92 protein-coding genes, 1 tRNA gene, 3 pseudogenes and 2 riboswitches (2 of these 98 only partly in view) are annotated in these 115,343 nt (G+C 61.3%); of the genes and pseudogenes, 39 read left to right on the plus strand and 57 right to left on the minus strand.

Annotated elements, in window-relative coordinates; translation table 11 throughout:
• Nucleotides 1–223 carry the end of a 3-hydroxybutyrate dehydrogenase gene (locus tag ACA062_RS18245; RefSeq protein ID WP_497452349.1) on the plus strand. It extends 563 nt beyond the left edge of the window, so only the last 223 of its 786 coding nucleotides appear in the window; its start codon lies beyond the left edge, outside the window; its stop codon occupies nt 221–223.
• A 185-nt stretch (nt 224–408) separates the two neighbouring features.
• Nucleotides 409–2,364: an acetoacetate--CoA ligase gene (locus ACA062_RS18250; protein ID WP_497452350.1), complete on the plus strand. Its 1,956-nt coding sequence runs from the start codon at nt 409–411 to the stop codon at nt 2,362–2,364.
• A gap of 307 nt (nt 2,365–2,671) precedes the next feature.
• Here the strand turns inward: ACA062_RS18250 and ACA062_RS18255 are convergent, their stop codons facing one another.
• The gene (locus ACA062_RS18255) at nt 2,672–3,781 is read right to left on the minus strand and encodes a PilT/PilU family type 4a pilus ATPase (protein WP_497452351.1); all 1,110 of its coding nucleotides are present in this window, start codon (nt 3,779–3,781) and stop codon (nt 2,672–2,674) included.
• Nucleotides 3,782–3,900: 119 nt separating this feature from the next.
• Between ACA062_RS18255 and ACA062_RS18260 the strand changes: the two genes are divergently transcribed.
• Entirely contained in the window at nt 3,901–6,438 is a 2,538-nt protein-coding gene (locus ACA062_RS18260) for a PAS domain-containing hybrid sensor histidine kinase/response regulator (RefSeq protein ID WP_497452352.1), read from the plus strand.
• 82 nt (nt 6,439–6,520) lie between these two features.
• Complete coding sequence (locus tag ACA062_RS18265; RefSeq protein ID WP_007898282.1) at nt 6,521–6,796, plus strand: peptidylprolyl isomerase; 276 nt, start codon at nt 6,521–6,523, stop codon at nt 6,794–6,796.
• 134 nt (nt 6,797–6,930) lie between these two features.
• On the opposite strand, the gene ACA062_RS18270 is transcribed toward ACA062_RS18265, so the two are convergent.
• The 12 genes from ACA062_RS18270 to ACA062_RS18325 all read right to left on the minus strand — a co-directional run bounded on the left by ACA062_RS18270 (nt 6,931) and on the right by ACA062_RS18325 (nt 17,626).
• On the minus strand, nt 6,931–7,863 hold the full coding sequence (locus ACA062_RS18270; protein ID WP_497452353.1) for a sugar kinase: 933 nt from the start codon (nt 7,861–7,863) through the stop codon (nt 6,931–6,933).
• Nucleotides 7,864–8,020: 157 nt separating this feature from the next.
• Nucleotides 8,021–9,238, minus strand: coding sequence for an amino acid deaminase (locus ACA062_RS18275; RefSeq protein ID WP_497452354.1), 1,218 nt, complete (start codon nt 9,236–9,238; stop codon nt 8,021–8,023).
• Between the two features lie 39 nt (nt 9,239–9,277).
• Nucleotides 9,278–10,042, minus strand: coding sequence for an IclR family transcriptional regulator (locus ACA062_RS18280; protein ID WP_497452355.1), 765 nt, complete (start codon nt 10,040–10,042; stop codon nt 9,278–9,280).
• A 173-nt stretch (nt 10,043–10,215) separates the two neighbouring features.
• Nucleotides 10,216–10,605 (minus strand): RidA family protein, encoded by a 390-nt coding sequence (locus ACA062_RS18285; protein ID WP_497452356.1) that lies wholly within the window; start codon nt 10,603–10,605, stop codon nt 10,216–10,218.
• Between the two features lie 43 nt (nt 10,606–10,648).
• Entirely contained in the window at nt 10,649–11,473 is an 825-nt protein-coding gene (locus ACA062_RS18290; protein ID WP_497452357.1) for an amino acid ABC transporter ATP-binding protein, read from the minus strand.
• Nucleotides 11,470–12,132, minus strand: a complete 663-nt coding sequence (locus ACA062_RS18295; protein ID WP_497452358.1) for an amino acid ABC transporter permease — start codon at nt 12,130–12,132, stop codon at nt 11,470–11,472. The genes ACA062_RS18290 and ACA062_RS18295 overlap by 4 nt, the downstream gene beginning before the upstream one ends.
• 8 nt (nt 12,133–12,140) lie before the next feature.
• Nucleotides 12,141–12,803, minus strand: coding sequence for an amino acid ABC transporter permease (locus ACA062_RS18300; protein ID WP_497452359.1), 663 nt, complete (start codon nt 12,801–12,803; stop codon nt 12,141–12,143).
• 52 nt (nt 12,804–12,855) lie between these two features.
• Nucleotides 12,856–13,704 (minus strand): transporter substrate-binding protein, encoded by an 849-nt coding sequence (locus ACA062_RS18305; RefSeq protein ID WP_497452360.1) that lies wholly within the window; start codon nt 13,702–13,704, stop codon nt 12,856–12,858.
• Nucleotides 13,705–14,101: 397 nt separating this feature from the next.
• The gene (locus ACA062_RS18310; RefSeq protein ID WP_497452361.1) at nt 14,102–14,383 is read right to left on the minus strand and encodes a type II toxin-antitoxin system RelE family toxin; all 282 of its coding nucleotides are present in this window, start codon (nt 14,381–14,383) and stop codon (nt 14,102–14,104) included.
• Nucleotides 14,373–14,621 (minus strand): type II toxin-antitoxin system Phd/YefM family antitoxin, encoded by a 249-nt coding sequence (locus ACA062_RS18315; protein WP_497452362.1) that lies wholly within the window; start codon nt 14,619–14,621, stop codon nt 14,373–14,375. Before ACA062_RS18315 ends, ACA062_RS18310 begins: the two co-directional genes overlap by 11 nt.
• Nucleotides 14,622–14,885: 264 nt before the next feature.
• The gene (locus ACA062_RS18320; RefSeq protein WP_497452363.1) at nt 14,886–16,445 is read right to left on the minus strand and encodes a TerC family protein; all 1,560 of its coding nucleotides are present in this window, start codon (nt 16,443–16,445) and stop codon (nt 14,886–14,888) included.
• Between the two features lie 314 nt (nt 16,446–16,759).
• Nucleotides 16,760–17,626, minus strand: coding sequence for a LysR family transcriptional regulator (locus ACA062_RS18325; protein ID WP_497452364.1), 867 nt, complete (start codon nt 17,624–17,626; stop codon nt 16,760–16,762).
• A 165-nt stretch (nt 17,627–17,791) separates the two neighbouring features.
• On the opposite strand from ACA062_RS18325, the gene ACA062_RS18330 reads away from it, so the two are divergent.
• The gene (locus ACA062_RS18330; RefSeq protein ID WP_497452365.1) at nt 17,792–19,345 is read left to right on the plus strand and encodes an MFS transporter; all 1,554 of its coding nucleotides are present in this window, start codon (nt 17,792–17,794) and stop codon (nt 19,343–19,345) included.
• Between the two features lie 53 nt (nt 19,346–19,398).
• Here the strand turns inward: ACA062_RS18330 and ACA062_RS18335 are convergent, their stop codons facing one another.
• From ACA062_RS18335 to cobW, 5 genes are all read right to left on the minus strand, one after another.
• Entirely contained in the window at nt 19,399–19,533 is a 135-nt protein-coding gene (locus ACA062_RS18335) for a hypothetical protein (protein WP_497457530.1), read from the minus strand.
• 128 nt (nt 19,534–19,661) lie between these two features.
• Nucleotides 19,662–20,399 carry a vWA domain-containing protein gene (locus ACA062_RS18340; protein WP_497457451.1) on the minus strand — a complete coding sequence of 246 codons (738 nt, stop codon included), beginning with the start codon at nt 20,397–20,399 and terminating at the stop codon, nt 19,662–19,664.
• Nucleotides 20,381–21,379, minus strand: a complete 999-nt coding sequence (locus tag ACA062_RS18345; RefSeq protein ID WP_497452366.1) for a magnesium chelatase ATPase subunit I — start codon at nt 21,377–21,379, stop codon at nt 20,381–20,383. Before ACA062_RS18345 ends, ACA062_RS18340 begins: the two co-directional genes overlap by 19 nt.
• Nucleotides 21,376–25,263 (minus strand): cobaltochelatase subunit CobN, encoded by a 3,888-nt coding sequence (gene cobN / locus ACA062_RS18350; protein ID WP_497452367.1) that lies wholly within the window; start codon nt 25,261–25,263, stop codon nt 21,376–21,378. The genes ACA062_RS18345 and cobN overlap by 4 nt, the downstream gene beginning before the upstream one ends.
• Nucleotides 25,264–25,266: 3 nt before the next feature.
• Nucleotides 25,267–26,328 carry a cobalamin biosynthesis protein CobW gene (gene cobW / locus ACA062_RS18355; RefSeq protein WP_497452368.1) on the minus strand — a complete coding sequence of 354 codons (1,062 nt, stop codon included), beginning with the start codon at nt 26,326–26,328 and terminating at the stop codon, nt 25,267–25,269.
• Nucleotides 26,329–26,429: 101 nt separating this feature from the next.
• A riboswitch (cobalamin riboswitch) is annotated at nt 26,430–26,644 on the minus strand.
• Nucleotides 26,645–26,844: 200 nt separating this feature from the next.
• A riboswitch (cobalamin riboswitch) is annotated at nt 26,845–27,072 on the plus strand.
• A gap of 120 nt (nt 27,073–27,192) precedes the next feature.
• Here cobW and ACA062_RS18360 point away from each other — a divergent pair.
• The 4 genes from ACA062_RS18360 (at nt 27,193) to cobM (ending at nt 29,353) form a co-directional block, all read left to right on the plus strand.
• Nucleotides 27,193–27,396 (plus strand): CbtB domain-containing protein, encoded by a 204-nt coding sequence (locus tag ACA062_RS18360; RefSeq protein ID WP_497434762.1) that lies wholly within the window; start codon nt 27,193–27,195, stop codon nt 27,394–27,396.
• Between the two features lie 11 nt (nt 27,397–27,407).
• Nucleotides 27,408–28,115 (plus strand): CbtA family protein, encoded by a 708-nt coding sequence (locus tag ACA062_RS18365; protein ID WP_497452369.1) that lies wholly within the window; start codon nt 27,408–27,410, stop codon nt 28,113–28,115.
• Entirely contained in the window at nt 28,112–28,525 is a 414-nt protein-coding gene (locus ACA062_RS18370) for a cobalamin biosynthesis protein (protein ID WP_497452370.1), read from the plus strand. The genes ACA062_RS18365 and ACA062_RS18370 overlap by 4 nt, the downstream gene beginning before the upstream one ends.
• An 81-nt stretch (nt 28,526–28,606) precedes the next feature.
• On the plus strand, nt 28,607–29,353 hold the full coding sequence (cobM, locus tag ACA062_RS18375; RefSeq protein ID WP_497452371.1) for a precorrin-4 C(11)-methyltransferase: 747 nt from the start codon (nt 28,607–28,609) through the stop codon (nt 29,351–29,353).
• Nucleotides 29,354–29,511: 158 nt separating this feature from the next.
• On the opposite strand, the gene nfuA is transcribed toward cobM, so the two are convergent.
• Nucleotides 29,512–30,096 carry a Fe-S biogenesis protein NfuA gene (gene nfuA / locus ACA062_RS18380; RefSeq protein WP_497452372.1) on the minus strand — a complete coding sequence of 195 codons (585 nt, stop codon included), beginning with the start codon at nt 30,094–30,096 and terminating at the stop codon, nt 29,512–29,514.
• 196 nt (nt 30,097–30,292) lie between these two features.
• Between nfuA and metH the strand changes: the two genes are divergently transcribed.
• On the plus strand, nt 30,293–34,003 hold the full coding sequence (gene metH / locus ACA062_RS18385; protein ID WP_497452373.1) for a methionine synthase: 3,711 nt from the start codon (nt 30,293–30,295) through the stop codon (nt 34,001–34,003).
• 51 nt (nt 34,004–34,054) lie between these two features.
• Here metH and ACA062_RS18390 read toward each other — a convergent pair whose 3' ends face one another.
• Nucleotides 34,055–41,431: an NEL-type E3 ubiquitin ligase domain-containing protein gene (locus tag ACA062_RS18390; protein ID WP_497452374.1), complete on the minus strand. Its 7,377-nt coding sequence runs from the start codon at nt 41,429–41,431 to the stop codon at nt 34,055–34,057.
• Between the two features lie 173 nt (nt 41,432–41,604).
• On the opposite strand from ACA062_RS18390, the gene ACA062_RS18395 reads away from it, so the two are divergent.
• Nucleotides 41,605–41,826 carry a DUF2970 domain-containing protein gene (locus tag ACA062_RS18395; RefSeq protein ID WP_138967253.1) on the plus strand — a complete coding sequence of 74 codons (222 nt, stop codon included), beginning with the start codon at nt 41,605–41,607 and terminating at the stop codon, nt 41,824–41,826.
• Between the two features lie 22 nt (nt 41,827–41,848).
• Here the strand turns inward: ACA062_RS18395 and ACA062_RS18400 are convergent, their stop codons facing one another.
• On the minus strand, nt 41,849–42,931 hold the full coding sequence (locus tag ACA062_RS18400) for an ABC transporter substrate-binding protein (RefSeq protein WP_497452375.1): 1,083 nt from the start codon (nt 42,929–42,931) through the stop codon (nt 41,849–41,851).
• A 522-nt stretch (nt 42,932–43,453) separates the two neighbouring features.
• On the opposite strand from ACA062_RS18400, the gene ACA062_RS18405 reads away from it, so the two are divergent.
• Together ACA062_RS18405 and ACA062_RS18410 are read left to right on the plus strand one after the other, a co-directional pair.
• Nucleotides 43,454–45,112 carry a nitrite/sulfite reductase gene (locus ACA062_RS18405; RefSeq protein ID WP_497452376.1) on the plus strand — a complete coding sequence of 553 codons (1,659 nt, stop codon included), beginning with the start codon at nt 43,454–43,456 and terminating at the stop codon, nt 45,110–45,112.
• Nucleotides 45,096–45,590: a DUF934 domain-containing protein gene (locus ACA062_RS18410; RefSeq protein ID WP_497452377.1), complete on the plus strand. Its 495-nt coding sequence runs from the start codon at nt 45,096–45,098 to the stop codon at nt 45,588–45,590. The genes ACA062_RS18405 and ACA062_RS18410 overlap by 17 nt, the downstream gene beginning before the upstream one ends.
• A gap of 43 nt (nt 45,591–45,633) precedes the next feature.
• Here ACA062_RS18410 and ACA062_RS18415 read toward each other — a convergent pair whose 3' ends face one another.
• The 3 genes from ACA062_RS18415 to sohB all read right to left on the minus strand — a co-directional run bounded on the left by ACA062_RS18415 (nt 45,634) and on the right by sohB (nt 55,797).
• Nucleotides 45,634–49,494 carry a dermonecrotic toxin domain-containing protein gene (locus tag ACA062_RS18415; protein ID WP_497452378.1) on the minus strand — a complete coding sequence of 1,287 codons (3,861 nt, stop codon included), beginning with the start codon at nt 49,492–49,494 and terminating at the stop codon, nt 45,634–45,636.
• 183 nt (nt 49,495–49,677) lie between these two features.
• Complete coding sequence (locus ACA062_RS18420; RefSeq protein ID WP_497452379.1) at nt 49,678–54,519, minus strand: NEL-type E3 ubiquitin ligase domain-containing protein; 4,842 nt, start codon at nt 54,517–54,519, stop codon at nt 49,678–49,680.
• Nucleotides 54,520–54,771: 252 nt separating this feature from the next.
• Entirely contained in the window at nt 54,772–55,797 is a 1,026-nt protein-coding gene (sohB, locus tag ACA062_RS18425) for a protease SohB (RefSeq protein WP_497452380.1), read from the minus strand.
• 202 nt (nt 55,798–55,999) lie between these two features.
• On the opposite strand from sohB, the gene ACA062_RS18430 reads away from it, so the two are divergent.
• The 5 genes from ACA062_RS18430 (at nt 56,000) to ACA062_RS18450 (ending at nt 61,604) form a co-directional block, all read left to right on the plus strand.
• On the plus strand, nt 56,000–56,710 hold the full coding sequence (locus ACA062_RS18430) for a histidine phosphatase family protein (protein WP_497452381.1): 711 nt from the start codon (nt 56,000–56,002) through the stop codon (nt 56,708–56,710).
• A 64-nt stretch (nt 56,711–56,774) separates the two neighbouring features.
• Nucleotides 56,775–57,089, plus strand: a complete 315-nt coding sequence (locus ACA062_RS18435; RefSeq protein ID WP_497452382.1) for an SCP2 sterol-binding domain-containing protein — start codon at nt 56,775–56,777, stop codon at nt 57,087–57,089.
• A gap of 304 nt (nt 57,090–57,393) precedes the next feature.
• Complete coding sequence (locus ACA062_RS18440; RefSeq protein WP_497457452.1) at nt 57,394–59,241, plus strand: amidohydrolase; 1,848 nt, start codon at nt 57,394–57,396, stop codon at nt 59,239–59,241.
• Nucleotides 59,242–59,484: 243 nt separating this feature from the next.
• Entirely contained in the window at nt 59,485–60,348 is an 864-nt protein-coding gene (locus ACA062_RS18445) for a LysR family transcriptional regulator (RefSeq protein ID WP_497452383.1), read from the plus strand.
• Nucleotides 60,349–60,458: 110 nt separating this feature from the next.
• Complete coding sequence (locus ACA062_RS18450; RefSeq protein ID WP_497452384.1) at nt 60,459–61,604, plus strand: sterol desaturase/SRPBCC family protein; 1,146 nt, start codon at nt 60,459–60,461, stop codon at nt 61,602–61,604.
• 159 nt (nt 61,605–61,763) lie between these two features.
• Here ACA062_RS18450 and ACA062_RS18455 read toward each other — a convergent pair whose 3' ends face one another.
• Both ACA062_RS18455 and ACA062_RS18460 read right to left on the minus strand, forming a co-directional pair.
• On the minus strand, nt 61,764–62,024 hold the full coding sequence (locus tag ACA062_RS18455; protein ID WP_497452385.1) for a hypothetical protein: 261 nt from the start codon (nt 62,022–62,024) through the stop codon (nt 61,764–61,766).
• A 109-nt stretch (nt 62,025–62,133) separates the two neighbouring features.
• Entirely contained in the window at nt 62,134–62,376 is a 243-nt protein-coding gene (locus ACA062_RS18460; protein WP_497452386.1) for a hypothetical protein, read from the minus strand.
• Between the two features lie 217 nt (nt 62,377–62,593).
• Between ACA062_RS18460 and ACA062_RS18465 the strand changes: the two genes are divergently transcribed.
• Nucleotides 62,594–63,115, plus strand: coding sequence for a DUF4142 domain-containing protein (locus tag ACA062_RS18465; RefSeq protein WP_497452387.1), 522 nt, complete (start codon nt 62,594–62,596; stop codon nt 63,113–63,115).
• 190 nt (nt 63,116–63,305) lie between these two features.
• Here ACA062_RS18465 and ACA062_RS18470 read toward each other — a convergent pair whose 3' ends face one another.
• A complete protein-coding gene (locus ACA062_RS18470) occupies nt 63,306–63,575 on the minus strand; it encodes a hypothetical protein (RefSeq protein WP_497452388.1) in 270 nt (89 codons plus the stop codon).
• A gap of 313 nt (nt 63,576–63,888) precedes the next feature.
• On the opposite strand from ACA062_RS18470, the gene ACA062_RS18475 reads away from it, so the two are divergent.
• Genes ACA062_RS18475 through ACA062_RS18500 form a run of 6 tightly spaced genes read left to right on the plus strand, consistent with a single transcriptional unit; the run spans nt 63,889 to nt 69,316 of the window.
• Nucleotides 63,889–64,740, plus strand: coding sequence for an STAS domain-containing protein (locus ACA062_RS18475; RefSeq protein WP_497452389.1), 852 nt, complete (start codon nt 63,889–63,891; stop codon nt 64,738–64,740).
• A gap of 4 nt (nt 64,741–64,744) precedes the next feature.
• On the plus strand, nt 64,745–65,107 hold the full coding sequence (locus tag ACA062_RS18480; protein WP_497452390.1) for an STAS domain-containing protein: 363 nt from the start codon (nt 64,745–64,747) through the stop codon (nt 65,105–65,107).
• Complete coding sequence (locus ACA062_RS18485; RefSeq protein WP_497452391.1) at nt 65,104–65,508, plus strand: anti-sigma regulatory factor; 405 nt, start codon at nt 65,104–65,106, stop codon at nt 65,506–65,508. The genes ACA062_RS18480 and ACA062_RS18485 overlap by 4 nt, the downstream gene beginning before the upstream one ends.
• Nucleotides 65,499–66,515, plus strand: coding sequence for an ATP-binding protein (locus tag ACA062_RS18490; RefSeq protein ID WP_497452392.1), 1,017 nt, complete (start codon nt 65,499–65,501; stop codon nt 66,513–66,515). Before ACA062_RS18485 ends, ACA062_RS18490 begins: the two co-directional genes overlap by 10 nt.
• Complete coding sequence (locus tag ACA062_RS18495) at nt 66,508–67,383, plus strand: sensor histidine kinase (RefSeq protein ID WP_497452393.1); 876 nt, start codon at nt 66,508–66,510, stop codon at nt 67,381–67,383. The genes ACA062_RS18490 and ACA062_RS18495 overlap by 8 nt, the downstream gene beginning before the upstream one ends.
• Nucleotides 67,373–69,316, plus strand: a complete 1,944-nt coding sequence (locus ACA062_RS18500; protein ID WP_497452394.1) for a PAS domain-containing hybrid sensor histidine kinase/response regulator — start codon at nt 67,373–67,375, stop codon at nt 69,314–69,316. The genes ACA062_RS18495 and ACA062_RS18500 overlap by 11 nt, the downstream gene beginning before the upstream one ends.
• Nucleotides 69,317–69,441: 125 nt before the next feature.
• On the opposite strand, the gene ACA062_RS18505 is transcribed toward ACA062_RS18500, so the two are convergent.
• The 3 genes from ACA062_RS18505 to ACA062_RS18515 form a co-directional block, all read right to left on the minus strand.
• Nucleotides 69,442–72,075 (minus strand): excinuclease ABC subunit UvrA, encoded by a 2,634-nt coding sequence (locus ACA062_RS18505; protein ID WP_497452395.1) that lies wholly within the window; start codon nt 72,073–72,075, stop codon nt 69,442–69,444.
• 183 nt (nt 72,076–72,258) lie between these two features.
• Nucleotides 72,259–74,370, minus strand: a complete 2,112-nt coding sequence (locus tag ACA062_RS18510) for a hybrid sensor histidine kinase/response regulator (protein WP_497452396.1) — start codon at nt 74,368–74,370, stop codon at nt 72,259–72,261.
• A gap of 237 nt (nt 74,371–74,607) precedes the next feature.
• The gene (locus tag ACA062_RS18515; protein WP_497452397.1) at nt 74,608–75,297 is read right to left on the minus strand and encodes a GntR family transcriptional regulator; all 690 of its coding nucleotides are present in this window, start codon (nt 75,295–75,297) and stop codon (nt 74,608–74,610) included.
• 140 nt (nt 75,298–75,437) lie between these two features.
• On the opposite strand from ACA062_RS18515, the gene ACA062_RS18520 reads away from it, so the two are divergent.
• The 7 genes from ACA062_RS18520 (at nt 75,438) to ACA062_RS18550 (ending at nt 83,266) form a co-directional block, all read left to right on the plus strand.
• On the plus strand, nt 75,438–76,523 hold the full coding sequence (locus ACA062_RS18520; RefSeq protein WP_497452398.1) for an ABC transporter ATP-binding protein: 1,086 nt from the start codon (nt 75,438–75,440) through the stop codon (nt 76,521–76,523).
• A 1-nt stretch (nt 76,524) separates the two neighbouring features.
• Nucleotides 76,525–77,442 carry an ABC transporter permease gene (locus ACA062_RS18525; RefSeq protein WP_497452399.1) on the plus strand — a complete coding sequence of 306 codons (918 nt, stop codon included), beginning with the start codon at nt 76,525–76,527 and terminating at the stop codon, nt 77,440–77,442.
• Nucleotides 77,439–78,227 carry an ABC transporter permease gene (locus ACA062_RS18530; RefSeq protein WP_497452400.1) on the plus strand — a complete coding sequence of 263 codons (789 nt, stop codon included), beginning with the start codon at nt 77,439–77,441 and terminating at the stop codon, nt 78,225–78,227. The genes ACA062_RS18525 and ACA062_RS18530 overlap by 4 nt, the downstream gene beginning before the upstream one ends.
• Before the next feature lie 41 nt (nt 78,228–78,268).
• A complete protein-coding gene (locus ACA062_RS18535; protein ID WP_497457453.1) occupies nt 78,269–79,321 on the plus strand; it encodes an extracellular solute-binding protein in 1,053 nt (350 codons plus the stop codon).
• Nucleotides 79,322–79,910: 589 nt separating this feature from the next.
• Complete coding sequence (locus ACA062_RS18540) at nt 79,911–81,107, plus strand: amidohydrolase family protein (RefSeq protein ID WP_497452401.1); 1,197 nt, start codon at nt 79,911–79,913, stop codon at nt 81,105–81,107.
• Entirely contained in the window at nt 81,104–82,591 is a 1,488-nt protein-coding gene (locus ACA062_RS18545) for an amidohydrolase family protein (protein ID WP_497452402.1), read from the plus strand. The genes ACA062_RS18540 and ACA062_RS18545 overlap by 4 nt, the downstream gene beginning before the upstream one ends.
• 12 nt (nt 82,592–82,603) lie before the next feature.
• The gene (locus ACA062_RS18550; protein WP_497452403.1) at nt 82,604–83,266 is read left to right on the plus strand and encodes a flavin reductase family protein; all 663 of its coding nucleotides are present in this window, start codon (nt 82,604–82,606) and stop codon (nt 83,264–83,266) included.
• A 183-nt stretch (nt 83,267–83,449) separates the two neighbouring features.
• Here the strand turns inward: ACA062_RS18550 and ACA062_RS18555 are convergent, their stop codons facing one another.
• The 13 genes from ACA062_RS18555 to ACA062_RS18615 all read right to left on the minus strand — a co-directional run bounded on the left by ACA062_RS18555 (nt 83,450) and on the right by ACA062_RS18615 (nt 98,051).
• Nucleotides 83,450–86,548: an error-prone DNA polymerase gene (locus tag ACA062_RS18555; protein WP_497452404.1), complete on the minus strand. Its 3,099-nt coding sequence runs from the start codon at nt 86,546–86,548 to the stop codon at nt 83,450–83,452.
• A complete protein-coding gene (locus ACA062_RS18560) occupies nt 86,524–87,939 on the minus strand; it encodes a Y-family DNA polymerase (protein ID WP_497452405.1) in 1,416 nt (471 codons plus the stop codon). Before ACA062_RS18560 ends, ACA062_RS18555 begins: the two co-directional genes overlap by 25 nt.
• A gap of 7 nt (nt 87,940–87,946) precedes the next feature.
• Nucleotides 87,947–88,564, minus strand: a complete 618-nt coding sequence (imuA, locus tag ACA062_RS18565) for a translesion DNA synthesis-associated protein ImuA (RefSeq protein WP_497452406.1) — start codon at nt 88,562–88,564, stop codon at nt 87,947–87,949.
• Nucleotides 88,564–89,181 (minus strand): transcriptional repressor LexA, encoded by a 618-nt coding sequence (lexA, locus tag ACA062_RS18570; RefSeq protein WP_497452407.1) that lies wholly within the window; start codon nt 89,179–89,181, stop codon nt 88,564–88,566. Before lexA ends, imuA begins: the two co-directional genes overlap by 1 nt.
• A gap of 185 nt (nt 89,182–89,366) precedes the next feature.
• Nucleotides 89,367–89,654 (minus strand): DUF971 domain-containing protein, encoded by a 288-nt coding sequence (locus tag ACA062_RS18575; RefSeq protein ID WP_497452408.1) that lies wholly within the window; start codon nt 89,652–89,654, stop codon nt 89,367–89,369.
• On the minus strand, nt 89,651–90,613 hold the full coding sequence (locus ACA062_RS18580; protein ID WP_497452409.1) for a HEAT repeat domain-containing protein: 963 nt from the start codon (nt 90,611–90,613) through the stop codon (nt 89,651–89,653). Before ACA062_RS18580 ends, ACA062_RS18575 begins: the two co-directional genes overlap by 4 nt.
• Nucleotides 90,610–91,458 (minus strand): ABC transporter ATP-binding protein, encoded by an 849-nt coding sequence (locus ACA062_RS18585; protein ID WP_497452410.1) that lies wholly within the window; start codon nt 91,456–91,458, stop codon nt 90,610–90,612. Before ACA062_RS18585 ends, ACA062_RS18580 begins: the two co-directional genes overlap by 4 nt.
• Nucleotides 91,458–92,240 carry an ABC transporter permease gene (locus tag ACA062_RS18590; protein WP_497452411.1) on the minus strand — a complete coding sequence of 261 codons (783 nt, stop codon included), beginning with the start codon at nt 92,238–92,240 and terminating at the stop codon, nt 91,458–91,460. Before ACA062_RS18590 ends, ACA062_RS18585 begins: the two co-directional genes overlap by 1 nt.
• A gap of 265 nt (nt 92,241–92,505) precedes the next feature.
• A complete protein-coding gene (locus ACA062_RS18595; protein WP_497452412.1) occupies nt 92,506–93,912 on the minus strand; it encodes an ABC transporter substrate-binding protein in 1,407 nt (468 codons plus the stop codon).
• A 314-nt stretch (nt 93,913–94,226) separates the two neighbouring features.
• Nucleotides 94,227–94,472, minus strand: a complete 246-nt coding sequence (locus tag ACA062_RS18600) for a 4Fe-4S dicluster domain-containing protein (protein WP_007946457.1) — start codon at nt 94,470–94,472, stop codon at nt 94,227–94,229.
• A gap of 25 nt (nt 94,473–94,497) precedes the next feature.
• On the minus strand, nt 94,498–96,243 hold the full coding sequence (locus ACA062_RS18605) for a fumarate reductase/succinate dehydrogenase flavoprotein subunit (protein ID WP_497452413.1): 1,746 nt from the start codon (nt 96,241–96,243) through the stop codon (nt 94,498–94,500).
• Nucleotides 96,240–96,992, minus strand: a complete 753-nt coding sequence (locus tag ACA062_RS18610; RefSeq protein WP_497452414.1) for a GntR family transcriptional regulator — start codon at nt 96,990–96,992, stop codon at nt 96,240–96,242. Before ACA062_RS18610 ends, ACA062_RS18605 begins: the two co-directional genes overlap by 4 nt.
• A 171-nt stretch (nt 96,993–97,163) precedes the next feature.
• Entirely contained in the window at nt 97,164–98,051 is an 888-nt protein-coding gene (locus ACA062_RS18615; protein WP_497452415.1) for a Dyp-type peroxidase, read from the minus strand.
• 344 nt (nt 98,052–98,395) lie between these two features.
• Between ACA062_RS18615 and ACA062_RS18620 the strand changes: the two genes are divergently transcribed.
• Both ACA062_RS18620 and ACA062_RS18625 read left to right on the plus strand, forming a co-directional pair.
• Nucleotides 98,396–100,021 (plus strand): NADP-dependent glyceraldehyde-3-phosphate dehydrogenase, encoded by a 1,626-nt coding sequence (locus ACA062_RS18620; protein ID WP_497452416.1) that lies wholly within the window; start codon nt 98,396–98,398, stop codon nt 100,019–100,021.
• Between the two features lie 48 nt (nt 100,022–100,069).
• Nucleotides 100,070–101,110, plus strand: a complete 1,041-nt coding sequence (locus ACA062_RS18625; RefSeq protein ID WP_497457454.1) for an FUSC family protein — start codon at nt 100,070–100,072, stop codon at nt 101,108–101,110.
• Nucleotides 101,111–101,117: 7 nt separating this feature from the next.
• Here ACA062_RS18625 and ACA062_RS18630 read toward each other — a convergent pair whose 3' ends face one another.
• Nucleotides 101,118–102,011 (minus strand): DMT family transporter, encoded by an 894-nt coding sequence (locus ACA062_RS18630; RefSeq protein WP_497452417.1) that lies wholly within the window; start codon nt 102,009–102,011, stop codon nt 101,118–101,120.
• A gap of 136 nt (nt 102,012–102,147) precedes the next feature.
• Here ACA062_RS18630 and ACA062_RS18635 point away from each other — a divergent pair, with 136 nt between their 5' ends.
• A complete protein-coding gene (locus ACA062_RS18635; RefSeq protein ID WP_497452418.1) occupies nt 102,148–102,588 on the plus strand; it encodes an Lrp/AsnC family transcriptional regulator in 441 nt (146 codons plus the stop codon).
• Between the two features lie 203 nt (nt 102,589–102,791).
• Here ACA062_RS18635 and ACA062_RS18640 read toward each other — a convergent pair whose 3' ends face one another.
• Nucleotides 102,792–103,463: a Bax inhibitor-1/YccA family protein gene (locus ACA062_RS18640; protein ID WP_064677351.1), complete on the minus strand. Its 672-nt coding sequence runs from the start codon at nt 103,461–103,463 to the stop codon at nt 102,792–102,794.
• Nucleotides 103,464–103,586: 123 nt separating this feature from the next.
• Here ACA062_RS18640 and ACA062_RS18645 point away from each other — a divergent pair.
• From ACA062_RS18645 to ACA062_RS18655, 3 genes and pseudogenes are all read left to right on the plus strand, one after another.
• Nucleotides 103,587–103,674: transfer RNA gene (locus tag ACA062_RS18645), tRNA-Ser, on the plus strand.
• A gap of 376 nt (nt 103,675–104,050) precedes the next feature.
• The gene (locus ACA062_RS18650; RefSeq protein ID WP_497452419.1) at nt 104,051–104,680 is read left to right on the plus strand and encodes a LysE family translocator; all 630 of its coding nucleotides are present in this window, start codon (nt 104,051–104,053) and stop codon (nt 104,678–104,680) included.
• Nucleotides 104,681–104,765: 85 nt separating this feature from the next.
• Nucleotides 104,766–104,951 (plus strand): annotated as a pseudogene (locus ACA062_RS18655) (helix-turn-helix domain-containing protein); the annotation flags it as partial.
• On the opposite strand, the gene ACA062_RS18660 reads toward ACA062_RS18655, so the two are convergent.
• Nucleotides 104,948–105,343, minus strand: coding sequence for an SDR family NAD(P)-dependent oxidoreductase (locus tag ACA062_RS18660; RefSeq protein WP_497452420.1), 396 nt, complete (start codon nt 105,341–105,343; stop codon nt 104,948–104,950). The pseudogene ACA062_RS18655 and the gene ACA062_RS18660 overlap by 4 nt on opposite strands.
• Before the next feature lie 45 nt (nt 105,344–105,388).
• On the opposite strand from ACA062_RS18660, the pseudogene ACA062_RS18665 reads away from it, so the two are divergent.
• Nucleotides 105,389–105,568 (plus strand): annotated as a pseudogene (locus tag ACA062_RS18665) (GNAT family N-acetyltransferase); the annotation flags it as partial.
• 14 nt (nt 105,569–105,582) lie between these two features.
• Here the strand turns inward: ACA062_RS18665 and ACA062_RS18670 are convergent.
• The 11 genes and pseudogenes from ACA062_RS18670 to ACA062_RS18720 form a co-directional block, all read right to left on the minus strand.
• Nucleotides 105,583–105,756, minus strand: a pseudogene (locus ACA062_RS18670) (sugar phosphate isomerase/epimerase); the annotation flags it as partial.
• Nucleotides 105,757–105,907: 151 nt separating this feature from the next.
• Entirely contained in the window at nt 105,908–106,783 is an 876-nt protein-coding gene (locus ACA062_RS18675; RefSeq protein ID WP_497452421.1) for an SDR family oxidoreductase, read from the minus strand.
• A gap of 163 nt (nt 106,784–106,946) precedes the next feature.
• The gene (locus tag ACA062_RS18680; RefSeq protein WP_497452422.1) at nt 106,947–108,095 is read right to left on the minus strand and encodes an acetyl-CoA C-acetyltransferase; all 1,149 of its coding nucleotides are present in this window, start codon (nt 108,093–108,095) and stop codon (nt 106,947–106,949) included.
• A 212-nt stretch (nt 108,096–108,307) separates the two neighbouring features.
• Nucleotides 108,308–109,363, minus strand: a complete 1,056-nt coding sequence (locus ACA062_RS18685) for an acyl-CoA dehydrogenase family protein (RefSeq protein WP_497452423.1) — start codon at nt 109,361–109,363, stop codon at nt 108,308–108,310.
• Nucleotides 109,364–109,373: 10 nt separating this feature from the next.
• Nucleotides 109,374–110,540, minus strand: coding sequence for an acyl-CoA dehydrogenase family protein (locus tag ACA062_RS18690; protein WP_497452424.1), 1,167 nt, complete (start codon nt 110,538–110,540; stop codon nt 109,374–109,376).
• Nucleotides 110,541–110,550: 10 nt separating this feature from the next.
• Complete coding sequence (locus ACA062_RS18695) at nt 110,551–111,306, minus strand: enoyl-CoA hydratase family protein (protein ID WP_497452425.1); 756 nt, start codon at nt 111,304–111,306, stop codon at nt 110,551–110,553.
• Between the two features lie 11 nt (nt 111,307–111,317).
• Complete coding sequence (locus ACA062_RS18700) at nt 111,318–112,385, minus strand: NAD(P)H-dependent flavin oxidoreductase (protein WP_497452426.1); 1,068 nt, start codon at nt 112,383–112,385, stop codon at nt 111,318–111,320.
• A gap of 2 nt (nt 112,386–112,387) precedes the next feature.
• Nucleotides 112,388–113,272, minus strand: coding sequence for an enoyl-CoA hydratase (locus ACA062_RS18705; protein WP_497452427.1), 885 nt, complete (start codon nt 113,270–113,272; stop codon nt 112,388–112,390).
• A gap of 25 nt (nt 113,273–113,297) precedes the next feature.
• The gene (locus ACA062_RS18710; protein WP_497452428.1) at nt 113,298–114,086 is read right to left on the minus strand and encodes a CoA-transferase subunit beta; all 789 of its coding nucleotides are present in this window, start codon (nt 114,084–114,086) and stop codon (nt 113,298–113,300) included.
• A gap of 12 nt (nt 114,087–114,098) precedes the next feature.
• Complete coding sequence (locus ACA062_RS18715) at nt 114,099–114,980, minus strand: CoA transferase subunit A (RefSeq protein WP_497452429.1); 882 nt, start codon at nt 114,978–114,980, stop codon at nt 114,099–114,101.
• Nucleotides 114,981–114,991: 11 nt separating this feature from the next.
• A protein-coding gene (locus ACA062_RS18720; protein WP_497452430.1) for a VOC family protein crosses the window boundary here: on the minus strand, nt 114,992–115,343 show its end. It continues 545 nt past the right edge of the window; 352 of the gene's 897 nt are visible here — the last part of the coding sequence; its start codon lies off the right edge, out of view; its stop codon occupies nt 114,992–114,994.

The following is a 115,343-nucleotide window of genomic DNA, read 5'->3' on the forward strand; positions in this document are numbered from 1 at the left end:
CTGGGTGTTGACGCCGCTGGTGCAAAAACAGATCGACGACCGCATCGCGACCGGGATCGAGCCGCAACAGGCACAGCATGATTTGCTGGCCGAGAAGCAGCCGTCCGGAGAGTTCGTGACACCGCCGCAGCTGGGTGAACTGGTGCTGTTTCTGTGCAGCGAAGCCGGTAGCCAGGTGCGGGGCGCGGCGTGGAATATCGATGGTGGGTGGTTGGCGCAGTAACCAGCCATTAGACCGCGTTATCGTTCTTCGCGGCGGTGCGGCGGTCCGACAAGCCACGCTCCCACAGGTTTTGTGTCGAATCCACATTCGACACCCACCACACAACCTGTGGGAGCGTGGCTTGTCGGAATCGCCGCACCGCCGCGATCGAGTGCGTAGCACTCGCCAACAAGAAGAGGCAAACCATGTCCGACATCCTCTGGCAACCCGGCGCCGAGCGCATCGGCAAGACCCGCATGGACGCCTTCCGGCGTTTCATCAATCAACGACATAACCTGGACGTCGCCGACTACCCCGCCTTGCATCAATGGTCCATCGAGCGGCGGGTCGACTTCTGGCAGGCCATCGTCGATTTCTTCGACATCCGCTTTCACGACCAACCCGACGCCGTGCTGGTCGAAGGCGCGCAAATGCCCAGTGCCCAGTGGTTTCCCGGTGCCACCCTGAACTTCGCCGAACACCTGCTACGGCGTCGCGACGATGCCGTGGCGGTGGTCGCTATTGGTGAACACGGTCAGCGTGAACAGTTGACCTGGGCCGAACTGGCGGAACACGTCGCCGGTTTCCAGAACGGTTTGATCGCCTGTGGTGTCGGCCTCGGCGACCGCGTGGCCGCGTGCATGCCGAACACCTGGCAAACCCTGGTGGCCATGCTCGCCACCGCCAGCCTCGGGGCGATCTGGTCCTGTTCGTCGCCGGACTTCGGCACCCAGGGGGTGGTCGATCGTTTCGGCCAGATCGAGCCGACAGTGCTGATCACTTGCGCCGGCTACCGCTACGCCGGCAAAGAGATCGACCAGACGGCCAAGATCAACGAAATACTCGCTCAATTGCCGTCCCTGCAGCAGCTGGTCGTCGTCCCTTACGCACGGCCGCAGGCGCGCATCGAAGCATTCCATACCCAGGCTAACGTCACGCTCTGGGATGAGTTCTACGCGCCTGGCGGCGAGCCGGATTTCGTGCCGGTGCCCTTCGCTCATCCGCTGTACATCCTTTATTCCAGCGGCACCACCGGCATTCCCAAATGCATCATCCACAGCACCGGCGGCGTACTGCTGCAACACGTCAAGGAGCATGGGCTGCATTGCGATCTCGGTCCCGGCGACCGGTTGTTCTACTACACCACCTGCGGCTGGATGATGTGGAACTGGCTGGTCTCGGCCCTGGCCGTGGACAGCGCCGTGGTGCTGTATGACGGTTCACCCTTTCATCCCGGGCCCGAGCGTCTGGTCGATCTGATCGACGACGAACGCATCAGCGTGTTCGGCACCAGCCCCAAGTACCTGGCGACCCTGGAAAGCAATGGCGTGAAGCCGCGGCAAAGCCATGATCTGGGCAGCCTGAAAACCCTGCTGTGCACCGGTTCCGCGCTGTCGCCCCAGAGCTACGACTACGTTTACCGTGACGTCAAGCGCGACCTGTGCCTGGCGTCGATGTCCGGTGGCACCGACGTGGTGTCGTGCTTCGTCAACGGCAATCCGCTGCTGCCGGTTCGTCGCGGGGAAATCCAGGGCAAGAGCCTGGGCATGGCCGTCGAGGTCTGGAACGATGCCGGTACGCCCGTCGTTGGCGAAAAAGGCGAACTGGTCTGCACCCGGCACTTCCCGGCAATGCCCATCGGCTTGTGGAATGACCCCACCGGGGACAAGCTGCGCGCGTCATACTTCAGTCTGTTCCCCGGGGTCTGGGCCCAGGGCGATTACGCCGAACAGCTGGCGCACGGCGGGATGCTGATCCATGGGCGCTCGGACGCGGTGCTCAACCCGGGCGGCGTGCGCATTGGCACGGCGGAAATCTACCGTCAGGTGGAGAAAGTCCCGCAAGTGCTCGACAGCGTGGCCATCGGTCAACAGTGGCAGGATGATGTGCGGGTGGTACTGTTCGTGCGTTTGCGCGACGACGTCGAACTGGACGATGCACTGCAACTGCAGATTCGCCAGGTCATCCGCGCCAACACCACGCCACGGCATGTGCCGGCGAAGATTGTGGCGGTGACGGACATTCCACGGACGATCAGTGGCAAGGTGGTCGAGCTGGCCGTGCGCAATGTGGTGCATGGGCAACCGGTGAAAAACACCGATGCCCTGGCCAATCCCGAGGCGCTGGAACAATTCCGCAATCGCCCCGAACTCAACGACTGAAACCCGTCCCTGTAGGAGCTGGCTTGCCAGCGAAAGCGGCCTCACGATTGGTGCAAAACTCAAGGGCCCCTTCGCCGGCAAGCCGGCTCCTACAGGTTATGCGTCAGTCCCTGTAGGAGCTGGCTTGCCAGCGAAAGCGGTCTGACGATTGGTGCAAGACTCGAGGGCCCCTTCGCCGGCAAGCCGGCTCCTACAGGTTATGCGTCAGTCCCTGTAGGAGCTGGCTTGCCAGCGAAAGCGGTCTGACGATTGGTGCAAGACTCGAGGGCCCCTTCGCCGGCAAGCCGGCTCCTACAGGGGTTATGCGTCAGTCCATCAGTCCCCATTCACCGGGCGGTGCATGGGGCCCTGGTGACGCTTCGGCGTGCAACTTCAAGCGTAATCGCAAGTTGTTCACCGAATCCGCATGCTTGAGCGCCTCTTCCTCATCGATCGCCCCCTCGACAACCAATGCGTAAAGCGCACCGTCGAACGTCTGCATCCCCGCCTCCTGCGACTTTTCCATAATCCCCTTGAGCTCGGAAAACTCGTTGCGCCGGATCAGATCGCCGATCGTCGGCGAGCCCAGCATCACCTCCACCGCGGCCCGGCGGTGACCGTCGCGCGAAGGTACCAATCGCTGGGAAACGAAGGCCTTGAGGTTATTCCCCAGGTCATTGAGCAGTTGCGCGCGACGTTCTTCGGGGAAGAAATTGATGATCCGGTCCAGTGCCTGATTGGCGTTGTGCGCATGCAGCGTCGAGATCACCAGATGGCCGGTATCGGCAAACGCCAGCGCATGCTCCATGGTTTCGCGGTCGCGGATTTCGCCGATCAGCACCACGTCCGGTGCCTGGCGCAGGGTATTTTTCAGCGCGGCATGAAAACTGCGGGTATCGACGCCGACCTCGCGCTGGTTGATGATCGACTTCTTGTGCCGATGGATGTACTCGACCGGATCTTCAATGGTGATGATATGGCCGCTGCTGTGGCGGTTGCGATAGTCGATCAGTGCCGCCAGCGAGGTCGACTTGCCCGAGCCGGTCGCCCCGACGAACAACATCAGACCCTGTTTGAGCATCACCGACTCGAGCAACACCGAGGGCAACTTGAGGTCTTCGAAGCGCGGAATGTCGAGTTTGACGTTGCGCACCACGATCGACACATCATTACGCTGCTTGAAAATATTGACCCGAAAGCGCCCGACACCCGCCAACGAGATCGCCAGGTTCATCTCCAGTTCCCGATCGAACTCCAGGCGCTGTTCGGCGTCCATGATGGACGCGGCAATGGCGGCGATTTCCCCGGGTTTGAACGGCTGATCGGCCAGGGGTTTGAGCACGCCATCGAACCGCGCGCTCGGTGGCGCGCCCGTGGACAGGTATAAATCGGAGCCATCCTGGTTGGCCAGGACCTTCAACAACGCATCGATTTCCATGGCAAAAAGCATCCGCGAAGCATTCAATGAATAAAAATGACCCAAGACAGGTCATCCAGCGTCTACCGCCGTGCAAGGATAATAGACGCCGCCACACCGACTTAGTGCAGGACAATTTGATGAACGCATCACCGACCGGCAGCGATGCCCAGGCCTTGATCGCCAGGCTGGACTGGACATGCACTCCGCTGGGCCCTGCCATGACCTGGCCGCAGAGCTTGCGCACCGCCGTGGACATCGTGATTCACTCGCCAATGCCCATGCTGTTGCTGTGGGGGCCACAACTCACACAGATCTACAACGATGGCTTCGCCCTGCTGGCCGGCAGCAAGCATCCACACGCTTTCGGACAACCCACGCACCAGATCTGGCCAGAACTCAAAGACTTTACCGACCCGATTTACAGAGCCGTCCTACAAGGACAAGTGCGGACCTACAGCGAACAGCGCTTCACCTTGCAGCGCGATGGCGATGATTCCGATTTCTGGCTGGACCTGACCTACAGCCCCATTCGCGATGAGAGTACCCAAGTCGCCGGGATTCTGGTCACCGCCATCGAAACCAACGAGCGCCGCCGCATCGCCCTCGAGCTGGAACAGCGCTCGGCAGCCAGCCTCAAGGCCCAGCATGAAACCGAGGAGCGCCTGCAATTGGCCCTGGCCGCCACCGATGCCGTCGGCACCTGGGACTGGGACATCAGCGAAGACCGTTTCATTGCCGACACCCATTTTGCCCAGTTGCATGGCGTCGACCCATTACTCGCCAGCCAGTTGCCCATCAGTGACTATCTGCATGCCGTGCACCCGGAAGACCGCGCCATGGTCACCCGCGGCATCAAGCACTCCATTACCCACGGCACCGAATACGCCGAGGAATATCGCCTGCTGCAGCCCGGCGGTCAGTTGCGCTGGGTGTTTGCCCGGGGTCGTTGCTACAAGGACCACCATGGCCGGCCCATCCGTTTCCTCGGTGCCGCCCTGGACCTGACCGAACGCAAACTCACCGAGCAGGCTTTGCGCCAGAGCCAGACCGAGCTGCAACTGATCATCAACGCCATGCCGATCCTGATCAGTTACGTCGACAGCGAGGAGCGCTTTCGCCTGAACAACGCCGCCTATCTGGACTGGTACGGCCTGACGCCCCAGGAACTCTACGGTCGCACGATTCGCGAGGTACTGGGCGAAGACGCCTACAACCTGCGCGCCGGGTACATCGCCGAAGCCCTGTCGGGTAAAGCCTGCTGCTTCAGCATCAGCGCCGCGCATCGTGATGGCAGCATCCGCCAGGCGTTGATGAATTACCTGCCGCGCCACGGACCGGATGGCGCGGTGAATGGCTTCTACATCTTCGTGATCGACGAAACCGAACGCAAACAGACCGAAGAAGCCCTGCGCAATCTCAACGAAACCCTCGAAGAACGTGTCAGCGCCCGCACCCGGCAACTGGCCGAAGCCAATGAAAATCTGCTCAACGAGATGTTCGAACGCGAACGCGCCGAAGAAGCGTTGCGCCATGCGCAGAAGATGGAGGCGGTCGGCCAGCTCACCGGCGGCATCGCCCATGACTTCAATAACATGCTCACCGGGATCATCGGCAGCCTCGACCTGATGCAGCGTTACATCGCCGACGGGCGCACCACGGAAATCGGCCGTTTCACCGAGGCGGCGGTGTCCTCGGCCCACCGCGCCGCCGCCCTCACCCATCGGCTCCTGGCGTTTTCCCGGCGCCAGTCACTGGATCGCAAACCGCTCAACGCCAATGAGCTGATCCATTCCCTGGAAGACCTGCTCAGCCGCACCAAAGGCGACCATATCGAGCTCAAACTGCAACTGGCCGAGGACATCTGGCCGGTCAGCACCGACGTCAGTCAATTGGAAAACGCCCTGCTCAACCTGGTGATCAACGCCCGGGACGCGATGCCCGATGGCGGCCAATTGCTGATCGAAACCGCCAACGTCTATTTCGACGGCAGTGACATCACCACCCTGGAGCCGGTCAAGGTCGGGGATTACCTGATGATCGCCGTCAGCGACAACGGTACCGGCATGTCGCCGTCGGTACTGGCCAAGGCTTTCGACCCGTTCTTCACCACCAAGCCCATCGGCCAGGGCACCGGTCTCGGGTTGTCGATGATCTACGGTTTCGCCCAGCAATCAGGCGGCCACGTCAGCCTGTTCAGCCTGCCGGGCCAGGGCACCAGTGTTCGCCTGTACTTGCCGCGGCTGTACGTCGCAGTGCCGGACCCTGCATTGTCGCCGATCACCAGCGAGGCGCCAGCGGCGATTGCCGGTGAAACCGTGGTGCTGGTGGAAGACGATCCGGCGGTACGCATGCTGGTGCTCGACCTGCTCAACGAGCTGGGATATCACGCCCATGAAGCCGAAGACGCGAAGACAGCCCTGCCTTTGCTCGAATCCGACCTGCGGGTCGATCTGCTGGTGACCGATGTCGGGCTGCCGGGCATGAATGGACGGCAACTGGCGGAAATCGCCCGTCAGCACCGGCCCGACCTCAAAGTGCTGTTCATGACCGGTTATGCGGAGAAAGCCGCCGAACGCCAGGGTTTCCTCGAAGAAGGCATGGACATGGTGGCCAAGCCCTTTTCCATCGACCTGCTGGCCAACAAGATTCGCACGATGATCGGTCAACCCGAGTGAGTTGAGGCATAATCGCGCGCCCCCCCGTTGGCATCAACATAGCCACCAACATAGCCACCACCGTTGCAAGGTACCTGCCCCAATGAAAGCTCAAGCCCGCCATATTCTGGTGAAAACCTCGGAAGAAGCCGAGCAGCTCAAACAACGCATCGCCAAGGGTGAAGCCTTCGATGTGCTGGCCAAGAAGTACTCCACCTGCCCGTCCGGCAAGCGCGGCGGCGACCTGGGCGAGGTGCGGCCCGGGCAGATGGTTGGCGTGATCGACGCGGTGATCTTCAAAAAGCCACTGCGGGTGGTGCATGGGCCGATCAAGAGCAAGTTTGGCTATCACCTGGTGCAGGTGTTTTATCGGGATTGAGTTTGCGGCCCCTTCGCGGGCAAGCCCGCTCCCACAAGGTTTGTGGCGTACATGATATTAGTGATCAACACACAAATCCTGTGGGAGCGGGCTTGCCCGCGATTCCGATTGCGCAGCAATCGGCCATTCTCCATTTACCGGGGAATGAGTGCCCCCGACACCTGAATCACCCGACTCGCCAACCGATGCCCGGCCTCGGCCGCCTCGACCGGACTGCCACCCTTCAACCGACTGGCCAGATACGCCGCACTGAACGAATCCCCCGCCGCCGTGGTATCCACCACCCGCTCGACCACCTGCGCCGGGACTTCGAACGACTCGCCATCACAGCGAATCAAACACGCCTCGGCACCGCGCTTGAGCACCACTTCCGGCGTGCCAACCTGCTCGTAGGCGGCAAACACCGCCGCGCAGTCGGCAACATCAAACAACGCCTGCTCATCATCGACAGTCAGCAATGCCAGGTCGACATAAGGCAACACGCTGCGATAGGCCCTGCGCACCTCCTCGATCGAGGCCCACAAGCGTGGCCGGTAGTTGTTGTCGAACACGATCCGCGCATCGCGCTGCCGGGCCTCGATCAGGGTTTCCAGTAACTTCTCCCGCCCCTGCGCACCGAGTACCGCCAGGGTGATGCCGCTGAAATACAGCACGTCGTAATCCGGTAGCGCCGCCAGGATCGGTGCGGCGGCCGGGGTGGTGAAGCAGTCGCGAACGGCCGCCTCATTGCGCCAGTAGAGAAATCGTCGCTCGCCGGCCGCATCGGTCTGGATGCAATACAGACCGGGCAAGCGCCCGGGCAAGCGCTGGACCATGCCCAGGCCGATGTGTTCGGCGGCCCAGCTCTGGCACATGGCATCGCTGAAGCTGTCGTCGCCCAGGGCCGTGACGTAATCCACCGTGCCGCCCTCGCCCAGTTCCCGGGACAGGTAAACCGCCGTGTTCAAGGTGTCGCCGCCGAAGCTCTGTTGCAGGCTGCCGTCGGCGCGTTGCTGCAACTCGATCATGCATTCGCCAATCAGGGCGATGCGCGGGGTGTGGGGGCCGAGGGTGTTGATGGTGTTCATTGTTGTGGGGTCTCTGGTGTTTCGTTGGTGTCTGGTCGGCCGCCATCGCGGGCAAGCCCGCTCCCACAGGGGACGGTGGTGAACATTAAATTTATGTTCACCACCGCCCCCTGTGGGAGCGAGCTTGCTCGCGATGGCCGCGCCGCGGTCTCAAGCCTTAGAAACAGGTTTCCAGGGTCTCGATGACATTCAGTTGCTCATCCACCAGGCACCCGATACGCCACTTGTCGAACGTCAGGCACGGATGGGAAGTACCAAAGGAAATGATGTCCCCCACGCGCAACTCGATCCCCGGCGCCACGGTCATGAAGGCATGCTGATCCATCACCGCCGTCACCTTGCAGGCACTGACATCTTCACCCGTCGCCGGCACCGCACCCGCCTTGTAACGCAGCAACGGCACCGGCAGGCCGGCGTCGTAGGCCACGTCGCGCTTGCCCAGGGCGATCACCGCAAACCCCGGCTCCGGCAACGACTGCACATGCGCCCAGACCTCCAGCGCCGGGCGCAAGCCTTCGTGCAGGTCGCTGCGACGGTCGAGCACACAGCACTGCGCTTCTTTATAGATGCCGTGGTCGTGAGCCACATAGCTGCCGGGACGCAGCACGCTGAGGAAACGTCCGCCGGCATTCTGGGCTTCGAAGGATTCGGCGATCAAATCGTACCAGGCCGAACCCGAGGCGGTGATGATCGGCTTGGCGATGGCGAACGCCCCGCTGTCCTGCAGCTGCACCGCCAGGCGTACCAGGGAGGCGGCGAACTCGCGGATGCCAGTCACCGCATGATCACCGTGAATCACCCCTTCGTAACCTTCGATCCCGGTCAGCGCCAGGGCCGGTTGCGCTGCAATGGCCTTGGCCAGCGCGAGCACTTCCCCTTCGCTGCGGCAACCACAACGACCACCGACCACGCCGTACTCGATCATCACATTCAGGCGCACGCCGCGGGAGGCGAAATACGCGCCCAGATCAGCGACGTTGTCCGGGTGATCGACCATGCAATAAAAGTCGAACGTCGGGTCCGCCAGCAGATCGGCGATCAGCGCCATGTTCGGCGTGCCGACCAACTGGTTGGCCATCAACACCCGATGCACGCCATGGGCGTAAGCCGCACGGGTCTGGGTGGCGCTGGCCAGCGTAATGCCCCAGGCACCGGCGTCGAGTTGGCGGCGGAACAGCGCAGGCGTCATGCTGGTTTTACCGTGGGGTGCCAGTTCCGCGCCGCTGTTGCTGACAAATGCCTGCATCCAGCGAATGTTGTGTTCCAGCGCCTCGCGATGCAGCACCAGCGCCGGCAGGCTGACGTCGCGCACCAGGTTGGCACCCGTGTGGGCAAAGCCCTTTTCCACGGCGGCAGTATGTTTGGCAGAATACATGGTCGAACTCCTCACATTCGCGGCCGCGAGCAGCCACGGTTATTCGTTGATGCGACGGGCCAGGCTGTTGGCGCTGTCGATCAGCACCCGGCGATAGTCGTTGTAGTTGTTCCTGGCATCGGCCCGGGGGGCGACGATGCACAGGGTCGCGATGGCCACGCCGCCGGGGTCTTTGACCGGGGCGGCGAAGCAATGGGTAAAGGTGTCGGCGACGCTGTCGAAGGAGAAGAATCCATCGATGCCGGCCTGACGGATTTCCTGGAGAAACTGTTCCAGCGGCAAGCGCTCGCCATTGGGCAGGACGAAGTCGTCAGGGTCGATCAGGTCGACGATGTCCTGATCGCTCAGGTGCGCCAGCAGCAGGCGCCCGGAAGCGGTCCAGGGGATCGGTGCGTTTTCGCCGATGTCCGAGGAAATGCGGAAATGCCGCTCGCCCTCCTTCATCAGCGCCACGGTGTATTTGCGCCCGTTGAGCAGGCACATCTGTGCGGTTTCATGGGTTTGGCTGACGATTTCCTGAAGGGCGTGATCGGCTTCGCGAGTCAGGTCGAAATGACGCAAATGCGCCTGCCCGAGGAAGTACAGCTGACGCCCGAGGTAGACGTGCCCGTCCTTGCCCACGGGCTCGAGAATGCGCCGTTCGAGCAGTGAGGCAACCAGCTCGTAGACCGTGGATTTCGGGCTACCGATGCCACTGGCGATTTCATTCGGGCGCAGGGGCTGGCCGATCTCCTTGAGGAAATCGAGGATATCGAACGCCCGGTCCAGACCGCGCGCCCGGCGCTTGATGGTGTCTTCGGTCATGTCTTCAGGTTCCCATACAATGTGGCCTGGAGTTTATCCAGAATCCGGTGGCGACCAGCAGGCCGCCATCGCGGGCAAGCCCGCTCCCACAAGGATCGATGGTATCCCTGCAATCTGCGGCAACACACAAAATCCTGTGGGAGCGGGCTTGCCCGCGATGGGCGCACCTCGGTTCAGGCCTTTTTCTTGTAGGCGATGCAGTCGATCTCGACCTTGCAATCCACCATCATGCTCGCCTGCACACAGGCCCGGGCCGGTGCGTGCTCGCTTTTGAAGTACTCGGAAAACACCTTGTTGAAACTCCAGAAATCCCGCGGGTCTTCCAGCCACACACCGGTGCGCACCACGTCTTCCAGGCCATAACCGGCCTCTTCAAGAATCGCGATCAGGTTTTTCATGGTCTGGTGGGTCTGCTCGACGATGCCGCCCGCAATGATCTCGCCATCCACCGCCGGCACCTGGCCGGACACGTGCAGCCAGCCATCGGCTTCGACTGCGCGGGCAAAAGGACGGGGCTGGCCGCCACCGGCGGTGCTGCCGGTGCCGTAACGAGTAATGCTCATGGGTGTTTCTCCTGATTGAAAGATGAAAATTCTTGGATAAAAGTCAGAAACGCGTGTTCTTGAGAAATTCCGCCAGTCGCGGCGATTGCGGGCGCTCAAACAGTTCCTTGGGCGGCCCCTGCTCTTCGATCCGCCCCTGATTCATGAACACGATCTTGTCCGAGACCTCGAAAGCGAAGCGCATTTCGTGGGTCACCAGCAACATGGTCATGCCGTCTTCGGCCAGGCCCTTGATCACGTTCAGCACTTCGCCCACCAGTTCCGGGTCAAGGGCCGAGGTGACTTCGTCAAACAGCATCAGGCTCGGGTTCATCGCAATCGCCCGGGCAATCGCCACACGCTGTTGCTGACCGCCGGACAACTGACCGGGGTAGTGGTCACGGCGCTCCAGCAGCCCGACCCGCTCCAGCCATTTTTCCGCCAGGGCCACCGCCTCGTCCTTGTGCAGCTTCTTGACCTTGAGCAACCCGAGGGTGACGTTCTGCAACGCCGTGAGGTGCGGAAACAGGTTGAACTGCTGGAATGCCATGCCGGTCATGGCCCGATGACGGGCGATGACTTTTTCCGGGTGGCGCACGCGCTTGCCGTTGACCTCGTCATAACCGATGGATTCGCCGTCGAGCAGGATCTGCCCGCCCTGGAACTCTTCGAGCATGTTCACGCAGCGCAGCAACGTGGTCTTGCCCGAGCCGCTGGAGCCGATCAGCGTCACGACGTTGCCGCGCTGCATCGTCAGGTCGACGCCCTTGAGCACTTCGAGTTGGCCGTACTGTTTGTGCAAGCCGCGAATGTCCAGCAGGGGCTGGCCGTTTTGCGCCTTGGGGTCTGTTGCATTGGAGCGTTGAATTTGAGTTTGAGTGTGAGTCATGGCAGGGCCACCCGCTTTTCAATGTGCCGGCCGAGTAATTCGATGCCGTAGTTGATGACGAAAAACAGAAAACCGGCGAACAGGTAAAACTCCAGGGTCATGAAGGTCCGGGCAATGATCTGCTGTGTACTGAGCAGCAACTCGGCCACGCCAATCACCGACAACAGCGTCGAAGCCTTGACGATCTCGGTGGACGAGTTGACCCAGGTCGGCAGGATCTGCCGCAGTGCCTGAGGCAGCAGCACATAACCGAGGGATTGAAAGAACGTCAGGCCGATGGCCTTGCTCGCTTCCATCTGACCGCTGGGCAGCGCTTGCAAGGCACCGCGCACGATCTCGGCCACGTGCGAGCCGCAAAACAGCGTCAGCCCCAAGGCACCCGCCTGGAATGCACTGATCTGCCAACCCAGCGCCGGCGCCATGTAGAAGCAGGCCAGCACCAGCACAAACACCGGCGTGCCGCGAATGACGTCGACGTAAAACCGAAACGGGGCGCGCATCCAGAACTTGCCGTAGGTCAGCACCAGGCCGGTAACGATGCCGACCATCGTGCCCAGCAGAATCGCCAGGGCCGACACCTGCACACTGGTCAGAAAGCCCTGCCACAGCACTTCCCGCGCCACCCACAACTCATGCAACCAACTGGGGGATTCGTACATGGGGCCTCCTATCGGCGAATCGCCAGGCGCTGCTCGAGGTAACGCAGCATCATGGCAATGAGGTAACAGGCCGCAACATAGAGCGCTGTAGTGACCATCCAGGTTTCAATCACCCGGTAGCTCTCGACATTGATCTTGCGCGCGTAATAGGTCAGCTCCGGCACGGCAATCGCCGCCGCCAGCGAGGTGTCCTTGAACAGCGAAATGAAATTGTTCGACAGCGCCGGCAACACATTGCGCAACATCACCGGCACGGTGACGTAGGCCTTGACCTGCCACTCACCGAGCCCGATGGCGAGGCCGGCTTCGCGCTGGCCCTTGGGAATGCTCAACAGCCCGCCGCGGAACACTTCGGTCAAGTACGCCCCGGCATACAGCGACAGGGTGATAATGAACGACGGGATCTTGTCCAGGCGAATGCCCAGGCTCGGCAAAGCGAAGTAGATCAACAGAATCAACACCAGGATCGGCGTATTGCGGATCACCGTCACATACACCGACGCCAGCACCCGCAACGCGCGATGCTTCGACAGCAAGGCAAATGCCATCAGCAGGCCGATCACGCAGCCGATGGCGATCGACACCAGCGCCAGCTGAAGACCCAGGCCGAGCCCCGCCAGCAAGGTGTCGAAATCGCGCCACACGGCAGCAAAGTTCAACTGATAGTTCATGGTCAGCAGTACCTTGAACGGGGCGCGTTATGGGCGCCCCACTCTCACGGGGTCATTTATATTCGACGGGAAAACCAATGGCCGGGGTGGGCAGATCGACACCGAACCACTGCTTGAACGAGGCCGCGTAAGTCGGGAACTCAACGCCGGTCATGGCCTCATGCAGGGCGGTGTTGACGAAGTTCAGCCAGTCCTGATCGCCACGCTTGACCGCGCAGGCGTAGGTTTGCGGGCTCCAGGCGTAGGCCGGGCTGCGATAGCGACCCTGGTTCTGCACCATCAGGTACTTGACCGACGACTGATCGGTCGCCGCGGCATCGGCACGGCCGGAGTTCACCGCCTGATACATCAAGTCCACGCTGTCGTACTGATCGACCTTGGCCTTGGGCAAGGCCTGATGCACCAGTTCTTCGGCATACACGTTCTGCAGTACCGCAACAGTCACGCCGTCGCCGGCGGCCTTGAGGTCTTCGATCTCCTTGTACTTGCTGTTGGCGGGTAACAGCAGGCCGACACCTTCACGGTAGTACGGCAGGGTAAACGCCACTTGCTGCGCCCGGCTGGCGGTCACGGTGATGAACTGGCAACTCATGTCGACCTTGTCGGTCAGCAGGTTGGGAATCCGCGCATCGGAGGACTGCACCACGAACTCGACCTTGCTCGGGTCATTGAACAAGCCCTTGGCGACCATCCGCGCAATATCGATATCGAAACCCTGCAACTTGCCGTCCGCGCCCTGGAAGTGCCACGGGGCATTGGTACTGCCCGTACCGACGATCAACTTCCCGCGGGCCAGCACACTGTCGAGCTTGCTGTCTGCAGCCTGGGCAACCCCCACGGCAGCAGCCGAAGCCGCGAAGAGAAAAACACACGCTTTGAACAAGGAAGGTCCGCGATGCATGGCAAGCACTCCAGGGTGATGTGTATTCCGCTATACCGGAACATGGTATGTAACAACGGAATAGACAGCAGAAAGTGTGCCACAGGTTGTGGAGGGGATGTTGGGGAGATTGAAAAGTGTTTTGAATCAGGGGGATGCGTGGAAGCGCAAATAAAGGCCTGGCGTAATACACAAAATGGCGATGCGCTACCGTTGGCTACACAGCGCGGGTATTTGCACCACATATGAGGGATGGAGCTTCAAAATGAAGCAAAGCCTCCGTTGGGGCTTCGTATTGGCGTCTGGACAACGTATCCCGCAAATTTCTGGTTGGCTGCCAGACTGTCTTGGGTTAGTAGTACGGGGACTACCTGACTTTGCGAGTACTTGCGATTGCAAAAATTCATCTCTAATAAATCTAGCGTTTTCCTGCGTACTTATAAACTTCTCCGCGCTCCCTCTTTCCTACCGCTATCACCGTCACTACCAGTACCTCATCGACGACGCGGTATACCAGCCGATACCCGGCATTACGGAGCTTGATCTTGTATGCATTCCCCAGCCCGTTTAGCCGGTCAGCCGGAACGTGCGGATTTGAGAGTCGCTCCTGCAACTTCTTCTTGAACTGCTCCCTCAATGTTGCGCCAAGCTTTTCCCACTCTTTCCAGGCTTTATCGGAAAATTCCAACTCATAGGTCATCGATAGAAACCTTGATCGTCGGATCGTTTTCTCGTTCGCGGCAGAGGGCAATCAACTCCATGTCTTCCAGTCGATCCATCATCGCTTCATATTCTTTGGCAGGGACGCAGTAGAAAGCCGGCTCGTTGCGGTTAAGAATCGCGACGGACAAGCCACCACCGGCCGCGACTGTTCCCATAGGGTTTTTCTTGAGTTCAGAAATGCTGGCGACGACTTTCGAAAGCACGATATGCGTCATGACTCTGTTCCTGGAGTGCCTTTAATGGCATTCAAAATAGCACTTTAAGCCGGACGTTACACATGCCTTTTTCTTATAAATTCCACGGCTAAAGCCACATATCCTTGCATCCTGGTGTGCGGATTCGGGGCTGAAATACTCTTCGTTTGAACGATTGCATTCGCGAGCAGGCTCGCTCCCACCATTGACCGAGTCGTATTGGCGAACACGGTCTAATGTGGGAGCGAGCTTGCTCGCGAAGGGGCCTTCAGCAGCAGCGCAAAGTTACCCGCCGACAGGTGCCAGCAACACCCGCGTCACCCGCCGTTCCTCAACCGCCATCACCGTCAACCGCCAGCCTTCCCACTCATGGCTGTCACCAATCATCGGCAGTCGGTCCAGCACGCTCACCACCAACCCCGCGAGGGTCTGGTAGTCGTCGGTCGGTTCTGCCGAAAAGCCGGTGCGCTGACGCACCCGCGCCAGGTTCAACGCGCCGCTGACCATGAACCCGCCCTGCGCTTCAACCACATCCGGGCCTTCGATTTCGCTGGCATCGGGCAGTTCGCCGGCAATCGATTCGAGAATGTCGGTCATGGTCAGCACGCCGACGAAGTCGCCGAATTCATTGACCACGAACGCAATGTGGGTCGAAGCCTTGCGCATCTGTTCCAGGGCATTGAGGATCGAGTAGCTGTCCAGCAAGTTGATGGTCTTGCGCGCCAGATCCTCAAGGCCGGGTTCGTTGCCGGCCAGGTATTCCTTGAGCAGTTCTTTTTTGTGCACGAAGCCCAAGGGCTCATCCACCGCTCCGTCGCGAATCAGCGGCAAGCGCGAGTAGGACGAATGCATCAGCCGTGTGCGGATGGTTTCGGCATCGTCGGCCAGGTCGATGTGATCGACGTCGGCGCGTACGGTCATCACGGTACGGATCGGCCGCTCGGCCAGTTGCAACACGCCGCTGATCATCACCCGTTCACGGCGGTCGAACAGTTCGCCGTTTGGCGCTTCTCCGTTGTCCAGCATGTCGGCGATGTCCTCGCCGACTTCCTCCACCGCCAACCGTCGACCACCGAGCAAACGCATTACCGCGTGGGCGGTGCGTTCACGTATTGGCCGCAGGCCCTGCATGGACCGCTTGCGGCGAGCCCGGGCGATCTGGTTGAAGACTTCGATCAGGATCGAGAAGCCAATGGCCGCGTACAGATAGCCCTTGGGAATATGGAAGCCCAGGCCTTCGGCGGTCAGGGCGAAGCCGATCATCATCAGGAAGCCCAGACAGAGCATGATCACCGTCGGATGCGCGTTGACGAATCGGGTCAGCGGCTTGCTGGCAACGATCATCAGGCCGATGGAAATGATCACCGCGATCATCATCACCGCCAACTCATCGACCATGCCCACGGCGGTAATCACCGCGTCCAGGGAGAACACCGCATCGAGCACCACAATCTGCGCCACGATCGGCCAGAACATGGCATAAGCCGCGTTGGACGAGCGCTCGCCGACATGGCCTTCGAGTCGTTCATGCAATTCCATGGTGGCCTTGAACAACAGGAACACACCACCGAACAGCATGATCAGGTCACGGCCGGAGAAGCTCTTGTCGAACACCTCGAACAGCGGCTGAGTCAGGGTCACCAGCCAGGAAATACTCGCCAGCAGGCCCAGGCGCATCAACAAGGCCAGGGACAGGCCGATGATTCGCGCACGGTCGCGCTGCTCGGGCGGCAGTTTGTCGGCGAGGATCGCGATAAACACCAGGTTGTCGATGCCCAGCACCAGCTCCAGCACGATTAGGGTCAACAAGCCCAGCCAGGCGGTGGGGTCAGCTATCCATTCCATAAATAAGTCTCGGTCTCTTCGGTGATTGTCAGAATGCCGGGCACGGCAAGGCGCGGCGCAGAGGCCGTGGAGCTGCAATGTCGAAGCTGTTCGAAAGTCGAAAGACCGGGTGTTTCGCGTGCGTCAAGAGCGCGGGGTAGCGCGAAGAGGAAGGATAACCGGGAGGCTCCAAGAGGGTGTTCATGCAAGTCCTGAAAGGAAAAAGGCCTTGGAGCGTACAGGTGAATGGGACTTTTCCTACAGTCAGAAATCATTACAAAATCTGTAGAAGATCAAAAGATCGCAGCCTTCGGCAGCTCCTACAGGGCGATCTTTCAGCGGTTTTTAACCTGTTCGATATACCTCGCCACTGCCGCCGATTTCTCGAACCGCCGATGAATCAACGACAACCACGAACTCGCCGCACAGCCCTTGATCGGACGGTACAACACGCCGGGCAAACCGACGTGCCCAACCACCGATTCGGGCACCACAGCCACGCCCTGCCCCAGGGACACCAGGGCAATCACCGCCACCAGCCCGCCTGGCTGCGCACCCAGTTTTGGTGCGAATCCACCCTGGGCGGCGACTTGCAAGGTGCCGCTGATTTGTTCCGGCAGGATGAATGTCTCGTTTTGCAAATGTTCCGGACTGATCTCCTGCAAACGACACAACCAGGACTCGGTCGGCAACGCCAGCACAAAGCCTTCGGCGTCCAGGCAAATGGCCTCGATGCCTTCGGGCAAGGTCATGGGTGAGCGGACATAGCCAATATCGAAACGCCCCTCGACCACCATTGCCGGCAATGACGCCATGGGACTTTCCCGTACGTTGAGGCTGACATCAGGACACTCGCGGCTGAAGGCCTGCACCTGTTTCTGCAGCAAGCCCGAATACACCGCCGACGCCACGTAACCCAGTTCGATATGGCCAATATCCCCGCGTCCGGCACGCTGGGCGTTGTGCTGGGCGTATTCGAATTGCCGCACCGTCGCCTCGGCCTCGATCACCAGCGCGGCGCCGGCCTCGGTCAGGCTGACTTCACGCGTCTGGCGCACGAACAATCGCGTGCCGAGTTCGTTTTCCATGTCCTGGATCTGGCGGGTCAAGGTCGGCGGTGCGATACCGAGTTGCTCGGCGGCACGGGTGAAGTTGCCTTGCCGGGCAACGGCCAGAAAATAACGGAAATGCCGTATGTCCATCGCTGTATTAGCTCAAAGGTAATGAAATCCCGTTATCCGGCTAACGAAGCCTGCATTCGGTCGCGATAAGCTTTCCAGGCAATCACAGTAAAGAGCCCCTGCCATGTACGTCAAACTGCTTATCGCGCTCAGATGCAATCACCTTGCCCAAAAGGCAATCACATCATGAGCCGGGTCAGCCCTCGCCTGACGTTGCTGACGGCCTCCGGCGTTTGTTCGCTGATCGTCCTCGACACCAACATCGTCGCCGTCACCCTGCCCACGATCGCAAGGGACCTGGGCGCGAACTTTGCCGACATCGAATGGGTGGTCAGCGCCTACATGCTGGCCTTCGCCGCCCTGCTGTTGCCGGCAGGAAGCATCGCCGACCGTTTCGGCCGCCAGAAAACCCTGCTCTGCGGCCTGGGCATCTTCATCCTCGCGTCCATCGGTTGCGGCGCGGCGCCTAACGCGTTGTTTCTCGACATCGTCCGGGCGATCAAGGGTGTCGGCGCGGCGTTACTGCTGACCTCGGCCCTGGCCTCCATCGGCCATACCTTTCACGACGAAGTGGAGCGGGCCAAGGCCTGGGCGTTCTGGGGCGCGTGCATGGGGGTGGCGATGACCGCCGCGCCGACCGTCGGCGGAGTGATCACCGAATACATCGGCTGGCGCTGGATTTTCTACCTGAATCTGCCGGTTGGCTTGTTCTTGATGGCGATGGTCTGGCATGCGGTGCCGGAATCTCGCGACACCCAATCCGCACGTCTGGACCCTTGGGGCAGCCTGGCCTTCAGCGCCAGTTTGCTGTGTCTGATCTGGGGCCTGATCGAAGCCAACCGCATCGGCTGGAGCAACCCGCTGACCTACGCCCGACTGATCGGCGGCGCCCTGTTGCTGGGGCTGTTCGTGGTGATTGAACGACTGCAGCAGCGGCCGATGGTCGATCTGCAATTGTTCAAGCATCCGCGCTTTATCGGCGCACTGCTGGGCATGTTTGCCTACGCCGGCTGTGCTCAGGTGATGATGACCCTGCTGCCGTTCTACCTGCAAAACGGCCTGGGGTTCTCAGCCATTGCGTCGGGCCTGGGGATGTTGCCGTTCGCCCTGACCATGCTGATTTGCCCGCGTATCGGTGTGCGCCTGTCCAGTCGATTTGCGCCTGCGACCATGATGGCCGCCGGTTTGACCCTGGTCGGCAGCGGTAATCTGCTCAGTGCCTGGGCCGTCAGCAGCGGCGGCTACCTGCCCTTCGCCCTGGCGATTGCCGTGACCGGTGCCGGGGCCGGGCTGCTTAACGGCGACACGCAAAAGAACATCATGGCCTGCGTGCCACGGGCGCGCACCGGCATGGCTTCGGGCATGAGCACGACCATGCGTTTCAGCGCGATTGTGCTGGCCATCGGTGTATTCGGCGCGTTGCTGTCCAGCCATACCGAGCAGTTACTGCGCACCAGCCTGTCGACCCAGGGTGCGCCATGGCTCGACCAGACCCAGGGCATCGCCTCGCGGGTGGTGGCCGGCGACATGAGCGCCGCGATGAGCCTGTTGCCCGACACCGCACGTTCACTGGTGGAACCGCTGGCCCGTCAGGCGTTCGTCGGCGGTTTCAGTCTGTTGCTGTGGGTCGCGGGTTTGCTGGCCTTGCTCGGGGCGTTGGTGGTGGGCACGCTGATGCGCAATCCGATCCCGGCGCCGAACGCTTCAGTCACGGCCGCTTCCCTCAGGACCACTCCGTGAGCGACGCCAGCACCCGCTCGGCATTCGCATCGCAGGCCATGGAGACGAGGTGATCAATGTGAGAGCTCCCAACCCGGCAGGCCTTTGCGCCGAGGCTTGGCCAGGTCCATGGCTAACAACACGCCGTTGGTGCCGGCGTAGGCTTTGACGCGGAAATCGTCCTGATGGTTGGCGGCTAGAACACGCATGCGTCACTCCTGTGAAGATCAAAAGATCGCAGCCTGCGGCAGCTCCTACCCCGATTGTTGTACACCTATGGTATTTCGGATGTACCCGCTTTCTGTAGGAGCTGCCGCAGGCTGCGATCTTTTGATCTTCACAGACTTGTATCCGGCGGGGAAGTCGCAGAAAAACTCAAAAGAGTGCAGGTATCGGCAGCCCCTATATCATCGATATGCCGATAATCTGCACCCAACCCGCTCGCCAACACCCTCGCCCGCCCAAGCCGAATCGGCCCTCGCTCAATGTCAATCAACAGCCCCGGACAATCAAGGGTCGGCAACATCGTGAAGTCTTTCAATCGGCCATCGGTCACCAGCAACAGTCGCTGTCGCTCCGCCGGAAAACGCTTCTGACGGGCGGCCAGCCAGCGTCCCGCTTCACCCAGCGCTGCCAGTAACGGCGTGCCGCCACCCGCTCCGAGGCCATCCAGCCAGGTACGCAAACCGGCGGACGCCTTCAACCCTTGCACTTGCCATGTCGGTACCTGGCCGCTGGCGGTCAGCAAAGCCAGGCGCGCGCGCTGGCGGTAGGCGTCGTCGAACAGTTGTGCCAGCAGGCCCTTGGCGTCGCTCAACGCCTGATGGCGGCGGGTCGAGGCCGAGGCGTCGACGATCACCAGCCACAGTTCATGAGGTGAACGGGTACGCAGGTGGAACAGCACGTCATCGCGCTTGCGCGGGCGGCCACCCTGCAAGGTTCCGGGCCAGTCGATCGAGCCGTTGCGCGCCGCATGGCGCTTGCCTTGCTTGCCGTGGTCCAACCGTCCGGCGCGGGGCCTGGCATTCGCCCCCGCGTCAGATCGAGGGCGAATGCCTAAGGCTTTTTTGGCCAGCTCGGCAGTTCACGGCGGGCACCGACCGGCAATGCCTGGGCGGGCATTTCGCCCCATTGGCCCTGGCCTTCCCCAGGGTTTGAATGCTGGCCAGCCTGCGGTTGATGGTGTTGTGGCGCAGGCGGCGCCTGTTCGCGACGACGATGGCGCAGGGCGAACTCGGCAACCGCATCGATATCTTCCTCGGCAATGGCGCTCGCACCGCGCCAGGCTGCGTGGGCACGGGCCGCGCGCAACCACACCAGATCGGCGCGCAGGCCATCGACACCCGCGGCAAAACAGCGCTCGGTGATCTGCGCCAGCGCCTGATCGTCGAGGGGGATGCTCGCCAGTGTGCTGCGCGCTGCCTGGCAACGCTCACGCAGTGATTGCTGCCGGCTTTCCCACTCGACGCAGAAACGCTGGGGATCGCTGTCGAAATCCAATCGCCGGCGAATGATCTGACCACGTTCGGTCGGCACGGTGTGACCGCTGAGGGCAACGTTCAAACCAAAGCGGTCGAGCAATTGCGGACGCAGTTCCCCCTCCTCCGGGTTCATGGTGCCGATCAGCACGAACTTCGCCGAATGCCGATGGGAAATGCCATCGCGCTCGATCAGGTTGGTGCCGCTGGCGGCCACGTCGAGCAACAGGTCCACCAGGTGATCGGGCAGCAGGTTGACCTCATCGACGTACAGCACGCCGCCGTCCGCCTTGGCCAGCACGCCAGGGGAGAATTGCGCGCGACCCTCGCTCAGCGCGGCGTCGAGGTCGAGGGTGCCGACCAGGCGTTCTTCGGTAGCACCCAGCGGCAAGGTGACGAATTGACCGCTGGCCAGCAGGTCCGCGAGGCCTCGGGCCAGGGTCGATTTGGCCATGCCGCGCGGGCCTTCGATCAGCACACCGCCGATTTTCGGGTCGATGGCGGTGAGGTAGAGGGCGAGTTTCAAGGCGTCGGCGCCGACCACGGCGGAGAGGGGGAAATGGGGGGTGTCGGTCATATGTCTTCTTCTATGTCGAGCAACAAATTCTCCAGCGCCTCGCGGTACTCGCCCGGCTCCTGCCACATGCCCCGCTGCTGCGCTTCCAGCAGGCGCTCGGTCATGTCGCGCAGTGCATGAGGATTGTGCTCGCGAACAAAGTCCCGGGTCGCCGGGTCCAGCAGATAAGCGTCCGCCAACAGAGCGTACTGGTGATCGTCAATCAATTGCGTCGTGGCGTCGAAAGCAAACAGGTTGTCGACGGTGGCCGCCAGTTCGAACGCGCCTTTATAGCCATGACGCTTCACGCCGTCGATCCACTTCGGGTTGGCCGCCCGGGAACGGATCACCCGGTTCAGCTCTTCCTTCAGGGTGCGGATCTTCGGCAGGTCCGGCTGGCTGTGATCGCCATGGTAACTGGCCGCCGCTTCGCCGCTGAGGCTTTCCACGGCCGCGAGCATACCGCCCTGGAATTGGTAATAGTCGTTGGAGTCGAGCAAGTCGTGCTCGCGGTTGTCCTGGTTTTGCAGCACCGCCTGCACCTGGCTCAAGCGCTGGGCGAACTGTTCACGGGCAGCGGTACCCTCGTCGGAACCGCCGTAGGCGTAACCGCCCCAATTCAGGTAAACCTCGGCCAGGTCCTGCCGGCTTTGCCACAGTCGTCCGTCAATCGCGCCTTGCACGCCCGCGCCGTAGGCACCGGGTTTGGCACCAAAGATGCGCCAACCGGCCTGGCGCCGAGCCATCTCTTCATCCAGACCCGATTGCAGCAGCGTTTCACGCTCGGCGCGGACCTTGGCCGCCAACGGGTTGAGGTCGTCCGGCTCGTCGAGGGCGGCGACCGCTTGCACGGCCGCGTCGAACAGGCGGATCAGGTTGGCAAAGGCATCGCGGAAGAAGCCGGACACGCGCAAGGTCACGTCGACCCGCGGACGGTCGAGCACGCTCAGCGGCAGGATCTCAAAATCATCGACCCGCTGACTGCCGGTGGCCCAGACCGGCCGCACGCCCATCAGCGCCATGGCCTGGGCGATGTCGTCACCGCCGGTGCGCATGGTCGCGGTGCCCCAGACCGACAGGCCGAGCTGGCGCAGGTGATCACCATGGTCTTGCAGGTGCCGTTCAAGCATCAGGTTCGCCGACTGGAAACCGATGCGCCACGCGGTGGTGGTCGGCAGGTTGCGCACGTCCACCGAATAAAAGTTGCGCCCGGTCGGCAGCACGTCCAGGCGCCCGCGACTGGGTGCACCGCTGGGGCCGGCCATGACGAAACGACCGCTCAAGGCATCGAGCAGACCGCACATTTCCGCCGGGCCACAGGCATCCAGGCGCGGCGCGACGACTTCGCGCAGGCTGTGGAGGATGGCGCTTACGTCAGACCAACCTGGACCCTGTGGGAGCGAGCTTGCTCGCGATAGCGGTGTGTCAGTCGACATTGATTTATCTGACACACCGCTATCGCGAGCAAGCTCGCTCCCACAGGGTATGGGGTTGGCTGGAGAATGGGTGGGTAGCCCGATCTCGGTACCCACAGTCTGCGAAATCAGTTGAGCGGCGAACAGTTCCAGGCGTTCGCGGGTATCGCCCAGGGTGCGCCAGGCGTCATCGCTCAGCGCTTGCAATTCATCCGGACGCGGCCCGACCCAAGGTTCTGCCAGCGCACAATCCAGCGGATCGAACCCCAGCTCGAAGGCCTTGGCCAATGCCCGCATCACACTCGATTGCGCCCCTCGCCCGTCGCCACGGGGAATCCGCAGCAAAGCCAACAAGGTATCAATGCGCAAACGCCCCGTCGGCGACTCGCCGAACACGTGCAGGCCATCGCGGATCTGCGACTCTTTCAAGTCGCACAAATAGGTGTCCAGGCGCGGCAGCCAGATCGCCGCATCGGCATCGCTGTCGAGTTTTTCATCCAGCTGCAGTTCGCGGTCGATATGGCTGTCGCGCACCAGTTGCAGAATGTCCCGCTGCAATTCCCGGGCACGCCGGGGATCGAGCAATTGCGCTTCGTAATATTCGTCGGCCAGCAATTCGAGGTTGCGCAGCGGCCCGTAGGTTTCGGCGCGGGTCAGCGGCGGCATCAGGTGATCGATGATCACCGCCTGGGTACGGCGCTTGGCCTGGGCGCCCTCGCCCGGGTCGTTGACGATAAACGGATAGATGTTCGGCAGCGGCCCGAGCAGCGCATCCGGCCAGCAATTTTCCGACAGACCGACGCCCTTGCCCGGCAGCCATTCAAGGTTGCCGTGCTTGCCGACATGAATCACGCCGTGGGCGCCATAGGTGTTGCGCAGCCAGAAATAGAACGCGAGATAGCCATGCGGTGGCACCAGGTCCGGGTCATGGTAGACCGCGCTTGGGTCGACCTGATAACCCCGGGCCGGTTGAATGCCGACGAAGGTCAGGCCCAAACGCAACCCGGCAATCATCATCCGCCCGCCGCGGAACATCGGATCGCTTTCAGGGCTGCCCCAGCGTTCCAGCACGGCCTGGCGGTTGGCGGCGGGGAGCGCGTCGAACATCCGCTGATAGTCGTCCAGTGCCAGGCTTTGCTGGCATGGTCGCTGGTCGAGGGTATCGAGATCGTTGCTGACGCCGCCGAGCAATTGCTGGATCAACGCGGTGCCGCTGTCGGGCAACCGGGCCGGTAGCGGATAACCTTCGTTATGCAGCGCACGCAGGATGTTCAGCGCGGCGGCAGGTGTGTCGAGGCCGACACCATTGCCGATGCGCCCATCGCGGGTCGGGTAGTTGGCCAGGATCAGCGCAATGCGTTTCTCGCCATTGGGCACCCGCGCCAGATCGATCCAGCGCCGCGCCAGTTCGGCGACGAAATCCATGCGTTCCGGTTGCGGTCGATAACACACCACGTCCGACTGACTGCGCTCGCTGCGCCAGGCCAGGTCCTTGAAACTGATCGGCCGGCTGATGATCCGTCCGTCCAGCTCCGGCAGCGCGATGTGCATCGCCAGATCCCGCGGACCGAGGCCCTGCTCGCTGGCGCGCCAACCGGGCTCGTTGTCTTGGGCGCAAATGGCCTGAATCACTGGAATATTGCGGCGAAACGGCCGCAACTGCGGCGCTTCGGGGCTGGACTGGGCGAAACCGGTGGTGTTGAGAATCACACCGGCAGCGACCTCATCCAGCAGGTCCTCGACCACGGCCAGGCAGCCGGGCTCTTTCAAACTGGCCACGGCAATCGGCAGCGGGTTAAGCCCCGCTGCCTGCAAGCGCTGGCAGAAAACATCGATGAAAGCGGTGTTCGCCGCCTGCAGATGCGAGCGGTAAAACAGCACGGCCGCTACCGGTTGATCGGCCTGCCAGTCGGCTTGCCAATCCTGCAGTGCGGCGGGGCTTTGTTGTGGATGGTAGATCGCCGTGCGCGCAAGGGTCTGCGGCTCGGCCCAGGCGTAGTCGCGATCCAGCCAACGATTGGCGAGACAGCGAAACATATCGAGGGCATTGGCCATGCCGCCCTGGCGCAGGTAATGCCAGAGTCGGTCGCGGTCTTGCGCAACCACAGTGCTCAGGTCGCTGAGTTCCGGGTCCGGACGATCATCGCCCGGCACCAGGATCAGCTGCACCCCGCGCCCGGACAACTCCACCAGCCGCTCGACGCCGTAACGCCAATAGGCGATGCCACCGTGCAGGGAAAGCAGAATGACCTTGGCGTGACGCAGGACCTGGTCGACATACAGGTCGACCGAGGCGTGATTCTGCACCTGCATCGGGTTGGCCAGGCGCACGCTCGGGTAATCGTCCGGCAACTGCTGCGCCGCTTCAGCGAGCAGCGCCAGGCTGGAGTCGCCGCTGCACAGGATCACCAACTCGGCGGGGGTCTGTCCAAGGTCGGCGATATTGTCATCCGATACGAAACCGCCGGGCTGGGTCCTGAGCAGGTGCATGGCTTAGACGCTGAGTGCGGCGCGCAATTGCGCTTCGAGCAGCGCCGCGTCCAGCGCCTGGCCGATCAACACCAAGCGCGTGGTGCGCGCTTCTTCGGCGCCCCACTGACGGTCGAAATGCTTGTCAAAGCGCGTGCCCACGCCCTGGATCAACAGGCGCATCGGCTTGCCCGGGATCGCGGCGAACCCTTTGACGCGCAGGATGCCGTGCTGGACCACCAGTTGGGTCAAGGCATCCAGCAGCAGGCTTTCGTCAGCTTGCGGCAGTTCGATGGAGATCGAATCGAAGGCGTCGTGGTCGTGATCGTCCTCGCCTTCATGGTGATGATCATGATGGCTGTGACGACTGTCGATGTGCGCTTCGGAACCGACACCGAGGCCGATCAGTACGTCCAGCGGCAGGCGGCCGCTGCTGGCTTCGATGACTTTCACCGCTGGCGGCAGTTCTTCGGCGACTTCCAGGCGCACACGGGCCAGGTCTTCAGGGCTGATCAGGTCGGCCTTGTTGAGGATCACCAGGTCGGCGCTGGCCAGTTGGTCGGCGAACAGTTCGTGCAGCGGCGATTCGTGGTCCAGGTTCGGGTCGAGTTTGCGCTGGGCGTCGACCTGGTCCGGGAAGGCGGCGAAGGTGCCGGCGGCGACAGCCGGGCTGTCGACCACGGTAATGACCGCGTCGACCGTGCAGGCGCTGCGGATTTCCGGCCACTGGAAGGCTTGCACCAGTGGTTTTGGCAGGGCCAGGCCCGAGGTTTCGATGAGAATGTGATCGAGGTCGCCGCGACGGGCCACCAATTCGCGCATCACCGGGAAGAATTCTTCCTGGACGGTGCAGCACAGGCAGCCGTTGGCCAGTTCGTAGACGCGGCCGCTGGCTTCTTCTTCAGTGCAGCCGATGGAGCACTGCTTGAGGATTTCGCCATCGATGCCCAGCTCGCCGAACTCGTTGACGATCACCGCGATGCGACGACCCTGGGCGTTGTCGAGCATGTGCCGCAGCAAGGTGGTCTTGCCCGAGCCGAGGAAGCCGGTAACGATGGTGACGGGAAGTTTGGCCAGTGTTTTCATCGGATGCCCTTTGGCAAGGTGGCGGGCATACGGGACGACAATCGCTGCGACGGATGTGCGCGCGCAAGAGTTCCGCCACCGGATCACCCCGCCCGGTTGTAGTGAGAATCTGTGTCGAGGCAGGTCTCCTGGCTGACGGTGTGCCGGGCTTGTGGGCCTGGCATTCGCTGCGCCTTCCCGCGAACCCGTTGCACAGGGTTTGCAGTGGCGTGGCAGCGAACATCACCGTTCACAGTTGCGGGGGCAGCCGCGGCATCGACCGCGTTCCCTTCTTAGCTTCGGCAGACGCCGAAGAACCTCGAATGCGCAAGGCTACGCATCGTGTGGAGGCGGGTCAATCGTTGAGCGGTACGCGTTCCCCTGTAGGAGCTGCCGAAGGCTGCGATCTTTTGATTTTGCTTATTAAAATCAAGATCAAAAGATCGCAGCCTTCGGCAGCTCCTACAAAGAGCCAATCATCATTCGGCTCCAGGTGAGAACCCTTGCCAATTGACGCCCAACCCCCGCCCATGCTCTCCTACACGCCTTGTTACGGGTGCCCTTCACAGGGTGAAACGGGAAACCGGTGAATCATGTGCTTTACTCAAGGCCATGTCAGTCCGGTGCTGCCCCCGCAACGGTAAGCGAGCGAAGCGTCAGATCCACTGTGCCAGCAGTTCGGCATGGGAAGGTGACGCTTGCAGGTACAGGCGCAAGCCTTGGCCCCTCGCGAGCCCGGAGACCGGCCCGCAACACAAAGTGACCATTACGATCACTGAATAACAAACCCGCGGTGGGCGGGCGCTGTTTGAACCTCTGCGTGCCCGGCTCGCAGGGGTCTTCCATGCGCTCTATTCACCCACTGACAGACCAGAGGGAAGCGCCATGTCGATCATCAGCAGCACCGGCAGCAACACGGACAAGAGCACCGCCAGCAGCACCACGACCCTGACTCAACGCCTGACCGCCGCCGCCTGTGCGTCGATCCTTGGCGCCTGCCTTGTGTATTTCGCCGGTTTCTCGCACATCGAGGCGGTGCACAATGCTGCGCACGACACCCGTCACAGCTCCGCCTTCCCGTGCCATTGAGACCTGTCGACATGATCAAGCGTATCGCGCAAACCGCAGGTTTCACTGGGCTGCTGGCCGCCCTGCTGCTGACCCTGCTGCAAAGTTTCTGGGTTTCGCCGCTGATTCTGCAGGCCGAGACCTACGAAAAATCCGAGCCGGCGGCTGTTGAAGTCCATGAGCACACCGCAGGTGCCGTCGCCGCTCACACCCATGATGCCGAGGCCTGGGAACCGGAAGACGGCTGGCAGCGCGTGCTGTCGACCACCGGTGGCAACCTGGTGGTAGCGGTCGGTTTCGCGTTGATGCTCGCCGGTCTCTACACTTTGCGCGCCCCGACCAGAACCTCTCAAGGCCTGCTCTGGGGCCTGGCCGGCTATGCGACCTTCGTGCTGGCGCCGACCCTCGGCCTGCCGCCTGAATTGCCGGGGACTGCCGCGGCCGATCTGGCGCAACGGCAGACCTGGTGGATCGGCACTGCCGCCTCCACCGCGGCCGGCATCGCCCTGATCGTGTTCAGTCGTCATTGGCTGATGAAGATCCTCGGTGTCGCCATCCTTGCCGTGCCACACGTGATTGGCGCGCCACAACCGGAAGTTCATTCGATGCTCGCGCCGCAAGCGCTCGAGTCGCAGTTCAAAATCGCTTCGCAGCTGACCAACGTCGCGTTCTGGCTGGCCCTGGGCCTGATCAGCGCCTGGTTGTTCCGCCGCAAAAGCGATGGCCAATACCACGCATGACGGATAACAGCACCGTGCCGACCCTGGTGGTCGGCCTGGGCTGCCAGCGCGGCTGCCCCGTGAGTACGTTGCGGGCATTGCTCGACCAGGCGCTGCAGGCTCATCGCATCGAGCTACACCAGGTCAAGGCACTGGCCAGCATCGACCTGAAGCGCGAAGAACCGGGCCTCATCGAACTGGCCGCACAGCTCGCGCTGCCGCTGATGTATTTCAGCAGCGAACAATTGGCCGGTTACCAGCCGCAACTCAGCCACCGCTCGGACATCGCGTTCGAACGCACCGGCTGTTACGGCGTCGCGGAAAGTGCCGCCCTGGCCCTGGCCGAACAACTGGCCCAGGCGCCGGCGAAGCTGCTGATTTCACGACAGAAATATGCCCAGGCCACCCTCGCGTTGGCTGGCGCTGCATAAAACCCCCGACAATCCCCGCCTTCGATCATGAGCAATCTTCATCTGAAGCCTTGCCCAGGCCCTTTTTCACAGGAACCGACGATGACTGTCTATTTCATTGGCGCAGGCCCCGGCGACCCGGAACTGATCACCATCAAAGGCCAACGGCTGATCCGCAGCTGCCCGGTGATCATCTATGCCGGCTCCCTGGTGCCCGCCGCCGTACTCGAAGGTCATCAGGCCGAACAACTGGTGAACAGCGCCGAACTGCACCTGGAACAGATCATCGAACTGATCAAGTGCGCCCATGCCAAGGGCCAGGATGTGGCGCGGGTGCATTCCGGCGATCCGAGCCTGTATGGCGCCATCGGCGAGCAGATCCGCTACCTGCGTGAACTCGATATTGCCTTTGAAATCATTCCCGGTGTGACCGCGACAGCGGCCTGTGCGGCCCTGCTGGGTGCGGAGTTGACCTTGCCGGACGTGTCACAGAGCGTGATTCTGACCCGCTACGCCGACAAGACGACGATGCCGGCCGGCGAAGAGTTGGGCAGCCTGGCGCAGCATGGGGCAACCATGGCGATCCATCTGGGGGTCAATCATCTGCAGAAGATCCTGGTCGAATTGCTGCCGCATTACGGTGCGGACTGTCCGATCGCGGTGATTCACCGGGCGACCTGGCCGGATCAGGATTGGGTGGTGGGGACGCTTGAGGATATTGCCGGGAAGGTCGAGGCGAAGGGGTTTCGGCGCACGGCGTTGATTCTGGTGGGTCGGGTGCTGGGGAGTGATCAATTCAGTGAGTCGTCGCTGTATCGCGCAGGGCATGCGCATCTCTACAGACCCTAAGATCAAAAGATCGCAGCCTCCGGCAGCTCCTACATTGGAATGCGTACTCCCTGTAGGAGCTGCCGAAGGCTGCGATGTTTTGGGGCTCAGGTGATTTCCCATAAAAAAACGGCGCTCACGGGGCGCCGTTTTTTTATTTTTTGCAGCGAACACCTTACTTAGTAGTAGGCGTTTTCTTTCTGCGTATGGTCGGTCACGTCCCGAACACCCTTCAACTCGGGAACACGCTCAAGCAAGGTGCGCTCAATGCCTTCGCGCAGGGTGACGTCCGCCTGGCCGCAGCCCTGGCAGCCACCGCCGAACTTGAGCACGGCGATGCCGTCCTCGACCACATCGATCAGGCTGACCTGACCGCCGTGGCTCGCGAGCCCCGGGTTGATCTCGGTCTGCAGGTAATAGTTGATACGCTCGTTGATCGGGCTGTCGGCGTTGACCATCGGTACTTTGGCGTTTGGCGCCTTGATGGTCAGCTGGCCGCCCATGCGGTCGGTGGCGTAGTCGACTACCGCGTCGTCCAGGAACGCTTCGCTGAACGAATCGATGTAGGCGGTGAAGCTTTTCAGCCCCAGCGCCGTGTCTTCAGGTTTTTCTTCGCCCGGCTTGCAGTAGGCAATGCAGGTTTCGGCGTACTGGGTGCCAGGCTGGGTGATAAAGACGCGGATGCCGATACCCGGCGTGTTCTGCTTGGAGAGCAGATCGGCCAGATAGTCGTGGGCGGCGTCGGTAATGGTAATAGCGGTCATGGAAACTCCTCGCAGGCTTGGGCGCAGTTTACGCCAATCAACGCGCCGGACAAAGTCCTAGTATTTTTGTCGGGAAAGTGTGGGCGTGGCAGCGCTCAAACATGAGCGAGATTCATGCAAAACCGCGACATGCTCTAAATCCGCACAGGTTTGCTATCATCCCGCCCCTTCGTCATGGTCTTTCCGAGTAGTCCCAATGTCCGATCGCAGTGTTCGCCTTCAAGCTCTCAAGCACGCCCTCAAAGAGCGCATCCTGATACTCGATGGCGGTATGGGCACGATGATCCAGAGCTACAAGCTCGAGGAGCAGGATTACCGCGGCAAACGCTTCGCCGACTGGCCGAGCGACGTCAAGGGCAACAACGACCTGTTGATACTGACCCGCCCGGACGTGATCGGCTCGATCGAAAAAGCCTACCTGGATGCCGGCGCCGACATTCTGGAAACCAACACCTTCAACGCCACCCAGGTGTCCCAGGCCGACTACGGCATGCAGGACCTGGCGTACGAGTTAAACGTAGAAGGCGCCCGCCTGGCACGCAAGGTGGCAGACGCCAAGACCCTGGAAACGCCGGACAAGCCGCGCTTTGTCGCCGGCGTGCTCGGCCCGACCAGCCGTACCTGCTCGCTGTCGCCGGACGTGAACAACCCCGGCTATCGCAACGTGACCTTCGATGAATTGGTGGAAAACTACACCGAGGCCACCAAGGGCCTGATCGAAGGCGGCGCCGACCTGATCCTGATCGAAACCATCTTCGATACCCTGAACGCCAAGGCCGCGATCTTTGCCGTGCAAGGGGTTTACGAAGAGCTGGGCGTCGAGTTGCCGATCATGATTTCCGGCACCATCACCGATGCTTCGGGCCGCACCTTGTCGGGTCAGACCACCGAGGCTTTCTGGAACTCCGTAGCCCACGCCAAGCCGATCTCGGTCGGTCTGAACTGCGCCCTTGGTGCCAGCGAATTGCGCCCGTACCTGGAAGAGCTGTCGAACAAGGCCGGCACCTACGTCTCCGCGCACCCGAACGCCGGCCTGCCAAACGAATTCGGCGAGTACGACGAACTGCCGTCGGAAACCGCCAAGGTCATCGAAGAATTCGCCCAAAGCGGCTTCCTCAACATTGTCGGCGGTTGCTGCGGCACCACCCCGGGCCATATCAAGGCCATTGCCAAGGCCGTGGCCGGATACGCACCGCGCGAGATCCCGGAGATTCCCAAGGCCTGCCGCCTGTCGGGCCTGGAACCCTTCACCATCGATCGCAGCTCGCTGTTCGTCAACGTCGGCGAACGCACGAACATCACCGGTTCCGCCAAGTTCGCCCGGCTGATTCGTGACGACAACTACACCGAAGCCCTGGAAGTCGCCCTGCAGCAGGTCGAAGCCGGCGCCCAGGTGATCGACATCAACATGGACGAAGGCATGCTCGATTCGAAGAAGGCCATGGTCACCTTCCTCAATCTGATTGCCGGCGAGCCGGACATCTCCCGTGTGCCGATCATGATCGACTCCTCCAAGTGGGAAGTGATCGAAGCCGGCCTGAAATGCATTCAGGGCAAGGGCATCGTCAACTCGATCAGCATGAAGGAAGGCGTCGAGCAGTTCATTCAGCACGCCAAACTGTGCAAGCGCTACGGCGCCGCCGTGGTCGTGATGGCCTTCGACGAAGCCGGCCAGGCCGACACCGAAGCGCGCAAGAAAGAAATCTGCAAACGCTCCTACGACATCCTGGTCAATGACGTCGGCTTCCCGCCGGAAGACATTATCTTTGACCCGAACATCTTCGCCGTCGCCACCGGCATCGAAGAACACAACAACTACGCTGTGGACTTCATCAACGCCTGCGCCTACATCCGCGACGAACTGCCGTATGCCCTGACCTCGGGCGGCGTGTCCAACGTGTCGTTCTCGTTCCGCGGCAACAACCCGGTGCGCGAGGCGATTCACTCGGTGTTCCTGCTGTATGCGATCCGCAACGGCCTGACCATGGGTATCGTCAACGCCGGCCAGCTGGAGATCTACGACCAGATCCCGGCCGAACTGCGCGATGCCGTGGAAGACGTGATCCTCAACCGCACCCCGGAAGGCACCGATGCCCTCCTCGCCATCGCCGACAAGTACAAGGGCGACGGCAGCGTCAAGGAAGCCGAGACCGAAGAGTGGCGCAACTGGGACGTCAACAAGCGCCTGGAACACGCACTGGTCAAGGGCATTACCACCCACATCGTCGAAGACACCGAAGAGTCGCGCCAGTCGTTCGCCCGGCCGATCGAAGTCATCGAAGGGCCGCTGATGTCCGGCATGAACATCGTCGGCGACCTGTTCGGTGCCGGCAAAATGTTCCTGCCGCAGGTGGTGAAATCCGCCCGCGTGATGAAACAGGCCGTGGCCCACCTGATCCCGTTCATCGAACTGGAAAAAGGCGACAAACCGGAAGCCAAGGGCAAGATCCTCATGGCCACGGTCAAGGGCGACGTGCACGACATCGGCAAGAACATCGTCGGCGTGGTGCTGGGCTGTAACGGCTACGACATCGTCGACCTTGGCGTGATGGTGCCGGCCGAGAAGATCCTGCAAGTGGCCAAGGAGCAGAAGTGCGACATCATCGGCCTGTCCGGCCTGATCACGCCTTCGCTGGATGAAATGGTCCACGTGGCCCGCGAGATGCAGCGCCAGGACTTCCACCTGCCGTTGATGATCGGCGGCGCGACCACCTCCAAGGCCCACACGGCGGTGAAGATCGAACCGAAGTACAGCAACGATGCGGTGATCTACGTCACCGATGCGTCCCGTGCCGTGGGCGTGGCAACGCAGTTGCTGTCCAAGGAATTGAAACCGGCCTTCGTCGAGAAGACCCGCCTGGAATACATCGAGGTCCGCGAGCGCACCGCCAACCGCAGCGCCCGCACCGAACGCCTGAGCTATCCGGCCGCGATCGCCAAGAAACCGCAGTTCGACTGGAGCACCTACACCCCGGTCAAACCGACCTTCACCGGCGCCAAGGTGCTGGACAACATCGACCTCAAGGTCCTGGCCGAGTACATCGACTGGACGCCGTTCTTCATCTCCTGGGACCTGGCCGGCAAGTTCCCGCGCATCCTTAGCGATGAAGTGGTCGGTGAAGCTGCCACCGCGCTGTACGCCGATGCCCGGGAAATGCTCGCCAAGCTGATTGACGAAAAACTCATCAGCGCCCGTGCGGTGTTCGGCTTCTGGCCGGCCAACCAGGTGCGCGACGATGACATCGAGCTCTACGGCGACGACGGCAAGCCACTGGCCAAGCTGCATCACTTGCGCCAGCAGATCATCAAGACCGATGGCAAACCGAATTTCTCCCTGGCCGACTTCGTGGCCCCGAAGGACAGCGAAGTCACCGACTACGTGGGGGGGTTCATTACCACCGCCGGGATCGGCGCTGAAGAAGTGGCCAAGGCTTACCAGGATGCCGGCGACGATTACAACTCGATCATGGTCAAGGCCCTGGCCGACCGTCTGGCCGAGGCCTGCGCCGAATGGCTGCACCAGCAGGTCCGTAAGGATTACTGGGGTTACGCCAAGGACGAGACGCTGGACAACGAGGCGCTGATCAAGGAACAGTACACCGGCATCCGCCCTGCGCCGGGCTACCCGGCCTGCCCGGATCACACCGAGAAAGGCACCCTGTTCGCACTGCTCGACCCGCAAGCCCGCGAAATGCAGGCGGGCCGCAGCGGGGTGTTCCTGACCGAGCACTACGCGATGTTCCCGGCGGCGGCGGTCAGCGGCTGGTACTTCGCTCATCCGCAGGCGCAATACTTCGCCGTGGGCAAGGTCGACAAGGACCAGGTGCAGAGCTATACGTCGCGCAAAGGCCAGGAGCTGAGTGTGACCGAGCGTTGGCTGGCGCCGAACCTGGGTTACGACAACTAAAACCGCCACGGGCCTGGGAGCACTTCGCTCCCAGGCCCGCTCAACACTCCGTCACTGGCGCCGTGACGGGCCAGGTTGCGGGGACGAAGGGCCCGGTTGCGGCTCTTGCCCGCCAACCGGCGCCAACCTTGCCGTCTCTGTGCGAGACAACTCCTTCAGCTTATCGGTGCGTGCGTCCGCCAGTTCGATCTGCAGGTCTCTCATCGCGTCCAGGTAACGCTTGCGGGATTCTTCGTTGTCCTCTTTGTCCGGATGCGCGTCCTCGACCTCTTCCTGTCGCCTGGTGGCGTTTTCCTGAAGAGCGTCGAACGTATCGGGGTATCGCTCGTTCAAGTAGCGAACCCAGTAGTCACGCGCGATCAGATCCTCCAAAAACATGTCCGACGCCTCATCCGCGAGCACGGAAGCGCGAGCGTCGATCAATCGCTGCCCCCGAATCGGTGTGCCGTACAGCATATGTTCCGGTTGTCCGGGCAACTCCAGTCCATCAGGCCAGCCTCGAGTCATGCCGATCAGGTACTGCAGACGAATTTCCGCCCTGTCCTTATTGCGCCCGGCGCCATCCGCCAGCCTGTCGACCCTTTCCAGTCGAAACAATCGTCGAGTCAGATCCAGCAAGGCTCTGCCTCGCTGGTCCGGACGATGCCGAGGGATATCGCGCAGGGCGGTGTATTCGTAAACCCGCGTTTCCAGTTCACTGAACGAAAGAATTCGACCGTCGCCACAGGTGCCATGGGTCTCGGCGTTGAGAAACAACAGTTGCCGCAACTCGGTGTTTTCCGTGGCGGCCTGTATGACCCGCCATACCCGGTGAGTCAGATCGGCACCCGATAGCCTGAATTCATCTGTATCGGGCAACGTCGAAAGTAAATGAAAGAACGATTCATGGTTTGCTTCCTGGGCCAATTGCAGCCAAAGCGTTCGCCGAGCGGCGCGCAAATCAGCATGCGTGTAATTGAGCCAGGTTTCCATTGCCGGCGCGGCCACGTCGTGCAGCGGGTTGTCAATGACCTCGGCATCCTCGACACCTGCATGCACATCAACGCGACTTGCGCCGCCACCGCCACCGCCACCATCGCCGTCGGAGTCCGAATCCGAGTCCGAATCAAAATCCGAGTCGGAGCCGGGCTCGCTGTCAGTCTCGATCAGGCGCGCCGCAATTTCACGGTCCAGAAACACTCGCGAGTAGCCCATCACGTCACGGTCTGCGTTTGCCGCACTGTAATCCCTGAGTTGTTCCAGACTATTGAGGAGCGTCAACCGGTTTTCGGACAAGTCTGTGCCAGCCACCAACGCCTCATGGTTGCCCCCCAACAACCTGTCCGGGAATACCCTGACGTTGTTGTCATTCAGGTTCAGCGTTCGCAGATGCTCTGACTCCAGCACCCCGTCAGGCCAGTAGTTCAGGCCGTTGTGGGAAAGATTCAAGGTTTCGAGCCGGCTGAACGCACTGGCATTGAATTCATCTAGACGGTTGTGACTCAGATCCAGCCACCGCAGGCGATTCCCACCCACTTGGCTGTACAAGGGCTGCGCGTCCGAAAAGCGGTTGCCGCTGAGTTCGAGCCGCTCAAGCCGGCTCATGCTGCCGACTGCGTCTGGCAGCACCTCCAGATCGTTGCCGTTGAGCCGCAGGGTGGTCAACTCCGGGAAAGCACTGCAAAAAACGTTGAAACTTTGTACCGTGAACTTCGTATCGGTCAGGGTCAGCGTTCGCACGCGGGAAAACGGAGTCGACAGTTGCGGTAAATCCCCTGTGTGCAGACCCGTGAGATCCAGCGTCTGCCCAGCGTCTTCGGTATGGCCGATCAGTCCGTCCTGCCAGCATTCGCGGATTTTCAGCGCGACGAATTCCCGATCCTGCGCCGACACAAGATTCCCGTTGACCTCTGCCGCACGGGTATAGATCCAGCCGTTCAATTGGCGCGTCAGCGACTCGGCGGTCTGCCGCCATTCGCTTAACCGGGCATCGATCTGCACATCGGTCATCCCCTCGTTGCGCATTCGCGTCAGACATTGCAGCGCCTGATCCTCTGAGATGACCGGGTTCAGATCCTGTAGCCAGCTTGTAAAACCTGCGGCGCCCACAGCCGCAGTTGTCTGGCGAGGCAGAGGCAATAAATGTTCAGCGAGAGAAAGTGCCGTCTCGCCCGGAGGGTCACTCAGAGGGATTTGCAGCGGAACGGGTTCAAGTTCAAATCGTTGCAAGGCACCCTCCGGCAAGCCTCTGGCTGTTTCGATCCGCTGCTGCGCCGCTTTCAGAGCTGCCCCGCCTTCAGGGCTGAATGTATTCCCCGTCGTCAGGCTGGTCTTGAGCAGCGCATCGTCGTGGGCGAGCACGTGTTCCGGTAGTGCAGTGATGTTGTTGTAACGCAGGTCGAGCCACTTCAATCCGGGCAGGCTCTCGGCACCCGTTGGCCATGCATTGAGTCCGGATGAGCTGAGGTTCAGAGCCTTGAGGTGGGTCAGGGCAGAGACGTCCAGTGTGGTCAGCTGATTCAGGCGGGCATTCAGATACTCAAGGTTTTTCAAACCATTGAATTGGTTCTGAACCGCAGATGTGACGACAATACGGTTCAAAGACAGATCCAGTCGCGTCAGCTGCGGAAGATCGCCCGGCGTGATCGGCACTTCAGTCAAACCACCGGCAGTGATTTCCAGGGTACGCGTGCCACTGAAAGCCTTAAGGAAACCGCGAATCTGTTCGGCCGGCACAGCCATCCGGTCCAGGCGCACGGTCTGCACATGGGAAAAAGTGCCGGCCGGCAATTGGGGTAGCTCACTGACAGCTTTGTTACCCTGTGCCCAGGACGTGTCGAGCAGCTCAAACACGGTGGCATCGTCCTGGTTAATGCGAGGGTTCCACTGCGTCGAACCGGGCAGCTGGGCATTGGCGTCCAGGCGATAGCGCTTGCGTACGGCAGCGCGCCAGTTTTTCTCGAGTGCACGAACCACCCTGGCGTTGGGTTGCAGCTCCCAGCGCGGTGTCGGCGTAGCCGTTCTCAATCCATCGGACGTCGTGGGTTCATAAAACTGGCGGAAGATCCCGGTGTGCTCCACCCGCAACGCCTCAACGGCCTTGAGCCTGGTTTCGGGCGTGTTCCAGAGGCTCATGATGCGCTCGGGCAACGGGTTGATGTGTCCCGCCTCTCCCGTCATAAACGCCAGCTCCCCGGCGCAGTACCGGCGAACCATCAGGTCCAGATCAACCAGATGCCCCAGTGGCCCCATGTAATTTTTGACGTACTCATAAGCGGGCTTGAAAGCCTCATGGGAAAACTTCGACCAGTCCAGCGACAGCCCCGTCCACAACTTTTCATGCCCGTTATAGAGCGTTTGAGGAATGGAAGCGATTGAAGTCTGCGACAGATCAAGGCGCTCCAGTTCGGGGAGTTCTTGCACATAGGCTGGCCACTGTGACAAGCCCGGCGCCTCGATTTTGAGTTTTTTCAAGTGCGTGAGTGGTGCCAGATCAAGATTCGGCGTGGTAGTGACGCGGAATCCGGCGTAGTCGAGATGAAGTTCTTCAAGGGAGGTCAACGCTTGCAACCTGGCCGGAAAGTTGGCGGCCATTTCAAACGCGGGCGTTCTGAACTTCAGACGCTTGAGCGAGACCATCCCGGTCACTGCCACAGGCAAGGTTGTCAGCGACTGCTCGTACCTCATATAGGTGCCATAGAAACTGCTTCGCTCACCCAGCGACAGTTTTTCGACATTGGGAAACCGGGCAAGAAAAACATCGGCATTGGCGTCGGTCATACCGTTCCCGCCAATGGAAAGTTCGCGGACGTGAGCAAAATCCGTCACAAGTGCTGGCAAAGGGTCGTTGCTGACAATAAACAGCTGATCTGCGCCGGGCACCTCGGCGGCTAACGGGGCCTTGCGCCAGCTCGCTTTCAACGCTTGCGCGGTTCGAGTCTTGTGTTCAACCGCCCTGCGCTCATCGGATCGCTCCCAGGGGGCCGCCGTCGAAGTCCCCACCCACTCGTCAAGTGTCGAGTTCAGCGCTTCCCATTCATGCCGGCGGGTCTGCAACAGCTCGAAGATGCCCTTGTCGTCTTTGCCCGCCCGCAACTGCTCCAGGATGAACCCGTTGGCCTGCTGATCGGTCATGTCCGGATAGACATCGCGCACCCGCACAGTCAGGTTCGGGTTGATTCCCACGCCACGGCCGCTGGCGTGGTAACCGATCAAGGTATCGTTCACCCGCACAGGTGGCTTGGGCCACTTGGCCTGCGGCTCCAGAAGGGCAAGCGCGGTACTGTGATGCCGATCTGCGTGATCAATGATCTTTCTTTGCAGCTCGGCCCACTGGTTGACCTCAGGCAGGCCCAGGCTGCGCCGCGCTTCATCGGGCAAGGCGTGCATGATCGAAGCATAAAAATTGTCACCGCTCGCTGGCAGGCTGTTGAGCTCTTCGCCTCGGTCATTGAACGCCTGAAATTGCGGGCCTTTTTTTATCAGGTGTTTCTTCTCGCGGGCAGTCTCGTTGCCGATGCTGTCGAGCAACGCGCCACTTTCACTGCCCTCGCGAACCTCCAGGCGCACGGTATCCGGCCAACCCGGCAGATCTTCCAGCGTGTGCAGCGCCAGACGCCGGCTGTCCGTCGAGGCGATATTTTCGCTGCGAAGACCGGCATAGGCCCTGACTTGCCTGCCCTGACGCGCATACCAATGAGCTTCCTCCAGCATGCGCAGCGGTACTCGACGGGTCGAGTTCAGCCGATCAAGATCATCGGGGTGACCCTGCGCCAGCACTTCTTGTGCAGCCGATTCGCTGAGTCCCGGACAGGCCTTCTGTAACAGCGTGACGCGGGTGTCGGCGAGTTCGGCGCCCTTATAAATACTGTCGTAAATGGCCGGTTGACGGGTTTGGGCGTAATTGGCAATTTGCTTGCCGAACTCTTCAGGCCTGGACTCGCGCACACGCGCACTTTCTTCTCCGAGCAGGCGGGTGATTTCAGACTCGTCGAGTCCCGCCAGAATACGAGCCGGCAGATCCCCGCTCAGGATGTCGGGCCGGGCTACCTGGATCGGCGCCTTGACGCCCACGCCGCGAACCGGGCGTTCGGATCCATACTTGACGGATTTGCCGGACAATTGCGCCCCCTCGAACACCTCCAGCACCCGGTTCGCCGGCCAACGGGGCATTTCGGTCACCAGCGGCAAGGCGTAGAGATACAGCTCATCGATCGGTTTCGTCCCCCGCAACTGTTCTATGACACACGCCGAATCAGCATCGGCCCTCAACAGGCGCATGGCTTGCGTCAGCTCCGGTGGTGGCGACGCATGATCCAGGTGCATCTTGCGCAACGCGTTGTCATTGACACCGCTGACATCGGCAGCCTTGATCAGCTCTGCGTCAGAAAACGCTTCGGTTTCATGCCCCATGCGCCGCAACAGGGTAAGACGATCCCAATCCAGAGGCCGCTCCAGCGTATGACGCCAGGCACCGCGGCCATTACTGTCGAGAACAGGTTGGTAGGCGCTGGAATCAGTCGGGTGCTTGATGCGCCATTTGCTGATCGACTCATCGTAAAACTGTTCGTAAACCTTGCTGCCCTGACGAATATAGGTTTTGCCGTCGATCACATGCTGTCCCGACTTGCTCGGGCCGGGGCTGGCGTCCAGCGCAACAGTGGACTCATAAGCGCTCAAATCGGGTTTCCACAACCGGGTTTCACCATTGGGCAACGTCACCGGGCTCAGCTTTTCGATGGCCGGTACGGCTTTGGCGGCGGAGAATTTGCGCACACCGGCACCCACCCCCGCCATCACCGCAATCTGGGCAAGGTTCTCGGCCACGTCGATCAGATGATCCTTGGCCGCCCTCCGATCGCCTTCACTCCACTCGATTGCGCCCTCCAGGGTCTCGTACAGCAACTGCCCCGCCATCACCACCATCATGACTTCGCCCAACACCGGCACGAACATCGACACCAGGTTCAAACCGAGCAGGCCGAGCTGCATCAGATGGGCCAGTTTGGCCTCACGCGCTTTCACATCGACGTCATCGGTCGGCACCGCATGACTGCGGGCATCGGCCAACACCTTGGCGCAGTGCTGTTTATAGAGGTACTCCCAGAGATCCTCGTTGGGCGCCCAGATGCCCCGCCCCTTTCGGGTGAGCGTCGAGGCTGCAATGTACGGATCAGGCGCCGGCTCCAGTTTTGGCGCGCGCTCGGGGGGCAATTCCCTGATTCGAGTAAACACCGAACCGGGACTCACCATGTCTACAACTGTGCGCCATGGGGAACGCCACGGATCGCTCGGGGAATCGGCGGCTTTTTGCGTGAATTGGCTGAAATAGTACGGACGCTGGTCATAAGGTACGAACTGGCTGAAAAAGCGCTGGTAATCGTTCGGTTCCGCACTCGAAGCCTGGGAAGCATCGCGTGCCGTGAACAGCCGCTTGAACTCGTCGCGCATTTGCGTGCCGCTGTAGCGTTTGAGGGGGTGTTCCGGATCGTGAGGGATATACAGGATGACCTCATCGCTGTAGCCGTACTTTTCGCAGATCCCGAAAGCCACGCAACCGGTCATTCTTTTTTTCATCACGCCCAGATCCATGAACCAGACCTGTTTTTTGCCTATCCACGGGTGCATCTCGCCATTGATGACCGACAAAATCATCGCGTGATCCGCCGGTTCGATGTCTTTTTGCAGCAACGCCTGTTCGGCAGCGGCACGCATCGTCGCCTTCTGGCTGGCGATGACCCGCTCGCGCAGCACCGCCTCTGCCACCGCATCCACCGAATGAAAGAATTCCTGCAGGTAGGTCTGGTATTGCTTGCCGATATCAAGGCTGCGGCACAGCGTCAGAAACTGGCTGACCGTCAAATTGACGCTCACGGGATCGAAGGTGCCCGCCGTGGTACTCGCCACGACGAAACCGGAGGTTTCGTGATAAGCCCCCGCTGTGCATTCGTAGGCTTCGAAGTTATGCAGCGCTGCATCGAGCATTGATAGCTTCAGTACTTCAAACGACGACAGTTCTATTTCCAGAATGCCTATTTCCAATGGGCGCCTGAGGCACAACAAGGTCTTCTCGACATCAACCTGCACCTGAAACTGGTCTTTCAGAGCTTTAAGCAACAATGGTTTGGCAAAAGCATTGACCTCCTGGAACGACGACATCGTTTTGTCCAGACGGTTCTGCGCGATGACACTGGCCTTGAAGCTATCGCTCAACGCCTTGCGCTGCCCGGGTGCGGCGTCTTGATACCAGGACGGCAGCGCGGTCGGGATGTCCTTGAACGCCTTGCGTCTTTGCGGCGAAGCGTCGGCCAACCATTGAGGGACGGATTTTTCGAGGAAGTCACCGTGCAGGCTTTGCGTTGCGGCCAACTTGACAGGCCTGGTGTTGTCGGCGGATTGAGCAGGCGGCACAGGCTGCGCCGATGCCGAATTGGGTGGGATGGTGGTCATGATCACTCCTTTTTCATGGAGCGAACAGCAGACCATTTCAGGCCATCCCGGCTGCGGTATATAGATATCGCTCAAGCGGCAGTAAGTAACTAACTGTGTGGCCACGCGGCACGAGGCCGACCTGCGGCAAGTTGTCTATGCTCTATAGGTCAATGCGCGCAACGAGGGGTTTTATGGACGATCCAGTCGACAACAACAAACCGCCCACCTTCTGGCAGATGCTGCACAGCGTTATGGCCGCGGCGTTCGGGGTGCAGAGCGGAAAGAACCGGGCCCGGGACTTCACTCACGGCAAGCCCAGCCATTTCGTGATCCTGGGGATTGTGTTCACGGCGGTGTTCGCCCTGACCCTGTTCGGCATCGTCAAACTGGTGCTGCACCTGGCCGGGATCTGATGCCTGACTCAAGGCCAATGACTCAGTGCAGCAGGGTTTGCAGACTGAACGGGTAGCGATACGACGTCGGTTGCCCCTTGGCCGAGAGCTTGTGAAAATCCACGCCGTAATCCTGCCTGACACCCAGCGCCAACAATCGCATGGCCTGTGCCCGATCGATCAGTTGCAGCAACGGAATCTGCCGATCGCGGCCGCCGTACTGACCGAAATCCACGCCCTGATCGTAGTCATGCAACTGCACGAGGGCCCATCCGCCCAGACTGAAATGCCCACCCAGCAGCACACTCAGCCGACCGTCCAACAGCGCCTGCAAGGCAGCGGGTGAATGGTTGATGGTGCCGAACAGTGCGTCTGTTCCAGGTTTGCCACCGCCTTCGACATAGGCTTGCATGACCCCGAAGGCCATTTCGTCATTGGCCGTCCAGACCAGCGAGGCCTGCGGATAGCGTTTGAACAGCAATCGGGCCTGCTCGTAGGCGCGCTCCCGGGTCCAGCCGCCATACACCAACTGGCGCAATCGCACTTCAGGGTGCTCGGCCAGGGCCCGCATCATGCCCTTCTCCCGCAACTGTGCCGCCGGCGTGACCTTAAGACCGGAGAAAGCCAGTAGCTCGATGACCTGTCCGGAAGCGACCGGGGGATGCAGGCGAATCAGCTCCTTGAGCATCAGGTAGCCGCCCTCCTCGTCGTTGGGCACCAGGCTGCCCAGCCAATCGGGGTATTTTTCGGGCTGCGAGTCGAGCAGGCTCATCTGGTCCGGGGTCAGCGCGTTATTGACCATGAACAGCTTCACGCCGCTGCCCTGGGCCATACGCAGGATTTCGGGGGCGACATACTGCTCGTTGACGAACACCAGATAGTCCGGCCGGTCTGGTCCTTGCAGGGCCTCACGAGCCTGCTTGAGGGTGTTTTCAGGTATCCGCTCGGCGTACTGAACGCGCAAGTCCATGGCCAGGTCCCTCGCCGCGGCCTGCATGAACTGCGAGTAACTGACCCAAAAAGCTTCCCGGGTGGTTCCCGGGTTCAGGAACAGCACCGACGCCGCCTGGGCACAAGGTGCCAAGACCGTCCCCAGCGCCAGCAACACGCCACAGAACAACTTCAACGCTGATCGTCCGAGCCCCGAAAATTCGCCGCACATATTAGCCAGCGACCTCCCGTACAACGGCGTTTATTCCGCTTGTCTTCCGACAACCGTCGGAGCGAGCCCGGACGAGGTGTTTATTGATGACTGACCCAGAATACCGCGGTGCCCACGACCAGGATGATCAGGAACAGAATCGCCCAGGCATCGACCGTGCTATCGGGTTTTGTGACTTTGGTAGGGTTGCTCATTGCATCGCCTCTTGTCGGTTTTATCGGTGATTGCATAAAGACTCGACCACAGTTAAGACGATGATTGCCCTCACCACAACCAGGGGCTTTGCAACAACGATTCTCATTAGTCCTTTTGGTTCTTTGCATATACTCAAACATCACTTTTACGCATAACTGCAAACTGGTATCTTGCCCCGGCTCCGTAGGGAGTGCGCGGCCGTGCGCGCAGAATTGCCGAGCAGTATCGGAAGACTTCCAGGCGTCAAACGCAACTGGATCCGACCGGCCCAAGCCTGAGAACAGGACTTATATGTACGTATACGACGAGTACGATCAGCGGATCATCGAGGACCGCGTCAAGCAGTTCCGTGATCAGACCCGACGCTATCTGGCAGGCGAGCTGAGCGAAGAAGAATTCCGCCCGCTGCGCCTGCAAAACGGGCTTTATATCCAGCGTTTCGCGCCGATGTTGCGGGTGGCGGTGCCTTACGGCCAGCTGACTTCGCGCCAGACGCGAATGATGGCCAAGATTGCTCGCGACTATGACAAGGGCTATGCCCATATCAGTACCCGGCAGAACGTGCAGTTCAACTGGCCGGCACTGGAAGATATTCCGGACATCCTGGCTGAACTGGCGACCGTGCAGATGCACGCGATCCAGACCAGCGGCAACTGCCTGCGCAATGTCACCACCGACCAGTTCGCCGGTGTCGCCGCCGATGAGTTGATCGATCCGCGCCCATGGTGCGAGATCGTCCGCCAGTGGACGACATTCCACCCGGAATTCGCGTACTTGCCGCGCAAGTTCAAGATCGCCATCAACGGTTCCACCTCCGACCGTGCCGCCATCGAAGTCCATGACATCGGCCTGGAGGCGGTGCACAACGCCGCTGGCGAAATCGGCTTCCGCGTGCTGGTCGGTGGCGGCCTGGGCCGTACCCCGGTGGTGGGCGCATTCATCAATGAGTTCCTGCCGTGGCAGGACCTGTTGAGCTACCTCGACGCCATCCTGCGGGTCTACAACCGCTACGGCCGTCGTGACAACAAGTACAAGGCGCGGATCAAGATTCTGGTCAAGGCCTTGACGCCTGAAGTCTTTGCGCAAAAAGTCGAAGCGGAAATGGAACACCTGCGCGGTGGCCAGACCACGTTGACCGAGGCCGAAGTGCATCGCGTCGCCAAACACTTCGTCGACCCCGAGTACAAGGCGCTGGACAACCAGACCGCCGAACTCGTCGAACTCGACAAGCAGCACCCGGGCTTTGCGCGCTGGCGCACCCGCAATACCCTGGCCCACAAGAAGCCGGGCTATGTGGCGGTGACCCTGTCCCTGAAGCCGACCGGCGTTGCCCCGGGCGACATCACCGACAAACAGCTCGACGCCGTGGCCGACCTGGCCGAGCGTTACAGCTACGGTCAGCTGCGCACTTCCCACGAGCAGAACATCATTCTGGCCGACGTGGAACAGGGCCGGTTGTTCGAGATGTGGGGTGAACTGCGCGAGCAAGGCTTCGCCACGCCGAACATCGGCTTGTTGACCGACATCATCTGCTGCCCGGGCGGCGATTTCTGCTCCCTGGCCAACGCCAAGTCGATCCCGATCGCCGAATCGATCCAGCGCCGTTTCGACGACCTGGACTATCTGTTCGACATCGGCGAACTGGACCTGAACATCTCCGGTTGCATGAACGCCTGTGGCCACCACCACGTCGGCCACATCGGCATTCTCGGCGTGGACAAGAAAGGCGAAGAGTTCTACCAGGTGTCCCTGGGTGGCAGCGGTACTCGCGATGCGAGCCTCGGCAAGATCCTCGGCCCGTCCTTCGCCCAGGACGCCATGCCTGATGTGATCGAGAAGCTGATCGACGTGTACATCGAACAACGTACCGAAGACGAGCGCTTCATCGACACCTATCAGCGTATTGGCATCGACCTCTTCAAGGAGCGCGTCTATGCAGCGAATAATTAAGAACAACGAGGTCGTCGACGAAACCTGGCACTTGTTGCCGAAGGACTTCAACATCGACGAGATCAGCAACTGCGACGACTACATCGTCCCGCTGCAGCTGTGGCGCGAACACAGCCGTATGCTCAAGGCCCGCGATGGCGGCCTGGGCGTGTGGCTGGATGCTGACGAAGAAGCCGAAGAAATCGGTGACGACGTGGATCAGTTCCAGGTCATCGCCCTGAACTTCCCGGCCTTCACCGATGGCCGCAACTACTCCAATGCGCGCCTGCTGCGTGACCGTTATGGTTTCAAGGGCGAACTGCGGGCGATCGGCGATGTGCTGCGCGATCAGTTGTTCTACCTGCGTCGCTGCGGGTTCGATGCATTTGCCTTGCGCGCCGACAAAGACCCGTACGAAGCGCTGGAAAGCCTCAAGGACTTTTCGGTGAGCTATCAGGCCGCCACCGACGAACCGCTGCCGCTGTTCCGTCGCCGCTGATCGTCAAGCCTTGAACCCCTTTTCGGGGTTCAAGGCACTCGCCCTACTCGTTCACCGGAAACGGTCGCCCCAGGGTCACCCAGTCCCGGTAAAGCCTCGCTCGATCCTCCAGTGCCGTGAAAATGGCAAACGGGTTGTCAGCATCGACCTCGGCCACTTCGACGTCCTGGGCCAGTCGCGCCCACAATTCTTCTGAAGCATCCGCTTCGCCCAGCAGTCGCCAGACCCTCGCTTGCAGCGGCAGATAATCTACCCGGTAATCCGCCGTCAGACTCAGACCATCCATGATTCGCAAAAAGCGCGTGCCCAGCGGTTTGGCTGCCAAGCGCTGCCAGATCAATCGCCTGGCTTGCCGTCGCGCACCGCTGCTCTCACGCAACCAATCGATGACTTCGCCATAGTCGGGTCCCGGCTCGCTCAACCACAGGTTGATGCCTGTGCTGCGGCGATGTTCCACCAGGCGCAACAGCGTGTCTTCATCGGTCAATGGATTACCCTGCAACAGCACGCGGTCATGACTGATGGCCTGGCTCACTACGGCCGGCGGCACTCGGGTGATCTGGTTATTACGCAGATCCAGCCGCTCCAGGTACGGCTGATCCATGATCCCGATGGGGCATGAAGTGATCCGGGTATTCCTCAGGTCGAGCGAGCGCAACTCGTGCATTCCCAGCACCAACGGAGGGACGGCTAGCGGATTCTCGCTCAGATCCAGGTGTTGCAGCTGGGTCAGCTCACTGAGTCGTGAGGCTGTCGCCTCCGTGAATGCCGTTTCGGTGGCACTGAGATTCAACCAGGTGAGATGGCGCATTCGGGAAATCTGCGGGGGCACAGCGCTTACCAGGTTCCCGTCGTTATCGGAAAGTCGAAGATCGGTACCTTCCAGATTCAAGGTGCGCAGGTTAGGAAACGATTCGAGAAAATCGTTCAGGGTTTCACGCTCGAACAAATGAAAATGCCGCATCGACAACCCGGTCACGTCGTCGAGACGAACATTCAGCGCGGGTAATCGGTGGAAATCCTCGAAATTCATGTTCATTGTGAAGCCGTTCAAGTAACTGCCTGAATAATGACTGTCTTCCTGCGGGGCACGTTTTTGCCAGATGGCAATCATTTCATCGGCCAATTCGGCCCTGGTATCGCGTTCGACCTGAAGCGTGTCATTTAGCAATGCCAGGTTATGCGCCTCGATTTGCGCCTCATCCAGCCCCTGCGCTTCAATGTCACCGGCGGCGAGAAAAGGTAAGTCCATGTCTTCGACGTCGTCGATTGCCTGATCGATCCAAGAGTTCAAATCGGTGTTCAGTTGTTGTAGCTGCTGCTGCAAACCGTCGAGGTGTGCCTGGGCGCCCGCCCCCGCCCGCTGTAGATATTCATCGGCCTCGGCATTGGAGTATTCCGGGTAAAGGTTCCTGACCTGCTCCCTCATCAATTGGTGCCTCAACGCCCCGGCCGGCGGTGGGTCCGGAAACCCGCCGCCGCTGAGGCCCTGGCGTTCGAAGGGCAATCCGCTGTCCATCCTTGCTGATCCGAGCATGAATTCAGACCGTGACAACGCCCGGTCGCCGATTTTCAGCCGCATTTCCCTGGCGGGATCAAGCGACGTCAGGTGCAACGCTGAACGCTCTTCGTCCGATAGCACCCCAAGGACTGCGCCGTAAAAGTCCGTTTGCAAACCTTGGTGCAGAAAGTGATCGCCCGTCTTGATCAGACGCCGGATATCCGGTGCATCGAGTGGTCCGCTGCGGTCTAGCACACGCCCGATGACCGACTGATCGAGTACATCGATCCGCAGGTTTGCGGGCCAGCCGGGCAGGTTTTTCAGCGAGTGCAAAGCCAGTGTCTCTGACTGCGGAGTGCGCGCCGAACGAAGGTACAAGCCCTCATAAGCTCGATTGAGCCATGCATGTTGCTGGTACTGGCGGGCCTTGCTGTCCAGACGCTTGATCACTTGCAAGGCCTCGGTAGCGTCGGGCGCCACCTGGATGTCCACGCCATAGCGGTCGAGCATGTGTTCGATGGCGCTTGTGGGCAGGTCCGGGTATTCGCGTTGAAACAACCGGACCCATGCATTCCCGTCCTGTTGAAGCGCTTCATAGCGGCTGTTGAACAACTCAGGGTCTGCGGCCGGGCCAAGATCCCGATCGATCTTGAAACGGCTGATCGTATCGGCCAGCAACGGCGTCGGTGGGCGCCCGGTTTGCATCAGGCGCAGCATGTCGTCATCAACCGCGCTGACCCTGCCGACCTGTGCAAGCATTTCATCACTGAAGGTGGCGACCGACGGGCCGACACCCCGCAGCAGGGCCAGGCGGGTTGGTACCGGAGGAATCGGTTGGACGGAGGTAGGCGGTTCAGGTGGAGCCACTGAAGGTTCGCCGGCCCGGTGATCGGTTTTCGCCAGCGCTTCGACATCAACCCCCTCGCCATTGGCCAAGGCCGCGACCCCGGCGATCGGCAACGCATTGAGCAAGCCGAACACCGTGCGCGTCACACCCTCCGAACGCTGGCTCGCCGTTTCACCGTTTATTGCCTGATCCAGGCCGTAGCCGGCATCGATAAGTCCCGCCAGTGCGAGAAAGCCCTCGCCTCCCGGAACGAACAAGGCCAGCGGACCAAACCGGTTGACCCACTGCACGATCGGTTCGACGACGGCGCTCAAGTTGTCGCGATTGACCTGTGCATCGCCGCGAATGGTGTCGACGCTGGCCAACGCTGCCTGTTTCATTGTCAGGACCAGTTGCGCAAAAGGATCGGTTCCTGCTGGCGGGTCCTCGAAGCCGATGTACTCGGCAGGTTCCCAGGCGCCATCATTGTTGAAGAAGCCGGCCTCTTTGGTCAGTCGATGTAGTCGAGGGTAGATTGCCATGCCATCCAGGGCGGTCAGGACCCCGGCGTGGAAGGTGCCGTCCGCGCGATCCTTATCGGCAAAGTGGGCTGCCAATGCCTGTTTCGTTGCGCTGACGCGTGCCTGCGCCACCACCCATTGGCGCAGTTCTGCGACATCGGTGAAATCATGCAGCGGTGAAGAGTTGCCGGGGATGTACATCAATACCCTGGCGCTGGACGGGCCATGGAAGATCCAGATATCCGTCGCGGTATAACGATACAGTTTCAAACGGCTTGCCTTGACCACGGAGGATGCCGGGGTCGGGGCTTGCAGTTGATTGCTCGCCAGCGTTTCCCATGTCTGATCCGGCGACAATCCTGCCGCCTGCAACGCAAGCTTCAGACCTTCCTCTGTCAGGCGGTGTTCCAGATGCTGCAACCAGGCGCTCAGGACAAACGCCGCCTTGACCGATGTCCTCAAGGCATAGGGCGCCGGAGCCAGCAGCACCTCGTCCGATGGCCAGGCACGATCAAGATAAGCGCTGTACAGATCCTGCACATCCAGTTCCCAGACCCACTGCTTGAAGTCAGCCGGTCTCAGGGCAATCTGCGTCATTGGGCCATAGGTTTGCGGAACGGTTTGCCGATAGATGCCTTCATAGGTCTGGTGATTGCCGCTGCCGTGGTTGGCGAACTCATCGACCTTGTCGACGATGCGAACGTCCGGGCCGATGTCAGGCGGGGTATACAGGCCGAATGCCGTTTCACCGAATCGTCCGTCCCCCACGGTCTGGTGATTCAACAGCAGCGCTTGCAGCAACGATTGGGAGCTTGCGATTTGCCCTTGATGGATTGCATCCTGTGGCGGGTGCCCTTTGTAATCGTAATCAAGGGTTACCAGGAGGGCGGTCCGTGGGTCGATGTCCTGCCCCCATTTTTCCTTGATCTGGCGCTCGCCAAACTGGGCGGGGGTTTGTGGCAGCGCGATGTCCAGGACGTTTTTCAGTTCGCTGCGCATTCGCTGTGCAGGGGGTAAACCAGCATCGAACAGGGGGGCTTGCGGAGGGTTGATCATGGTGCAGTCCATTGCAGTTAATCGAGGTCCTGTACATTAACCGCCCGCGGATGAGTGGAAAGCAGGAAAGGGCTCGTAACCGGATCGGAAAAATCTTCAATACACTAAGAAAGCTACCTTGCGGGATGACGAAACCGGGCTTCACCCGGTTTCGCTGCCTTCAGTGTCGCTGCGTGGCAATATTCAGGATTCAGCCACCTCGACGGCGGGTTGCGCCAGACCTGGATGCCTGCCCAAGGCTTCAGTGGTCAAACGCCTGAGTAATTCTTCGGTCTCGTTTTTATAGTTTTCGATGATCGCGTTCATACGCTGGGTAGCGGCGGCACGCGTCAGCTCGACCTGCGCCTCAAGTTGTACAAAAGCTTCAGCGCAGCGCACGGTAATGGCGCGGAATTCGTGTGGGTAGGTCGCCAGCAGGTATTCGTACCAAAACCCTTGGGTGTTGATAGAAGCCAACAGTGCCGCGCCGGTTTCAGCTTTGACCACCTCCTGATACGCGTCCTCAAGCTCTTCGGGGGAAACGTCGACATCGCGTACGAAATTCATTTCTCTTGGCTGGGCAGGCAGAGCCAGGCGCGCCGCTAGCCTTATACGGTAAATCAGGCTGAGTTCCTGAGCCTGGGCGCGACTGAAGGATCCGGATAGCACGCGACGGCCGATCTCGGCCATGGCTTGCCGTTCCACCACCTGCAGTCGAAACAGGCCTCTCACCAAGCGGACCAGCTCTCCTTCGAGCGTACGAGTTCCAGTGCGTGCCGCAAGCACGGCTCGATAGTACAAGACCCTCACCTCGATATCGCTAAACAGACCCGAAGCGTCCTCGGCACTGACTCGCCCGGTTCGAGCCCTTTGAAACAGCACACGGCGTAACGCGTCGTCATCGCCGGCCGCGTCCAGTACGTCCCACACCCGTCGACTCAAGTCGGTCTGCAGCCGATTAAAGTCGGCGGTGTCGCGCAGTTGCGCGAGCAGATGGAAAAAATCCCTGGACCACGGGTAAGCCGACAATGAGTTCCAAAGCGTTTGTCTGCGAGTCAATTCAGCACCGGTGAGCCCGCTCATCCAGATTGAGCCGCGTCTGGCCAGATCCGGCTCAGTTGCAGCAAGATGACGGTAATCGACAGCCAGGACGCCCAGATTGATGCCACTGGATTGTTGATAGGCGGCAATTTTGCGCACGCTTGAAGCCGAAAGTGGATTGCCATCAACGTTGGTGCCGCGGTTCAACGCGGATCGAGCCTTGAAAACCGGCTCAGGGATTTGCGTGATGAGGTTGTCGCGCAAGTCCAGCGTCTGCAACTCGGCAAGATCGTTGACCCCGACCGGCCAATCGACAATCCCCGTTCCGCGCAACGCAAGGTGGCGTAATTGTCCCAGGGCGCTGACGGTTGGAGTACTGCCAAGCGCCGGGTTGAAACTCAAATTAAGGCTGTGCAGATGATCCCTGGCGCCCAGCAAGCTAATGGTTTCCGGTGTCAGATTGATCTGGTTATCGCTCAAATCCAGGTGCGTCAACCGTGGCATGGCCCCGATCGCCTGAGGGATTCGGGTCAGCTGATTGCCAGCCAGGCTCAATGTGCGCAACTGGGTAAAATTGCGCAGGAACGCGGTCAGTCCGGCACTGGTCCCGACCTTATCCATCACCAGCGTGTCGATGTGGCTGAAATTACCGACAATCACTGGCAGATCCCCCAGCGGTTGCGCATCTAAACTCAGGCTGTAATGCATTTCCGAGCTGCCGGGCGTGAAACCACCCTCCTTGCGCCAAGCGCGCAGAATCGACTGGGCCGCACGTCCCTTGCTGTGTTCAGGCACCTTGAGCCTGGGACCGTTGCTTTCCTGGTAGTGAGTCTCGCGATGGACCCATTGCTCCAGGGCATAACGGATGGTCTGAATTTCCTGGCGAAGCCCTTCAAGCGCTCTGATGGCGTGTACTTCGTCGGCACCCAATGTCGCCAGAAAGCGTTCAATTTGGGCTGGCGCGTGAGACGGATAGAGCTCCTGAGCACGCTGCACCAGCACCGGCGACCGTGTCGAAAGATCGTTCGAAGGAGGAAGCCCCAGCAAGGTAGCTGTTTTTGCCAATCGATCAGCCAGCCCCATGGGTGAGCGATAAGCCACGCGTACCGACTCGATACCGATGGCCTGTGCGATCGCGTCTCGCCGCCGCAATGCCAGCGCCGTGATTTTTTTCCTCAATTCTACGCCGGCATCATTTGTTTCGACCCCCAGCACTTTTCGCGTATCGATGGGCAAACCTTCCCAGAGCGTTTGAAAAAAATGCGCGCGGGTGCGCTTCAGGTGTGCGGACAGGACTTTGTCATCGGCATCAGCAGCTTTATAACGGTCAGGGTAGGCCTCGAGGAAAAGTTTGTGCACCGCATCGCTCGAACCAATGCTGGCCTTTTCCTGCGAATGCACCGCCTTTTCCTCGATCTGGACAAACACATCATTAGGCCAGCCCGGCAGATGCTTGACGGTATTGAGCACCAATCGGTCCGTATCCAGCCCGCTGGCAGCGTCCAGATACAGTCCTTCATAGGCCCGGTTCAGGCGCATGATCTGTGCATACCGCCGCGCTTCTTCGTCCAGGCGCAACGGCACTTTTCCATCTTCGAGTTCCTGCCATTCACTGACGTCGGCGTTCTGCACCAGTTCATCGGCGACACTGGCAGGCAGTTGCGCAAACTTCTCCCGGATAGGCGCGGCCTTCGCCTCGGTGATGACATCGGAGCGCTGATAGACCCGGGCAAAGAGCGGTAATTTCTGGCCTTCCGATTGCTCGGAAATCAGTTTGACCAAGGCTTGTGTCTGCAGGGTTTCGTCTGTAGTCGTCAAGCCAAGCAGGCGCGTCCGCTCTTGAGTGTCCAGAGCCTTGAGCAGCGCTGGATAGAACTGTCCCTTGTGAAACAGGTCCTCTGCGATGTTTATTTTCCGGGAAGCCGAAGCGCTCCCGTAACGCCTGACCTCTCCTCCGACATTGGTAATATTGACGCTCGCCTCCCGAGGCCAATTGCCCACGGAGGTCAGCAGGTGCAACTGCAGGTCGGCGTCAGCCTGTGGCGCGGAAGACGGCAGGCGCATCTGTTCAATGAAGCGGCTGACCTCCTTGTCCGCGCGAAAGCGCCGAACCATGTCGACCAGCGTAGCCATGGGCTTGCTGCGGTCCAGATACAGCTGTCGCAACAGCTGTTCGTCGAGACCACTGGCGGCAAGAATCTGTAATCCCTGAATGTCCGACAGATCTTCATCGCGATAGCCCAGGCGTCTAAACAACGTCAGCAGACTCCAATCTCCTGGCAGTTCGGAATCGTGGCGCCATGCCCCGGCGCCGTTGGTTTCCATCACGGGTGAATAGCGTTCAGTTGACCCTGGATGCTCGATCTTCCACAGGCCGGTGCCTTGCATCGGGCGCATGGCATAGGTCGCCGTCCCTGTTCGCAAATACTGACGGTCGCGCCAGGTGACGAGACCTTGCTCATTGGTCGGGAGACTGCGCGGCACGGGCGAGTAATGGCGATAGGGTCGCAGATCGGGTTTCCATAAGCGGGCGGAGCCGGACCCCACCGCGACGGATCTCAATCGACCGATAAAAGCTGAAGACTTCACTGCCCTGAACCCCTTGCCCACCGCGGCGGTGGCAGCCGCCGTTGCCGTCATCAGAAAAAGGTTTTCGATAATATCGAATAGATAGTCCGTGGCTTCTTCCTGTTCGCCACGGGACCAACTTTCAATGCCTTCGTAAACCTCCCCCAGCAATTGAACCCCCGCCACGGCAAACATCACTTCGCCCACAACCGGAACGAAGGAGGAGAAAAACAGCAGCGTGTTGAGGCCTATGGTCTTATAGGTCTCCAGCCTGTCCAGGCGGGTTTTCTCATCCTCGTCATCCGTTGGCACTACCAGCAATCGCGCATCAGCGCTCACTTGGGCGCTACGTTGGTTAAACATTGTCAGGAACAAGTCATGCTGCAGATTGAAGCCTTCGACCGGCACATAGATACTTTCCGTAGGAAGTGGCGGCGTTTTGCGCGATAACAGCCGGGTATCCAGCGCCGAGTGAAAACCTGGACGGTCTTTCAGCAAGATGAACCCCATGAAAAACTTGCGAAAATCTTCGGTTCGCAGGCGTTTGCTCAGTTCCGACTCAAATTTTTTAAACGATACGTATTCTTTCAGAGGGTGCAATGGATCACCCGGCAGGTACACCACGCATCGGTAATCATCGTCTGCCTGTTTACTGACAGGGCCAATAAACAACGCACCGTGCAGTTTGACCTGAAGCAACTCCAGACCTTGATAACCTAGCGTGTTTTTACCCAGTTTGATCGGTGAAGTGCCATCCTTGACCGACTTCAGCATGCTGTACACATCAGCACTGACGTGTTTCTTCATGAAAGCGATATGCAGGTCGACTTCAAACTGGTCTTTTACGCACGCTACGTATTTATCGCTCAGCGGTTGAGTGCCAAACAAGGCCTTGATGTGAGCCTGATACTGCTTACCCAAGTCCAGCGTCCGACACAGTTGCGCAAACTCATGGGGCTGGATCGATAAAGTCTTGCTGGAACGGCCATTTACGCGTTTGGGAATATAAATCAATGAGCTGTCGTGATAGTTACCTGGTCGCGTTTCGCTGGACTCGAAGTTCTCACAGGCTGCCATCAACAGATCGCGATCGATTGGCGTAATGAGCTTTTTCCTCAATCCGAGCAGGCTGGACGTGGAGCGTATGTGTTGAAAAACCACGCCTTCTATATTCAATGAATAGTGCAGTTTGTCGGACATGGCCTTGGCCAGCAAGGGCGCGCAAAAGCGTTCAGGCGATTTTAATCCGCGTAAAGCCTCAGCCACCACACTTCTAGTCCGGAAGCTGGCCATCAGGCTATTGCGCAGGGCACTACGTATCTCAGTGGAAGACTCAAGTACCCAAGAGGGTGCCTGTTGTTTAATCATCGAAAAGAACACGCCCTGCTGCTCTGGCGTCATGGCCGGTAGCGGCGTGTTATCCGTTTTTATATTCATGTTGATTCAACCTTAAACTGACTGGAACAATCAGATTAACGTTGAGTATTTCTTTATAAAAGCTTGAATAACCGATGAACTGTCAAAGCAAACCATCTGAATTATAAGGCTTTAAAATATATAATTACCGCACTTGATTCGAATCAACAGTAGTCATTGTGGGAGCCTGCTCGCGAAGGCGTTGTATCAGCAAATGTCGATGAGAAGAGCGCCTTGTCACTGAACTCAGTAGCAAGGCGCCCTCGATTGTCATTACCAGAAACGTTGCTGAGTCAAACGGCTCCACCAGGTCGACAGTACACGGTCCAACGAACCGCTGGCGGCGATGCCGATGCGTTCCTGCAGGCTTTTGCGCTCGGCGTAGTGCAAATGAAACAGCTCGGACTTCTTCGCACGTTCGGCAAGGTATTCGTCGCTGGTTTTAAGTTCGTCGACCAGTTGCTTGTCCATCGCCGCGACGCCCAGCCAGATTTCACCGGTGGCGACCTTATCGATGTCCAGTTGCGGGCGGTAGCGCGAGACAAAGTTCTTGAACAGCTGATGGGTGATGTCCAGGTCTTCCTGAAACTTCTCCCGGCCCTTCTCGGTGTTTTCGCCAAACACGGTCAGGGTGCGTTTGTATTCGCCGGCAGTCAGGACCTCGAAGTCGATGTCGTGCTTTTTCAGCAGACGGTTGACGTTCGGCAACTGCGCCACCACGCCGATCGAGCCGAGGATGGCAAAGGGTGCGCTGATGATCTTCTCGCCGATGCACGCCATCATGTAACCGCCGCTGGCGGCCACCTTGTCGATGCACACGGTCAACGGCACACCGGCGTCGCGAATGCGCGCCAGTTGCGAGGATGCCAGGCCATAGCTGTGGACCATGCCGCCACCGCTTTCCAGACGCAGCACCACTTCATCCTTGGGCGTGGCCAGGGTCAGCAACGCGGTGATTTCATGGCGCAGGCTTTCCGTGGCCGAGGCCTTGATGTCGCCGTCAAAATCGAGCACGAACACCCGGGGCTTATTGGCCTCGGGCTTTTTCTTCTGCTTTTTCTCGGATTTGGCTTCGACCTTGCGCAGGGCCTTGAGCTGGTCCTTGTCGAGCAAGGTTTGCTCCAGGCGCTCGCGCAGCCCTTTGTAAAAATCATTGAGTTTACTGACCTGCAACTGGCCGGCGGTTTTGCGTCGACCTTTGCTGCGCAATGCCGCAAAACTGGCCATCACCACCAGGATGGCGATCACCAGTGTCACGGTTTTAGCCAGGAAAACGGCGAACTCGGCAAAAAACTCCACAATGACTCCTTCAATACGATGCGCTGCATAAACGCGCGCGCGATACCCCCAGCATACCCATGCGCCGGCCCGGCGGCCAGCCGTGAAACCTTCGGCAACAGCCTGTCAGGGGCATTTCAAACAAGCGTATGTTTTTTCATTGACAGCTCACCGTCATCCTCATAACCTCGCCGGACCTTCAACGTACCGGGATGATGCGGACGTGGGCAGTATCTATTTGATTCGACATGGCCAGGCCTCCTTTGGTGCAGACGACTATGACGTCCTGTCGCCGACCGGTATACGCCAGGCAGAAGTCCTCGGCCAACACCTGGCCGGGTTGGGCATCCGCTTCGACCGCTGCCTCTCGGGCGACCTGCGTCGGCAGCAACACACGGCCAACAGCGCACTGGAACAGTTCGCTGCCGTGGGCCTGCCGGTGCCGATTGTAGAAACCGATTGCGCCTTCAACGAATTCGACGCCGACGCGGTGATCCGCGCGCTGCTGCCAGCCATGCTGGAAGACGAACCCGAAGCGCTGGACATCCTGCGCAATGCCACGCAAAACCGCGCCGAGTTCCAGCGCATCTTCGCCCTGATCATCGAGCGCTGGCTGGCCGGGAGCTATGACACACCCGGGCTGGAAAGCTGGCTGGGGTTTGTAGAACGGGTACAAGCCGGTCTGCAGCGCATACTCGAACAGGCCGACAACACCCAGAAGATCGCCGTGTTCACCTCGGGCGGCACCATCACTGCCCTGCTCCACCTCATTACGCAAATGCCGGCAAGGCAGGCATTCGAACTGAACTGGCAAATCGTCAACACCTCGCTCAACCTGCTGAAGTTTCGTGGGCGCGAGGTGGCACTGTCTTCTTTCAACAGTCAGGCGCACTTGCAGCTGTTGAGGGCCCCGGAACTCATCACGTTTCGCTGAGTCCGGACTATTGTGACCCTGGCTGTAACCACCCAGCTCTAATTACCCAAGAAAGGATCGAACCATGACCTCCGTAGCTGATGCCGTACAAGCAATGAAAGCCAAGTTCAACCCAGCCGCCGCTGCCGGTCTGGACCTGGTATTCGGTTTCCGCATCGACGACACCAAGCACTTCTCGCTGATCGTCAAGGACAGCACCTGCGAACTGCAAGAAGGTGAAAACCCGGACGCCCAGGTGACCCTGGTGATGGACGGCGAAACCCTGGAAGGCATCGTCAGCGGCGAAACCGACGGCATGCAAGCCTTCATGGGCGGCAAACTGCGCGCCGAAGGCGACATGATGCTGGCCATGAAATTGTCCGAGCTGTTCCCGGCCTAAGCACGTCGCCCCCCTTCCTTCGGGGGCACGCCTGGCTGCAAACGAATCCCGCCCCTCGTGGCGGGATTCGTCGTTTTGCGCTTTTGGAAAGCAGCTACCTGCGCAATTGCGGTCTATATTCCTTCTGGCCGCATGCGTCAGCCATCGGCTGTTTGCCCTCGCTTTTTTAAGAGCCTTTGCGCGGAGCATTGCCATGAGCCCACCTGACGACCACGACGGCTTCAACCGCCGACGTGTACTGCAAGGCCTTTCGGCAGGTGCCGTCGGTGCCTGGATCAGCCCACTGCTAGCAGGGAGTAAAACCATGCCCGATGCCCCGGCCGACCTCATTCTGTACAACGGACGCCTGCACACGGTTGACCGCAAGAAGCCCCAGGCCAGTGCCGTCGCGATCAAGGATGGCCGCTTCGTGGTGGTCGGCAGCGATGCCCAGGCCATGGCCCTGCAAGGTCCCGGCACGCAAATCGTCGACCTGCACGGGCGCACGGTGATTCCCGGCCTCAACGACTCGCACCTGCACTTGATCCGCGGCGGCTTGAACTACAACCTCGAACTGCGCTGGGAAGGCGTGCCGTCGCTGGCCGATGCGCTGCGCCTGCTCAAGGACCAGGCGGACCGCACGCCGACGCCGCAATGGGTGCGTGTGGTGGGTGGCTGGAACGAGTTCCAGTTCGCCGAAAAGCGCCTGCCAACCATCGATGAACTGAACAAGGCCGCGCCGGACACCCCGGTGTTCGTGCTGCACCTCTACGACCGCGCCCTGCTCAACCGCGCCGCATTGAAGGTGGTTGGCTACAGCCGTGACACGCCGAATCCGCCGGGCGGTGAAATCCAGCGCGACGCCAATGGCGATCCGACCGGCCTGTTGATCGCCCGCCCAAATGCAATGATTCTCTACTCGACCCTGGCCAAGGGACCGAAGCTGCCGCTGGAATACCAGGTCAACTCGACCCGCCAGTTCATGCGCGAGCTCAATCGCCTCGGGGTCACCAGCGCCATCGATGCCGGTGGCGGTTATCAGAATTACCCGGACGACTACCAGGTCATCCAGCAACTGGCCAAAGACCGGCAGCTCACGGTGCGCATCGCCTACAACCTGTTCACCCAGAAACCCAAGGAAGAGCTGGCCGACTTCAAGACCTGGACCGGCACCTCCCGCTACGGCCAGGGCGATGACTTCCTGCGCCATAACGGCGCCGGGGAAATGCTGGTGTTCTCGGCGGCGGACTTCGAAGACTTCCTCGAACCACGCCCCGACCTGCCACAAACCATGGAGCAGGAACTGGAACCGGTGGTACGGCACCTGGTGGAACAGCGCTGGCCGTTCCGCCTGCACGCCACCTACAACGAATCCATCAGCCGCATGCTCGACGTGTTCGAGAAGGTTAATCGCGACATCCCGTTCGACGGCTTGCCATGGTTCTTCGACCATGCCGAAACCATCACCCCGCAGAACATCGAGCGCGTCAAAGCGCTGGGTGGCGGCATTGCCATCCAGGATCGCATGGCGTTTCAGGGCGAATACTTCGTCGACCGCTACGGCGCCAAGGCCGCCGAACACACGCCGCCCATTGCGCGCATGCTCGCCGAAGGCATCCCGGTTGGCGCGGGCACGGACGCCACGCGGGTGTCCAGCTACAACCCCTGGACTTCACTCTACTGGCTGGTCAGCGGCCGCACCGTCGGTGGGCTGGAGCTCTACCCGCAAGGCTTGAGCCGCGACACCGCGCTGGAACTCTTCACCCACGGCAGCGCCTGGTTCTCCTCCGAGCAGGGCAAGAAAGGGCAGATCAAGGTCGGGCAACTGGCGGACCTGATTGCGCTGTCGGCGGACTATTTCCACATCGAAGACGAAGCCGTGAAGTGGATCGAGTCGGTGCTGACCATTGTCGACGGCAAGATTGTCTACGGCAGCGTCGAGTTTGAAAAACTCGGGCCGCCTGCGGTGCCTGTGGTGCCCGAGTGGTCACCGGTGGTTAACGTGCCGGGCCACTGGAAACCGCTGGCGCCGCTCACGGCGCAGGTTCACCAGTGTGTGGGGGCTTGTGCGGTGCATGCCCATCGCCATGAACGGGCGCGGTTGTCGTCGGCGCCGGTCAGCGATTTCGCCGGGTTCTGGGGGGCGTTTGGTTGTTCGTGTTTTGCGTTTTGAATGCAGACATCGATAGCGGCCGCAACGATGAACACCTGTGGTGTGGGGCTTGCCTGTGGCGAGGGAGCTTGCTCCCGCTCGGCTGCGAAGCAGTCGTAAAACCAGGCAACTAGGTCTGTCTGCATGGACGCCGGGGGCCGCTTCGCGCCCCAGCGGGAGCAAGCTCCCTCGCCACAGGCAAGCTCCCTCGCCACAAGGTGAGCGGTGCTCTTACAATGGCGCTCCTCCCCCACCGGCCTGCCCATGGACATCGATCTCGCCCGCACCTTTCTGGAAATCGTCCGCCACGGCAGCCTCGCCGCGGCGGCTGAAAAACTTCACGTCACCCAGACCGCGATCACCGCGCGCGTGCAGAAGCTCGAGAGCCAGCTGGGCAGCACGCTGTTCGTGCGCAACCGCGCCGGCGCTCGCCTGACCGCGAACGGCGAGGCCTTTGTGGTCTACGCCAATCAGCTGGTGGAAACCTGGGAGGCCGCACGCCGGGACCTGCCGTTGCCCGAGGGTTACCACGACGTGCTGCACATCGGTGGCGAAGTCAGTCTGTGCAACCCGCTGATGCTCAGCTGGGCCGGCGAACTGCGCAAGAGGATTCCCGGCCATGCCCTGCGCATGGAAATCCGTGACGGTGAGAACCTGCTGCGCCAACTGGAACTGGGGGTTCTGGACGCGGCGCTGGTCTACCAGCCCGAGTATTGGCCGCGCCTGCAAGTCGAGCAGGTCCTGGAAGAAAAGCTGGTCCTGGTACGACTCGCCGCAAGACCCGATCCCTATGTGTACATCGACTGGGGCCCGGACTTCCGTCGCCAGCACGATGCCGCGCTGCCGGAAAAGGCCCGGGCCGCCTTGAGCTTCAACCTCGGCCCACTGGGCTTGCAATACATTCTGGAAAACGGCGGCAGCGGCTATTTCCGTACCCGGGTCGTCCAGAGTTACCTGGAAAGCGGCGTCCTGGAAAAAGTGCCAAAAGCCCCGGAATTCAATTACCCGACCTATCTGGTTTACTCCCGCGACCGCGACTCGGCGACACTGCAGCGGGCCTTCGATCTGTTGCGCGAAGTCATCCAGTCCGACGATGACTGGTCGCAACGCTGGAACCCGCTGGCCTGAGTCCCGTTTGCACCGGAACATGGCGCTTGTGGCCTCAAGGTTCGCGCGGCCGAAACCGCGAGATCGGCTAATCTGCTGGTTATTGATAACAATAATCACAGGTAATCGCAGTGAGGCAAACCACCGCAGCATTCCGCAGCCGTTATCGCGCCGGGATTCATCCGCTCTATAATCCGTGGCTGCATGGCGCCTTTGTGCTGCTGTTCGGGGTATTCGCCATCGCCGGGTTCTGGAGCACCGTGCATCAGGTACAGCCGTTGCAATGGCTGGCGGTGCCGCTGGCCCTGTTGCTCTTCAGCTTTGGCGTATACGGGGTACATCGCCATCTTGGCCATCACAAAAAAAGCTTCGCACGGATGTTTTATGCCCGACATGCCGGCGACCATCACAGTTTCTTTACCCCCGGCCACATGACCTGCGACAGAGCCTGCGACTGGCGAGTGATTCTGTTTCCGGCCTGGCTGATCGTGGTACACACGGTCGTTATCACCCTGCCCCTCTGGTGGCTGCTCTCACACGTCGATGCCAACGTCGGCGGGTTGGCCGCTGGCTGCCTGGTCCTCGGGTACCTGGCCTATGAAGTGTTCCATGCCTGCGAACACCTGCCCCCGGGCAATCCGGTCACCCGCCTGCCGTGGATCAGGCAGATGCGCCGTCTGCATGAACTGCATCACCGCCGCGAGCTGATGCAGGGGTGCAATTTCAACATCGTTTTCCCACTCATGGACTACCTGTTCGGCACCCTTTATTGGGAACCGGAGCCGATCCCCCTGCACTCGACGAGAATCCCCATGACCCGCATGCAGCATCAGATCGACATTGCCGCCAATCCGATTGCCGTGCTCGCCTATGCCAGCACCGTGACCCGTTGGCCGCAATGGCACCCCTCCTCCCTCAAGATCGATGGCCTGGACGGGCCGTTGCATGCCGGGTCGCGGTTCGAGGAAGACATTCGAGCGGGCGGACGCGACGGGCACTTGCGCTGGGTGGTGGAGGAGTATTTGCCGGGACGCCGCTGGAGCGCTCGGGCGCGGGGCGATAACGGTCTGTCGCTGGTCGTGACCTACGAGTGCCGGGCCGAGGGTGACGGCACGCGGTTCGTCCGCACCCTGGAATATCAATTCAGCGGCCTGGCCATGCGCATTGCCAATCGCCTGCTGCTCAAGCGACGCATCGATCGTGAGTCGGCAGCGTCGTTGCAGGCCTTGCGGAAAATGGCGCTGCAACACCTGGCTTCGACAAGAGTCGCCGCGTAAGTGCAACCGTGCGAGCAGGGGGACTGGTTGTGATAGACACCACAAAACAATGTGGGAGCGAGCTTGCTCGCGAAAGCGATGTTTCAGCCGACCTCTTTATCGACTGGAAGACCGCATTCGCGAGCAAGCTCGCTCCCACAGGGGATTGTGGTGGCCGAATTATCGGGGATCCATCTCGTCGTCGCGCACCGCATTGTCGGTTTCTTCACGTACCCGCTCCCGGTCGAGGTCAGTGCCATCGTCCTGGTCCATGGGGATCGCGCCTTCATTGTCCGGCAGTTCATCAATGCCCGGTTCATCTTCGGGATTGATGGTCGTGCGCCCTGGGCTCAAGGGTTCGGGATCGGTCGGGATGGGATCGTAGCCACCCTGTTCTTCGCTGGGGTACTTTTGGCTACTGGAGACAGTGGGGTCAGTCATTGGGGCACCTCGCATGAGCCGTCGATTCGGACTCTGATCATTCGAGGTGCCGGTATCTATCACCGTTCCAATTTTTCAGCCACCAGTCGTCGGTGGCGGGGTCCGAGGGTCAGGACGGCGTCTGAAGTCGGTCGACGATCTGGTTCTTGACCAGCACGCGCTTCTCCTTGAGCTTCTTCAGTGCGTCATCGCTGGGTGCGTCAGACTGGGCGGTCTCGGCTTTCACTACCTCCGCGTCCGCCTGCGAATACTTGTTGATCAGTGAATCCAGTAACGGATCCTTGGTGCGTTTTTGCTGGATCTCTTCCTTTGATAGTTTCAGGTCCTGATAAAGGTCATGGGTCACCGGCATGGAACACCTCCGTTTGTTGATCGGTGGCAAACGCGATCGATTGCGTTCACCAACTATCAGAATGGCCTTGGTTGACGGGTTCTGTCGACCGCCTATCAGACCAGCGGTGTCCGTTCGTCGTCCTGTCGATAAAGCGATAAAACCTTTGGCCGTCCGTCGCCCTCCACTGCTTAACGATCATTCGATCGCCCAAGAAAACCTGTGTGGAGAATAACCAATGGACGGATTTACCCTGCGCCACCTCACTCTGGCCGTTGCCTTGAGCACCAGCATGGGCATGGCCTGCGCTGCCACCTCCAATGACTTCGTCGACAGTGCGGCTGCGGGCGGCATCGCCGAGATCGAAACCAGCCGACTGGCCCTGGAAAAAAGCTCATCGGCCGACATCAAGGCATTCGCCAACATGATGATCACCGATCATTCCAAGGCGAACGATGAACTGGCGGCATTGGCTAAAGCGAATGACATCAAGGTGCCCGACAGCACGACCCTGGTGAAACAGGCCAAGGAAAAAATCCTCGACATGCGCGATGAATCCTTCGATGCAGCCTATGCCAACAATCAGGTCAAGGCGCACGAAGACACCATTAAACTGTTCAAGAAAGAAGCCAACACAGTGACGGACGACAAAGTCAAAGGGGCCACGGAACTTAAAGGTTTCGCGCAAAAAATGTTGCCGGCACTGGAGAAGCATCTGGACATGGCGAAAAAACTGCAGGCGGCTCATCCAAATAAATAACGCAGCTGTAGGAGCGAGCTTGCTCGCGATGGCCTCAAGAGCACCGCGTTTAGCCAGACAGCGCGCGTTATCGTTGACGACCATCGTCGGAACGCCGCCCGGAGCAAGCTCGCTCCTACAGTGGACCCCATTCGTTTAAATGAGCGGCGTTACATCCATGGATGGGGCCTTTTTTAGTGTCCGATTCGATCTAACCGCCATCGGTGTCAATATCGGCATCGGTGTCATCGCTGGGTTTGGGCCGGTCCGGATTCGGTTTGAAGCCGGGGCTGAATTCATTGTCGTTATCGGTATGGCGATTCTTCTGGTCGACCGCCTCGTCGGCACTTTCCGGCTTCGCGGTTTGTCCCTGATCCTGCCCACCCGGTTCGGCCGGCGTCTGCGGGTCAATCGCCGGATCATTGCGTTTGACCGGTGCCCCCGTCTGGTCCTGCTCCTGTGTCATCGGTTCGTCTTTCATAAGTACCTCGTTCGTCACTGCCAGTGCGCGGCCTAAACAATCGGCCCTGTAATTTCGAGGCCTTTCACGGGACAACGTTCCATCGCCGTTTCTGTAGGAGCTGCCGCAGGCTGCGATCTTTTGATCTTGATCATTTCGGACCGAAAAAAAATCAACATCAAAAGATCGCAGCCTTCGGCAGCTCCTACGTTCATGCACATCGAATGAAAAAAACCTGTCAGAAACGAACAACTATTATGTACGGCAAATGTCACTGTTTTGTGCCGATCAATATTTGGAGAATCGGCCACACTTTCCAAGGAGTCAAAGTCCCATGGCGGCACTGCAAACCAGCACACTCGATGCGATGAAAACGAACCGGACTCAACTGCTTGCCGAATGGTCGAAAGGCCTCGAGGCCAGCGGCGCCACCCGCTACCTCAAAGAGCAGGACTTGAAACAGGACACGTCGGATTTCCTGCAACAAGTCATTGCCGGCCTCGAACGCGGCAACGACCAGAACGTCGCGTCCTCCGGCTGGGACGAGATTCGCCAGTTCCTCGAACAACTCTCCCATAGCCGTGCCCTGCTCGGCCAGGACTCGCACCAGACCGCCAGTTTCATCTTCGCCCTCAAAGGCCCGATGTTTGCGCTTCTGCAAAATCATTACCAGGACAGTCCTGCGTTGCTGGCCGAGCAACTCTGGGCGGTTTCCGAACTGCTCGACGCCCTGGGCATGCACACCATCCGCACCTTCCAGAAGTCTCGGGAAGCGGTGATCAAGCGCCAGCAGGAAGAGCTGCTGGAATTGTCGACACCGGTGGTCAAGCTCTGGGATGGCGTGCTGGCGCTGCCGATGATCGGCACCCTCGACTCGCAACGTACCCAGGTGGTGATGGAATCGCTGTTGCAGCGGATCGTCGAAACCGGCTCGGAAATCGCCATCATCGATATCACCGGCGTGGCGACCGTCGACACCCTGGTGGCCCAGCACCTGCTCAAGACCGTCACCGCGATTCGCCTGATGGGTGCCGATTGCATCATCAGCGGCGTACGGCCGCAGATCGCCCAGACCATCGTGCACCTGGGGCTGGACCTGCAAGGCGTGGTCACCAAGGCCAACCTGGCCGACGCCCTGAAACTGGCCCTGACTCGCCTGGGAATCACCGTCAGCAAGGCGGTGTGAGCCGATGGAGCGCATTCCGATCTTGCAAATGGGCGACTTCCTGCTGGTGACCATTCAGGTCGACATGCATGACCAACTGGCCCTGACCCTTCAGGACGACCTGTCCGAGCGCATCAGCCGCACCTCCGCCCGCGGCGTGCTGATCGATATCTCGGCGCTGGACATGGTTGACTCGTTCATCGGCCGAATGATCGGCACCATTTCCGGACTGTCGAAAATCATGGACGCCCAGACCGTGCTGGTCGGCATGCAGCCGGCGGTGGCCATCACCCTGGTCGAGCTCGGCCTGACCCTGCCCGGCGTCAGCACGGCGCTGAATGTCGAACGCGGGATGAAACTGCTGCAGGCACGAGTACACGAGCAATGACCGTACGCCGCAGCGGCACTCATCCGATTCATATCGAGCAAGACGTGGTGCTGGCCCGGCAACTGGCGCGCAAGCTTGCCCAAGAGTGCGGCATGCGCCTGATCGACCTGACCAAGCTGGTGACCGCCGTCAGCGAGCTGGCGCGCAACACCATGGTCTATGGCGGCGGTGGCGACATGGACTGGCAAATTCTCGACGAGAACTCCCGCTGCGGCCTGCGCCTGACCTTTCGTGACGAGGGCCCCGGCATCGCCGACATCAAACTGGCAATGACCGACGGCTGGACCTCCGGCAGCGGCCTGGGATTGGGCCTGACCGGTGCCAGGCGCCTGGTGGAAGAATTCGAACTGCAAACCACGCCCGGCAAAGGCACTCGCATAACGATCGCCCGATGGACGTGAACATGGGCGGGTCAATGACCCAAGTGCTACCGATCGAAGACAGCAGCCAGATCGGTCACGCACGACGCACCGCACAGCAACTGGCGGAACAACACGGCTTCGACGCCACCGATGCCGGACGCGTGGCACTGGTGGCCACCGAGCTTGCCAGCAACATTCTCAAGCACGCCACCCACGGCGAATTGCACCTGAGAGTCCTGCCGCGAGCTTCAGGTGCCGGGATCGAGATACTTGCCGTCGACCGCGGTCAGGGCTTCGATGTGCACGCGTGCCTGACCGACGGCTTTTCCACCCGCGGCACCCAGGGCATCGGTCTTGGGGCGGTATCGCGCCAGACGCAAGTGTTCGATGTCTATGCCGACGCCCGAGGCGCCGTGCTGCTGACGCGGCTCTATCCGCGCAGCGACAAGGCGCCGGACCGACGAATCGGCATCAGCCAGCATGCGTTGCACCACGACCCCGCCTGTGGCGATGTCTGGCATTTGGCATTTGACGGCCCCCACATCAGCGCCCTGGTGATCGACGGCCTCGGTCACGGCGAAGAAGCCGAGCGCGCCGCCCGCGCCGGCGAGAGCGTTTTTGCCCGCACGCCGTTCACCTCGCCGCTGTTGCTGCTGGAAGACATCCACCGCGCCATGATCGGCACCCGCGGCGGAGCCCTGGCCATCGCCCAGTTCGACGGCAACGGCAATGCCCTGCGATTCGTCGGTATCGGCAACATCGGCGGCAGCCTGATCGCACCGGACAGATCCCGCGGCCTGGCCTCCCACCCCGGCATCGTCGGCGGCCAGTATCGAAAGGCCCAACCCTTTGACTATGCTCAGGTGAACGGTCAGCTATTGATCCTGTACAGCGACGGCCTGCAGTCCCGTTGGAACCTGCAGGATTATCCCGGCCTGGTGTACCGCCATCCGGCCGTGATTGCCGCCATCCTGCACCGCGACTTCTGCCGTGGACGGGACGATGTGACGGTGTTGGTCATTGCTCTGGAGGCAACCCATGGCTGAGACACCCATGAGTCAGGTTGACGAACAAGCCGCGTTGATCGCGCAATTACAGGGTGAAGCCAGCGCCTTGCGCGAGGAGCTCGATGAAACCAACCAGGGGGTGCTCGCGCTGTACGCCGAACTGGACATCCAGGCCGAACAGTTGCGCCAGGCCTCAGACCTCAAGAGCCGATTCCTGTCGTACATGAGCCATGAGTTCCGCACGCCACTGGGCTCGATCCTGAGCATCACCGGTCTGCTGACCGATGAACTCGACGGCCCCCTGAGCCCCGAGCAGCATAAGCAAGTGGCCTTCGTCAGCGTCGCTGCCCGCGAGCTGAGCGACATGGTCGACGACCTGCTGGACCTGGCAAAGATCGAAGCCGGGCGCATCACCATTTTCCCGGCCTGGTTCGACATGTTCGACCTGTTCGCCGCCCTGCGCGGCATGTTCCGGCCGATTGTCGACGCCAGTGCCGTGGATCTGATTTTCGAAGAGCCGGTGGGCTTGCCAAGGCTCTACACCGATGACAAGAAGCTCGCGCAAATCCTGCGCAATTTCATTGCCAATTCATTGAAGTTCACCACCCGCGGCGAAGTCCGCGTCTCGGCCCGGCTGGAGGGCAGCGACCGCGTGCGCTTCGCCGTCAGCGACACCGGAATAGGTATCGCCCCGGCGCTACATGGCGCATTGTTCGAAGACTTCTCCCAGGTGGACTCACCCTTGCAAAAACGCCTTCGCGGAACCGGGCTCGGACTGTCCTTGTGCAAACGCTTCGCGGCATTGCTGGGTGGCGAAGTCGGGGTTCAGAGTACGCCGGGCAAGGGCTCGACCTTTTTCGTGATCATCCCGCTGGCCATCGCCATGGAGCCCGCCGATGAAACGTGACATCCGCTTGCTGATCGTCGACGACAATGTCGCGACCCGCTACGCCCTGCGCCGGCGCCTGGAACGCCACGGCTATGAAGTGCTGGAAGCCGGCACCGGCGGCGAAGGCCTGGAGCTGATCGACAGCGTCAACATCGACGCGTTGATCCTCGACGTCAATCTGCCGGACATGAGCGGTTTCGACATCGTGCGCAAACTGCGCGCCGAGACGGTGACCGCCCTGCTGCCGGTGATTCACGTGTCGGCGGCCTCGATCCAGACCGGGGACATCATCACCGGCCTGGACGCCGGTGCCGATGCCTACCTGATCCACCCGGTGGACCCGGATGTGTTGCTGGCTACCCTGCGCACCTTGCTGCGCGTGCGGGAAACCGAAAACGCCCTGCGTGACAGCGAGGCGCGGTTCAGGGAAATCTTTGTCAATGTGTCGGCGCCCATCGCCGTGCTGGACGCCGAGCTGAAAATTCACGAATGCAACCATGCCTTCGCGCAGATGATCCAGGACAATCGCAATCCGGACGCCCTGCGCGAGTGCTTTGCCGAAGACCAGGACGCGATCATCGACGAACTGCGCCTGCGCCTGGCCTATGGCGAGCGCTGGAAAGGCACCCTGAGCATGCGGGTCCAGGGCGCGGTCCGCGATACCGAATGGCAGATTTCGCCCTACCGCACACCGGAATTGAGCCTGGTGTTCGTCGAGGATGTCACCGAACACCGGCACCGCGAACGTTCGCACCTGGCCCGGCTGGACGACGCCACCACCCAATTGGCCAAGGAAGTCGCCGAACGCGCACGCACCGAAGCCCAGCTGCTGCAAGTGCAGAAGATGGATGCGTTGGGCAAGCTGACGGGCGGCATCGCCCATGACTTCAACAACCTGCTCACCGGCATCATCACCAGCCTGGAGTTGATCCAGAAACGGATCGCGGCCTCGCGCACCGACAAGGTTCAGTTCTACGCCGAAGCGGCCTTGAGTTCGGCCATGAGTGCCGCCTCCCTGACTCATCGCCTGCTCGCCTTCGCGCGCCAGCAACCCCTCGACACCCGGCCCGTGGACATCAACGAGCATGTGCGTTCGCTCGAGGAACTGTTGGTGCGAACCATCGGCGAGCGCATCGCCCTGAAACTGGAATTGACCTCTAAACCGGCGATCGCCCTGGTCGACCCGATCCAGCTCGAAAGCGCCGTGCTCAACCTGGTGATCAACGCCCGCGATGCGTTGCCCCAGGGCGGCAATGTATGGGTCAGCACCTATGCGGCCTATTCCCACGGCGATCCCAATCTGGCCGATGGCGCGTATGTGGCCCTGGCGGTACGCGATGACGGCACCGGTATCGACCACAGTGTGATCGGCAAGGTGTTCGATCCGTTCTTCACCACCAAGCCGCTGGGTCAGGGCACTGGCCTCGGGTTGTCGACCATCTACGGTTTTGCCCGGCAATCGGGCGGCGATGCACACATCCGCAGCGTGGCCCGGCGCGGCACCGAAGTCACCATCATGTTGCCCGCCAGTGCCAACCTCATGGCCAGCGAAAACCAGTCGTCCAGCGTAGATCCACAGGGTTGCGGCGAACATGTGCTGATTGTCGAGGACATGCCCTCGGTGCGGATGTTTGTCGCCGAAGTGCTGGTGGATGCCGGTTACCGCTGCTCGCAAGTGGGCGACATCGAGGGCGCTCTCGAGCGGTTGCAGAACGACGAGTCCATCGATCTGCTGCTGACCGACGTCGGCCTGCCGCGCATGAGCGGTCGCGAACTGGCCGATGTGGCGCGGGGCTGGCGGGAAAAGTTGCCGATCCTGTTCATGACCGGTTATGCCGAAACCGCGATCAACCGTCAGGTGTTTCTGGGCGATCGCATGGAAATGCTGGTCAAGCCGTTCCAGATCAATGAGCTGCTCGACAAGGTCCGGCGCACGCTCGACGGCGCCTGACAAATTGCCATCGCGGGCAAGCCCGCTCCCACAGGGATCTTTGTCGTTCACAAATAATGTGGGCAAAACCAATCCACTGTGGGAGCGGGCTTGCCCGCGAAGGCGTCGGCACAATCACCACACATTCAAGCTCCCAGCACCCTGGCCAAAAACGCCGCCGTCCGGCTCTTTTTGCTTTTGGCGACTTTCTGCGGCGTCCCCGCCACCACGATCTTCCCGCCCTGATCCCCCGCCCCCGGTCCGATATCGATCACCCAGTCGCTCTGCGCCACCACGCGCATTTCATGTTCGACGACGATCACCGTATGCCCCGCCGCCACCAGCGTATTCAACTGTTCGAGCAAGCGATCGACATCCCGCGGATGCAGGCCGGTAGTCGGTTCATCGAGCACATACAAGGTCGCCCCACGCTGGTTGCGTTGCAGTTCGGTGGCCAGTTTGATCCGCTGGGCCTCGCCACCCGACAATTCGGTCGCCGGCTGGCCGAGGCGCAGATAGCCCAGACCGATATCGCGCAGGACCTCCAGCGAGCGGCGGATCCCCGGTTGCCCGGCGAACACCTCGACCGCGCCGTCCACCGTCAGCTGCAACACCTGGGCAATGTTCAAACCTTGCCAGAGGATCGCCAGGGTTTCGGGGTTGTAGCGCGCACCGTGGCAGGTCGGGCACGGCGCGTAGACGCTGGGCATGAACAGCAACTCGACGCTGACAAAGCCTTCACCTTCGCACGTCGCGCAACGTCCCTTGGCGACGTTGAAAGAGAATTGGCCGGCGTCATAGCCAGCGGCCCGGGCTTGGGGAGTGGCGGCGTAGAGCTTGCGCACGTTGTCGAACAGCCCGGTGTAGGTCGCCAGGTTCGAGCGGGGTGTGCGGCCGATGGGCTTCTGATCGACCTGCACCAGACGCTTGATCGACGCCAGGCCACTGGTGACCTGGCCGCCGCTGACCTGTGGCGCATCGTCCTCCAGGCTCAACGCTTCAGCCTCGCTGTCACTCGCCGCGCGCCCGAGATGCGCACCCACCAGCTCCAGCAACGCCTGGCTGACCAGGCTCGATTTGCCGGAACCCGACACACCGGTCACCGCCGTGAAACAGCCCAGCGGAAACTCGGCGCCGAGGTTATTCAGGTTATTGCGGGTGATGCCTTCCAGCCGCAGCCAGTCGCTCGCCTGGCGACTGACCCGGGGCTGGCTGACCTGCTCGGCGAACAGGTAGGCGCGAGTCTGGGAATGAGTGACATCGGCCAACCCTGGCGGCGGTCCGCTGTAGAGGATCCGGCCGCCATGCTCGCCAGCCTCCGGACCCACGTCGATCAGCCAGTCGGCGCGGCGCATGGTTTCCAGGTCATGCTCGACCACGAACAAAGAGTTGCCGGCGGCTTTGAGCCGTTGCAGGGCTTCGAACAGTGCCTCGCCATCCGCCGGGTGCAGACCGGCCGACGGCTCATCCAGCACGTAAATCACGCCGAACAACTGCGAACCCAATTGCGTTGCCAGGCGCAGACGCTGCAACTCGCCGGAGGACAAGGTCGGCGTGCTGCGTTCCAGGGCCAGGTAACCGAGGCCCAGGTCGGTCAAGGTGCTGACCCGCTCCAGCAAATCCTGGGCGATCCGCTGCGCGGCCAGGCGTTTTTCCACCGACAGGTTGGGCGTGTGGCGCACGTCCGGCGCGTTGGCGTGACCGCTGGCGCCCTGGGCCACTCGTTGCTCACGGGCCTCCCGGGTCTGCAGGTGCGTCAACACCTCGCCGGCCTCATCGGCCTGTTCGAGGTAACTGTGCGCCGCCACCGGCTTCAACACTTCGGCCACTTGCAGTAACGGCATCTGCGACAGCTCACCGATGTCGTAACCGGCAAAGGTCACCGACAACGCCTCGCGCTTGAGTCGTTTGCCGTCGCATACAGGGCAAGGGCTGCCAAGCATGAATTGCGACACGCGCTTCTTCATCAGCGCACTCTGGGAGTGGGTAAAGGTGTGCAGGATGTAGCGCCGGGCGCCGGTAAATGTGCCTTGGTAACTGGGTTCCATGTTGCGCTTGAGCGCGACGCTGGTTTCTTCGGGCGTGAGCCCGGCGTACACCGGAACCGTCGGTGTGTCTTCGGTGAACAGAATCCAGTCGCGCTGTTTTTTCGGCATATCGCGCCAGGGTTTATCGACGTCGTAGCCCAGGGTCACCAGGATGTCCCGCAGGTTCTGCCCCTGCCAGGCCATGGGCCAGGAGGCGACTGCGCGCTGGCGGATGGTCAGGCTCGGGTCCGGGACCATCAAGGCTTCGGTGACTTCGTACACCCGGCCCAGGCCATGACATTGCGCGCACGCCCCCTGTGGTGTATTGGGCGAGAAGTCTTCGGCATACAGCATCGGCTGTCCCGGCGGATAGCTGCCGGCCCGGGAATACAGCATGCGGATCAGGCTCGACAACGTGGTCACGCTGCCCACCGACGACCGCGTACTCGGCGTGCCCCGCTGTTGCTGCAAGGCCACGGCGGGCGGCAAGCCTTCGATCGAGTCGACGTCCGGCACCCCGACCTGATCGATCAGGCGCCGCGCATAAGGCGCCACGGATTCGAAATAGCGGCGTTGCGCTTCAGCGTAGAGGGTCGAGAACGCCAGCGAGGACTTCCCTGAACCGGACACTCCGGTGAACACCACCAGCGCATCGCGGGGAATATCGACGTCGACGTTCTTGAGGTTGTGCTCCCGGGCGCCGCGCACCCTGACCACGCCGGAGGGAGGGTTGGAGGTGCGCTTGGAGGTCATAGGCAGCCTTATAGAAATGGTATGGATGTACGCGGAACCCCCTGTAGGAGCCGGCTTGCTGGCGAAGGCGGTGTGTCAGGCGACATCGTTATCGACTGTGAGGACGCCTTCGCTGGCAAGCCAGCTCCTACAGGGTTTTGTGTTCAGCCGTCACGTTTTGTGTTCACCCGTCGGGTTCTGTGTTCAGCCATTGAGCACCGCGCGGACCATTTGGGTGAGCGCCTCGGGACCATAGGGTTTGCTCAGCAGATAGGTGTCAGGGCTGAGCTGGTGATTGCGCGAAATAATGTCACGGGTGTGGCCGGAGGTGAACAGGATCGGCACCGGCGGCGTCTGCACCTTGGCCCAGGCGGCCAGGTCCGAACTCTTGATCAGGCCGGGCATGACCACATCGGTGAAAATCAGGTCCACCGCCACGCCTTCCAGCAACATCTGCATGGCCGTGTCGCCGTTCCCGGCGGTCAGGACTTGGTAGCCTTCTTCGCGCAGCAACTCGACCGCCGCGCTGCGCACCGCCTCGTTATCCTCGACCACCAGCACGGTTTCGTTGCCGCCTGGCTGTTGGGGATCATGCAGGGTTGATTCACTGGGCAGCGGCCGCAGGCTGCGGGGGAAATACAGCTGCACCCGGGTGCCCTGCCCCGGGACACTGGACATGTCGATATGCCCGCCGCTTTGCTTGACGAACCCGAACACCATGCTCAAGCCCAGCCCTGTGCCCTGGCCATCGGCCTTGGTGGTGAAAAACGGCTCGAACGCGTGCCCCAGCACCTCGGGTGACATGCCGACGCCGCTGTCCGCCACCGCAACGCAGACGAAATCGCCGGGCACAATGCCCTTGCCCGCACAAAACCGGGCATCGAGTGCAATATTGTTGGCGCTCAGCTCGATGGTGCCTTCGCCCTGCATCGCGTCACGGGCATTGATCGCCAGGTTGAGGATGGCGTTTTCCAGCTGATTGCGATCCACATGCAGATGCCAGGCATCTTCAGGTGCCGTCACGCTGATCTGGATGGTTTCCCCCAGGGCCCGCTGCAACAGCTCAGCCAGGCCGTCGAAAATTTGTCGTGGATCGCAGACTGCCGGGGACAAGGGCTGGCGGCGGGCAAACGCCAGCAGTTGCGAGGACAGCTTGGCGCCGCGCTCGACCGCGGCAATCGAGGCACTGACCCGGCGCTGCACGTTGGCATTGTCCGGTTCATGCCGCGCCAGCAGATGCAGGTTGCCGGCGATCACCTGCAACAGGTTGTTGAAGTCATGGGCCACGCCGCCGGTAAGGCCGCCAATGGCTTCGAGTTTCTGCGATTGACGCAATTGCTCTTCGGCCGTCAGCCGCGCTTCCACTTCATCGGCGACGCGCTGCTCCAGGTTGCGGGTGAACCTGAGCAAGGATTCCTCGGCCGTCTTGCGTTCATGAATGTCGATCAACACCCCGGGAAAGCGGAAGGGTTCGCCCAGCTCGTTGAACTCGCAGCCGCCGCTTGCCTGCACCCACAGGTAACTGCCATCCGCGCGCAGGACCCGGTATTCGGCGTTGAAGGGTTCGCCGGTTTCCACCGCTTGACTGACCTGTTCCTGAACCCAACTGCGATCATCGGGATGGATCTGTGCCTGGGCGATGTCCGTTGGCAGGTCGGCCAGGTTTTGCTCGGCCGGGTAGGAAAAGGTGCGGGCGAAGCGTTCGTCGCCGGACAGCACATTGCCCTTGATGTCCCAGACGAACGAGCCGAGCAAGGCGCCGGCATTGAGCGCCAGGCGCACCCGTTCATTGTCGGCGTGATAGGCCTCTTCGGCGGCCCGGCGGCGACGTTCGGAAATCACGTGATCAGTGGTCTCGACCACCATCGCCATGACCCCGGCCGGTTTGCCGTCATCATCGGCCACCGGGCTGTAATACAGTTCCAGCCAGACGTCTTCGGGGATCCCGTCGCGCAGCAGCACCAGCTCTTTATTGCGATAGGACAACGTGCCGCCCGCCAGGCAGGTGTCGACCACGTGTCGATTGAACTCGGCCACTTCCGGCCAGCCCAGTTCCACCGGGGAACCCAACAGGTAAGGATGGCGGCCACCGGCGAACGTCGAGTACGCATCGTTATAAATCATGTAACCGGGGCGGCCCCAGAGCATCACCATCGGCAGCGGCGAAGCGAGCATCAACTGCACTGCGCTGCACAGGCTTGCGGGCCAAGCGTCCATACTCCCCAGCTCGGTCAGGCTCCAGTCGAACGCACGAATACGCCCGGCCATTTCACCGCTCCAGCCGGCACATCCGTGGCTATCGTCTAGAAACTGCATCGGCTGGCTCTTTGTCCCTGAAGTGACACCTGTTTGCTTCGAGCACCGGGGGCGCCAATGGTTCACTGAGGTAACACTGATTCAGCCTTTGCGGACCGACCAGACCGGTCATTGTGGCGAGGGAGCTTGCTCCCGCTCGGCTGCGCAGCAGTCGCAATGCCTGCTGGCAAGATTTGGTTGAAGGAATGCGGGGGGCCGCTTCGCAGCCCAGCGGGAGCAAGCTCCCTCGCCACAGGGTCATACCTCGATCAAATGCTTGAGCGGGTGGTAGCCGGTTTTCAAGGTGGCGGCGACGTCGAGAATCGCCTTCTCGATGCCGTTCAAATGCAGGCAGGTCAATTCGATGGCCGCACTCTGGTTGCCGGCCTCGATGTACTCGATCAGGCGCAGGTGTTCGTCATCGCGGCAGGCCTGGTGGCTGTCGTCATCCAGCGCGGCAGCGTAGAGCGAGGCACGGGAAATCAGTTTGCGGAACCAGTCCAGCAGCACCGGGTTGTTCAGGCTTTGCGCGAGCTTGATGTGGAACTCGCCGAGCAGATGAATCAGCCGATCATGATCGCCGCTCTGGTGCGCTTCATCCTCGAGCAACAAATGATCGCGCAGGTCCCGGGCCACTGCGGTGTCGCGCCGACGGCACAGTTCGCTGACGATGCCGATCTCGATCAGGCGCCGGGTTTCGAACAACGAACGGATCTCCTCGTCACTCGGCAATGACACCGAGGCGCCCTTGTTGGGCTCGGTGGTGACCAGCCCATCGGCCTCCAGTTGCTTGAGCGCGGCACGAACCGACGTCCGGCTGACATTGAAAAGTTCGGCCAGCGACGCCTCGCCCAGCTTCATCCCCGGACGCAACGAACGCTTGCTGATCGCCTCGTAAACCCCTTGGTAGACGCGGTCGACCGTGGTCTCCAGTTTTTTCTCGGTCATCTGAACCCTCCTTTTGCGCTAGACAACCGGCCCCTGGCGATGAGCAGCCATTGAAAAAGGGGGTTGCATGAACAGATTAATCCGGTTATTTGTAGATTGCATCCAAATATTGCATACAATAATTAGAGGAATGCGCCATTATGGGTCATCCAGTAGCGATTGAAGTGCGTAACGTCTCCAAGCGGTATTCCGACGATCCAGGGCTGGCTCCCGCCCTCGACAACGTGTCGGTGGACATCGCCGACAACGAGTTCTTCACCCTGCTCGGCCCTTCCGGCTGTGGCAAGACTACCCTGCTGCGCACGATCGCCGGTTTCGAGCATGTCAGCGAGGGAGAGATCCGCCTCGCCGGCGAACCGGTCAACGACCTGCCGCCGTTCAAGCGCCGGGTCAACACGGTGTTCCAGAGCTACGCGCTATTTCCGCACATGAGTGTCGCGCAGAATATCGCCTTCGGCCTCGAGATGAAGGGTCTTGATCGCGAGCAGATTGCGCAACGTGTCGATGAGATGCTGGCCCTGGTGCAAATGCAACACCTGGCCCGGCGCAAACCGGCCGAGCTGTCCGGTGGTCAACAGCAACGCGTGGCGCTGGCCCGGGCCCTGGCGCCAAAACCCAGGGTGTTGCTGCTCGACGAACCGCTGTCGGCCCTCGACCTCAAGCTGCGCAAGGAAATGCAGGTCGAACTCAAGCGCGTGCAGAAGGAAGCCGGGATCACCTTCATTTTCGTCACCCACGATCAGGAAGAAGCCCTGACCCTGTCCGATCGCATTGCCGTGATGTCTGCCGGCAAGATCCTGCAGATCGGCACCCCCAACGATATCTATGAACGCCCGCAACATCAGTTCGTCGCCCAGTTCATCGGCGACATCAATTTCCTTCCCGGCCATCTCAAGCGCGGCCAGCAGAATGAAAACCTGTTCGTGCCCAGCGGCATGCCGGTGGAAATCCCCTGCCCGGCCCCAGGCTTCGACGGCGCCAGGGTGCAACTGGCGTTCCGTCCGGAACGTTCGCAACTGGTCGACCCGGCGCAACCGCACCACCTGCGCGGGGTGATCGAGGCGGTGCTGTATGTCGGCACCGCCACCCTGTATCAGTGCCGCTTGAACAACGACATCAAGGTCATGCTGCGCGAGAACAACGAAGGCCTGAACCGCGGCCGGGTGGTCGGTGATCGCGTCGCGGTCAACCTGCCGCCCCACGCCTGCCTGTTGATGGAGGCCTGAGATGAGCGTCAGCAGCACTTCTCCCGCACTCAACCGCGCGCTGTTGCTCAGCCCGGTGGTACTGACTTTGCTGGCGCTGATCGCCATTCCGCTCGGCATCATGGGCTACATCAGCCTGCTGCCGCGCAACGTCTATGGCGGTGTCGACTGGCAGGCCGACTGGCAATTGCACAGCTACGTGCAACTGTTTTTCCAGGAAGGTTTCGACGGAGAACTGGAACTGAACTGGGTGTATGCCCAGGCGCTGTTGCGCTCGGTGTTCCAGGCCGGCGGCACCACGCTGTTGTGTTTCCTGTTCGGTTTCCCGGTGGCCCTGTGGATGTCGAGCCTGACCCCGCGGCGGCGCAACCTCATGGTGTTACTGATCACCATTCCATTCTGGACCAACCTGCTGATCCGCAACTACGCCTGGCTGATCATCCTGCGCGAGCATGGCTGGGTCGCCCAGAGCCTGAACGCGCTGTTCCCTCAAGCCGGTGGCATCACCCTGCTCTACAACGACTTCGCGGTCAGCGTCGGGTTGGTCTACAGCTTCCTGCCGTTCATGATCCTGCCGATCTACTCGACCCTGGAAAAACTCGACTGGCGCCTGGTGGAAGCCGCCTACGACCTGGGTGCCAATCGCTGGCACGCACTGAAGCGGATCATCCTGCCGCTGTCGATGCCTGGGGTGATTGCCGGCGCGCTGCTGGTGTTCGTGCCGAGTCTTGGCGCCTTCATCACTCCGGCGATTCTCGGCGGCGGCAAGACACTGATGATCGGCAACCTGATCCAACAGCAATTCGGCACCGCACGCAACTGGCCGCTGGGCAGTTCGCTGTCGTTCCTGCTGCTGGGGATTCTGCTGCTGTCGCTGGTGCTGTACGCCCTCTATAGCCGCCGCGCCGCCAAAACACTTCGCCGGGGAGCCACCGCATGATCGCCCTGCACCTGAAAAAACTGCCCCTGACCCGGGAAGTCAGCCTGTTGATCCTGGCCTATCTGTACTTGCCGATCCTGGTGTTGATTGCTTACAGCTTCAACGCCAACCGCTCGGCAACGGTGTGGACCGAGTTCTCGTTCGCCTGGTACGGGCGGATTCTGGCGAACCCGTCGATCCAGACGGCGGCGCTGAACTCGATCATCGTCGCCAGCATCGCCACGGTCTGCGCCACGGCCATTGCCTTGCTGGCGGCGCTGGCGACCTACCGGCCGTTCTATGGACAGAAAATGGTCGAGGGCGGGATCAACCTGCCGCTGATCCTGCCGGAGATCGTCACCGCCGTGGCGACCCTGCTGCTGTTCATGGCGCTGGGGATCAAGCTGGGTTTGCTGACAGTGATCGTCGCGCACATCGGCTTCTGCATTCCCTTCGCCTACCTGCCCATCCGTGCGCGGCTCAACGACCTGGACAAGAGCCTGCTGGAGGCGGCGAACGATCTGTACGCCAACCCCTGGCAGGTGTTTCGCCGGGTGACCTTGCCGCTGCTGTGGCCGGCGGTGTTGTCGGGTTCGGTGCTGGCGTTCGTGGTCAGTCTCGATGATTTCATCATGACGTTCTTCGTTGCCGGCCCGGGTTCCACGACCTTGCCGGTGTACATCTTCTCGGCGATCAAGGCCGGTGTGACCCCGGAGATCAACGCGATCTCGACCCTGATGCTGCTGATTTCCATCGTGCTGGTGGTGCTGGCCTTCTGGCTGGGACAGCGCGGCAAACACCCATGAGCCCTTCCCCTTCTGGAGCGTTCTCTATGAAAAGCAAAAGCATGATGCTCAATAGCATGCGTTACGGCATCGCCGGTCTGGCCCTCAGTTGCCTCAGCGTGTTCAGCGCACAGGCCGCCGAGCCCAAGGAACTGTTTTTCTACAACTGGACCGATTACTACCCGGTCGACCTGCTGGCCAAGTTCGAAAAGGAAACCGGAATCAAGGTCACCATGGATGGCTACGACAGCAACGAAACCCTGCTGGCCAAGTTGCAGGCCGGCGGCGCGGCGTATGACGTGATCGTGCCGTCACAGTCGATCATGCAAACCCTGATCAAGCAGGACTTGCTGCTGGCATTCGACGCCTCGAGCCTGCCCAACTTCCAGTACGTCAAACCGGCATTCCGCAACCCGAGCTTCGACCCCGGCCGCAAATTCTCGGCGCCGTACCTGTGGGGCACCACCGGGTTTTCCTATGACAGCGCGCGAGTGCCCGGTGGCCAGTTGGACGACTCGTGGAAAGAGTTTTTCGAACCGCGCAAGGAACTGCAGGGACAACTCGCCGCCCTCGACACCTCGAGCAGCGTGATCAACGCCGCCAGCCATTACCTGAACGTCGATGAATGCAGCGAAAACCCACAGGACGCCAAGCGCATCCTGGAACTGCTGCAAAAACAGAAACCCTTCCTGAAGATGTACAGCTCCGACAACACCGTCGACCGCATGGCTTCCGGTGAAGTGATCATGATGCAGAACTGGAACGGCTCAACCGCTCGGGCCACGTTGCAGAAGAGCACGATCAAGTACGTGTATCCCCGTGAAGGCCTGGCGATGTTCCAGGACAACTTTGCAGTGCCGAAAAGCGCGCCGCACCCTGGTAACGCGAAAGTCTTCATCGACTGGATGATGAAACCGGAAAACGCCGCCGCCGTCTCCAACGCCATCGCCTACGCCAATGGCATCCAGAGCGACACCTTGATCGACGCCAAATGGCGGGTGATGGACGCCATCAACATGCCGGATGAATTCGCCTCGCGCCTGCGCCCGGAGAAAGAGTGCAGCAACAAGGCGCGGGAGCTGCAGGACCGCATTTGGGCCAAGCTCAAGGGTTAAGTGCCCGGCTTGAAACCGAGTCGCGGCCATCGCGAGCAAGCTCGCTCCCACAGGTTTTGTGTTGGAACAAAGATGGTGTGCCAACCCAGAACCCGGTGGGTGGGTTAACGGCCTGGCTTGAAACCGAGTCGCGGCCATCGCGAGCAAGCTCGCTCCCACAGGTTTTGTGTTGGTACAAACATGGTGTGCCAACCCAGAACCCGGTGGGTGGTTAAGTGCCAGGCTTGAAACCGAGTCGCGGCCATCGCGGGCAAGCCCGCTCCCACAGGGTTTTGTGTTGGAACAAACATGGTGTGCCAACCCAGAACCCGGTGGGTGGGTTAACGGCCTGGCTTGAAACCGAGTCGCGGCCATCGCGGGCAAGCCCGCTCCCACAGGGTTTTGTGCTGGAACAAACATGCTGTGCCAACCCAGAACCCGGTGGGTGGGTTAACGGCCTGGCTTGAAACCGAGTCGCGGCCATCGCGGGCAAGCCCGCTCCCACAGGGTTTTGTGCTGGAACAAACATGCTGTGCCAACCCAGAACCCTGTGGGAGCGGGCTTGCCCGCGATGAGGCCCGCCTGAACAACATAAAACTTGAGGTATGAAATGACCCAACCCCGCTGGCTGCGCAACGTGCGCCCCTACGGCGCCCCCGCCGAAGACCTGCTTCTGGAAAACGGCCTGTTCAAAGCTCGGCGCCCGGCCACCAGCGCACCGCTGACCGCCACCGACATCGACGGCCAACACCAACTCCTCACCCCGGCCCTGGTGGAAAGCCACGTCCACCTCGATAAAACCCTCTGGGGCCAGCCCTGGCGCCCCAACAGCGCCGGCCCGACCCTCAAGGACTACATCGCCAACGAACGCCGGGTACTGCGGGAAATCGACGCCCCGATTGCCCAACGGGCCGGCGCTCTGCTGGAAAACTGCATCGCCCGCGGTTCACTGACCCTGCGCTGTCACGTCGATATCGACCCCGACTTCGGCCTGCGCCATGTCGACGCCATGCAGCAACTGCGCGAAACCTACCGCGACCTGATCGACCTGCAACTGGTGGTGTTCCCGCAAACCGGCCTGATCAGCCGCCCCGGCACTGCCGAGCTGATGCGCGAAGCCATGGCCCTGGGCGTGGAGAACGTCGGTGGCCTCGATCCCTGCGGCATCGACAACGACCCGATCGCCCAACTCGACTTCGTCTTCAAACTGGCCAGCGAGTTCGATCGCGGCGTCGACATACACCTGCATGACAAAGGTGAACTGGGCCTGTGGCAGATCGCGCTGATCGCCGACTACACCGAACGGTTCGCGCGTCAGGGTCGGGTGATGATCAGTCATGCTTACTGCCTCGGGATGTTGCCGTGGAGTCAGGTCAAACCCGTGGCCGAGCGTCTGGCGGCGCTGAGTATTTCATTGATGAGTTCGGCACCCGCCGACTGCGCGGTGCCACCGTTCCTCGCCCTGCGCGAGACCGGGGTCAACGTCTGCCTGGGTTCGGATGGCATTCGCGACGCCTGGTCGCCCATGGGCAACGGCGACATGCTGGAACGGGCGATGTTGCTGGCGTTTCGTTTCGACTTGAGCAAGGACGAGGAACTGGCGGCGGCGTTCGAGGCGGCGACGGTCAATGGCGCTCGGGCATTGGGCTGTGACGGTTATGGGCTGGAAATCGGCCAGCCGGCGGACTTCCTGCTGATGCCGGTGCAGACCCTGGGTGAGGCCGTGGTCTCGCGACCGGTGCGCCAGGTGTATCGGGCAGGCAGGCTGATTGCCGCCGGTGGGACTTTATTGGACAGTCGTCTGTGAAGCGCATCGGCTTGAAATCGAGCTGTGTCGTCGGCTTCGATGGCCAGCAACATGTGCTGTGGCGCGACGGCGAAGTGGTGTTCGAAGGCTCGCGCATCCTGTTTGTCGGGCGTGATTATCCGGGGCCGGTGGATCAGTGGATCGATTATGGCAATGCCTTGATCGGGCCGGGCTTCATCGATCTGGATGCGCTCGGGGATCTGGATTCCACGGTGCTGACACTCGACAACGGCGATGAGCGGGACATGGGCCGGATGTGGTCCGAGGACTATCTGGCGGCCGGCCCGCGAGAGAGTTACAACCCGGATGAAGAAGTTTTCAAGTACCGCTACGCCTTCACGCAGCTGATCCGCAACGGCATCACCACGGCCATGCCGATCACCTCGATGTACTACCGCGAGTGGGCCGAGACCTACGACGAATTTGCCGCGGTGGCCGGTATCGCCGGTGAGCTTGGGCTGCGCACTTACCTCGGCCCCTGCTACATGAGCGGCATGAGTTACTGGCGCGCCGATGGCAGTCTCGGGCATCACTGGGACGAGGCTCGGGGGATGGCCGGACTGGCGGCCGCCGCGCGGTTTTTCCATGACTTCGACGGCGCACAGGGCGGTCTGATTCGCGGCGCACTGCTGCCGGATCGCATCCAGACCTGCACCCCGGCGCTGCTGCAACGCACTGCCGCGCTGAGCAGGGAACTGAATGCGCCGATGCGTCTGCACTGCTGCCAGGGACTTGGCGAGGTGGCGCTGGTCGAGCAACTTCGCGGCGTCTCGCCCCTGGCGTGGCTGGAGCAACTGGACCTGCTGACCCCACGCAGCCTGCTGCCCCACGGCCTCTACACGCGCGGCGATGACGACCTGCAACGCATCGTGGACGGCGGCGCCAGCCTGGTGCATTGCCCGGTGGTATTTGCCCGGGATGGCGAGGCGCTGAATTCCTTCGGGCGCTATCGGGCCAAGGGCATCAATTTCGCCCTGGGCACCGACACCTGGCCGGCGGACTTGCTGGAGAACATGCGCCAGGGCCTGAACATCGCTCGCTTGCTGGAGGGCGGCAACTCGCTGACCAGCACGCTGGACCTGTACAACGCCGCCACCCTCGGCGGCGCCAGGGCCTTGGGCCGCGACGATCTCGGTCGTCTGGCACCGGGCGCCAAGGCCGACATCACGGTGTTCAGCCTGCGCGGCCCGCACCTGGGGCCACTGTTCGATCCGCTGAAAAACCTGGTGCTGGCCGGGCGCGGTGACGACTGCATTGCCAGCTACATCGACGGCCGCTGCGTCATGCAGGACGGCCAGGTTCAAGGGGTCGACTACCCTGCCCTGCAACGCCAGGCGCAACGCCAATTCGAAAAACTGATGCGCAGTCACAGTGACCGGGCTGTTGGCCAACCCGACTGGAGAGGCCTGTTCCAACCGGCCATCCCGTTCGCCGACGACTACAGCGCACAGGTGCCATTGAGCACGATCGATCCACTTCTCTAGAGATTTCTGCCCATGCAAAGCTTCGACTTCAGCACATTGAGTGCGCGGGACAAATACAAGATCCTGATCGGCAGCGTGGTGCCACGGCCGATTGCCCTGGTCACCACCATCGACGGCGAAGGCCGGATCAACGCCGCGCCGTTCAGTTTCTTCAATGCCCTCTCCGCCGACCCGCCGATCCTCGCACTGGGCGTGGAAAACTACGGCGACCAGAGCCCCAAGGACACCACCCGCAACATCCAGCTCAACCAGGAATTCACCGTGAACATCGTCAGCGATGCCCTGGTGGAAGCCATGAACATCTGCGCCGTGCCCTTCGCCCCGGGCTTCGACGAACTGACGGCCGCGGGCCTCACCGCTATTGCCGGCACGACCGTCAAATGCCCGAGGATCGGCGAAGCGCCCGTGGCGCTGGAATGCCGCAGGATGATGGCGCTGTCCATCGGCCAGTCGCGGGAGATCATCTTTGGCGAAGTGCTGATGGCCCATGTGCGGGACGAACTGATCGACCCGAAAACCCTGTACATCGATCAACTGGGGCTCGATGCGATTGGCCGGATGGGTGGCCATGGGTATGCGCGCACCCGGGATTATTTCGATTTGCCGACCCGGTCGCTGCAAGCGTGGACGGATGCGCCGGGGGGTGGGCAGCGGTTCTGGCCGAAAATAAAATAACCAACGTTTGCACAAAACCTGTGGGAGCGGGCTTGCCCGCGAAGAGGCCGGTACAGCTAGTATCTGCGGTGACTGGCACTCCGCCTTCGCGGGCAAGTCGGGACGCCGCACCGCCGCTCCCACAAGGATTTTGATCGTTCCCACCCGGAGCGAAACGATCAACGATCAACGATCAGATCAGGCTCAGCGGAAATCCCGGCTGCGCACGCTGATGCCGTCCAGCAACGGGCTCAGGTCACTCAAGCGTCCGGCAATCAGGTGACGCACCTCGCCTTCCTTTTCCCAGCGCCCGTCGACCTTGAGCAACTGCGAGCCGACCAGCACCTGTCGCTGCCGGTCGGCCAGATCGCGCCAGACCACCACGTTGACGTTGCCGAACTCGTCTTCCAGGGTGACGAAGGTCACGCCACTGGCGGTGCCCGGGCGTTGCCGGCCGGTCACCAGCCCGGCGACGCTGACCGGTCGCCCATGTTCGACCTCCAGCAACTCCCTGGAACTGCGGCAACGCCGGGCTTTCAATTCACCTCGCAGCAGGGCCAGCGGATGCGGCCCGAGGGTGGTGCCGACACTGGTGTAATCGGCCAGCAGGTCCTCGCCCACGGTGGGTTTGGGCAATGACACCGCGTCTTCCTCCTGGCTCGGCAGCCCGGCAAACAAACCGAGCTGTTTCTGCACCCCCGCCACTTCCCAACGGGCCCGATGCCGGTCACCGGCCAGCCCGCGCAGGGCCCCGGCATCGGCCAGTTGCTCCTGGGCGCGGGCATCGAGTCGCGCCCGTTCACCGAGGTCGGCAATGTCGATGAACACCCCCTTGGCACGTGCCGCTTCGATCCGCCGGGCATCGTCCTCGCGAAACCCCTTGATCATCCGCAAGCCCATGCGAATCGCCGGCTGCGCACCGCTGATCGGTTCCAGACTGCAATCCCAGTCGCTGGCCCGCACGTCCACCGGCCGAATCTGCAAGTGGTGCCGGCGCGCGTCCTGCAGAATCTGGTCCGGGCTGTAGAAACCCATGGGCCAACTGTTGATCAGCGCACAGGCGAAGGCCGCCGGCTCGTGGCATTTCAACCAGCAACTGGCGTAGGTCAACAAGGCAAAACTGGCGGCATGGGACTCGGGGAAACCGTAGCTGCCAAAGCCTTTGATCTGTTCGAAGATCAGCGCGGCGAACTCGGGCGTATAGCCATTTTTCTTCATCCCGGCGGCGAGGCGATCCTTGTGCGGCTCCAACCCGCCGTGGCGCTTCCAGGCGGCCATGGAGCGGCGCAATTGATCGGCTTCGCCGGGGCTGTAGTCGGCGGCCACGATGGCGATCTGCATCACCTGTTCCTGGAACAGTGGCACACCCAGGGTGCGTTTGAGCACGGCCTCCAGTTCCGGGGAGGGATAGGTCTCGGGCTCTTCCTTGTTTCGCCGCCGCAGGTAAGGGTGAACCATGCCGCCCTGAATCGGCCCCGGCCGCACGATCGCGACCTCGATCACCAGGTCGTAAAACGTCCTGGGTTTGAGCCTGGGCAGCATCGACATCTGCGCCCGGGACTCGATCTGGAACACGCCGATGGTGTCCGCATGGCCGATCATGTCGTAGGTTTGCGGATCCTCGGCCGGGATCGTCGCCAGGCTCAGGTCAAGGTTGCGGTGCCGACGCAGCAGGTCAAAACAGCGGCGAATCGCGCTGAGCATGCCCAGGGCCAGAATATCGACCTTGAGCAGTCCGACCGCGTCCAGGTCGTCCTTGTCCCACTGGATGATGGTGCGATCGGCCATGGCGGCGTTTTCCACCGGCACCAGGCTGTCCAGAGGCTGCTCGGAAATCACGAAACCGCCGGGGTGCTGGGACAGGTGCCGGGGGAAGCCGATCAACTGCCCGGTCAGACTCAGCACCCGGCGCAACACCGGGCTGTCGGGGTCGAAACCGCCTTCGCGCAGGCGCTCCACGGGAGGTGTTTCGTCGTTCCAGTGGCCGCAGCAATCGGCCAGGGCATTGACCTGGTCCGGTGGCAACCCCAAGGCCTTGGCCACGTCGCGTACCGCGCCGGCCGAGTGATAGGTACTGACCACCGCGGTCAGCGCCGCACGGGTTCGGCCATAACGCCGAAACACGTACTGCAGGACTTCTTCACGCCGCTCGTGTTCGAAATCGACGTCGATGTCCGGCGGTTCGTTACGTTCCTTGGAGAGAAAGCGCTCGAACAACAGCGTGGTGCGATCCGGATCGATTTCCGTGATCCCCAGGGCAAAGCACACCGCCGAGTTGGCGGCCGAACCACGGCCCTGACAAAGAATCCGTTGCTCGCGGGCGTAACGCACAATGTCGTGAACCGTGAGGAAATAGCTTTCGTAACCCAGCTCGGCGATCAGCTCCAGTTCCTTGTCGATCTGCCGCAACACCTTGGCTTGCGGGCCTTGTGGCCAGCGCCACGCAATGCCCTGTTCAGTCAACACCCGCAGCCAGGAGGTGGCCGTGTGCCCCTCGGGCACCAGCTCCCGAGGGTACTGATAACGCAACTGGCCGAGGTCGAACGTGCAGCGCCGGGCGATGTTCAGCGTTTCGTCGAGCAATGCTTGCGGATACAGATCGCCCAAGGCCTGGAGGCTGCGCAGATGGCGCTCGCCATTGGGGTGCAGGCGCAACCCGGCCTCGGCCACCGGCAGGTGATGACGGATCGCGGTCATGGTGTCCTGCAAGGCGCGCCGCCCGCGTGCATGCATGTGCACATCGCCGCAGGCCACCGCCGGGATGCGCAGCGCCCTTGCCAGCCCCAGCAGCTCGTTCAACCGTCGGCTATCGTCCTGGCCGCGATGCAACTGGACCGCCAGCCACAGCCGTTCGGCAAAGGTCTGCTGCAGCCAGCGACCGGTTTCAACATCATCGACCGCGTCCGGTACCCACAACACCAACAGTCCCGGCATCGGTTCGCTGAAGTCTTCGCGCAGCACCTGATACTGGCCTTTTTGCGTGCGGCGTCGGGCCCGGGTAATCAGTCGGCACAGGGTCTGGTAACCCTCGAGACTTTCCACCAGCAGCACCAGTTTCGGACCGTTGTCGATGCGGATCTCGCTGCCGATAATCAGCGGCAGTTCCACGGATCTGGCCGCTTGCCAGGCGCGAACGATACCGGCCAACGTACATTCATCGGTAATCGCCAAGGCTTGATAGCCCTGTTTTTTCGCCCGTTGAAAGAGCTCAAGAGCACTGGACGCTCCGCGCTGGAAACTGAAGTTCGACAGGCAGTGCAGCTCGGCATAATCGATCGTCATGCGAACCAGCCCTGCAGCCACAACGGGCCGCTCTCACCCACCGCCCGATAGGCCCAGCCCTGCTGGCCGGAACGGGTTTCGATCAGGTAGTAATCGCGGCGCACATCGGCGCCGTCCCACCAACCGGACTCGATGCGTTCCGGCCCCATGAGGATGCGTGTCGAGCGTTCGTGGACCGCCAAGGGTTCGGTCAGCAGCCAACCCGGTCGTTGCACGCCCGACAACCCCGCACAGGGCTGACTGTCGACACTGGCCTGCCACGCACACTCCGGCCGGTGATCGGCCTGGAACCGCAAGCCCTGCACCGCGTCATCCCCGAGCCGCGCGCGCAGGCGTTCGCGCAGTTGCTCCCAGGGCAAGGACTGCTGCGGCCGGTCGTCGAACAGTGCCTGGTACTGGGGAACGAAGGCTGGCAAGTCTTCGGCGCGCAGACGAAAACCGCGCACCGGGGCCTCGACCCGGACCTGTTCCAGCCGCCCCCGGGCCAGTTCGAAGAGCATCGCCGGATCCCGCTCGGCGCTGAGCAGGCCGACCTTGATCACGCTGTCCGGCAACCCGGCATGTTCCAGGTGCAGGTCAAAGCGCTGCACGCCGCTGTCCCGGCCGCAGAGGAAAGCAGCAAGATCACCAGTCAGGCGGCGTAACGGAAACAGCAGCGCCTGATGGGACTGCACATCGAAATTGAGCTCGATGCGCACATCGAACCGGTCCGGCGGCAAGTAGAACGCCAGCGCCAGCCGACGGGCGCCCAGCAAGGCATCCAGGTGCTTGAGCACCTGGGCCTCGAAACGCCGGGCCAGGCTCTGCCGGGGCAACGCCTGCACCTGACTCAGGGTGCGCAAGCCCATGCGCGACAACGCTGTGGCGACACCCGCCTCCAACCCGATGCGGTCAATGGGCAACTGCCCCAGGTAATACTGCAAGGCTTGATCGTCGGGCACCACCAGACCGTCATAGGCATTGGCCAATACCCGCGCCGCCACCGGGTTGGGCGCGGCAACGATGCGGTGGCGAAACCCCAGCTCGCCCAGTTCGGCGCGCAAGCGTGCTTCGAAGTGCGGCCAGGGCCCGAACAACCCCAGGCTGGATTCGATTTCAAACACCACCGCCCGCGGGTAATGCACGCTGACCTGGGAGCTGAACCGATAGGCCCAGGCGGCGAGAAACTGCTGCCAGTGCTCGATCTCGGCAGCGTCGTATTCAGCCGTGACAAAGCCCTTGCTCAGGGCCTGCGCAGCCGTCATCGACTGACCCGGACGCAAGCCCAGCGCCCGTGCCGAAGCGTTGACCGCCTGCAACACCCGACGCTGGGCCGGACCGGTCAGCAGCGCCAGCGGTTCGTCGGGATCGGCGCGCTGACGCAGGACCGCGTCCAGCGCCAATTGCGGGAAGAGAATGCACACCCAGCGCATGGCAACCTCAATGTCCCACAGGGAAGGCAATCGGCGCCGACCGTGCCAATCCGCCCCGGCACTTGAGCATCCGCAACTGCGCAGGCCTGGCATCGATGGCAATGCGCAAGGCGGCGGGCGAAGGGTTGATGGCTTCATGGATCGAGCGGTAGGCGAATGCCAGGGTCGAGCCGGTTTCCGCCGCCACCTGCAAGCGGCGCAAGGCGCGGTCATCGGCCTTGTGCGGCCAGCACAACACCGCGCCGCAACTGCCCGAACGCAAGCATTGTTCCGCCGCCCACAGCGCATCGCGCTCGCTGGCCCGGATGATCGACAACTGGCGCAGATCGACCCCGGCGTTCTGCCACGCCTGGGGATACGGCACGTAGGGTGGCGCCACCAGCACGATGCGTTCACCCGCCGCCGACAACCGCGCCAGCGCCGGCCACACCAGTTGCAACTCGCCGACGCCCTGCCCGGCCAAGAGGATTTCGGTCAATGCCGCTTCCGGCCAGCCGCCCGTGGGCAAGACCGCATCCAGCGCGGCATGCCCGGTGGGTTGCGGGCTGGCGACCGGTGGCGCAGGCCGGCCCCGCCAGACCTGGCCGCCATTGAACAGCGTATCCAACGCAACGACGGCGCCCATCACCCTTGCCTCACCAGGCCGCAGAACACCCCTTCGATGGCCAGGTCCTGATCCGCGCGAACGATGATCGGCTGATACGCCGGGTTGCGCGGCAACAGGCGCACGGCATCGCCGACCCGCTCGAAACGCTTGATGGTGACCTCCCCGTCCAGTCGAGCCACCACGATCTGGCCGTTGACGGCCTCCGGATTGCGATGCACCCCCACCAGGTCACCGTCGAGAATACCGTCCTCGATCATCGAGTCGCCCCGGACCCGCAGCATGTAATCCGGCACCCGGGAGAACATCGACGGGTCGAGCAGCAAGCGGCTGTGCACCTCGGCATCGGCCCCGATCGGCGCCCCCGCCGCCACCCGACCGAGCACCGGAATGTCCAGCAGCTCGGGCCGCGCCGGTTGCCCGAGCAAACGAATGCCCCGGGCCTGATGCGCATTGACCTCGATGAAACCGGCTTCGGTCAGCGCCAGCACATGCTTGCGCGCCACGCTGCGGGAGGCGAAACCGAACGCCTCGCTGATTTCAGCGAGGCTCGGGGATTGACCGTGCTCGGCGATTCGATCGCGGATAAAGGTCAGGATGGCGGTACGGCGGGGAGTCAGAGTCGTCATGGAGTACATTTGTACTCTTTCGGCGTTTTCCTGGCAAGCACCGTCAATCCGCTGGCGGGAGGGTCGATCACGAAACTCGCGCAAAACACCGGTCAAATGTGGGAGCGAGCTTGCTCGCGATAGCGGACTGACATTCAACATTGATGTTGACTGTTATGACCCCATCGCGAGCAAGCTCGCTCCCACAGGGGATTTCAGGTGGTTTCGGGAGTGAGGTTTTCCAGGTAGGGCCATGGGTAGATCCCGCGCTCATGACCATCGCTGAAGATCAGTTGCAGGCCGTAGCCCTGGGCATTGAGTTCGACGACACGGATGCGCTCATCTACTTTCACGATCAGCCCTTGCAATCGAAACGCCCGACATTGCGAGCACGGGCATTGTCGGCGCAACTCGGCGTGGTCGAGCAATTGCTCACGACCATTCGGCCAGTTCAGGCGCAATTGCTGTTTGCTCCGGCAATTGCCAATCGCAACCGGGTTCATTGCAGTTGACTCAACGCGATGCGCACGGCTTTGCGTACTTCCGGATCACCGTCGTCCTGTGCCGCCTGCAAGGGCGCGATGGCGCCTTTATCGTTCAACTCCCCAAGCGCCAGCGCGGCTTCCTTGCGCAGGTTGCTGATGCGGTGGCCGAGGGTTTCAATCAGTGCGTCGAGGGCCGGTACGTATCGCAAGCGGCCGAGGCTGCGGGTGGCGCGCAGGCGCACTTGCCAGTAATCGTCGCCCAGGGCTTCGACCAGGACCGGCCCGGCGTCGGCATGCCCGACCTTGCCCAGGGTGGTGGCAGCCTCTTCGCGCACTTGCCAGGCCTGATCCTGCAGGGCCTGGCGCAGGGCCGGCAGCACCTGTGCGTCGCACGCCAGGCCCAAGGCACCGGTGGCGGCGCGGCGGACTTCGGTGTCCGGATCGTCACTGGCCAATCGGGCCAGCGCCGGCAAGGCATCGAGCTGCTTGAGCCAGCCGAGGACGCCGACGGCTTCGCGGCGAACGCTGGCGTCTTCATCATTCAGCGCGACCGCAGCAGCTTGCGCGGCATCGGCAAAGCGCAACTCGCGCAAGGCCCTGAACGCGGCGACGCGCACGCTGATGTCGGCATGCCCGGTCCACGGCAGAATCACCCGACCCGCCGCTTCGCTCTTGAGCAGGCTGAGGCTTTGCGCGGCAGCGGCCTGCACCGCCTGGGAGGGATCGGTCAAGGCCCGGCACAGTGCTTCGACCACGGGCACTTCCTCCCAGGCTTCCAGTAACCGGGCCGCTTCGGCGCGAACCTCTGCGGTCGGGTCTTGCGTCAGCCGGTCGACCAGCCACAGCAGGCCATCCGGTTCCTCGAGATCCGCCAGTTCGATCAGGGCAATCCGCCGCACTCCGGGGTCTTCATCGGTCAGGCGCGGTTGCAGGGCAAGAATGTCGTCGTTATCGGTTACATCGAATAGAGAGGTCATAGGGCAAACCGCGGCAGTTTATTTTCAGGGGGAAGTCCGAGAGGGTTCAGGCGCGGCAGCTGCCGACCGTCTTCGTGACGCAGCAACTCGAGGCAATGACGCTTCAAGCGGGAGAACGCGTAGCTTGTCACCAGCTCAGTGGTGCGAGGCCGGGGGAAATCGAGGTGCAGGTCTTCGATGATCCGGCCCGGGCGCGAACTCATCACCAGCAGACGATCGGCGAGGAACAGCGCTTCGTCGATGTCATGGGTGACGAACACCACGGTGGTGCGGATGCGCGTCCAGATATCCAGCAGCAGTTCCTGCATGTTCAACCGGGTCAGGGCATCGAGGGCGCCAAAAGGCTCGTCCATCAGCAACAGCCGTGGGCGATTGATCAGCACCCGGGCGATTTCCACCCGCTGCTGCATGCCGCCGGACAGCTGATCGGGCCAGCGCTCGGCAAAACCTGCGAGGCCGACCAACGCGAGGATTTCGTCGGCGGCCCGGTGCCGTTCGGCTTTGCCGATGCCACGCATTTTCAGGCCGAAGGCGACGTTGTCGCGCACCGTGCGCCAGGGGAACAGCGTGTGATGCTGGAAGACCATGCCGCGCTGGGGCGATGGGCCCGAGACTTGCGCGCCGTCGACGTTCAGGGTGCCGGTATAGGTTTGCAGATGTCCGGCCAATGCGCCGAGCAAGGTCGATTTGCCGCAACCGGACGGCCCGAGAATGCACACGAATTGACCCGGCTCGATCTGGCAGTCTAGGCCTTGCACGGCTTCGAAGGCGTGTTTGTCTTCGCCGAGGACAATGGACAATTGGCGGATGTCGATCCGTCCTTCAGGGGTTTGCATCACGCTCATCAGGCTTTTCCTCGTGGTCGGTGCCAGGGCGTGAACAACCCGCCCAGCCGTTTGATCAGCAGGCTGCTGCCCATCCCGAGTACGCCGATCAGCAACATGCCGACCACGATGTCGGCGTAGTTCTGGATGGTGTAGGACTCCCAGGTGTAATAGCCGATGCCGTACTGGCCGGAGATCATTTCCGCGGTCACCAGGCAGAACCAGGAAGTGCCCATCCCAATGGCGAGGCCGGTGATGATGCTCGGTGCGGCGCCCGGCAGGATCACTTCCAGCAGAATCGCCCGCCGCCCTGCCCCGAGGCTTTTCGCCGAGGCGATCAGCCGTGGGTCGACGCCTTCGACGCCGTGCACGGTGTTGAGCAGGATCGGGAACAGCGCGCCGGTGAAGGTGATGAACACCATCGACAGCTCTGACGACGGGAACATCAGGATCGCCAGCGGAATCCAGGCCACCGCCGGAATCGGGCGCAGGACTTCCAGGGGAGGCAGCAACACGTCTTCAGCCCATGTCGAGCGACCGATGGCCAGACCGAGGGCGACGCCGATGATCAGCGCCGCGAGGTAACCGGCAAACACCCGGCCGAGGCTGCTGCTCAGGTGCTGGAGCAGCTTGCCGGAATCGCCGAGACCGAGGGCGGCTTCGATCACCGCGAGCGGCGTCGGAACGTTGGCGAAGGTGACCAGGCCGAGGTTCCAGTGGCCACTGGCGGCGAATTGCCAGAACAGGAGGCAGAGCAGCAGCGAGGCTGCTCGGGGGATCCAGCGTGCATATGATCGGTACACAATTATTCCTCTCAACCGTGGACCCTGTGGGAGCGAGCTTGCTCGCGATAGCGGTGGGTCAGGCAACAATGATGTCGATTGACACTCCCTCATCGCGAGCAAGCTCGCTCCCACAGTTATCGTGGGTGAACTCGATATTTTCATACGACGTCGTTCCTTTGCAGGAGCCGGCTTGCTGGCGAAAGCGTCGGACCAGCCAGCATCAATGTTGAATGCCAGACCGCCTTCGCCAGCAAGCCGGCTCCTACAGAGGGCGGCCGCGGGGTCAGCGCACGGCAACGGCCTGGGTGGTGGCATCGGTGAAGTTGAACACCTTGCCGCCCTGGGCCGTGGCGAATTGCTGGGCCTGGCCCTTCAGCAGGAACGCGCTCAGGCGCCCTTTTGCATCACTGGCAAACCACGCCTGATCCGCCAGCAACTTGATCCCGCTGTCACTCGCCTGGGCATACACCGCGCGGATGTTCTTGCCTTCCAGCTTCAGGCTCGCCAGCGCGCTGAACGCCGACTCCACCGAGGCGTATTGACGGACTTTCGCCTCGCCGCGCACCCAGATCCCGGCCACATGGCTGAAGTCGGTGATGGCCTTGCCGCTCAGTGCATCCACCGCTGCCAGCGGCGTCGGCTGGTAATTGGCAAGCTGTGCGTTGTAATCCAGGTTCGAGGCCTTGAAGGCGGCGCGGATGTATTGATCGTCGATGAAGGTATTCAGGTCGAGACCGCGGTCAGCCTTCTTCAGCAGCTTCAGGGTGTCGATGGCGGTGCCGACGGCCTGACGGTATTCCGGCTTCCAGCTCAGGTCGCGGGTCTGCACCCCGAGCGGACCGTAGAACAGGTAATTGACCTCGGCATCGACCCCGGTGACCTTGGCGATCAACTCGCTGTATTTCTCGGGATCGGCCGTCAGTAACTGGTTGGCTTCGAGACTGGCGCGAAGGTAGGCGACGACAATTTCCGGGTACTTTTTCGCGTACGCCTGATCGACCAATGCACCATGGAAAGTCGGGGCATTCGCCTGGGAACCGTCATAGATCTTGCGAGCAAAACCTCGGCTCGGGAACAGTTCGGCGAAGGGTACGAAGTCGGCGTGGGCGTCGATCTTCCCGGCCTGCAACGCCGAGCCTGCGACCTCCGGCGGCTGGGCGATGATATTCACATCTTTCAGTGGATCCCAGCCCTGGGCGGCCACGGCGCGCAGCAACATGCCATGGGCGGTGGAGGCAAACGGCACGGAAATGGTCTTGCCCTTGAGCCCGGCCAACGACTGCACGTCAGATGCGCTCGGCACCACGATGCCATTGCCGCTGCCCTTGATACTGCCCGACAGCACACTGATGAACAGGCTGTGCTTGCCCGCGGTTTCGAACGCCACGCCGTTGAACGAACCGGGGAAATCGGCCATGGCCCCGAAGTCGAGTTTGCCGGCAACCATCTCGTTGGTCAGGGGCGCGCCGCTGGTGAAGTTCTTCCACTGCACCTCGTATTTGGCATCCTTGTAGGGGCCGTCGTGGGGCAGGTATTTGTCCAGCAGGCCCAACTCGCGAATCAACAGACCGCCGGCGGCGCAGTTGATCGTGGTGTCCTGGGTGCCGATGGCAATGCGGATGGTTTCGGCCGAGGCCGACAAGGTGAATGAGGCCAGTACCAGACCGGCAAACGCTGCACGCAATAACATAGGTAGATCCCCTCGAATCATTTTTAGGATATTCGTCTCCGCCACGATCAGGGCGCGGTGGGAAACGAGGGGTGTTTTGAAGCAAGCGTCCGGGGGTTACCGGATGGCTTTCAGGTTGACTGGGCCGGCCTCTTCGCGGGCAAGCCCGCTCCCACAGGGTTGCTTGGCGTACGCACGCTTTGCGGTTGGCCTCGATCCCTGTGGGAGCGGGCTTGCCCGCGAAGGCGCCAGCACATTCAACATCTCTGTCACTGACACACCGCTTTCGCTGCGGTGCGGCGATCCGACAAGCCAGCGCCTACAGGGTCCCGGTTTCAGCGCAACAGATAGGGTATTTCGACTTTCACGGCCCCGGTCGGGCAGTCCTTTTCACAGGGCATGCAGTACCAGCATTCATCGAAGGCCATGTAGGCCTTTTGCGTGGCCGGGTTGATCGCCAGCAGGTCCATCGGGCAGACGTCGACGCACACGGTGCAGCCTTTATGGGCGATGCACAGGTCCTCATCGACCGTGACCGGCGCGTTGGAGCGAAAGAAGATTTCCTGGGGTTGATAGGCCATTTCGCGGTCTCTCTTTTGATGATGCTCAGGCAGCAAAGGCACCGACCCGCAGCCGGTCGTAGGCCTGCATTTCCTCGGCATCCAGCGGGATGATGTAAGGCTCGACGGCTTTCTTGAAACTGCTCATCAGCCCGTTTTCATCCTTCTTCAGGTGGCAATGGCAGAACCAGTCGCTGTCGTTGCGTTGCGGGTGGTCGACCCGATAGTGGTAAAGCCCCCAGCGACTCTCGGCGCGGAACAGCGAAGCGCGGGCGGCCATTTCGGCACAGTCGCGGATCATGCTGACTTCCATGGCGCGCATCAGCTCGTGGGCGTTGTGGGCCTTGATCTGATCGAGATCGCGCTGGATATCGCTGAAGCGTTGCAGGCCGATCTGCATCTTCTTGGTGACTTTCGGCGGCTGCAGGTAGTCGTTCACAAAACGCCGCAGCTTGTACTCGACTTGCGCGGGCGGCAGACCGTGTTCACGATCCAGTGGCGCATAGACCCGGGCCTTTTCCGTTTCGATCTGCTGCGCATCGACCGCTGAAAACTCGCGTCCGGCGACAAAATCCGCCGCGTTGGTGCCGGCGAACCAGCCATAGGTGAACGCACCGAGCATGTAGTTGTGCGGCACCGCAGCCATGTCGCCCGCCGAGTACAACCCCTTGACCGACGTCTCGGCCTTCTCGTTGACCCACACCCCCGACGCCGAGTGCCCGCTGCAAAAACCGATCTCCGAGATGTGCATCTCGACCATCTGCGTGCGGTAGTCAGTGCCGCGGTTGGCGTGGAACTGGCCACGACTCGGGCGTTCATTGCTGTGCAGGATCTCTTCGATGTTCTGGATGGTTTCCTCGGCCAGGTGATCGAGCTTGAGGAACACCGGGCCGTTGCCGCTTTCGAGCTCCTGGTGGAACTCCCACATCATCTGCCCGCTCCAGTAGTCGCACTCGATGAAGCGTTCGCCCTTGTTGTTGGCGGTGTAACCGCCCAATGGGCCGGTGACGTAGGCGCAGGCCGGGCCGTTGTAGTCCTTGATCAGCGGGTTGATCTGGAAGCATTCGAGGTTCGCCAGTTCCGCGCCGGCGTGATAGGCCATGGCGTAACCGTCGCCGGCATTGGTCGGGTTTTCATAAGTGCCCATCAGGTAACCCGAGGAAGGCAGCCCCAGGCGCCCGGCCGCGCCGCAGCACAGAATCACGGCTTTGGCCTTGATCACGTGGAAGTCCGCGGTGCGGCAATCGAAGCCCATCACGCCGTTGACCGCGCCCTCTTCGTCCGTCAGCAAGCGCGTGCAAACGAGGCGATTGGTGATGCTGACCCGCGCCCGCTTCAACTGGCGGTACAGGACTTTCTTGATGTCATGCCCTTCCGGCATCGGCAGCACGTAAGCGCCCATGTGGTGGACCTTCTTCACCGCGTAGTCGCCGGTTTCGTCCTTCTCGAATTTCACGCCCCAGCGGTCCAGTTGCTCGATGGTTTCAAAGCTGTGGGTCGCGTAGGCATAGACCGCCGCCTGATTGACGATGCCGTCGTTGGCGATGGTGATTTCCTTGGTGTACTGCTCCGGCGTCGAGTGACCGGGAATGATCGCGTTGTTCAGGCCGTCCATGCCCATGCTGATGGCGCCACTGCGCTTGACGTTGGCCTTGTCGATCAGCAGCACCCGCAGCTCGCGGTTGCGTTCCTTGGCCTTGATCGCCGCCATGGGCCCGGCGGTGCCGCCGCCGATCACGACGATGTCGTATTCCTGCTCAAGCGTGCTTCTGGTGATAGCGCTGTGGGTCATGCCTGATCCCCTTTTTGCCGGTCGATCCGCAGGCGGTACTGGAAGGCATCGCCGCGGTAGTAAAGGTGTTCGAAGTCCAGGGGCTGGCCGCTGGCGTCGTGGGTCAGACGCTCGATGCGCATGATCGGCGAGCCGGCCTCGACGTTCAGCGCCTGGGTCAGGTCGCTGTCGGCGAGTACGGCGTCTATGGCCAGGTCGGCGTGACCGAGGGCCAGGCCACAGTCGTTCTCGAGGATCAGGAAAATGTCGCGGGTGACCAGATCGGCCTTCTCCAGCCGTTCGCCAACCGCCTTGGGCAGGTAGGTGATCTCCAGCGAGATCGGCTCGCGATTGATCAGCCGCACACGTTTGATCTGCGCCACAATCTCGCCTTCGGCCACCTGCAGACGCTCGGCGACGAGCTTATCGGCCGGTATGAATTTGAAACTGCGCAGACGGTTGATCACCTCGTAGCCGCGACCGGTCATGGACTCGGCCAGGCCTTGCAAGGTGCTGACGTTCTGAAAGGTTTTCGGTTTGGCGACGAAGGTGCCCTTGCCGTGGATCTTGAAGATCAGGCCTTCTTTCTGCAGGTCCCCCAGCGCCTGGCGCACGGTGATGCGGCTGACCTTGAACAGCGCGCCGAGCTCGCTTTCGGACGGCATCTGGCTGTCTTGCGGGTATTCGCCGTCGAGGATGCGGGCGCGCAGTACATCCCGCAGTTGGGTGTGGAGCGGAACACTGCTCAGGGATAGAACGTTATCGGTCATGGCAGATCACTTGTTATAACGAGTTATAACATGATCTTAAAGTTCTAATGACAGGCTTGAGAAATACTGTTTGGGAATAAGGTTATATAGGAGCTGGCTTGCCAGCGAAGGCGGCCTCGAACCTTGCGCCGCCAATGAAAACGCCTTCGCCAGCAAGCCGGCTCCTACAGGTCAGCCGATACGCAATGCGCGCAGGTCCAGATGACCGTCCTTGAGCGGCGGGCACCAGTAGTAGCCACCCGTGATCGGCCGACTCATGCGGTAGAGACCATCGGTGATGCCGTCTTCCAGACCGCTCATGCGCCGCAATTGGGCTTCGAACGCATCGAGGGAGAAACCGAAGGCAAGGAACATCAGGCCGGCGCGGTCACCTTCGATCCACGGCATCGAACGGCGCACCACGAACGCCTCGGGGGCGAAGCTTTCCTGGGCAGTGCGTTTGACGTGGGCGGAGATCGGCGCGTCGTCGAGCTCTTCGTTGTCGCTCAGGCGGCGGCCCATGATGTTGTCCTTTTCATGGGACGGCATTGCGTTGAAGCCTTTCAGGTCGTGCTGCCACTGCTGGATCGCGGCGAAGCTGCCACCCACCTGGCCTTCAGCGCCCTCACCCACCAGCGCGGCGGCCACGGCGGCTTCGTCGTGGGGGTTTTCAGTGCCGTCTTCGTAACCGGTCAGGTCATGCCCGGTGAGGTGGCGGAAGGTTTCGTTCATCTGCACCAGGCGCAAGGCCGGTGCCAGGGCCGCTTCGATGGCGTTGCTGCGATTGAGCAACTCGCCACGGTCGACACCGTGCAACCAGCACCATAGCGCGTGCTGGGTCGACGGGTTGTCGACGCCGACCCCGGTCAGCGCCGGAAAGGGACGCAGGCCCTCGATCTGGCCATGAAGCGCCTTGACCAGGGACTCGCCGAAACCGACCACAACCGACTTGCCGTCCACCCGTTGCATCAAGTTGTCGAGCGCGGCCGGGAGTGCAGCGGCCGATTCCAGTGCGAAGAACATATGACGGGCTTGAGGTGGGACTGGGGTGGCGAGAATGCCCGGCTGGTAGTAACTCATATGAACTCCTTTTGGAAAGAGCGCGAAGTTTACCCGCAGCGTTGGCCGCTGCGTGTTCTCGGGGTAAAAGATTGCTGCCTCGCTGCACGGCGCAGGGACTTTTAAACAATCAGGGCAGGCAGCATGCCGTGGGTCATGACAACCGGTGCAGCGATCTGGTAAAACGTTTCAGCCAGGCTGATCGAACGCGCAGCCTGCAAAGGGTTTCAAACCACTGCGCGACTGCTTTTACGGCCTGGCGTCATTACTTTCGACAGCCGCGTCGTGATCAGGCCTTGACCTGATCGCAGTGCATAGCGATAACAGACCTTATCCGCATCACCCAATCCAGACGGGGTAGCGACATGACCACAGCACAGATCCTTGGCAACCTCTTTCCCTCTGCCGGCGACATCCCGGAAAAATACCGCCTCGACGGCCAGATCGAGCAGCGTGAATACCTGGTCGACGGTGAGCTGAAAACCTGGCCAGGCCCTCTCGCCCAGGTCCGCAGCCCGGTGTACCTGGCCGGTGCGAACGGCGACGAACAAGTCATCCTCGGCAGCACGCCATTGCTCGACGCCGACACTGCATTGACCGCCCTCGACGCCGCCGTCCGCGCCTATGACCGGGGTCAGGGGTTATGGCCGACCATGCGCGTGGCCGAGCGGATCCAGCACGTCGAAACTTTCCTCGGCCGCATGCGCGAACAGCGTGAAGCGGTGGTCAAGTTGTTGATGTGGGAGATCGGCAAAAACCTCAAGGACTCGGAAAAAGAGTTCGACCGCACCTGCGACTACATCGTCGACACCATCAACGCCCTCAAGGAACTCGACCGCCGCTCCAGTCGCTTCGAGCTGGAACAGGACACCCTCGGCCAGATCCGGCGCGTGCCCATGGGCGTGGCGTTGTGCATGGGGCCTTACAACTACCCGTTGAACGAGACCTTCACCACGCTGATTCCGGCGCTGATCATGGGCAACACCGTGGTGTTCAAACCGGCCAAACTCGGCGTGCTGCTGATCCGTCCGTTGCTGGAAGCCTTCCGCGACAGCTTCCCGGCCGGGGTGATCAACGTGATCTACGGCAGCGGCCGCGAGACCGTCAGCGCGCTGATGGCCAGCGGCAAGATCGACATCTTTGCGTTTATCGGCACCAACAAGGCCGCCAGCGACCTGAAAAAACTGCACCCAAGACCGCACCGCTTGCGCGCGGCGCTGGGTCTGGATGCAAAGAACCCCGGCATCGTCCTGCCCGAGGTGGATCTGGACAACGCAGTCAGTGAAGCGCTGACCGGTTCCCTGTCCTTCAACGGTCAGCGCTGCACCGCGCTGAAAATCCTCTTCGTCCACGAAGATGTGGTCGACGCCTTCATCGAAAAATTCAACGCCAGACTCGCCACGCTCAAACCCGGCATGCCGTGGGACAGCGGTGTGGCGCTGACCCCGTTGCCGGAGGCGAGCAAGGTCGATTACCTGCACTCGCTGGTGGCCGATGCGGTGAGCAAAGGCGCCGCCGTGGTCAACCCAAACGGCGGTGAAGCCCGCGCCTCGTTCTTCTACCCTGCCGTGTTGTACCCGGTGACGCCGCAGATGCGTGTCTATCAGGAAGAACAGTTCGGCCCGGTGGTGCCGATCGTGCCTTACCGGCATCTGGACACGGTGATCGACTACGTCCTGGAATCGGACTTCGGCCAGCAGTTGAGTATCTTCGGCACCAACCCGGTGGCGGTCGGCCGGCTGGTGGACACCTTCGCCAACCAGGTCGGGCGGATCAACCTCAACGCCCAGTGCCAGCGCGGTCCCGACACCTACCCGTTCAACGGTCGCAAGAACTCCGCCGAAGGCACGCTGTCGGTACATGATGCGCTGCGGGTGTTTTCGATTCGGACCCTGGTGGCGACCAAATTCCAGGAAACCAACAAGGAACTCATCAGCGAAATCATCAGCGGACGCAGTTCGAGTTTCCTGACCACCGATTACATCTTCTGAGGAGATCCAAGCCTGAGCACATTCAGAGCCCACCGACTGCCACCACTGCTGCGCCGACTGCTGCGTCCGTTACTGGACCCGTACCGGCGCTATCGCCACGCCAAGCTGATCCACGCAGTGCGGGTGTCGCTAGGGTTGCTGGCGACGATCCTGCTGACCACCGGCATCAACCTGCCCCACGGTGAGTGGGCGTCGGTGACGATGCTGGTGGTGATCGGCGGCTTGCAGCATCACGGCAATATCGGCAAAAAGGCCGCCGAGCGCGCCATCGGCACCTTGATCGGGGCCGGTGTCGGTCTGGCGCTGGTGGCGCAGGAGGCCTGGCTCGGAATGCCGTGGCTGACCTATTTCGCGATGGCCGTGGTGTGTGGGTTCTTTTCGTACCACGCCATCGGCAAGGGCGGTTACACCGCGCTGCTGTCGGCGATTACCGTGTTTATCGTCGCCGGCCACGGCGACAATCCAGTCACCGACGGGTTGTGGCGCGGGGTCGACATCCTGATCGGCATTGCCCTGGCCCTGGCGTTTTCCTTCGCCCTGCCGCTGTACGCGGTTTACTCCTGGCGCTACAACCTGGCCGATGCCTTGCGCGACTGCGCGGCGATCCACGCACGCATCATCAATGGCCATTCGGTCAGCGATGACGAATACCACAACATCATGGGCCGCCTGAACACGGTGATGCTGCAACTGCGCTCGCTGATGCCGTCGGTGTCCAAGGAAGTGCGGATTTCCATGACCGAACTCGATGCCATCCAGCGCCATCTGCGCCTGTGTATCAGCACCCTGGAAATCCTCGGCAACACCCGGCCGGATACCAACGACCCCGTTGCCATGGCCAATCTGCAATCGACGCTCAAAGCCGAGCATCGGCTGATTCGGGTGCAGTTGATCGGCATGGCCCGGGCGTTGAAATCCGGGGCTACCCAGCGCCTCAGTCGGCCCGCCGAACTGCCGACCGATGCCAGCCTGGATGCCCCGGTCTATAACGCCCTGGACGGCTACCGGTTGCTGAACCGCCAGTTGGCCGCCAACATCGGCCAGATGCGCCAGCGCCTGGCCAAGACCGCGCCGCGCTGGAACATCTGACGCCGGTTCAGGGCGTGACCGTGCGCCGGAATTTCAAGGTCCAGCCCTGCTGCATGCCGGCAGCCGCCAGGAGAATCGCGGCAACACCCAGCCATTGCAGGGGCTCCAGGCGGTGGCCGAAGGCAAACCAGTCGACGAAGATCGCCGCAATCGGGTAGATGAACGACAACGCACCGGTCAGTGCCGTCGGCAGTTTCTGAATCGCGCCGTACAGCAGCACATACATCACGCCGGTGTGGACGATGCCCAGGGTCACCAGGCTGGCCAAGGCGCTGGGTGCTTGGGGCAGCGCCGAGAAGTGCGCGAACGGCGCGAGCAGCAGCACGCCGGTGCTGACCTGGATCAGCGCGATCAGGTGCGGCGGCGTACCGGTCAGGCGCTTGATGATCAGCGCCGCAATCGCGTAAAGGAACGCCGCCCCCAGCGCCAGGGCGATGCCCACCAGGTAATCGTTGCCGCTGCCACCCTGGTCGCCATGGGCGCTGACAATCGCCAGCATCCCCAAAAACGAGATGCCCAGCCAGAACAGTTTCTGCAGGGTGATTTTCTCGTTGAGGAATAACGCCGCCAACCCCACCAGCATGAACGGCTGAACGTTGTACACCGCGGTACCGATGGCAATCGAGGCGCGGGAGTAGGACGCGAACAACAACACCCAGTTGCCGACAATCGCCACGCCGCTGAACACGGCCAGCAAGAAGGTGGTGCGGGTCAGGATGCCGGGACGCAGGAAGCCGAACGCCGCGCAAATCAGCAGCAAGGTGCCGGCGCCGAACACGCAGCGCCAGAACACCACGTCCAGCACCGGTTGCCCGGACACCAGCACGAACCAGCCGATGGTCCCGGAAATCAGCATGGCGGCGGTCATTTCGACTGAGCCGCGACGTATTGTCTTGTCCATCATCAGACTCCTGTGTGTGAGCCCAAAGTATGCCAATCCGCCTGGGGACTTCTCCAGCGCAAAAATAAGGCTAAACTCGGGTTCTGCCTTTTTTATCAAGGCGGTTCCGATTAATTGCCTAATCGAGGATTTTGCCATGACCGATGACATCGACCAGGTGCTGATCTCGGCCTTGATGGAAGATTCGCGGCGCTCGCTCAAGGCTCTGGCTAATATCAGCGGGCTTTCTTCGCCCAGTGTCGCCGAGCGCCTGCGCCGCCTAGAGGAACGTGGGGTGCTCAAGGGCTACACCGTCGAGATCGATCCCAGATGCTTCGGCTATCAGCTGCAGGCCATCGTCCGCATCCGCCCGTTGCCGGGGCAGTTGCAGGAGGTGGAGCGGCAGATCCAGGCGATCCCCGAGTTCACCGAGTGCGACAAAGTCACTGGGGATGATTGCTTCATTGCCCGGTTGCATGTGCGGTCGATGGAGCAACTGGACACTTTGCTTGACCGGCTTAATACCCATGCTGAAACCAACACTGCGATCGTCAAGAAGACGCCGGTCAAGCGGCGGTTGCCGCCGATGGCGTTGTGAGGGGCGGCGGGATTTTTGATCGACGGCCAATCTGATCCCTGTAGGAGCGAGCTTGCTCCGGGCGGCGTTCCGACGATGGACGACAACGATAACGCGTGCTGTCTGAATAAACGCGTCGCTCTGGAGTCCATCGCGAGCAAGCTCGCTCCAACAGGAGACGTAAAAAAACCCGCCGAAGCGGGTTTTTTACTCAACACCGACGATCAATCATCGCGGCTCATGATGCCGAATATCTGCAACAAGCTGATGAACAGGTTGTAGATCGATACATACAGGCTGATGGTCGCCATGATGTAGTTACGCTCACCACCGTGGATGATGGCGCTGGTCTGGAACAGAATGCAGACCGAGGAGAACAGCACGAAACCTGCGCTGATCGCCAGTTGCAAGCCACTGATCTGGAAGAAGAAGCTGGCAACCACCGCACCCAGCAACACGAAGAAACCCGCAGTGATGAAGCCACTGAGGAAACTCATGTCCTTGCGGGAGATCAGCACATAGGCCGACAGGCCGCCGAACACCAGCGCGGTCATTGCGAAGGCCGAGCTCACGACTTCGGCGCCGCCCTGCATGCCCAGGTAACGGTTGAGGATCGGGCCGAGCAGGAAACCCATGAAACCGGTCAGGGCAAATGCCGACACCAGGCCCCAGGCGGAATCACGGAGTTTGTTGGTCAGGAAGAAAAGGCCGTAGAAACCGATCAGCACCACGAAAATGTTCGGGTAGCCGACACGCATCTGCTGGGCGACATACGCCATCACGCCGCTGAATGCGAGGGTGAGTGCGAGTAAGCCGTAAGTGTTGCGCAGGACGCGGCTAACCTCTAGCTGCTCAGCCTGCACGCTGTTATTAACTGCGTAATCCTGTTCGCGCATGGCGACACTCCTGTTGGTTTGAAACGTTCAGTCGCAAAGATCATAACAGACGCTCTGTAACAAGCTACGAAGAGAGTTTGACAGTGTGTTTCATTCAGGTATTATGGCGCCCGCAACGCAAACGGAGGTGTGGCCGAGTGGTTTAAGGCAACGGTCTTGAAAACCGTCGACTGTAACAGGTCCATGAGTTCGAATCCCATCGCCTCCGCCATCTTTATACGACAAAGCCCTGATTTTTCAGGGCTTTGTCGTTTCTGGCTTTTGGAAAAACCTTCCAGCACACACTTCAGCCCACACCCTGGATGAAGTATTGCTTTTCGACCAGCGGCTAGCTTTTTGAATGCCGCTTCGGAAAGCATGCGGGTCGGCACACGCCAGAGCACCCAGGCCAGATAGAGCGCACTTACCTATTTCACCACGCTGAACAGTTGCTCAGATGCCTGCAGCAAGGACCTAGTCCGCAGCCCATAGCACCATGGCCGATTTCTACACCTATGACACCGTCGCGTCAGTAGCTCAGCGCGTGCAAGGGCTTGCCGATTTTTTCTGCGCTATGCAATATGGCCCCAAACTGGAGGGTTTGCTCAATGGATATTTCGACACTCTTTCTATACATCGTCGCAGTCAGCGCGGTGATGATGGTCCCCGGCCCATCCATATTGCTGGCGCTCAATAACGGTGCTTCGCACGGTATGCGCGTGGCGGCGTTCGGCATGGCAGGCGCGGCGCTCTCGGACCTGATCCTAATCGCAGCCGTCGGATGTGGCCTGGGAGCATTGCTGCAGGCATCTGAGCAACTGTTCAGCTTGGTGAAATGGTTGGGTGCGCTCTATCTTCTTTATCTGGCCTGGGTGCTCTGGCGGGCGCCGATGCAAGCGCTGCAGCACGCGCCTGGTACAACGACGGCCAGTGGTCGCGCCGCCTTCCTGCGAGCCCTTTTGGTCGGACTGTCGAACCCTAAGGGTTTGCTATTCTTTTCGGCGTTCTTGCCACAGTTCATTCGCCCCGGCGAGCCTGTCGCCCAGCAATACCTGGTACTGGCTCTGACCAGCGCGGCGATCGACTGCGTGATGATGGCGATCTACGCATTCGGCGGGCGTCATGCTATGCGCAGCTTTTCCGCCCGTGTGATGACGTGGATCAATCGCAGCTGCGCCGGCATGCTTGCCATGTTGGCTCTGGGCATAAGTCTGTATCGCCGCAGTGATCTGCACTGATCAGGCGCGGATCGCCCTGCTCTTTCACGCACGCGTTTCCGCCCTCTCGCTGAACCGTACGGGCATCTCTCATCTCATGGTGCTGATGGAGTACCTCAGGTGCGGGCGGATGCTACTGGCCGGTGATCCCCTGAAAAACTCCAGCGACTCAGTATCTACCATCGCATTTTCCCTGGGCTATGAATCCGAGAGTGCCTTCAGCACGGCGTTCAAACGGGTCATGTCGCAATCGCCCCGACAGTACCAGCGCGCACAATCGGACCAGGCTTAGTGCAGTCCGCCACCAATTACTAGAATCTCGCCGGTGATCCAGCCGGCATCGCCCGACGCCAGGAAAGCTACAGCTGGCGCGATGTCCTCAGGTTTTCCGATACGGCCCAGCGGCGTAATAGCCTCAATCTGTTGGCGAAAAGCGTCCTCGAAGAAGCCACTCGCATGCACTCCTTCCGTCTCCACCAGTCCTGGATTAACCGAATTGACACGAATATTTTGGGGACCCAACTCGTTCGCCAATGTCTTGGTGATGGCGTCCACCGCACCCTTGGAAGCGGTGTAGAACGTTGAGTTGGCCGGAGTGAACGAAGTGACGCTTGAACTGATATTGACGATGCTGCCACCTTCGGGGTTGAAGACAGAGACGGCTTCTCGGGTGCACTGAATCAAGCCCAGGACGTTGAGGTTGAACTGCCTGTAAAACGTCTGCTCGGTGGAAGCGCTCTGCTGGAGATGATCCAGTCCGTTGCGGCGAGGCGGAAAATCAAACGATTGCGTGTCCCTTCATCTATCACCGCAGAGGGTTTTTACGCTTCGCTCGGCTTCGAAAAAATTCGAGACGAATTTCACGGAGCCGAGCGCACGATAATTATGGAGAAGCGGTTGGGGCTATAGGATATCTCGATAAATCAGTGACCCGTGCGAGGTCCTGCCTGGCAGTCGTTCCAGACTTCGCGCATCAAATCCTTAAGCATCAGCGCCTCGGCCCAGCGATCGGTGATGTCGCCTCCGTCGGCACCCGTGATGGCATAGGGTGGCGGGCCGAGCTCACAGGTGAAGGACAGTCTGGCGGGTGTTTTCGGGAGACCAGCGTGCGCGGCCGGACATCGGCCTGCAGCGTGAGATGGTGGCAGCTGTAGCGGGACGCGACGTCGATACATCGGCGTTGGTCAGCGCATCCACCGCAGGCTGAGTCGACCACGAGCTGAACGGTACCGGCGGTGAGCGGCGCCCTCAGCTGCCGTACACTTTCGCCGCTGGCACTGTCCGGGCCATCAATTGCTCTACCGCCGCCCCCACCTCGCCCACCGCCCAACGCCCTTGCCTGTCCAGTTCCGGGCCCTTACGCCAGCCGTCGGCAATCGACAACTTCCCGCCCTCGATTTCGAACATCTGTCCGTTGACCGCACTGGACGCAGGCGAGCCGAGCCAGACGACTAGCGGCGCAACGTTTTCCGGAGCGAAGTAGTCGAAGCCCGCTGCGGGTTTTTTCATGGTCTCGGCGAACACTTGTTCGGTCATGCCGGTGCGCGCGGCCGGCGCCAGGGCGTTGACGGTAATACCATAGCGACCCAGTTCGGCTGCCTGCACCAGTGTCAACGCCGCAATACCCGCCTTGGCGGCGGCATAGTTGGATTGACCGATAGAGCCCTGTAAACCGGCGCCGGAGCTGGTGTTGATGATCCGTGCGTTCACCGTGGCACCGCCCTTGGCCTGCTCACGCCAGTAGCGCGTGGCGTGATTGGCAATACAGAAATGACCTTTGAGGTGCACAGCCACCACTGCGTCCCAATCGGCTTCGGTGAGGCTGGCGAACATGCGGTCGCGGCAGATGCCTGCGTTATTGACCACCACGTTCAGGCCACCGAAGGTTTCAATCGCCTGGCGCACGATCAGCGCCGCATCGTCGTAGCGAGTGATGTCGTCGCTATTGGCCACGGCACTTCCGCCCTGCCCGAGGATTTCGCCGACCACGGCCAGCGCCGCTTCCCGATTGATATCGTTGACCACTACTTTCGCGCCCTCGGCGGCGAAGGCCAGCGCGTAGGCCCGACCCAATCCACCAGCGGCTCCGGTGATGATCACTACACGGTTTTCACAGGTTTTCATGCTTTACTCCTTCACATTCATCGCTAGTTGACTAACTCCCTGTGGGAGCGAGCCTGCTCGCGAAAGCGGTGGGTCAGTTACCGATTAATGTTGAATCTGATGGCCCCTTCGCGAGCAGGCTCGCTCCCACGGGGATCAGCGTGCATCTTGAAATCAGGTCAGCTTACAAACGTTCGATAATCGTCACGTTGGCCTGGCCGCCGCCTTCGCACATGGTCTGCAAACCGAAGCGGCCACCGCTGCGTTCCAGTTCATGCAGCAGGCTGCACATCAATCGGGTGCCGGTGGCGCCCAACGGATGGCCGAGGGCTATCGCGCCGCCATTGACGTTGGTTTGCTCATGGGGATAGCCCGTCTCCTTGAGCCAGGCCATCGCCACCGAGGCGAAGGCCTCGTTGATTTCCACCCGGTCAATGTCTTCAAGCTTCATCCCGGCGCGCTTGAGTGCGTAAGCGGTGGCCGGGATCGGTGCGGAGAGCATCCAGATCGGGTCTTCTGCGCGCACGCTCAGGTGATGGATGCGCGCACGTGGCGTCAGCCCGTAACGCTTGAGAGCGGTTTCGGAAACGATCAGCATCGCGCTGGCCGCATCGCAGGTCTGGCTGGACACCGCCGCCGTCACCCGATCACAGCCAAACAAGAATTCCAATTCGGCCATTTTCGCCAGACTGGTCTGACGCGGGGTTTCGTCGTGCACCACGCCGGCCAGCGGCACGATCTCGCGGTTGAACCGCCCTTGTTCGATGGCCCGCAACGCTCGCTGATGGGATTCCAGTGAATAGGCTTCCAACTGCGCCCGGGACAGTCCCCACTTCTCGGCAATCATCTGCGCCGAACGGAACTGCGTCGGCGGTTGCGCGCCGTAGCGCCGGACCCAACCCTCGGAGCCGCTGAACGGGTCGCTGAAGCCCAGCGGTTCGGCGGCGATCATTGCCGAGGAAATCGGAATCTGGGTCATGGTTTGCACGCCGCCGGCGACGACCACGTCCTGGGTGCCGCTCATGACTGCCTGCGCGGCAAAGTGCACCGCTTGCTGGGATGAACCGCACTGACGATCGATGGTGGTGCCGGGCACCGATTGCGACAAACCGGCGGCCAGCCAACTGGTGCGAGCAATGTCCCCGGCCAGGGGGCCGATGGTGTCGACACAGCCGAAGATCACGTCGTCGTAATCGTCATCGGGAATGTCGTTGCGCTGGACCAATGCGCGCAGGACGTGAGCGCCAAGATCGGCCGCGTGAATCTGGCTCAAACCACCCTTGCGCCGACCGGTGGGCGTGCGCAGGGCGTCGACAATATAGGCTTCAGGCATGGTGTACCTCGCAGTGAATTGATGTCGGGCGCATTCGCCAATGCCAGTCAGTAAGGATGCCGAAAACCTGTGGGAGCGGGCTTGCTCGCGATGACAATCGCACACTCAACATCTGTATTGCCTGCGTGTCCGCCATCGGAACGCCGCCCGGAGCAAGCTTGCTCCCACCGTATCTTTTCACCTGAACTGACTCGCATTAGTCACAGTCGCCGTCAGAAAGTGTTGCCAACACCCAGTGCTGGATTGCCGTCGAACAAAGACGCGCGGATCCGCCCCTTGTGCCGGCCACGATCCCTCCACACCTTGTCCAGCGCCCAGGCGCGTTTCATGAACAAATGCAGGTCGACTTCCCAGGTGTAACCCATGGCACCGTGAGCCTGAATGGTGTTTTTCGCGGCGAGCATGGCCGCTTCCGCCGTCGCCAGCTTGGCGTGGGACACCAGCACGTCCTGCCCCGGTTGTTGCTCGGCAACCGCATACGCTGCGCGATACAGCGGCCCTTTGGCGAACTCGATCTGCACCGCGACATTGGCCATCAAATGCTTCACAGCCTGGAACGAACCGACCGGTTTGCCGAACTGCTTGCGTTCAAAGGTGTAATCCACCGCGAGATCGACCATGCGTTTGGCCAACCCCAGCAACTGCGCGGCGCAGCCCAAGGAGCCACGATTGAACGCGGCGGCCCACAAGCGCTGACCCTGTTCGCCGGAGGCCACACAGGTAGCGGACGTCGGCGTCCAGTCCACCTGAAACAACTGGCGACTGGGATCGACCGACACATTGCGAGTCAGGCGCACCGCGCCAGGTTCGACCGCATGCACCTCATCGCCATGAGCCAGCAACAGCAAATCGGCAACATGAGCGTCGCTAACCAACGGATTGCCCGGCTCGGCAATCGCCAACCGTGCGCGACCTTCAGCGACGCGCGCCAGCCAGTGGTGTTTGAGTGCGGCGTGGCGCTCATCCAGCGCAGCGAGCATCGGCACGCCGATCAGCATCGTCTCCACCAGCGGCTCGGGCAGACCGGCATAACCACATTCCTGGGCGAGCAGAATGAAGTCGAGTTCGTTCATGCCCATCCCGCCATGCGCCTCGGGCACGGTCAGTGCCGTCAGGCCCAACTCCACCAATTGAGCCCAAAGCTGATCGCTGCGCCCGCTGTCACTGAGCCACAGTTCGCGAATACGCTCCGGAGTGACTTCGTTGATCAGAAAGCTTCTGACGTTGTCCTGAAACAGCAATTGGTCGCGGCTGAAACTAAAGTCCATGGTCTATTCCTCAGGCACGCGGCATGCCGAGCATGCGTTCGGCAATGATGTTGCGCTGGATCTCGTTGGTGCCGGCGTAGATCGGCCCGGCCTGGGCAAACAGGAAACCTTCCAGCCAATGGCCGACGTCGCCGGCAGCGGGCGCGTCGGGCAGCAACTCGCCGCGCAAGCCGAGAATGCTCATGGCGGTGTCGTGCATGCGCTGATCGAGCTCTGACCAGAAGATTTTATTGGTCGAGGACTCCGGCCCGATCTTGCCACCCTGCACCAGTTGCGAGGCGGTCATGTAGGTACTCAGGGTGTAGGCCTCGGCGTCCAGCCAGGCGCGCATGACCGCTTCGCCGATGGCCGGATCGCGGTCGGCCTGCTCGCGGTTAGCCTGATACAGCTGCACCAGCCGCCGCGCGGTTTCCTGAAAACGTGCGGGCGAGCGCAGCAGCAAACCGCGCTCGAAACCGGCGGTGGACATCGCCACATGCCAACCCATCCCCTCGCCGCCCAAGGCATTTTCTACCGGCACCTTGACGTCATCGAAGAAGATTTCGGCGAAGCCCGGCAAGCCATTGAGCTGCGGAATCGGCCGTACGGTGATTCCCGGACTGTCGAGCGGCAGCAGGATAAACGTCAGGCCTTGATGGCGTTGCGAGTGCGGATCGGTGCGGAAAATTCCGAATATCCAATCGGCCCACACGGCGCGGGTCGACCAGGTTTTCTGGCCGTTGATCACGTAGTGATCGCCCACTCGTTCCGCTTTCGAACGAATCGCCGCCATGTCAGAACCGGCGCCCGGCTCGGACCATGCTTGAGCCCAGATATGATCACCGGAGGCCATGCGTGGCAAAAAGCGCGCTTTCTGTGCTTCGCTGCCGTATTCCATCAGCGTCGGGCCGAGCAGGAAGATGCCATTCTGGTTGACCCGCGCAGGCGCGCCAGAGCGGTAATATTCTTCCTCAAAAATCAGCCACTCGATCAAATCGCAGCCGCGCCCGCCGAGTTCGGTCGGCCAGGTGACCATGCCCCAGCGACCGTCGTTAAGCCGGTTTTCCCAGGCACGGTGCTCGGCAAAGCCTTGCTCGGTGTCGAATGATTGCAGCGGTTCACGCGGTACATTGGCCGCCAGCCAGGTCCGCGCCTCGGCGCGAAAGGCCTGCTGGGCCGGGGTGTATGTCAGGTCCATGAGAGTGCCCTTAGCCGTTGAATCGGGCATCGCGTTTCTCGACGAACGAGTCGCGTGCTTCCTGAGAGTCCAGTGAGCGATAGGCTTCAAGCGTGAAGCCCTGCTCCCAGCGATATTTGTCTTCCAGATTGCCGTCTTCGATGCCGCTCAACGCTTCCTTGGCCAGGCTGATCATGGCCGGGCTCTTGGCAGCGATGCTGCGGGCGATCTGCAATGCGGCTTCACGCAAGTCCTCGCGTTTCACCACACGCTCCACCGCCCCCAGGCGCCAGGCCTCGGCGGCGTCGATCATCTCGCCGGTGAAGTACATGTGCCGCACCTTCTGCACCGGGAACAGCCGCTGCAAATGCGCGCCGCCGCCCATCGCACCTCGATCCACCTCGGGCACGCCGAAGGTGGCACATTCGGACGCCACCAGAATGTCGGCGGCGCCACAGAGGCCGATGCCGCCGCCCAGCACAAAACCGTGCACGGCAACGATCACTGGCTTCGGGTTGCGGTGGATGGCCTTGAAGCTGTCGTAGTTGCCTTTGTTCACCGCCACGATCAGGTTGCCGTCGGCGGCCAGTTCCTTGATGTCGACCCCGGCACAGAAGCCGCGGCCTTCGGCGCGAATCACGATCACCCGCACATTGCTGTCGCGACCGAGGCCTTCGATCTCGCTGGCGATATCGGCCCAGCCCTGGCAGTTGAAGGCATTGACCGGTGGCTGGTTGAACACCAGTTCGGCGATGCCGCTATCGATGCTGACGCTAAATGGTTTCATGCCTTTCCCCTTCACGACACACGTCGGCACAGTTCGCCCAGACGCGCTTCGGCGTCGCGGACGATCTGTTCAATCAATTGGGTGCAACTGGGCAAGCTGTCGATGGACGCGGCGATCTGGCCGGCGGGCAACACGCCTTCGGCCGGTAGCCCGTCAACCATGGCTTTCTGGATCACCATCGGCGCGTTGGCGGCCATGATGCTTTGTGCAGCCGTCAGCTCACCGCTGCCGCGCATCCGCAACGCGCTGGTCAGCAGTTGCATCAGGTTCATGCCGCTGTGGCGGCGGTACGCCAGGCCACTCTGGAACGCCAGTAACCAGCGCTTGAGACCGCCGCTGGCTTCCAGCTGGTTGAGCAATTCGTTGCGAATCATCCGTTGCGGCATGCCGTCGATGGCGCGGCTAATGATGATCGCCGCCGGGTCGTTGACCGCCAGATATCGTGCCAAGGTGGCCGACGGCACCGGGCTATCGCTGCACATCAGAAAACGTGTGCCCATGGCGATGCCTTCCGCGCCGTAGGCCAGGGCCGAGACCAGCCCCTTGCCATCCTTGAAACCTCCAGCCGCCACCACCGGCACCGAGACCGCATTGACGACTTGATCGAGCAGCAACGAAGTCGGCACCACACCGGTGTGTCCGCCGCCCTCGCCGCCTTGTACGGTCACCGCGTCGGCACCCATTTCCACGGCTTTTTGTGCGTGCTTGAGCGCACCGACTGTGGGAATACACACCACCCCGGCGTCCTTTAGACGGCTGATCATCTGCTTGCCGGGCGAACGGCTGTAGCTGACGGCCCGGACGTTGTGGCGCAGGACCAACTCGACGATCTCTGCGGCGTTGGCCTGGTACATATGAAAATTGATCCCGAACGGCTGATCAGTCAGCCGCCTGGTTTCGAGGATCGCCGCCTCCATCCGTTGCGGCTCGATGGTGGCTCCGGCGAGAAAACCGAAGCCGCCGGCATTGCCCGTGGCCGCCACCAGTTTCGGGTCGGCGACCCAGCCCATCGCTGTCTGGATGATCGGATAGCGGCAGCCGAGCAGTTCAGTCAAACGGGTATTCAAAGAGACCGCCATGCTCACGCCCCACCCGATGTGCGTTGCGGCTTGCGTTGAGAGCTGGCCATAGCCCTGGCGTCGTAACCGCCGAGTCGGTCGCCGGACACCAGCTCATTGTGGACGTGGGCGAAGTGATGCAGACCGAACACCATGTCCATGGTCGCGCGCTTGCCCATCAGGTCTTCGGCGTTGTTCACCGCTTGCTTGCTCAGTTGCAGCCCGAGGCGCGGCATCTGCGCGATGCGCCCGGCGATGTCGAGGGTTTCCTGTTCCAGCGCGTCACGCGGCACTACCCGATTGAGCATACCCATCTGATAGGCACGCGCCGCCGGCATGCGCTCGCCGAGGAACAGAAACTCCTTGGCAATGCGCGGGTTCAGCTCATGCACATGGGCGAAATACTCGACCCCGGGAATGCCCATCCGCACCACCGGATCAGCGAAGTAGGCGTCCTCGCTGGCGACGATCAAGTCGCAGACCCAGGCCAGCATCAGCCCGCCCGCGATGCACGCGCCCTGGACCATGGCGATGGTCGGCTTGGGCATTTCGCGCCAGCGCCGGCACATCCCCAGATAGACTTCCTGCTCCCGGGCATAAAGAAATTCGCCACCCGGTTTGTTCACATGGTCGTACCACAGGCTCGCGCGATCGAACGTCTGATCGACGTCGCGACCCGGCGTGCCGATGTCATGCCCGGCGGAAAAATGCTTGCCGGCACCCCGCAGCACGATGACTTTCACCTCATCGTCATCACAGGCCCGGCGAAACGCCGCGTCCAGCGCGTAGGTCATCTGCGAGTTCTGCGCGTTGTGGTACTCGGGACGGCTCATGGTGACCAGTGCCACCGTACCGCGCACCTCGTAGAGCACCACTTCGGCCTCGTTCTTGTCGTTATGTTCAGCCATCACTTTTCTCCGAAACGGGTGGCGCTCAGCGTTGGCCTGGCGGGTTGTCTTTGAGCTGGGTGGCGCGCAGGTTGTGCGGGTCCAGGCGCTGGATCAGCTGCAATTGCTCGACCGTCGGGGCTGCCGTTACCGGGCAATCATCGGGGACGTGCAACTCAAATCCGGTGTTGTCCTGGACTTGGGCCACAGTCACGCCGGGGTGCAGCGAGCGAATCCGCATCTGCCGTTGCGGCCCCTCAAAATCCAGTACGCAGAGGTCGGTGATAATCAGGCGGATATCGATCTCGTCCAGCGACCAGCCCCGCGCCAGGCGGGCAGGGTTGTAGCCGACCGAGGCGACCATATCGACCTCGCCCTCGACGAACACCCGACGGTTGTGGCTGGGCACGCAAAAGGAATTGGCGTGGCTGATCGAGTTGCCGGGAAAGCCGCGCACGCCGAGCATCTGCGCCTTGGGTTTGGCGTAGTCGCCTATGCACGAAATGTTGGCCTGGCCGAAACGGTCGATCTGGGTCGGGCCCACCAGCGCATGGCGCTTGCCGCCCCAGACGTTGTCGAAAATTCGCGAGAACCCCATCCAGCTGTCACGCTTGGGTTGATAGCCGTTACGCGAGCCCAAAGGCACCGGTTCAGCGACCATGTAGGCTTCAGAATCGGTCATCAGCAGCTGCGGATTGCTGCTGAGCATGCTCAATGAAGCGGCCAGGCGCGGGATCACGCCGATGCCGCTGGCCAACACTTCGCCGTCCTCGCGCCAGGCTTCGGAGGCCGCGCAGATCATCAGTTCAGCGAGGCTGTAAGTGGTCGTGCTCATCGGATGGCTCCCTTAGAAAATCGGCAACGGCAGTTGGCGGATGGCAGCCAGGCCGCCGACCTTGTCCAGGTACTGTTCGTGACTGCAGCCGACGTAATCCCGGACGTAGTCCTGCCAGCCGTCGGCAACCTGGGCCGAGGCGTTGTAAGCCTTTAAGTGCGCCACGTCGAAACCGTAAAGCGGCGCGCAGGAAGACGGATGCGCGCCGCCCGGCACGTGGGCCACCGCCGTGGTCAGGTTGCGTTCCCAGAACACCAGATGCGCTTGCTCGGCATCGGCGTGGAAAAACTCGCTGTCGACCAGTTCATCGCAGGTCACGTAGCTGTGAGTCGCGGCACGTACGAACAAGTCGTCCATGTAGTGATCGGGACCGCTGATCTGGCACACCCCGCGTACATCGGCACGGTCGACGTGAATCAGCGCCGCATCGAGTTTGAGCGCCGGCATAGCGACCCAGTCCTTGCCATCGGCATAGGGCGAAGCGATCAACTTGATCTGCCTGTTGTGGCGCAGCACATCGGTGCCCAGGCCCACCGCTGTCGGAATAAACGGCACCTTCATCGCGGCTGCCCGCAGACCGAGCAGCAGCATGCCTTCGTCGATTTCCATCACCTGCAGCGCTGCTTCCTGGCGCGCCTTGCGGAAGTACGGTTCCAGTGGAATGAAATCCAGGGAAACGAAGGCGAATATCAGTTTCTTGATCTTGCCGGCCGCGCAGAGCATGCCGACATCGGCACCACCGTAGGCAACCACTGTGAGGTCCTTGAGGTCTGAGCGCAGAATCTCGCGCACCAGGGCCATGGGTTTGCGCCGCGGGCCCCAACCACCGATGCCGATGGTCATACCGTCACGCAGTTGGTCGACCATCTCGGCCGTGGTCATTCGCTTGTCCATCGTCATCTTCCTCATTGGCGACCGACGCTGAAATCGTGGCCCCAGTGGCTGACCACGGTGCTTTCGAACGGTGTGTGGCGGTCCCAGTCGACCACCAGGCCATCGCAGCCGTATTCCAGATCAAACCCGGACGGCGTCTTGATGTAGAACGAGATCATCTGATCGTTGGTGTGCTGACCTAAGGTCGCGGACATCTTCACGCCGTTGGCCTGCACGCGATCCAGCGCCCTGCCCACTTCATCAAATGCGTTGACCTCGACCATCATGTGCACGCAGCCATGGGGCATCGGGCATTCGAAAATTGCCAACGAGTGGTGACGGCCGTTATTGCAGTGCAGAAAATGGATGCGTTTTTGCGGCTCG

The organism is Pseudomonas sp. LBUM1679, assembly GCF_059695565.1.

Coding starts and splice junctions, on each gene's coding strand:
- ACA062_RS18250 (WP_497452350.1), top strand. CDS start 409: ATGTCCGACATCCTCTGGCAACCCGGCGCCGAGCGCATCGGCAAGACC.
- ACA062_RS18255 (WP_497452351.1), bottom strand. CDS start 3,781: ATGGAAATCGATGCGTTGTTGAAGGTCCTGGCCAACCAGGATGGCTCC.
- ACA062_RS18260 (WP_497452352.1), top strand. CDS start 3,901: ATGAACGCATCACCGACCGGCAGCGATGCCCAGGCCTTGATCGCCAGG.
- ACA062_RS18265 (WP_007898282.1), top strand. CDS start 6,521: ATGAAAGCTCAAGCCCGCCATATTCTGGTGAAAACCTCGGAAGAAGCC.
- ACA062_RS18270 (WP_497452353.1), bottom strand. CDS start 7,863: ATGAACACCATCAACACCCTCGGCCCCCACACCCCGCGCATCGCCCTG.
- ACA062_RS18275 (WP_497452354.1), bottom strand. CDS start 9,238: ATGTATTCTGCCAAACATACTGCCGCCGTGGAAAAGGGCTTTGCCCAC.
- ACA062_RS18280 (WP_497452355.1), bottom strand. CDS start 10,042: ATGACCGAAGACACCATCAAGCGCCGGGCGCGCGGTCTGGACCGGGCG.
- ACA062_RS18285 (WP_497452356.1), bottom strand. CDS start 10,605: ATGAGCATTACTCGTTACGGCACCGGCAGCACCGCCGGTGGCGGCCAG.
- ACA062_RS18290 (WP_497452357.1), bottom strand. CDS start 11,473: ATGACTCACACTCAAACTCAAATTCAACGCTCCAATGCAACAGACCCC.
- ACA062_RS18295 (WP_497452358.1), bottom strand. CDS start 12,132: ATGTACGAATCCCCCAGTTGGTTGCATGAGTTGTGGGTGGCGCGGGAA.
- ACA062_RS18300 (WP_497452359.1), bottom strand. CDS start 12,803: ATGAACTATCAGTTGAACTTTGCTGCCGTGTGGCGCGATTTCGACACC.
- ACA062_RS18305 (WP_497452360.1), bottom strand. CDS start 13,704: ATGCATCGCGGACCTTCCTTGTTCAAAGCGTGTGTTTTTCTCTTCGCG.
- ACA062_RS18310 (WP_497452361.1), bottom strand. CDS start 14,383: ATGACCTATGAGTTGGAATTTTCCGATAAAGCCTGGAAAGAGTGGGAA.
- ACA062_RS18315 (WP_497452362.1), bottom strand. CDS start 14,621: ATGACGCATATCGTGCTTTCGAAAGTCGTCGCCAGCATTTCTGAACTC.
- ACA062_RS18320 (WP_497452363.1), bottom strand. CDS start 16,445: ATGGAATGGATAGCTGACCCCACCGCCTGGCTGGGCTTGTTGACCCTA.
- ACA062_RS18325 (WP_497452364.1), bottom strand. CDS start 17,626: ATGGACATACGGCATTTCCGTTATTTTCTGGCCGTTGCCCGGCAAGGC.
- ACA062_RS18330 (WP_497452365.1), top strand. CDS start 17,792: ATGAGCCGGGTCAGCCCTCGCCTGACGTTGCTGACGGCCTCCGGCGTT.
- ACA062_RS18335 (WP_497457530.1), bottom strand. CDS start 19,533: ATGCGTGTTCTAGCCGCCAACCATCAGGACGATTTCCGCGTCAAAGCC.
- ACA062_RS18345 (WP_497452366.1), bottom strand. CDS start 21,379: ATGACCGACACCCCCCATTTCCCCCTCTCCGCCGTGGTCGGCGCCGAC.
- cobN (WP_497452367.1), bottom strand. CDS start 25,263: ATGCACCTGCTCAGGACCCAGCCCGGCGGTTTCGTATCGGATGACAAT.
- cobW (WP_497452368.1), bottom strand. CDS start 26,328: ATGAAAACACTGGCCAAACTTCCCGTCACCATCGTTACCGGCTTCCTC.
- ACA062_RS18360 (WP_497434762.1), top strand. CDS start 27,193: ATGTCGATCATCAGCAGCACCGGCAGCAACACGGACAAGAGCACCGCC.
- ACA062_RS18365 (WP_497452369.1), top strand. CDS start 27,408: ATGATCAAGCGTATCGCGCAAACCGCAGGTTTCACTGGGCTGCTGGCC.
- ACA062_RS18370 (WP_497452370.1), top strand. CDS start 28,112: ATGACGGATAACAGCACCGTGCCGACCCTGGTGGTCGGCCTGGGCTGC.
- cobM (WP_497452371.1), top strand. CDS start 28,607: ATGACTGTCTATTTCATTGGCGCAGGCCCCGGCGACCCGGAACTGATC.
- nfuA (WP_497452372.1), bottom strand. CDS start 30,096: ATGACCGCTATTACCATTACCGACGCCGCCCACGACTATCTGGCCGAT.
- metH (WP_497452373.1), top strand. CDS start 30,293: ATGTCCGATCGCAGTGTTCGCCTTCAAGCTCTCAAGCACGCCCTCAAA.
- ACA062_RS18390 (WP_497452374.1), bottom strand. CDS start 41,431: ATGACCACCATCCCACCCAATTCGGCATCGGCGCAGCCTGTGCCGCCT.
- ACA062_RS18395 (WP_138967253.1), top strand. CDS start 41,605: ATGGACGATCCAGTCGACAACAACAAACCGCCCACCTTCTGGCAGATG.
- ACA062_RS18405 (WP_497452376.1), top strand. CDS start 43,454: ATGTACGTATACGACGAGTACGATCAGCGGATCATCGAGGACCGCGTC.
- ACA062_RS18410 (WP_497452377.1), top strand. CDS start 45,096: ATGCAGCGAATAATTAAGAACAACGAGGTCGTCGACGAAACCTGGCAC.
- ACA062_RS18415 (WP_497452378.1), bottom strand. CDS start 49,494: ATGATCAACCCTCCGCAAGCCCCCCTGTTCGATGCTGGTTTACCCCCT.
- ACA062_RS18420 (WP_497452379.1), bottom strand. CDS start 54,519: ATGAATATAAAAACGGATAACACGCCGCTACCGGCCATGACGCCAGAG.
- ACA062_RS18435 (WP_497452382.1), top strand. CDS start 56,775: ATGACCTCCGTAGCTGATGCCGTACAAGCAATGAAAGCCAAGTTCAAC.
- ACA062_RS18440 (WP_497457452.1), top strand. CDS start 57,394: ATGCCCGATGCCCCGGCCGACCTCATTCTGTACAACGGACGCCTGCAC.
- ACA062_RS18445 (WP_497452383.1), top strand. CDS start 59,485: ATGGACATCGATCTCGCCCGCACCTTTCTGGAAATCGTCCGCCACGGC.
- ACA062_RS18455 (WP_497452385.1), bottom strand. CDS start 62,024: ATGACTGACCCCACTGTCTCCAGTAGCCAAAAGTACCCCAGCGAAGAA.
- ACA062_RS18460 (WP_497452386.1), bottom strand. CDS start 62,376: ATGCCGGTGACCCATGACCTTTATCAGGACCTGAAACTATCAAAGGAA.
- ACA062_RS18465 (WP_497452387.1), top strand. CDS start 62,594: ATGGACGGATTTACCCTGCGCCACCTCACTCTGGCCGTTGCCTTGAGC.
- ACA062_RS18470 (WP_497452388.1), bottom strand. CDS start 63,575: ATGAAAGACGAACCGATGACACAGGAGCAGGACCAGACGGGGGCACCG.
- ACA062_RS18475 (WP_497452389.1), top strand. CDS start 63,889: ATGGCGGCACTGCAAACCAGCACACTCGATGCGATGAAAACGAACCGG.
- ACA062_RS18480 (WP_497452390.1), top strand. CDS start 64,745: ATGGAGCGCATTCCGATCTTGCAAATGGGCGACTTCCTGCTGGTGACC.
- ACA062_RS18485 (WP_497452391.1), top strand. CDS start 65,104: ATGACCGTACGCCGCAGCGGCACTCATCCGATTCATATCGAGCAAGAC.
- ACA062_RS18490 (WP_497452392.1), top strand. CDS start 65,499: ATGGACGTGAACATGGGCGGGTCAATGACCCAAGTGCTACCGATCGAA.
- ACA062_RS18495 (WP_497452393.1), top strand. CDS start 66,508: ATGGCTGAGACACCCATGAGTCAGGTTGACGAACAAGCCGCGTTGATC.
- ACA062_RS18500 (WP_497452394.1), top strand. CDS start 67,373: ATGAAACGTGACATCCGCTTGCTGATCGTCGACGACAATGTCGCGACC.
- ACA062_RS18505 (WP_497452395.1), bottom strand. CDS start 72,075: ATGACCTCCAAGCGCACCTCCAACCCTCCCTCCGGCGTGGTCAGGGTG.
- ACA062_RS18510 (WP_497452396.1), bottom strand. CDS start 74,370: ATGCAGTTTCTAGACGATAGCCACGGATGTGCCGGCTGGAGCGGTGAA.
- ACA062_RS18515 (WP_497452397.1), bottom strand. CDS start 75,297: ATGACCGAGAAAAAACTGGAGACCACGGTCGACCGCGTCTACCAAGGG.
- ACA062_RS18520 (WP_497452398.1), top strand. CDS start 75,438: ATGGGTCATCCAGTAGCGATTGAAGTGCGTAACGTCTCCAAGCGGTAT.
- ACA062_RS18525 (WP_497452399.1), top strand. CDS start 76,525: ATGAGCGTCAGCAGCACTTCTCCCGCACTCAACCGCGCGCTGTTGCTC.
- ACA062_RS18530 (WP_497452400.1), top strand. CDS start 77,439: ATGATCGCCCTGCACCTGAAAAAACTGCCCCTGACCCGGGAAGTCAGC.
- ACA062_RS18535 (WP_497457453.1), top strand. CDS start 78,269: ATGATGCTCAATAGCATGCGTTACGGCATCGCCGGTCTGGCCCTCAGT.
- ACA062_RS18540 (WP_497452401.1), top strand. CDS start 79,911: ATGACCCAACCCCGCTGGCTGCGCAACGTGCGCCCCTACGGCGCCCCC.
- ACA062_RS18550 (WP_497452403.1), top strand. CDS start 82,604: ATGCAAAGCTTCGACTTCAGCACATTGAGTGCGCGGGACAAATACAAG.
- ACA062_RS18560 (WP_497452405.1), bottom strand. CDS start 87,939: ATGCGCTGGGTGTGCATTCTCTTCCCGCAATTGGCGCTGGACGCGGTC.
- imuA (WP_497452406.1), bottom strand. CDS start 88,564: ATGGGCGCCGTCGTTGCGTTGGATACGCTGTTCAATGGCGGCCAGGTC.
- lexA (WP_497452407.1), bottom strand. CDS start 89,181: ATGTACTCCATGACGACTCTGACTCCCCGCCGTACCGCCATCCTGACC.
- ACA062_RS18575 (WP_497452408.1), bottom strand. CDS start 89,654: ATGAACCCGGTTGCGATTGGCAATTGCCGGAGCAAACAGCAATTGCGC.
- ACA062_RS18580 (WP_497452409.1), bottom strand. CDS start 90,613: ATGACCTCTCTATTCGATGTAACCGATAACGACGACATTCTTGCCCTG.
- ACA062_RS18585 (WP_497452410.1), bottom strand. CDS start 91,458: ATGAGCGTGATGCAAACCCCTGAAGGACGGATCGACATCCGCCAATTG.
- ACA062_RS18595 (WP_497452412.1), bottom strand. CDS start 93,912: ATGTTATTGCGTGCAGCGTTTGCCGGTCTGGTACTGGCCTCATTCACC.
- ACA062_RS18600 (WP_007946457.1), bottom strand. CDS start 94,472: ATGGCCTATCAACCCCAGGAAATCTTCTTTCGCTCCAACGCGCCGGTC.
- ACA062_RS18605 (WP_497452413.1), bottom strand. CDS start 96,243: ATGACCCACAGCGCTATCACCAGAAGCACGCTTGAGCAGGAATACGAC.
- ACA062_RS18610 (WP_497452414.1), bottom strand. CDS start 96,992: ATGACCGATAACGTTCTATCCCTGAGCAGTGTTCCGCTCCACACCCAA.
- ACA062_RS18615 (WP_497452415.1), bottom strand. CDS start 98,051: ATGAGTTACTACCAGCCGGGCATTCTCGCCACCCCAGTCCCACCTCAA.
- ACA062_RS18620 (WP_497452416.1), top strand. CDS start 98,396: ATGACCACAGCACAGATCCTTGGCAACCTCTTTCCCTCTGCCGGCGAC.
- ACA062_RS18630 (WP_497452417.1), bottom strand. CDS start 102,011: ATGGACAAGACAATACGTCGCGGCTCAGTCGAAATGACCGCCGCCATG.
- ACA062_RS18635 (WP_497452418.1), top strand. CDS start 102,148: ATGACCGATGACATCGACCAGGTGCTGATCTCGGCCTTGATGGAAGAT.
- ACA062_RS18640 (WP_064677351.1), bottom strand. CDS start 103,463: ATGCGCGAACAGGATTACGCAGTTAATAACAGCGTGCAGGCTGAGCAG.
- ACA062_RS18650 (WP_497452419.1), top strand. CDS start 104,051: ATGGATATTTCGACACTCTTTCTATACATCGTCGCAGTCAGCGCGGTG.
- ACA062_RS18675 (WP_497452421.1), bottom strand. CDS start 106,783: ATGAAAACCTGTGAAAACCGTGTAGTGATCATCACCGGAGCCGCTGGT.
- ACA062_RS18680 (WP_497452422.1), bottom strand. CDS start 108,095: ATGCCTGAAGCCTATATTGTCGACGCCCTGCGCACGCCCACCGGTCGG.
- ACA062_RS18685 (WP_497452423.1), bottom strand. CDS start 109,363: ATGGACTTTAGTTTCAGCCGCGACCAATTGCTGTTTCAGGACAACGTC.
- ACA062_RS18690 (WP_497452424.1), bottom strand. CDS start 110,540: ATGGACCTGACATACACCCCGGCCCAGCAGGCCTTTCGCGCCGAGGCG.
- ACA062_RS18695 (WP_497452425.1), bottom strand. CDS start 111,306: ATGAAACCATTTAGCGTCAGCATCGATAGCGGCATCGCCGAACTGGTG.
- ACA062_RS18700 (WP_497452426.1), bottom strand. CDS start 112,385: ATGGCGGTCTCTTTGAATACCCGTTTGACTGAACTGCTCGGCTGCCGC.
- ACA062_RS18705 (WP_497452427.1), bottom strand. CDS start 113,272: ATGGCTGAACATAACGACAAGAACGAGGCCGAAGTGGTGCTCTACGAG.
- ACA062_RS18710 (WP_497452428.1), bottom strand. CDS start 114,086: ATGAGCACGACCACTTACAGCCTCGCTGAACTGATGATCTGCGCGGCC.
- ACA062_RS18715 (WP_497452429.1), bottom strand. CDS start 114,980: ATGGACAAGCGAATGACCACGGCCGAGATGGTCGACCAACTGCGTGAC.